We start from the raw sequence: 112,772 nt of genomic DNA, 5'->3' as shown, positions 1-112,772 counted from the left end.
ACCCGGCGGCGGCCGTCCTGATCCTGGAGGCCACCCAGGCCGCCACCGGCCTGGTGCTGCCGGGCCATCTGCTGCGCGAGCGGGTCGGCGAGGTCTACGCGGACATCGAGGATCAGTTGGCCCAGGGCGACGGCGAGCTGCGTTCGGCGATCCGCGGCATGGAGGGCCAGTACGACGCGGTGGCCGGTGCGGACAGCCGAGAGAGCCTCCTCGCCGAGACCGCCGAGCTGCCCTCGGCGGACGAGCTGGGCCGCCGGTTCGAGGAGTTCCTCGCCGAGCACGAGCGCGGCGCGGAGTAGCCGAGTAGCCGCGCAGCGGTTCAGCGGCTCAGCGGCGCTGCGGCGGGCCGCGCGGGAGTCATTCGGCGCGGCTTGTTCGTTGGAGCCGCTGAAGCGCCCGGCGGACGGGCGGGACCCGCGACCGGGGGAGGGCGTCCGTGATCGGCCGAGTGGGCACCGCGTGGTGGCTGGGTGCCGCGCTGCTGCTGGCCGGCTGCTCGGCCGGGCGGGCGGCGCCGGCCCTCCCGCACCCCTCCGTGCCGCCGCCGAAGGGCCCGTACGTGGCGCTCGGCGACTCGTACACCGCCGGTCTGCAGATCGAACCGGCGGCCGCGGGTGCGCCCAGGGGCTGCGGCCGCTCCGGGGTGAACTACCCGTCGCTGGTCGCGCGGGACCTGGGCATCGCCGCCGCCGACTTCACCGACGTGAGCTGCTCCAGCGCCACCACGGCCGACCTGGGCGCCCCGCAGCACCTGGACGGCGGCGACAACCCGGCCCAGCTGGACGCGTTGAGCGACCGGACCAGGCTGGTCACGGTCGGCATCGGCGGCAACGACGCGGACTTCACCAAGGTGGTCGCCCGGTGCGCGGAGCAGGGGCTGGCCCAGACGCTGTTGGCCGGTCTGGACCTGAAGAAGGCCCAGGACTCGCCCTGCCGGGCCTCCTACACCGCCGCCGACGGCCAGGACCGGCTGACCGCGCTGCTGGACACCGTGGGCGACCGGCTCACCGGCGTGCTCCAGGAGGTCAAGCGGCGCGCCCCGCAGGCCAGGGTCTACCTGGTCGGCTACCCGGCCCTGCTGCCCGCCGATCCGGCCGGCTGCCAGTCGGTGCTGGGCCGGGCGGTGCTGCCGGGCGACCTGAGCTACATCGCCCAGAAGGAGCAGCAGCTGAACACCGTGCTGGCCGACCGGGCCAAGGCGGCCGGGGTGGCCTTCGTGGACACCTACAAGCCCTCCGCCGGCCACGACATGTGCGCGGGCCAGGCGGCTCGCTGGGTCGAGCCGCCGTTCCCGGCCGCAGGCCTCGCGCCGCTGCACCCGAACGCGGCGGGCCAGCAGGCGATGGCGAAGGCGGTGGCCGCGGCGATCCGGTCCTGAGGCCCGAGTCCTGAGGCCCGAGTCCTGAGGCCCGAGCGCTGAGGTCCGGGTGTCAGCCGGTGGCCAGGTGGACGATGTCGGGAGCGCCGCGCGGGACCGGGATCTCCAGCGTCCAGACCCGGCAGAAGCCGGCGTCGCGCAGGCGCTCCTCGAAGGCCGCCGACGGCTGGGCGCTCCACACCGCCAGCACACCGCCGGGCGCGAGCCGCCCGCGCAGCAGCGCCAGGCCCTGGCCCGCGTACAGGCCGCCGTTGGAGTCCGTGACCAGCCAGTCCGGGCCGTTGTCGATGTCGAGGCAGAGCGCGTCGTACCGGTCGGTTCCGGTCGCGACGTGCTCCACCAGGTCGGCCTCGACCACCTGGACACGCGGGTCGGTGAGCGCGTCGGCGGAGAACCGGCCGAGCGGGCCGGTGCGGTGCCAGTCGATGACGGCCGGCTCCCGTTCGACGACCACGATGCTGCCCCAGCGCGGATCCGCGGCGGCCTCCGCGAGCGAGAAGCCGACGCCGAGCCCGCCGATCAGTACGGACGGCGCGTTCTCCCGCTCCGGCAGTGCCTCCAGCGCGGCGTTGACCAGTCGGCGTTCGGAGCGGCCGTCGGAGGTGTCCATCAGGAAGCACCCGTTCGCGATGATCTCGAACAGCCCGTCCCGCTCACGCAGGACCACTTCGCCGTAGGGGCCCTCCCGGCGATCCACGGTGACGGCCTGACCGTCTGTCACGGGTGGCTGCGACACGATGACCCCCTCGGAGATGTCGTACCCGGCCGATCATAGCGAGCCGTCCAACATCGCTGCGGCAGAGCGCTCCTGGGCCTGGTGGCGGTGGCCGGCCAGGATCCGGCCGGGGCTGCTCGGCAGGTCGCGCAGCCCGCGCAGCGGGGAGAACCAGAGGGTCCCGGCGGCCAGCGGTACGGCCGCCGTCGCCAGCCACATCGCGGTGCGCAGGCCCAGCAGCGCGGCCAGCGAGCCACCCGCCAGTGCGCCCAGCGGGATGGTCCCGTAGGTGAGGAACGACGTTCCGGCCGAGATCCGGCCGAGCAACTCGGCGGGGCAGTAGCGCTGCTGGAAGGTCGACCGGAGGACGTTGCCGGCCACCACCCCCGCCGACACCGCGAACCCGCCGGCCAGGTAGCAGAGCACCCCGGCGCCGCCGGTGGTGAGCGGGATGAGCAGCACCAGGACGGGCAGTCCGAGCAGGAACAGCAGCAGGGCGCGGGCCGTGCCGAGCGCCGCGCCGACCCGGCGGGCGACCAGCGCGCCGACCACCCCGCCGGTGCTCGCCAGGCCGATCAGCACACCGATCGTGCCCTGCGGCAGGCCGGCCTGCTGGACCAGGAACACCACCAGGATCGACTGGTAGGCCGTCAGCGCCAGGTTGGAGCACGCGCCGTAGAGGGCGAAGCAGCGCAGCCAGCGGTCCCCGGCCACCTGGCGCAGGCCCTCGCCGACCTCGCTCAGCAGGGTCCGGCGGCGGCGCTGCGCAGGGTCGCGGACCGGTTCGCGGTGCCTGATCCCGGCCGTGCAGAGCAGCGAGACCAGGAAGGTCACGGTGTTCGCGAGCAGGCTGTCGACCGCGCCGAAGACCTGCGCGATGGTGCCGCCCGAGCCCAGCCCGACGATCTGCGCGGCCGAGGCGCTGCCCTGCAGCTTGGCGTTGCCCTCGGCCCGGTCCGCCTCGGCCACCAGGCCGGGCAGGTAGGCGGTGTAGGCGGTCTGGAAGAAGACCGTGCAGGTCCCGGCGCAGAGCGCGACGGCCAGCAGCTGGGCGAAGCCGAGCACGCCGAGCGCGGCGGCGACCGGGACGGTCAGGAAGAGCACCAGCGAGCCCGCGGCGGCGGCCATCATGACCGTCCGCCGGCGCATCCGGTCGACCCAGGCGCCGACCGGCAGCCCGATCAGCAGCCAGGGCAGCCAGCTCGCCATGGTCAGCAGGCTGACCCGGAACGCCCCGGCGTGCAGGGTGGTGGCCGCGATCAGGGGTAAGCCCAGGCCGGTGACGGAGGAGCCGAACTTGCCGGCCACCTCGCCGGTCCAGAGCAGCCGGAAGTCGCGGTTGCGGCGCAGCAGGCCGGGCCGGCGCGCGGAGAGGATGTCGGTCGTCATGATGCCGTGGCGTCCTTCGGTTTGGCGGCCAGGGACTGGAGCTGGATGAGGACCGGACGGGCGGCCGGGTCGACCGGCGCGTCGGGGCCGGGGACGTGGCGCTCGATCACGGCGAGGAGTTCGGCGTTCAGGGCCCGGAGCTGGTCGGCGGTCATCCGCACGTCGCTCCAGTCGGAGAGCGTCCCGGCGCCCACCCAGGGGCCCTGCGGCGTGACCGCCAGGGCCTCGGCGGCCCGCCTGAACTGCTGCTCCAGGTAGTGCCGGTGGTAGACCGAGAGCGCTGCGCGCAGCTGCGGGTCGGCGCGCATCCCGGTGGTGTCGACCACCCGCTTCTCGCGCACCGCCCGCCACCAGCGCTCGCGCTTGGTGCCGCGGCCCTCCTCCTCCTCGATGTAGCCGTGCTCGGCGAGGTGGCGCAGGTGCCAGCTGATCGTGCCGGTGCTCTCGCCGAGCGTCTCGGAGAGCCGGGCGGAGGTGGCGGGGCCGTCGTCGCCGAGCTGTTCCAGGATCCGCATCCGCAGCGGGTGGGCCAGCGCGCGCAGGCTGCGGGCGTCGACCGCCCGGGTGGGGCGGGCGGCGGGTGTGGGCGGGTGGTCCTGGGTGTTCTCGTCCATGACCGGAACAGTAGCGTGCAGAGAGTTCTCTGCATAGATCTCTCTGCAGAGAACTCTCTGCGTGTTGCCCGGTCGTGTGCGCCGCGTCGCCGGCCTGTCGCAGCGGCGGCGTACGGTGGCGGTATATGGACGACACCTCGTATCTGAGCGACCCGAACCCGAGCGACCCGAGCGACCCGAGCCACGCCGAGGCCCGCTGGGTGCCCGAGCCCGACAAGCGGCCCGGCCGGACGGCGTTCCAGCGCGACCGCGCCCGCGTCCTGCACTCCGCCGCCCTGCGCCGACTGGCCGGGACGACCCAGGTGGTCGCCCCGATGCGCAGTGACTTCCCCCGCACCCGGCTCACCCACTCGCTCGAATGCGCCCAGGTCGGGCGGGAATTGGGCGCTGTCCTGGGCTGCGACCCGGACCTCGTGGAGACCGCCTGCCTGGCCCACGACATCGGCCACCCGCCGTTCGGCCACACCGGCGAGGAGGCCCTCGACCAGGCCGCCGAGGGCTGCGGCGGCTTCGAGGGCAACGCCCAGTCGCTGCGTATCCTGACCCGGCTGGAGCCCAAGCGCTTCGCCCCGCTGGACGAGGCGCCCGCCCGGCTGGCCCCCTGGCCCGGCCGCAGCGTCGGCCTCAACCTCACCCGGGCCGCCCTGGACGCCGCGACCAAGTACCCGTGGGCCCGCGGCGACCACCCGGTGGACCCGGCCTCCTCCAAGTTCGGCGTCTACGCGGACGATCTGCCGGTCTTCCGCTGGCTGCGCTCCGGCACGCCGCAGGACCGCAAGTGTTTCGAGGCGACCGTGATGGACTGGTCGGACGACGTCGCCTACTCCACCCACGACGTCGAGGACGGCCTTCAGGCCGGCCACATCGCCACGGCGGCGCTGCGCAGCGGGGGCGAGCGCTCCGAGCTCTTCAAGGTCGCCGAGCGCTACGCGCCGGACGCCGAACCGGAGGAGTTCGGCGAGGCGCTGGACCGGCTCCAGGCCCAGGAGTGGTGGCCGCGCGGCTACGACGGCTCGGCCCGCGCCCGGGCCGGACTGAAGGACCTCACCAGTCAGCTGATCGGCCGGTTCTGCCTGGCCGCCGAGCAGGCCACCCGGGAGCGGTACGGCCCCGGTCGGCTGACCCGCTACGAAGCCGAGCTGGTGGTCCCGCGCGGCGTCCGCCTGGAGTGCGCGGTGCTCAAGGCGGTCGCCGTCCGGTACGTCATGCAGCGCGACGAGCAGGCGCAGCTGCGTTCCCGGCAGCGGGTCGTGATCGCCGAGCTGGCCGAGGCGCTCACCCGGCGGGCGCCCGAGGGGCTGGACCCGGTCTTCGCCGCGCTCTACCTGGAGGCCTCCGACGACCGGGCGGCGCTGCGCGCGGTGATCGACCAGATCGCCACCCTGACCGACGCCTCGGCCCTGGCCCTGCACGCCCGGCTGACCGGCCCGGCGAAGCCGTAGACTTCCACAGTGGCCGGGCGGATCAGGGACGAAGATGTACAGGCAGTGCGAGACGCGCTGCCCATTGACGTGGTGGTCGGCGACTACGTCCAGCTGACCGGCGGTGGCGGGGGGGAGCTCAAGGGCGTCTGCCCGTTCCACGACGAGAAGTCGGCGTCCTTCTACGTCAACCCGAGCAAGGGCTTCTTCCACTGCTTCGGCTGTCAGGAGAGCGGTGACACGATCACCTTCCTGATGAAGATCGAGCACTTCTCGTTCGCCGAGGCCGTCGAGCGGATGGCGACCACGGCCAACATCACGCTGCGCTACGAGGAGGGCGGCTACAGCCAGCGCCACCAGCCGGGCGAGCGGACCAGGCTGGTCGAGGCGCACAAGGTGGCCGCGGCCTGGTACCAGGAGCAGTTGACCTCGCCGGAGGCCGAGGTCGGCCGCGCCTTCCTCACCGAGCGCGGCTTCGACGCGGAGGCCGCCGCGCACTTCGGCGTCGGCTACGCGCCGGCCGGCTGGGAGCACCTGGTGCGCTACCTGCGTGGCAAGGGCTTCAGCGACAAGGAGATCCTGCTCGGCGGCCTGGCTTCGCAGGGTCAGCGCGGCGGGCTGATCGACCGCTTCCGCGGCCGGCTGGTCTGGCCGATCCGGGACACCGCCGGCGAGGTGGTGGGCTTCGGCGCGCGACGGCTGCGCGAGGACGACAACGGCCCGAAGTACCTGAACACCCCCGAGACCCCGATCTACAAGAAGTCGCAGGTCCTCTACGGCATCGACCTGGCCAAGAAGGAGATCGCCAAGAGCGGCCGGGCCGTCGTGGTCGAGGGGTACACCGATGTGATGGCCTGCCATCTGGCGGGCGTGACCAGCGCGGTGGCCACCTGCGGCACGGCCTTCGCCGAGGACCACATCAAGATCATCCGCAGGCTGCTGATGGACACCTCGCAGTACCGCGGCGAGACGGTCTTCACCTTCGACGGTGACGCGGCCGGCCAGAAGGCCGCGCTGCGCGCCTTCGAGGACGACCAGAAGTTCGCCGGCCGGACCTCCATCGCGATCACCCCCGGCGGGATGGACCCGTGTGAACTCCGGCTCGCCCAGGGTGACGAGGCGGTGCGCGAGCTGATCGCCAACCCCGTCCCGCTCTTCGAGTTCGCGCTGCGCTCGGCGGTCGCCCGGCACCGGGTGGACGCCGCCGAGGGGCGCGCGGCGGCCCTCGAAGAGGCCGCGCCGATCGTCGCCAAGATCAAGGACCCGTCGATCCGGCACGAGTACGCCGTCCAACTCGCGGGCCTGCTGGGCATCCTGGACGAGCAGTTCGTGGTGCGCCGGATCGGCCAGATCGCCCGCTGGCAGCGCGAGTCCCCGGCCAACGGGCGCGGGCAGACGCTGCGGCGCCCCGAGCCGCAGCAGCAGGCGCCCGCGCCGCAGCGTCCGGCCTTCCGCCTCAACCCGCAGGACACCGGTCAGTTCGTGGAGCGCGAACTGCTCAAACTGGCCATCCAGTACCCCGACTTGGTGAACCCGGCCTTCGACCAGTACGCCGAGGACGAGTTCCCCACCCCGCCGTACGCGGCGGTCCGGCGGGCGATCGCCAAGGCCGGCGGCACGGTCCACGGCGCCGGCCGCCCGGACTTCGTCACGGCCGTCCTGGACGTCGCCGACAACGACCATGTCCGGTCGCTGGTCACCGAGTTGACGGTCGAGCCGATCCGCACCCGGCGCAAGCCGGACGAGATCTACGCGGGCGAGTTCCTGGTGAAGCTGCGCCGGGCCTCCGTGCAGCGCCGGATCGACGAGGTCCGCGCACAGCTCCAGCGGCTCGGAAACCGCCCGGACGCGGGGGAGTTGACGGCCGTGCAGCAGGAGCTGTGGGCACTCCAGCAGTACGACGCCAACCTGCGCACCCGGGGATCCGCCGGACTCTAGCCTCTGTCTCCGCCAGAAACTCACCGCACGACTCTCGGCTACGACTGTGGCGTACCCCACACTGAGGGTGTCTCAGTCCGTACAGGTCGGGCCGCGCGGCCCGCGGAGGGGTGGGTCCCTTGGAGATCGCCGCCGCCCAGGACGCCGCAGCCGAGGACAGCGCGGCCGAGGACGACGCGGCCGAGAGACCGGATGGCGAGTCCGATCTTGGCCCGAGAGCCGAGTCCGGTCCCGGGCCCGAGCCCGGCTTCGGTGGTGCGGGCGGGTTCGAGGCCGAGGCCGTCGATCCGGACGACGACGCCGCGGGCCCGCTGCTGAACGAGCCACCGGGCCCGGCCGCCGACCTGTTCCGCCAGTACCTGCGCGAGATCGGCCGGATCCGCCTGCTCACCGCGGCCGAGGAGGTCGAACTGGCCCGCCAGGTGGAGGCCGGACTGTTCGCCGAGGAGCACCTGCACGACCACGGCCTGCCGGAGGGCCGGCTGGCCGACGACCTGGACCACCTGGTGGTGCTCGGCCGGATCGCCAAGCGCCGCCTGATAGAGGCCAATCTGCGCCTGGTGGTCTCGGTGGCCAAGCGCTACGTCGGCCGTGGGCTGACCATGCTCGACCTGGTCCAGGAGGGCAATCTCGGACTGATCCGGGCCGTCGAGAAGTTCGACTACGCCCGTGGCTACAAGTTCTCCACCTACGCGACCTGGTGGATCCGGCAGGCGATGAGCCGCGCACTGGCCGACCAGGCCCGCACCATCCGGGTGCCGGTCCACGTGGTGGAGCTGATCAACCGGGTGCTGCGGGTGCAGCGCCGGATGCTCCAGGAGCAGGGCACCGAGCCAACCGCGGCCGAAGTCGGCCTGGCCCTGGAGCTCACCGAGACCCGGGTCCGGGAGATCCTTCGGCTGGCTCAGGAGCCGGTCTCGCTGCACACTCCGATCGGCGAGGAGGACGACGTCGCCCTCGGCGACCTGATCGAGGACGCCGACGCGGCCTCGCCGGTGGAGAGCGCGGCCTTCCTCCTGCTGCGCGAACACCTGGAGGCGGTCCTCTCCACCCTCGGCGAGCGCGAGCGCAAGGTGGTCGAGCTGCGCTACGGCCTCACCGACGGCCGCCCGCGCACCCTGGAGGAGATCGGCGCGCTCTTCGGCGTGACCCGCGAGCGAATCCGCCAGATCGAGTCCAAGACGCTGGGCAAGCTGCGCGGCCACGCCTTCGCCGAGCAGCTGCGCGGCTATCTGGACTGACCCGGCTGTGACGGACCCGCCGCGGGCCGCTCCTCGCCGGACGGGACGAGTGTCAGACGGGTGTCAGTGGTGGAAGCCGCTCCGGGGGGCCACCCCGTGCTCCTGCAACGGGCCGGGCTGGTTCTGGAGTTCGGGCAGGATCCGGGCCAGGTCGGCCAGCAGCAGGTCCGCCAGGTCCATCGTGAAGCCGTTGCGGCAGACCAGGCGCAGGACCGAGAGGTCGGTGCGCTTCTCCGGGAAGGTGTAGGCGGGGACCTGCCAGCCGCGTTCGCGCAGGCGGCGGGAGATGTCGAAGACGTCGTAGGCGGTCACATCGTCCGCCACCGTACAGGCGAAGACCGGGAGTTCGTCGCCCCGGGTGAGCAGCCGGAAGGAGCCGAGCGCCTCGATGCCGGCCGCCAGGTACTGCGCCACCGCCCGGCAGGACTGCTGCACCGCGCGGTAGCCCTCCCACCCCAGCCGCAGGAAGTTGTAGTACTGGGCGACCACTTCGGAGCCGGGGCGGGAGAAGTTCAGGGCGAAGGTCGGCATGTCGCCGCCCAGGTAGTTGACCTTGAAGACCAGCTCCTCCGGCAGCGCCTCCTTGTCCCGCCAGAGCGCCCAGCCGACACCGGGGTAGACCAGGCCGTACTTGTGCCCGGAGGTGTTGATCGAGGCGACCCGCGGCAGCCGGAAGTCCCAGACCAGATCGGGGTCCAGGAACGGCGCGACCATGGCGCCGGACGCGCCGTCGACGTGCACCGGGATGTCCAGGCCGGTGCTCTGCTGGAAGGCGTCCAGGGCGGCGCAGATCTCCTGGACCGGCTCGTAGGAGCCGTCGAAGGTGGAGCCCAGGATGCCCACCACCCCGATGGTGTTCTCGTCGCAGAGAGCGATCGCCTGCTCGGCGCCGAGGTGGAACCGCTCGCCCTCCATCGGCGCGGTCCTGGCCTCCACCTCCCAGAACGTGCAGAACTTCTCCCAGCAGACCTGCACGTTGACGCCCATCACCAGGTTCGGCCGGGCGCCGGCGTCGTAGCGTGCCTGGTTGGCGCGCATCCAGCGCCGCTTGAGCGCGAGGCCCGCCAGCATGCAGGCCTCGCTGGAGCCGGTGGTGGAGCAGCCGATCGTCTGAGCCGGGTCCGGCGCGTTCCACAGGTCGGCGAGGATCGCCACGCAGCGCCGCTCCAGCTCGGCGGTCTGCGGGTACTCGTCCTTGTCGATCATGTTCTTGTCCAGGCACTCCGCCATCAGCGCCTGGGCCTGGACCTCCATCGAGGTGGTGACGAAGGTGGCCAGGTTGAGCTTGGCGTTGCCGTCCAGCATCAGCTCGTCGTGGATCAACTGGTAGGCGATGTGCGGCGGGATCGGCCCGGCCGGCAGCCGGTGTTTGGGTGGCGCCAGTCGCATCGCCCCCAGGGGATCGGCTTCGCCCAGGAACGCGTTGACGGCCAGGCGGTGGTCCGCGCTTGTGCCTCGGTGCAGTGCCATGTCGGGATCGCCTCTCGCTAGGTGACCCTTCCCACGCTAGTCCCGCTCGGCGATCTCCGGGTGGACCTGGTCGCGGACGGCGCGGTACTGCTGGCGAACGGCCTTGCCGAAGGGCTGGTCCGGGTCCGGCTCGATGACCGTCACCTCGGGCAGCTCCCACTGCGGCGGCTCGGCGGTGCCGGCCAGCGCCCAGGCGGCCTGCCGGGCCGCGCCGCGCGCCGCGTAGTCGCCCGGAGGCGGTATCACCACGGTCGCGTTGAAGACGAGCGGCGCGATCTCGCGGACCGCGGGCAGCCGGCCGACCGCGCCCAGCAGGACCACCCGGCGCACGGCCACGCCCTTGCCGCGCAGCGTGTCCAGCGCGTCCGCGACGTTGCACAGCATGCCCTCGACCGCGGCTCGGGCGAGGTGTTCGGGTGTCATCGACTCGGCCCGAAGGCCGGTCAGGCTGCCTGCCGCGTGCGGCAGTTTCGGGGTCCGCTCGCCGTCCAGGTACGGCAGCAGCACCACCCCGTACGCGCCGGGGGAGGAGCGCAGCGCCAGCTCGCTCAGGCCCTCCAGGTCGCGTCCCAGCAGGTGCGCGGTTGCGCGCAGCACGCCGGCCGCGTTGAGCGTGCCGACCATCGGCAGGTGGTGGCCGGTCGCGTCGGCGAACGAGGAGACCGTGCCGCTGGGGTCCACCACGGGCTGGTCGTGCAGGGCGAAGATGGTGCCGGACGAGCCGAGCGAGACGACCGCGTCGCCGGGGCCCAGGCCCAGGCCGAGCGCGGCGGCCATGTTGTCCCCGGTGCCGGCCGAGATCAGCAGGCCCTCGGGGGTGTGCCCGGCGGGCTCGTTGGGGCCGAGCACCTCGGGCAGCCGCATCAGCTCGTGGCCGAGCGCGAGTTTGACCAGGTCCTGGCGGTACTCGCCGGTGATCGGGGACCAGTAGCCGGTCCCGGAGGCGTCGCCCCGGTCGGTGGTGCGCCGCTGCGGGTGGCCCAGCAACTGCCAGACCAGCCAGTCGTGCGGTAGCAGCACCTCGGCGATCCGGCGGGCGTGGGCCGGCTCGAACTCGGCCAGCCAGCGCAGCTTGGCGATGGTGTAGGTCGCGGCCGGGACGGCGCCGATCGCCTCCGTCCAGGCGGCCGGGCCGCCCAGCGCGGCCACCAGCGCGGCCGCCGCACCGGAGGACCGCGGGTCGGTCCAGAGCAGCGCCGGACGCACCAGCACGCCGCCCGCGTCCAGCCCGATCATGCTGTGCTGCTGCGCGGAGACACCGATCGCCCGGACGCCCTCCAGCAGGCCGCCTGCGGCCGCGTCACCCAGCGAGTGCAGCCACGACTGGGGGTCCGCCTCGGTGGATCGGGCCTCGGAAGCCTCGGACGCCGGGTGCGGGGCCTTGCCGGAGCGGAGGACGGCGCCGGTGTCCGCGTCACACGCGACGATCCGGGTGCGAAGGGTCGAGCTGTCGATGCCCGCAACGATGGCCATGATGGAGATCATGCCTCAGCCGGGGGTCCTCCCGTCGCCGCTCCCGGCAAGTGTTGCCCACTCGGTACCGGGGTCCCGGGACTACGGGCGCACGGTGCCCCAGCTGTCGTCCTCGTCCTGTCGGCGGCCGAAGCAGGACACCCGGTCGGTGAGCGCGTCCGGCAGCCGGTCGCCGACCCGCTCGGTCACCGCGCCCGCGGCCTTGCCGGCCGCCGCACCGGCCGAGCGCTTGGCCCGTTCGGTGGCGTCCTGGACCTTCGGGTGCTCCGAGATCCGGCGTGCTGTCGTGGCGATCTGCTCGTAGCGCTGCCGGCCGGCCCTGGCCCCCAGGACGTAGCCCGCCGCGACCCCCACGACGAACGTCACTTTCCACATGTTCGGCCTCCACCCTCTCGCGCGGCGCTTGCCGCGGTGCCTTACCCGTCCCGGCCGCCGGCGAACCGCCCACCGGTCGGCGTGTCCCTCCACAGCATCCCCGGCGGGCGACCGTGCCGCCCGCCGGGCGCGCCGAGCGGAGCAGCTCCGGGGGCGCGCCGGGCGGTCCGAGGTGCACGGTTCGGAAAGCGATTGGCGGACCACCCCCCTGAGTGCGCTAATGTATGTCCCGCAGCGAACGCCGAGGCCCGGGAGACCGGGAACGTCCGGGAGACCGGGGAACGACCGAGGCCGCCAGCTCAATCCCGCATAGCTCAATTGGCAGAGCAGCCGACTGTTAATCGGCAGGTTATTGGTTCGAGTCCAATTGCGGGAGCCCAGAGAGGTGCCCGGTCCCCGTGACCGGTGCCACCCTGGTGAGCGGTCCCGCATAGCTCAATTGGCAGAGCAGCCGACTGTTAATCGGCAGGTTATTGGTTCGAGTCCAATTGCGGGAGCAGCGAGAACGCCCCTCGGTTCGCCGGGGGGCGTTCGGCGTTCCCGGACCGGCCCGGGACGCCGGGCGAGCCGCAGGCCTCAGCCGGTCGCCTGGTGGTAGAGGGCGGACACCCGGTCGTCGAAGCTGACGCTGTACGAGATGTCCGGGGTGTCGCCGCCCGCCTGGTAGCCGCCGATCACGCCGACCAGGGTGCCCAGGCCGCTCTGCGGGTCGATGTCGGTCAGCCAGGGGCTGCCGCTGGTGCCGTCCGAGAAGTCCCCGCAGTCGAAGCGTTCCTGGGTGGAGCTGCGGGCGCTGGTGCGGGTGCTGCAGGTGATCGGCTGGTCGCGGGTGAAGGGGTAGCCGGTGACGGTCACCGGCAGGTCGAAGCCGAGGTTGAGCCCCAGCTTGTTGCCGCCGAGGACGTCCTCGATCTGCCGGCCGCCCAGCGGCGCGACGGTCAGGAAGGCCACGTCGTACTCAGGATCCTCGTCGTCCTGCCAGTGCGGGTCGACGGTGATCCGGTTGACCGTCCAGCTGCCGTGCGGGGACTGGCCGTCGCGGTAGCCGGGCAGGAAGGTCAGACCCTCCAGCGGGCCGGCGGAGTGGCTGTAGACGCAGTGCGCCGCGGTGGCCAGCAGGTTGCGGCCGGGGCTGTCGACGACGCTGGCGGTGCAGGCGCGGGTGCCGTTCTGGGCGGGCAGCGTGAGTACGCCGATCCGGTCGCTGCCCGCGCTCTGCGGGGCGGTGTCGGCGCTCAGCGCGGGCCGCCGCGGGCCGTCCTGGGCGCACGCCGCGAGCGGCAGGGCCGCGGCCAGCGCGGCGGCCAGCGCCGCAGCGCGCCTGACGTACCCGTACCCCCGCCGGGCCATTCGCCGCCGCCTCTCGGTCATCGCTCGACGCCGGGTGCGTCTTCTCAGCAATGATCTACCAGGTACGGGCGGTCCGGCGCCAGATCCCGGACGCGGACGGCGGACGCCCGGCTTGGACCGGTCGGTCTCAGTTGGTCGCCCGGGCGAAGAGCGCCTGGACCTTGTCGCCGAAGTAGCTGCTGTACGAGACGTCCGGGGTGTTGCCGCCCTGCTGGTAGCCGCCGATCACGCCGACCACCGTGCCGGTGCGGGTGGCCGGGTCGAAACCGGTCACCCAGGGGCTGCCGCTGGTGCCGCCGGTGTAGTCGGGGCAGCTGATCCGCAGCTGGGTGGGGCTCTGCTGGACGGTCTGGTTGACGCAGGTGATCGGCACGTCGCTGCTGCTCGGGTAGCCGGTCACCCGGACGTCGAGCTGGTAGCCCTTGCCGATGCCGAGCTTGTTCGCCCCCAGCACCTGCTGGACCTGCTTGCCGCCCTGCGGCTGGACGACGGCGAACGCGACGTCCATATCGGGGTTGCCGCTGTCGGCCCAGCTCTGGTCGACGGTGATCGCGGCCAGCGGCCAGACCCCGCTGGGCGTCTCGCCGCCGCGGTAGCCCGGGACGAAGACCAGGTCGTTGCGCTGGCCGACCCCGGGGTCGTAGACGCAGTGCGCGGCGGTCACGATCAGGTTCTGCCCGGCGCTGTCGACGACGCTGGCGGTGCAGAAGTGGTCGCCGGACGCGCTGCGCGTGAAGACCGCGCCGACCAGGCCGTTCAGGGTCGTCGGCGAGGCCGTCCGGGTGGTGCCCTTGTGCTTGTCGAAGGCCTTGAGGAAGCGCTCCCGGGACCAACCCGAGGGGCTCGCCGCACCGGAGGCCGCAGCGGAGCCCTCGTCGGAGGCGCCGGAGGAGGGCGGTGCGTGGCTGCCGGTGGACATGAAGCCGGGCGTCGGCGTCAGAAACAGTGCCCCGCTCGGCTCGGGGGATGACCCACAGCCCTGGGCGGTCAGTCCGATCGCCAGCGCGGTGGCGCCGACGAGGGCCCTGCTACGCACCGTCATCCGACTCCCTCCAGCGCCCGTTGCTCCGGACAGCTTCACCCGGACACCGGTGCCCTGCCACCGGGACTCACCGGCCTGGACGCGGCGGGAGGACACACACGGCGCACCCGCGGGCCGGGCTCCGGGAACGCACTCGTGGTGCGCCCCCGGCGCGCACCACGGCTGATCGACCGGATATGCTGCCCGTGGCGGCCTTGCGGGGCCGCTGTGCTGCGCTGGAAGGCCACGGTGGTGGCCGACGCCAACGCGGTGAGTCGGGGCGGTAGCTCAGCCGGTTAGAGCAGGGGACTCATAATCCCTGGGTCGTGGGTTCGAGTCCCACCCGCCCCACCTCAGATCCAGACGGATCGTCAGATAAAAACAGCACTTGACCTGGCGAAACGTCTGACCGCCCGTCCTCAAGGCTACGGTAGACCACCGTCCGGAGCCCGCCCGCCACGCCGCGAGGGGCCCGGCCGAGGAGTTTTCGAGGAAGTCCCCCCGGACCGGCGGCACCGGTGGTGGTCAGAGGTCCTGATAGAGGATCTCGCCCGCGCCGGTGGCCTCGTCATAGATGCGGTAGCGGTAGCGGCCCGCTTCGAGGTGGTCGGCGAAGGACTCCAGGGCAGACAGCCAGCTCGGTGCGCGCACGTCGCCGGGATCGGGGTCCCAGCCCTGGTCCGAGTAGATCAGCCGGCCCGGCGACCCGTCGGGATCCAGGTCCAGCACCAGGTGGGAGCCGTCGCCTTCGTGGGTGAGCGGAACGTAGGCCTGCGAGGACCAGTCGTCGGCCGTCTCCTCGCGGATGGCGGCGAGTTCGCGGACGTCCCAGTGCATCCACTCGTCGGGGCCCGCGCCGGGGACGGCGACCGCGCGGTGGATCATGCACGAGGCCGCGAAGTCCGCCGGCAACCGGTATCCGAGTTGCGTCTCGGCCGCCGCGATCTCCTCGGCGCTCGCCGGTCCGGCCAAACCGCCGAGCAGCGCCGGGGCGTGCACCATCAGCGAGCCCTCGATCCGCCGCCAGACGTCGGCCACCGCCGCGCGTTCCAGCCGTGCGCTCTCGCAGTCCGGGCCGGTCAGGAACCGCTCTGCCGCCTCGCGGTCGGGCGCGCCGAGCCGGGCCGCGGCCTGGAGCCGTAGCGTGCGGTTGAGCGGCAGGTTCCTGACGACCTGCCACAGTGCCTCGGTGACCTGGTCCTGATACTCCGGACCCGCGTCGAGCACCGCCGCCACGACGTCCTTGTCCCCGCCCGTGACCAGGTACTCCTCCGGGCTCAGCAGCAGCGAGCCGAGCGCCAGCCGTACCGCGTCGGGACGCTCGGCCGGGTCGAGCGCGGTGAGCGGCGTCGCGAGGAGCCCGACCGCCACGCCCCCGGCGACGGCCTCATGCAGCAGCTCGTACACGCGCTGCCGGTCCACGTACGGGCTCAGCGTGAACATCGCCCGCACGCCCTGCGGCGTCAGCCGTGCGGCCATCCGGACCAGCACGTCATCGGTGTGCCGCGGGCCGAGCAGGGCGAAGTCGGCGGCGAGGCGTCCGTCCGCGGAGCCGTTGCCGAGCCGGAACCGGGCGCGCGCCGCCGCGGCCTCGCCCGGGTCGAGGGTGGCCAACGCGATCTGGGTGCCCAGCGCGGCGGGACCGGCGGGGGAGAGGTCGATGCGGGGAGTGTGGACGAGCGCCCGGTCGCTGGGCAGGTCGGCCAGATAGCCGCTCAACTTCGCTGCTCCAAAAGCACGTTGCTCGGGAACGAGATCCACGATGGTGCGGGCCACCTCGGTGCGGTTGACGAAGCCGAGATCCAGCAGGTGGCCGAGGGCGCTGCCGACCGGCTCGCGCTGCGCCGCGTCCTCGGCCAGCATCTCGCGCGCCGCCGCGCACCCCGCCGGTATGAAGTCCGGCAGTTCGCGCAACGGGCCTTCCGGCGACTTCCACGCGTCCGGAAACAGCAGCAGGGACACGAGTGCCGACCGCGCGGCGTCGGCCTGCGGCGACGGTTCGAGTGCCATCAGCAGCATCGACTGCGGCACGGCCGGCCCACCGTGGGTCTCGTTCAGTTCGGCGCACGCCGTCAGGCGGGCCAGGGCGTCCGCTCTCGGCTGTGCGCCGAGCCGGGCGAACGCGGCGGCGTGGACTGCGGCGTCGGCGCCACCGGTGATCCCGAACTGCTCGCGTGCCGCCTGGAGTTCGCCGGGGTCCAGGACCGCCAGGGCGATCTGCGTGAGCAGCGCGGCGGAACTCGTGTCGCAGACGTCCTGGTGCGGATAGGGGATGCGCGCCCGGTCGTTCGTCCGGTCGGCACGGTAGAGGCGCAACTGCGCCGCCGCGGCCGCGCGTTGCTCGGGGACGAGCTCCACGATCGTGCGGGCCACGTCGGGGCGGATCGTGAAGCCGTGGTCCAGCAGGTGGATGAGGGCCCGGCCGACGGGTTCGCGCTGCGCGTCGTCGTCGGCCAGTGCCGCGTGCGCCGCCGAACACGCCGCCGAGGTGAACTCCAGCGTGTAGTACGGCGGTCCGTCCGGCAGTAGCCAGGCTGCCTCGCAGGAGCGGGGCGGGACATGGCTCAGATGGGTCACCAACGGTCAACCTCCACGAGATCGACGACCGACCGGCCGTCGAGGTCGCACCCTACGCGGAGGCCGTGACAGCCCGGGATCACGCCGAGCGATGGGAGCCCGGCTCTGGATGTTGACGCATAGTTATGCATCTACTGGTAAATCATTGCTGACAACTTCTCATATGTGTACGGTAAGCAGCATCCTCATCCACTACCTCGGAGGTTTGTCGATCATGGAGACCGTGGCACCGCAGGGCTTTCGCAGCGTCACCCGGAACATGGGACTCAAGGACGTCGACGACGACTTCGCCGTCGTCGTCTCCGAGGCGCCCGCCCGTTCGGCCGCGGTGTTCACCCGCTCGCGGTTCGCCGGCCCGAGCGTCGTGCTCAGCCGCGAGGCCGCGTCCCTCCAGCGCGCCCGGGGGATGGTCGTACTCTCGCGCAACGCCAATGTGGCGACCGGTCGGGCCGGGGCGGAGCATGCCGCGGAGGTGCGGCGCACGGTCGCCGAGATCGTCGGGATCGACCCGGAGGAGCTGGTGATCGGCTCCACCGGAATGATCGGCCGGCCCTACCCGATGGAGCACATCCGCGCCGGACTGTCCGAGCTGGCCTGGCCGTTCCCCGAGGCGGACTGCGCGGCCGCCGCCGCGGCCATCATGACCACCGACACCCGGCCCAAGCACCTCACCGTGCGCTGCGGTGACGCCGCGCTCACCGGGATAGCCAAGGGGGTCGGCATGATCGAGCCGAACATGGCCACCCTGCTGACCTTCTTCTTCACCGACGCGGACATCCCGGCCGACGCCCTCGACGCGCTCTTCCGGCGCGTGATGGACCGGACGTTCAACGCGCTGAGCATCGACACCGACACCTCGACCAGCGACACCGCGGCGATCTTCGCCAACGGCCTGGCCGGTCCCGTCGACCTGGACGCCTTCGAGCAGGCGCTGCACACCTGCGCCCTGCACCTCGTGCGGGCGATCGCCTCGGACGGCGAGGGCGCGAGCAAGCTGATCGAGGTGCACGTCACCGGGGCCCGCGACGATGCGCAGGCCAAGCGGGTCGGCAAGAGCGTGGTCAACTCCCCGCTGGTCAAGACGGCGGTGCACGGCGCCGACCCGAACTGGGGCCGGATCGCGATGGCGATCGGCAAGCTGGAGGACGAGAGCGACATCGACCCGGACCGGGTCGGGATCCGTTTCGACGACCTGGTCATGCACCCCGAGGAGCCGAGCGCCGCGCTCCTGGCCCGCGCCCGCGCGTACCTCCAGGGCGACGAGGTGCTGATCCGGGTCGATCTCGGCATCGCCGCCGGGGAGTTCACCGTCTACGGCTGCGATCTGACCGAGGGGTACGTCCGGCTCAACGCCGACTACAGCTCCTGAGCCCGCCGCCGCTCAACCCCACAGCGCCTGCGCCAGCGCCGATCCGGCGTACACCGCGCCGAGGCCGGCCACCACACTGACCGCCACGTTGGCCACCGCGAGGGACGCGGCGCCGTCCTCGGCCAGCCGCAGGGTCTCGTAGGAGAAGGTCGAGTAGGTGGTCAGCGCGCCGCACAGGCCGGTGCCGATCAGCAGTTGGAGCTGCGAGGAGGCGGCCCCGGCGGTGACGGCGCCGGCCAGCGTGCCGAGGATCAGGCAGCCGGTGACGTTGACCGCGAGGGTGCCCCAGGGGAACACGCTGTCGTGCCGGGACTGGACGGCCCGGTCGGTCAGATAGCGCAGCGGGGCGCCGACAATCGCGCCGACGATCACCAGCAGCCAGTTCATACCGCCTGCTCCTCGCCGCCGGCGCGCACGACCTCGCACGCGTCCAGGGTGATCAGCCCCTGCGGGCCGAGCTCGTCGAGCTGCGGGAGAAACGCTCGCACGCGTTCCTCGGTGTCGACGATCACCACGGCCACCGGCAGGTCCTCGCCGAGCGACAGCAGCCGGTTGGTGTGGATGACCCGGGAGGCGCCGAAACCCTCGATGCCGCGGAAGACCGAGGCGCCCGCGAGTCCGGCGGCGTGCGCGCGGTGGACGATCTCGGCGAACGCGGGCCGGTGGTGCCAGGTGTCGTTCTCCCCGAGGAGGATCGTCGCCCGCAGGGCGCGGCCGGTGAGCGTCATGACTGCCTCCAGCTGATCGCGCGGCGGGTGAGGGTCGCCGCGGTCCACACTGCCAGCAGCGCCGCCAGCAGCGTCAGGGCGAGATACGCCAGGCCGGTCGCGGCGTGCTTGCCCTCGACCAGTCGGTGGATGTCCACCGCGTAGGTGGAGAAGGTGGTGAAGCCGCCGAGCACGCCGGTGCCGAAGAACGGCCGGAGCAGCCGGTGTGCCGACCAGACCTCGGTGATCAGCACCATGAAGACGCCGATCACCGCGCAGCCGGCCGTGTTGATCACCAGCGTGGCCCAGGGGAACGCTCCGGGCGCGGTCGGCCAGAGCAGTCCGGTGCCGTAGCGGGCGCTGGCGCCCAGCGCGCCGCCGACGGCGATCACCGCCAGGATGTCGCCCTGCCCGTGCCAGCTCGCGCGGCGGGGTGGGGGCGGGTTCGGGTCGACGTCGGGGTCGACGGTTCCGGCGGCCGGTCGCATCTGCGGCATATACGTCTCCTACTCGCGGGGCGCCGGTCTGCGGGCGCGCGCCAGGGCAAGTAGGGACCGTTGGCGGCGGGCTGCCGCAGTTCGGGTACGGCGGGCCCCACCGCCGCGCGGCGGCTCCGGACCGCGTCCGGGGCGACCGCTGCGCCCATTCTAACGGCCGGACTGCGCTCACCGGTCGCGGGCGGCGCTCACCGGTCGCGGGTGGCGCGTAACAGCCACTGGGCGCCGCGGCCGATCGCCGCGCGGCGGCGCTGGCGGCGCGAGACGAACCGGGCCTGAGCCGGGATCAGGCCCGGCGCGGTGCCCGCCAGATCGGCCAGCCGGCGTGCCGCCGTGCTGAGTTGGGCCAGGATCCGGCGCCGCCGGTCCGGGTCGGTGGTGCGGAGCAGGGCGGTGTGCAGTCCCTCGATCTCGGCCACCGCGGCCGCCAGCCGCAGTTCGGCGGCGTTTCCGGTGTCCCGGTCCCCCCAGAGCATCTGAGCGGTACTCCTTCCCGGCCGCGGTCCTGGCCGCGTCCGTAGCTGTAGGTTCCGGCCGTCAGCTGTCAGCCGTAGGTCAGGCCGGCGCAGACGTCGGTGTCGGCGGTCCGGATGTTCTCCGCGATACCGCTCGGGACGGCACTCGGACTCCCCGATTGGTGCCCGCCCGGTCCTGTGCCCGGGCGGGCGCTCGGCGCGGGGCCGGTCGGTCCGTCGGCGCCGAAGGACGGTCCGGCCGCCGCCAGGTAGTCGTGGCCGAGGTCGACGGCGACCCCGAAGGCCCCGGCCGCCGGGTCGGCGTTCACCTCGGCGCCGGGGAAGAACCGGGCGATCTGTTCGGCGTCGGCCCGGTGGCCGGGACCGTAGCCCACGGCGGTGACGGCCCGTGAGATGCCCGGGCTGCCGGCGGTGACCTCCAGGTACCCCTGGCCGGCCAGTTCCTGGACGGCCTTGCCGACCAGCCCGAGGGTCCCGGTGCCGTTGCGGACCACGACCGGGACGGTCAGGTCCGCACCCGCCGCCGGGGTCGCCGCGGGCGTCGCGGAGGCGGCCGGATCCGGGATCTGTCCGGTGTTCTGGCCGTCCAGCGTCCGGTCGTGGCGCAGCAGCGACCAGAGCGTGTCCACGTCGGGGTGGACCAGCGACACCCGGTCCCCGGCGTAGCGCCAGGGCGCGGTGACGAAGCTGAGGTTGCCGAGCTCGATCGAGCGCATCGACTGCGCGAAGACGGCCAGCTTCAGCGCGCTGCCCAGACCCGCGTCCACGGTGAGCGAGCGGGTCGCCGCGTCCGCGAGCGGGAGCAGCGTGGTGAGGTCGAAGCCCTGGCTCTGGATCTTCTTGAACAGCGAGCCCAGGAAGGCCTGCTGGCGCTTGACCCGGCCGATGTCCGAACCGTCGCCGATCCCGTGCCGGGCCCGGACGTAGTCCAGTGCCAGCTGTCCGGAGACGGTCTGCCGGCCCTTGGCCAGGTGGATGCCGTAGCCGTCCACCGCGTTCGGCAGGCAGACCTGAACGCCGCCCACCGCACTGGTCATCGCGGCGAAGCCCTTGAAGTCGATCACGACGGTGTGGTCGACCCGCAGCCCGGTCATCGTCTCGACGGTGTTCTGCGAGCAGGCGGGGTTGCCGGTGGGGGAGCCGCCGACGGCGAAGGCCGAGTTGAACATCTGGTCGTGCTGCGGGCCGGTCCACCGGCCGCTGGGCAGCTTGCAGGGCGGGATGTCCACCAGCGAGTCGCGTGGGATGGAGACCGCGACGGCGTGCCGGTGGTCGGCGTAGACGTGGACCAGCAGGGCAGTGTCCGAGTTGCCCGCGCCGATCGCGCCGCCGGCCAGGTCGTCGTTGCCGTTCACCCGGGTGTCGGAGCCCAGCAGTAGGACGTTGACCGGCGTGGTGCCGTTGGCGTCGGCGGGACCGGCGGCCGGACGGCTGGCGGAGATGCCGCCGCTGTCGAAGACGTTGAGGTTGCCGTTCAGGCGTTGGTAGAACCAGAGTCCGGCGCCGGCGGTGGCGAACAGCAGGCCGGCCATCGAGAGGCAGCCGATCCGCAGGGCCCTGCGGCGGTGCGGGTGTGCGTCGGTCTCGGACCGTCGTACGCTGAACCCTTCCGCCGGGTGCTGGGGGTGCTGCGGGTACTGCTGCTCGCCGGGGCCGGTCTGAGGATCGGTCATAGATACGCTCCGTGCGGTCGCCGGCGAGCCGGTCGATCAGGGGGACGGCTCGATCGTGCGTCCGGTTGCACAGTTGCGCAATTTAGCAAGTATTGGGCGGATGGCAAACCCCGCCACCACGGCCAACCGGGTGTCAGGGCCGCCGAGGGGTCGCCATGTGGCGACCTTGGCTAGGCGGCCGCGGCCGTGGCCGCGAGCGACCCGCTCGGTTCAGGTTCGGGATCCAGGGTGGTGCGGCCCGCCGCGTCGCTGAGTTTGATCATCAGACCGGTGAGCAGCCAGTTCGCGACCGTCGAGGAACCACCGGCCGCCAGGAACGGCAGGGCCTTGCCGGTCAGCGGGATCAGTCCGGTCACCCCGCCCACCACGACGAAGACCTGCAGCGCCAACGCCGCCGCCAGTCCGGTGGCCAGCAGCTTGCCGAACGGGTCGCTCAGCGCGACCGCGGTGCGCAGGCCGCGCTGGATGAAGAGCGTGTAGACCAGCAGGACGGCGGTGACCCCGGCCAGACCGAGTTCCTCGCCGATGGTGGTGAAGATGAAGTCGCTGCGCCCGGCGAACCCGATCATCCAGGGCCGGCCCTGCCCCAGGCCGGTGCCCAGCAGGTGGCCGGTGCCGAAGCTGAACAGCGCCTGGGCCGGCTGGTCCGAGATCAGCGAGGGGTCGTGCACGGGCTTGTAGTAGTCCAGCGGGTGCAGCCAGGCCTCCACCCGTCCGTGCACGTGCGGCTCCAGGGTGCCGACGACCACCGCTCCGCCGACCGCCATCAGCACACCGAGGATCATCCAGCTGGTCCGCTCGGTGGCGACGTAGAGCATCACGACGAAGACGCCGAAGAAGATCAGCGAGGTGCCCAGGTCGCGCTCGAAGATCAGCACCAGCAGGCTGACCACCCAGATCGCCAGCACCGGCCCGGCATTGCGCCCGCGCGGCAGGCTCAGGCCCCAGACCTTGCGGCCCACCAGCGCCAGCGCGTCCCGGCTGACCGTCAGATAGCCGGCGAAGAAGATCACGATGGCGAGCTTGACGAACTCGTCCGGCTCCAGCGAGATGCCGGGCAGCCGGATCCAGCGCTTGGCGCCGAAGGTGTCACCGGGGAAGAAGGCGGGCGCGGCCAGCAGCACCAGTGACCCGACCATCAGGATGTAGACGTAGCGCTGGAAGAACCGGTGGTGCTTGACCAGCACGATCAGCGCGATCGCCGCGAAGGACGCGATGAAGAGCCACATCACCTGGGAAGGCGCGGCGGGCAGCTTCTGGTAGTCACCCTTGGCGGCGTGCACGATCGCGTACGACTGGTCGAGCCGGTTGAGCAGCACCAGGCCGAGGCCGCTGAGCAGCACCGCGCACGGCAGGATCAGCGGGTCCGCGTAGCGCGCGAAGCGCCGCACCACGAGATGCAGGACGAGCGCGAGCAGCGAGAAGCCCACGCCGTAGAGCAGCAGGCCGCTGGGCATCTTGTTGTTCAGCGCGAGGTTGGCGTCGATATAGCCGTACAGCGAGACCACGACGGCGAACGCCACCAGGGCCAGTTCGAGGTTGCGGCGGCGGTCGGCGCCACGCCGCCCCTCGGCCCGCAGGCTGCCTATCACGGAATCTCCCCACCAGCACGACATCCTGGACCGGCGAATTCTCGCACGTATCCGGTGTGCCGCAGTCCACGGGCCCCTTCGCGCCCGAGAGGAGCGCGGCTACACTGAGCCCCCTTGCGAGCCGGTTCGCAGACCAGTTCGTCGAACGGTTTGCCCATCGGCTCACCGACAGTTCGAAAACCAGCGAGAGGGCGGTACGGATGACGGGCTGGTCCAGTCTCGACGACCCGTCCCCGCAGCTCCTGCAGCAGGCGGCGGCCTCCTTCGGGCTGCTCGCCTCCACGATGCGACTGCATATCGTCTGGGTGCTCAGCCAGGGCGAGGCCGACGTGGGCACGCTCGCCGACCGGGTCGGCGGCACCCTGCAGGCCGTCAGCCAGCACCTCGCCAAGCTCAAGCTGGCGGGCATGGTCTCCAACCGCCGCGAGGGCCGCCGCCAGGTCTACGAGGTGGACGACCCGCAGGTGGCCACGCTGGTCCGGCTGATGGTCGAGAAGCTGGACGACCCCACCTTCGGCGGCGAGGTGCACCGACTGCGGAGCAGCGGTGCCTGAGCGCGGGTTGCGCTCGCTGCCGCTCGCGGGACTGCGCCGGCCCGAACCCCTGGACGAGGCCTCCCGGCCTGACCCGCTCGCCAGGCTGAGCAGGCTGCAGATCCTGCGCGAGGCCGACTCCTCCCCGCGCGGCCTCACCGAGGCGCAGGCCGAGGCCCGGCTGGCCGAACACGGCGACAACACCGTGCTGCCGCGCCGCGAGGCGTCCTGGCGCCGGCGCGCGCTGAACGCCCTGCGCGACCCGTTCACCGTGCTGCTGGCCGGCCTGGCGCTGATCTGCGCGGTGGTCGGCTCGCTGGGCAGCGCGACGATACTGGCGGCCCTGGTGCTCACCGCGGGCCTGCTGCGCTTCCTCGGTGAGCGGCGCACCGCGCTGGCGCTGCGCGTCCTGCGTGAGCTGCTGCCCGGCACCGCCACCGTCTTGCGCCGGGCCGAGCGACAGGACCTGCCGCTGGCCCGGGAGATCCCGGTCGACCAGCTGGTCCCGGGCGACGTGGTCCGGCTGACCAGCGGCGACGCCGTCCCGGCCGACCTGCGACTGCTGCGCGCCGACGGCCTGACGGTGGACCAGTCGGCGCTCACCGGCGAGAGCGACCCGGTGCCGCGGCTGGCTCCGGACACCCCGCCGACGGCCGCGGCGGCCAGTGGTTTCGACGAGCCGCACCTCTGCTTCACCGGCAGCCGGGTGGTGACCGGCAGCGCGACCGGCGTGGTGCTCGCCACCGGCGACGCGACCCGCTTCGGCGCCGCGCACGCGTGGGCCCCGGCGGTCGGGGCCGGGCGCTCCGTCGTCGAGCGCGGCGTGCGGCGGGCGGTCTGGGCGCTGATCGCCTTCATGCTCGCCGCGGTGCCGCTCACCGTCGGCGCCGACACCCTGCTGCACGGTTGGAGCGCCGCGCTGCTGCCGTTCGCGGTCGCGGCGGCCGTCGGGCTCACCCCGGAGCTGCTGCCGCTGGTGCTGAGCACCGTGCTGGCGCGCGGCAGCCGGCGGCTGGCGGCCGGGGGGCTGCTGGTGCGGCGGTTCCCGGCGGTCTCCGAGCTCGGCGCGATGGACGTGCTCTGTGTCGACAAGACCGGCACCCTGACTACCGGGACGCCCGCCGTCGCGCTCTCGCTGGACCCGGCGGGCCGGCCCGATCCGCAGGCGCTCCGGCTGGCCGCCGTCGCCGCCGACGCGGCCTTCGGCCACGCCGACCCGAGCGGCTTCGACCCGGCGGACGAGGCCCTGCTGGACGCCGCCGAGACGGCCGGGCTGCTGGACGGGCCGGTGCCCACGGTGCTGGAGGTGCTCCCGTTCGACGCGGCCCGGCGCTGCGCCTCGGTGGTGTTGCGGGAGCCCGGCCGGCACGTCCTGCTGCTCAAGGGAGCACCGGAGGCGGTCCTGGAGCGCTGCGCCGAGGTGCGCACCGGAGCGGGCGGGACCCGCCCGCTCGACGAGCGGGTGCGCGCCGAGCTGGCGCAGCTGGCCGCGGAGCACGCCGGCGCCGGGCTGCGGATGCTCGCGGTGGCCCGCGCCGAGCGGGCCCCCCGGCTGGGCGGCTACGGCCCGGCCGACGAGCGGGACCTGACGCTGATCGGCTTCGTCGGCCTGCACGACGAGCCGGCCGACTCGGCGGCCGAGGCGCTCGGCCTGCTGGTCGCGGCCGGCGTCACGGTCAAGGTGGTGACCGGGGACCACCCGCGCACCGCCGTCCGGCTCTGCGACCGGCTGGGCCTGCCACCCGGTCCGGTGCTGCTCGGCGGCGACCTGGACGCGCTCGCGGCCGAGGGCGGCGGCCGGCTGGCCGAGGCGGTGCGCGGCGCCGCGGTGCTGGCGCGCTGCACCCCGGAACAGAAGGCCGCGGCGGTGCAGGCGCTGCGTCGCGGCGGCCGCAGCGTCGGCTATCTCGGCGACGGCGTCAACGACATCCCCGCGCTGCGCGCCGCCGACGTCGGGATCAGCGCCGGTACGGCGGTCGGCGCGGCCCGCGCGTGGTCGGACGTGGTGCTCGGCGACGGCGATCTGACCGCGCTGGGCCGGGCACTGGCCGTCGGCCGCTCGGCCGTCACCAGCGTGGCGGCCTATCTGCGGATCGCGCTCTCCTGCAACCTCGGCAACGCGCTCTCGATGCTGGCCGGCGGGGTGCTGTTGCCGTTCCTGCCGATGCTGCCGGTCCAGGTGCTGCTGCAGAACCTCTGCTTCGACGCGGCCCAGCTCTCCTTCGCGGTGAGCAGCCGCGACACCCGCGCCGGGCGCGCGCCGGTCCGGCTGCGCTGGGGCTCGCTGGCGCTCTTCGCGGCCCTGTTCGGGCTGCTCAACTCGGTCTGCGACATCGCGATGTTCGAGGCGATGAGCCGGGTGACCAGGGGCTTCTCACTTCCGGACGCGGCGGGGATGTTCCACACCGCGTGTTTCAGCGAGAACCTGGCCACCCAGGCGCTGGCGCTGCCGCTGCTCTACGGGGTGAGCAGCCCGGGCCTGCGTCCGCCGCGCGCGGTCTGGTGCGCGGCGGCGGCGCTGGCGCTCGGCGGCCTGCTGCTGCCCGGCAGCCCGCTGGGCGAGCTGCTGGGTTTCGAGGCCATGCCTGCGGCGGCGTACGCGGCATTGGCCGCCGTGACGGCCGGCTACGGCGTGCTGCTGCTGATCGGCCGCGTCTGTTGGCAGCGCTCCCGGCTCTCGCGGCTCTAGAGGTTGGCGCCGGTCAGGATGCGCTGCAGCAGGTCGCGCAGGGTGGTGCGCTCGGCCTCGTCCAGGGCGGCGAGCGGCTCGCGGGCGAAGTTCAGCGTCTTGCGCAGCTCCTCGGTGGCGGCCTGACCGGCTTCGGTGGCGGCGACCAGCTTGACCCGGCGGTCCTGCGGGTCGGCCTCCCGGGTGACGAACCCGCGGGTCTCCAGCCGGTCGACGATGCCGGTGATGTTCGACGGCTCGCAGCTCATGGTCTGGGCGATGTGCCGCATCGGCATCGGGCCGCGCCGCAGCAGCGCCAGCACCTTGGCCTGGGCACCGGTGAGCGAGCGGGCGGCCGCGGCCTCCTCGTACTCCCGGTGGAAGAGGGCCACCAGGCCCGCCATCAGGTCCACGACCTCGCGGGTCAGATCGTCGGCCGACACTGGCACGGGTTCGTTCGACATGCCGACAGCGTACCTGAATATTTGACAACCTGAACCTTTCATGTCCATGGTTGCTTCAGTAAGTCAACCTTTGATGTGGACCAGAGAGCAGGGAGCAAACCGATGGCAGAGCAGACCGTGCCGACCACCGCCCGTGAGTGGCACCTCAAGGCCCGGCCGGACGGCTGGCCCGTCCCCGGTGACTTCGACCTCGTCGAGGCGCCGGTTCGTCAGCCTGCCGAGGGCGAGATCCTGGTCCGCAACGCCTTCCTGTCGGTCGACCCGTACATGCGCGGCCGGATGAACGACGTGAAGTCCTACATCCCGCCGTTCCAGATCGGCGCGGCGATGGACGGCGGCGCGGTCGGCTACGTCGTCGCCTCCGCCGCCGAGGGCTTCGCGGTCGGCGACGCGGTGCTGCACGGCCTGGGCTGGCGCGAGTACGCCACCGTGCCGGCCAAGGGCGCGGTCAAGGTCGACCCCGAGCTCGCTCCGCTCTCCTACTACCTCGGCGTCCTCGGCATGCCCGGGCTGACCGCCTACGCCGGCCTGCTGGAGGTGGCGAGCCTGCAGAAGGGCGACGCGGTCTTCGTCTCCGGCGCGGCCGGCGCGGTCGGTTCGCTGGTCGGCCAGATCGCCCGCCTCAAGGGCGCCTCCCGGGTGGTCGGTTCGGCCGGCTCCGCGGCGAAGGTCGCCAAGCTGGTCGACGACTACGGCTTCGACGCCGCGTTCAACTACAAGGACGGACCGGTCCACGAGCAGCTCGCCCAGGCCGCCCCCGACGGCATCGACGTCTACTTCGACAACGTCGGCGGCGAGCACCTGGAGGCGGCGATCGGCGCGCTCAAGGTGCGCGGCCGGGCCACCCTGTGCGGCGCCATCGCGCAGTACAACGACACCACCGCGCCCGCCGCCCCGCGCAACCTCGCCCTGGTGATCGGCAAGCGGCTGCGCCTGCAGGGCATGCTGGTCGGCGACCATGCCGCGCTCCAGCCGCAGTTCGTCGCCGAGCTGGCCGGCTGGCTGAAGGACGGCAGCCTGCGCTACGACGAGACCGTGGTGGACGGTGTGGAGAACACCCCCGAGGCCTTCATCGGCCTGCTGCGCGGTGACAACACCGGCAAGATGGTGGTCAGGCTCGCCTCCTGATCCCTCGTCAGAACCTCCCGCGCCCCGGTGGACCGCCAAGGTCCCCCGGGGCGCGCGCGGTTGTGCCGCGCGACCCCCGGAGTGCGGATTCCGGCCGGTTCCGAGAGAGCGTCAGACATGCTTCGGCCCGGCGCGATAGCGTGGCGGCAGCGCCGTACCGGAGCTTGATGGGGCCGTTCGGGGGAGAGATCCCGATCAGGGGTAGACCTCTCTGTGGAACTGACTACCATGGTTGAAGCCTGTCCGTTTTGAGCAAGTTAGTTACCTAATGTCGATTGACCAGCGTGACAAACGGGCAGGAAACCGCCATGTGGCGCTCAGGACCAACCGGCCACGGGCACGAGGCAGCTGGGGAAGGCGACCCTCGTCCACAGCCTGGAGGTCCCGGTGACGACACGTGGAGTCCTGTACATCCACTCCGCGCCCCGCGCGCTGTGCCCGCACGTCGAATGGGCGATGGCGGGCGTACTCGGCGTGCGGGTCAGCCTCGACTGGATCCGCCAGCCGGCCGCGCCCGGCCACTGGCGGTCCGAGTTCTCCTGGCAGGGGGAGCCGGGCACCGCGTCGCGGCTGGCCTCCGCGCTGCGCGGCTGGCAGCTGATGCGCTACGAGGTGACCAGCGAGCCCTGCGCCACCGCCGAGGGCGAGCGCTACAGCAGCACCCCCAGCCTGGGCATCTTCCACGCCGTGACGGGCATGCACGGCGACATCCTGATCCCGGAGGACCGGCTGCGCGCCGTCCTGCTGCGGGCCCGTAACGAGGGCGGTGACCTGGAGGCCGAGATCTCCCGGCTGCTCGGCAAGCCCTGGGACGACGAGCTGGAGCCGTTCCGCTACGCCGGCGAGGGCGCGCCGGTGCGCTGGCTGCACCAGGTGGTGTGACGCCGACGGGCGGGCCCCCAGTGGGGGCCCGCCCATCGCGAACGGTTGATCAGCGTGCCTGGTCTCAGACGCTGCGGAAGGCCAGCACCACGTTGTGGCCGCCGAAGCCGAACGAGTTGTTCAGCGCGGCGATCTGGCCCTGCGGCAGCTCACGGGCGGCGATCCGGACGATGTCCGCGTCCACCTCGTCGTCCACGTCGTCCAGGTTGATGGTCGGCGGCGCCATCCGGTGGTAGAGCGCCTGGACGGTGGCCACCGTCTCGATCCCGCCCGCGCCGCCCAGCAGGTGGCCGGTCATCGACTTGGTCGCGGAGACGGCGACGTGGTCCAGGTGCTCCCCGAGCTCCTTGCGCAGCGCCTTGATCTCCGCGATGTCGCCCTGCGGGGTGGAGGTGGCGTGCGCGTTGACGTGCACCACCTCGGCCTTGTCCAGGCCGGTGGACTCGAACAGCTGGGCCAGCGCGCGGGCCACGCCCGAGCCGGTCGGCTCCGGCTGCGCGATGTGGTGGGCGTCCGAGGAGAGCCCCTGGCCGACTGCCTCGCAGTAGACCCGGACACCGCGCGCGGCGGCGTGCTCGGCGGACTCCAGGATCACCACGCCGGCGCCCTCGCCCAGCACGAAGCCGTCGCGCGCCTTGTCGTACGGGCGCGAGGCATGCTGGGGGGCGTCGTTGTTCTTGGACATCGCCATCATGTTGGCGAACGCGACGATGGGCAGCGGGTGGATCGCGGCCTCGGTGCCGCCGGCCACCACGACGTCGGCGCGGCCGGTACGGATCATCTCGATCGCGTAGCCGATCGCCTCGGCGCCGGAGGCACAGGCGGAGACGGGGGTGTGCACGCCGGCCCGGGCACCGACCTCGATGCCCACGTTGGCGGAGGGGCTGTTGGGCATGAGCATCGGCACGGTGTGCGGGGACACCTTGCGGACGCCCTTCTCCTTCAGCACGTCGTACTGGTCGAGCAGCGTGGTGACGCCGCCGATGCCGGAGGCGATCACGGCGCCCAGGCGCTCGGGCTCGATCGCGGAGGACTCGTCGGTGGCCGGGGTCTCGAAGCCGGCGTCGGCCCAGGCCTCACGCGCGGCGATCAGCGCGAACTGCGCCGAGCGGTCCAGCTTGCGGCAGAGCGGGCGGGGCAGGATCTCGCTCGGCTCGATGGCGGTGCGCGCGGCGATCCGGACCGGCAGATCGGCTGCCCACTCCTCGGTCAGCGCGGCCACGCCGGAACGGCCGGCGAGCAGGGCCTCCCAGGTGGAGGCGGCGTCGCCGCCCAGCGGCGTGAAGGCGCCGATACCCGTGACGACCACGGTGCGGTTTTCAGCGGTCACTGGTTCTTCTTCTTTCACGTGTGCAGGCGGTGCCGGCCAAAAAGGAGGGGGCCCGGTGGGGGCGGCGGATCCCGCCACCCCCACCGGAGGGGTACATCAGGAGGCGTTGGCGAGGATGTAGTTCACCGCGTCGCCGACCGTCTTCAGGTTCTTGACCTCGTCGTCCGGGATCTTCACGTCGAAGCGCTCCTCGGCGGCCACGACGACCTCGACCATGGACAGCGAGTCGACGTCCAGGTCGTCGGTGAACGACTTCTCGAGCTCAACGTCCTCGGCCGGGATACCGGCGATCTCGTTGACGATCTCGGCGAGACCTTCCAGGACCTCGTCCTTGGTAGCCATAGTGGCTGCTCCTCATTCGGTGGTGTTGGCGTCCCGCGGGTGCGCGATGCCGGTTCAGCGGTCCGTAAGGCGTGTCACGGTGCCTATGGGAGGGTAACGACTGCCGCGGCGTAGACCAGACCCGCCCCGAACCCGATGATCAGGGCGAGGTCGCCGCTCTTCGCCTCACCGCTCTCCAACATCCGCTCCATGGCGAGCGGGATGGAGGCGGCGGAGGTGTTCCCGGTCTCGGCGATGTCGCGGGCGACAGGCACCGAGTCGGGCAGTTTGAGGGCCTTGATCATGGCATCGGTGATGCGCATGTTGGCCTGGTGGGGGATGAAGGCGCCGAGCTGATCGGCCGTCACTCCGGCGGCGTCCAGCGCCTGCTGGGCGACCTTGGCCATCTCCCAGACCGCCCAGCGGAAGACCGTCTGGCCCTCCATCCGCAGCGCGGGCCACTTCTGCTCCGCCCCGACGCCGTTGACGGCGTCCGGCTTGGCGAAGGCGGTGTCCCATGCCTCGGTCTGGGTGATGACGTCCTTCTGCGAGCCGTCCGACCCCCAGATGATCCGGCCGATCCCGGGCGTGTCCGACGGGCCGACCACGGCCGCGCCGGCGCCGTCGCCGAAGATGAAGGCGGTGGAACGGTCGGTGGTGTCGGTCAGGTCGCTGAGCCGCTCGACGCCGATGACCAGCACGTACTCGGCGCTGCCGCCGCGGATCATGCCGTCGGCCAGCGAGAGGCCGTAGCCGAAGCCGGCGCAGGCCGCGGAGATGTCGAAGGCGGGCGCGGTGCCGCAGCCGAGCCGCTCGGCGATCTCGGTGGCGACGGCCGGCGTCTGCTTGAAGTGCGAGACGGTGGCCACGATGACACCCCCGATCCGGGAGGCGTCGATGCCGGCCGCGGCGATCGCCTTGCCGGCCGCCTGCACCGACATCTCGGCGACGGTCTCGCTCGGACCGGCCCAGCGCCGCTCGGCGATCCCGCTGCGGGTGCGGATCCACTCGTCCGAGGACTCGATCCATCCGAGCACCTCGGCGTTCGGGATCACCCGGACCGGCCGGTAGCCGCCCACCCCGTGGATCCGCGCGAACGCGGCGCCGGAGTGCGGCTGGATCCGGGCCGTGCTCATGCGCCCACCTCGCTGTGCTCGGCGACCAGGGCGCGGGCCTTGTCCAGGTCGGCCGGGGTCTTCAGGGCCAGCGTCGCGACACCCTTGATGTTGCGCTTGACCAGCGCGGTCAGCGTGCCGGCCGGGGCCAGCTCGATCACGCAGGTGGCGCCGAGCTGCTGCAGGGTCTCCATGCACAGGTCCCAGCGGACCGGGTTGGACACCTGGGCGACCAGCCGGGAGAGCACCTCGGCGCCGGACTGGACGACCTCGCCGTCCTTGTTGGAGACGTAGGCGACCGACGGGTCGGCCACCGTCAGGCTCGGGGCCAGCTCGGCCAGCCGCTGCACGCCGGGCGCCATGTGGACGGTGTGGAACGCCCCGGCCACCTTGAGCGCGATCAGCTTCGAGCCGGCCGGCGGGTCGGCCCGCAGGGCCTCCAGCTGGTCCAGCGTGCCGGCGGCCACGATCTGGCCGCCGCCGTTGTTGTTCGCGGGGGTGAGGCCGTGCTCGTCGAGCTTGGCCGCGACGAGCTCCGGGTCGCCGCCGAGCACGGCGATCATGCCGGTCTCGGTGACGGCGGCGGCCGCGGCCATCGCGCGGCCGCGCTCGCTGACGAAGGTGAGCGCGTCGAGGGGGCTGAGCACGCCGGCGATCGCCGCCGCGGTGATCTCACCGACGCTGTGTCCGGCGAGCGCGCCGACGAGCTTGCTGACCTGGTCCGGGCCGGGCAGCAGCTGGTCGACGGTGACCAGGCCCGCGGCGACCAGCAACGGCTGGGCGACGGCGGTGTCCTTGATCTCCTCGGCCGAGGCCTCGGTCCCGTAGTGCGCCAGGTCGAGTCCGGCCACGTCCGACCACTGGCCGAGCCGGTCGGCGACGCCGTCCAGTTCGAGCCAGGGGTTGAGGAAGCCGGGGGACTGGGCACCCTGTCCAGGGGCGACGATTACGAGCACGGTTCAACCCTCTCTCGCCAGGCGCCCGAGGGCGGGTAGGCGACGGTAACGAAGATAAGTACGTCGGATTGTGGAATCCCTACAGGTCGTCAACCCTGTTCGGCGCCGGACTCCAGTCGGCCCAAGGCAAGGGCGATGCGCAGAGTGAACGCCGAACGTACGTCCGAAGGGGCGTAGCCAGTGACGTCAGTCACACGACGGAGCCGGTAGCGCACGGTGTTCGGGTGGACGAAGAGCATTCTGGCCGCGCCTTCGAGTGAGGAGGCCTGCTCCAGAAAGACACTCAGCGTCTCCAGCAGTGCCGAGCCCGCCTCGTCCAACGGTGTGTAGATCTCCTCCACCAACTGACGACGCGCCACCAGATCTCCGGCCAGCGCGCGTTCGGGCAGGAGATCGTCCGCCAGCACCGGGCGCGGGGCGTCCGGCCAGGCCGCGCAGGCCTTCAGACCGGCCGCCGCGGCATGCGCGGAGCGGGTGGCCGAGAGCAGGTCGTTGACCGTCGGGCCGACCACCACCGGGCCGGGCGCGAACTGGCCGATCAGCGCGCGGGCGGCGTGCACCGGCTCCTTGTCGCCGCCGACCACCACCACCAGGCGCTTGCCGAGCACGCCGGTGAGGACGTGCAGCCGGGCGTACCGGGCGGCGCGGCGGATCGCCTCGACGACCGCCTCGCTGTCCCCGTCCGGGGCGCTGCCCATCACCACCCGCACCTGGCTGGGCTGGCCCCAGCCGAGCGCGGCGGCCCGCGACAGGACGCCCTCGTCGGCGTCCCCGGAGAGCAGCGAGTTGACCACCAGCGCCTCCAGGCGGGCGTCCCAGGCCCCGCGGGCCTCGGCGGCCTGGGCGTAGACCTGGGCGGTGGCGAAGGCGATCTCGCGGGCGTAGACCAGCACGGACTCCCGCATGCCCTCCTCGTCGCCGGGCGCGGCCACCTCCGGGATGGCCTCCTCCATCACCTCGATGGTGGTGCGGATCAGCTCGACCGTCTGGCGCAGCGTGATCGCCCGGGTGAGCTCGCGCGGGGCGGTGCCGAAGACGTCGGTGCTGATCGCCTGCGGGGCGTCCGGGTGGCGGTACCACTCGGTGAAGGCGGCGATACCGGCCTGGGCGACCAGGCCGATCCAGGACCGGTGCTCGGGCGGCATTCTGCGGTACCAGCCGAGTTGGTCGTCCATCCGGGCGATCGCCGCGGTGGCCAGTTTGCCCGCCGACTTCTCCAGCCGCTTGAGCGTGGCCGCGCGCAGCTCGGCGCGCTCGGCCGAGAGCCGTCGTTCCACGGCTGTCGCGCCACCGCCGGATTTCCGGACGGTCCGCTTCGCGCGCGGCGGATTCTGGTCGTTCGCTGCTGGGGCTGAGGGGGCTGGCACAGGGACAAGACTGCCTCACGCCGCAGGCTCTTCGCTGCACACCCCCGTGGAACCGGCACGGTGGTGCCGCTCACACCCGATACGGTGAGTCGCTGTGACCGACCTCGAAACCGACCGGGAACGCCCCCGGGCCGACCTCCGCCGCACCGCCGAGCGCTACGTCTCCACCCCCGCCGAGGGCGTGGAATCCCGGCACGCGTTCTCCTTCTCGTCCCACTACGACCCGAAGAACACCCACTTCGGCGCGCTGCTGGCCTGCAACGAGGAGGTCCTGGCCGTCGGTGCGGGCTTCGACTCGCACCGGCACCGGGACGTGGAGATCCTCACCTGGGTGCTGGAGGGCGCGCTCGCCCACCGGGACGGCGACGGGCACGCCGGCGTGGTGCGGCCGGGCATGGTGCAGCACCTCAGCGCGGGCAGCGGCGTGGCGCACACGGAGCGCAACGTCGGCGGGGCCGACGTTCCGGTCAGGTTCATCCAGATGTGGTTGCAGCCCGACGTCTTCGACACACCCCCCGCGTACGGACTGCGTCGAGTGGCGCCCGAGCCGGTCGGCTGCATGCTGCTCGCCTCCGGATTCGCCCGGGACGCCGACTCGCCCGCGCTGCGGCTGCGCCGCTCCGACGCCGCGCTGCACCTGCTCACCGCCGGACCGTGGCAGCCGCTGCCCGAGCTGCCCCCGGCGCCGTACCGCTACGCGCACCTCACCCGGGGGTCGCTCGGCTACCGCACGGTCCCCGGGCCGCAGGGCGCCGGCCGCTCGATGGAGCCGGGGGACAGCGTGCGGATCACCGGGGAGGCCTTCGCCGACCCGACCGCCGGACCGGACGGCGTGGAGCTGCTGCTCTGGGAGATGCACTCGCCGCTCAGCTACGGCTGAGAGCGACCGGTCCCGAGACCGGCCGGTCAGCCGCGCAGCTCGTCCAGCACGGCGTCGGTGAACTCCGGCCAGGCCTGCGCCGCCCAGGGCCCGAAGTCGCGGTCCGTCAGCGCGACACAGGCCGCGCCGGCCGCCGGGTCCACCCACAGGAAGGTCCCGGACTGCCCGAAGTGCCCGAAGGTCTCCGGCGAGCTGGTCGTGCCGGTCCAGTGCGGGGACTTCTGGCCGCGGATCTCGAAGCCCAGACCCCAGTCGTTCGGGCGGCAGTGCCCGAAGCCCGGGAGCACGCCGCTCAGCCCGGGGAAGGCCACCTCGCGGGTAGCGCCGCTCACCGTGGACGGGTCCAGCAGCCGGGGCGCCTGCAGCTCGGCCGCGAAGCGCACCAGGTCGGCCACGGTGGAGACGCCGCCCGCGCCGGCCGGTGCCCGGTGCGCGGTGTCCAGGTAGGTCGCCGTCATGCCCAGCGGCTGGAACACCGCCTCGGCGGCGTACTGCGCGAACGGGATGCCGGACGCCTTGGCCAGCGTCTCGCCGAGCACGTCGAAGCCCGCGTTGGAGTAGAGCCGCCGGGTGCCGGGCTCGGCCATCGTGCGGTGCTCGTCGAAGGCCAGCCCCGAGGTGTGGGCCAGCAGGTGACGGACCGTCGAACCGGGCGGGCCCGCCGGGTCGTCCAGCTCGAAGACGCCCTCCTCGACGGCGACCAGCGCCGCGTAGGCGCTGAGCAGCTTGGTCACCGACGCCAGCGGGAACGGGTGCTCCTGCGGCCCGTTCTCGCCCAGCAGTGCGCCGTCCGCGCCGCGCACCACCGCCGTCGCCGCCGTCGGTACCGGCCAGTCCTCGATCATCCGCAAGCTCTGCATGGTCGGAACTCTAGTGCGGTCCCGTGGCAGGCTTGCTTGGAGTGCACTCCAACTCAGTAGCGTCGTACCCACGTCGCCACCGACCACCGGGGGTTATCACCATGGCTACCGCCGTCCAGCCCGCTCCGCTCAGCCTGCTCGACTGCAGCGAGGCCTACCAGGACCCCGGTCCGGTGCCGGACCGTACGCCGCGGCACACCATCAGCGAGGTGTCCGCGGCCAGCGGGCTCAGCGTGCACACCCTGCGCTGGTATGAGCGGATCGGCCTGCTCGACCCGGTGGACCGCTCGCACTCCGGGCAGCGCCGCTACAACGACGGCGACCTGGCCCGGCTGGCGTTCCTCGGCCGGCTGCGGCTGACCGGCATGCCGGTCGCCGACATGCTCCGCTACGTGGAGCTGGCCCGGGCGGGCGAGCACACCGTGCAGGGGCGGCGCGAGCTGCTGGTGGCGCACCGCGAGGAGGTCCGGCAGCGGATCGCCGACCTGCACGCCACGCTCGCGGTCCTCGACTACAAGATCGACCTCTACTCAGGGAAGAAGCAGACCTCATGAGCCACCCCAGCACTCTCCCCACCGTCTGGCTCGGCGCGGACGGCCCGTTCGTCGGTGTCCAGGGCCTCGGCTGCATGGGCATGAGCGAGTTCTACGGACCGACCGACAACGTCCAGGCGCTGGACACCCTGGACGCCGCCCTGGAGGCCGGGGTCACCCTCTTCGACACCGCCGACGTCTACGGCTCCGGCGCCAACGAGGAGCTGATCGGCCCGTTCGTCCGCGCCAACCGCGACCAGGTGGTGCTCGCGACCAAGTTCTCCATCGAGCGCAAGGCCGACGACCCGCACTACCGCGGCATCCGCAACGACCCGGCGTACATCCGCACCGCCGTGGACGCCTCGCTGCGCCGCCTGGGCATCGACGTCATCGATCTGTACTACATGCACCGCCGCGACCCCGCCGTGCCGCTGGCCGAGTCGGTCGGGGCGATGGCCGAGCTGGTCCAAGCCGGCAAGGTGCGCCAGCTCGGGCTGTCCGAGGTCACCGGCGCCGAGCTGCGCGAGGCGCACGCGGTGCACCCGATCGCGGCGCTGCAGTCGGAGTGGTCGCTCTTCTCCCGGGACGTGGAGATCAGCGCGGTCGGCGCGGCCGCCGAGCTCGGCGTCACCCTGGTCCCGTACTCGCCGCTCGGCCGGGGCTTCCTGACCGGCGCCTTCGCCGACGCGGGCACGCTGGCGGCCGACGACTTCCGCCGCTACCAGCCGCGCTTCAACGGCGACAACGCGGCGGCCAACGCCGCGCTGATCGCGCCGGTCCAGAAGATCGCCGCCGCGCGGGGCGTCACCACCGGCCAGATCGCCCTCGCCTGGGTCCACCAGCGCGCGGACGTGCACGGGCTGACCGTCGTCCCGATCCCCGGCACCCGCAAGCGCTCGCGCCTCACGGAGAACACCGCCGCCGCCACCCTGCGGCTGACCGAGGCCGAACTCGCCACGCTGGAGCCGATCGCCGCCGAGGTCGCGGGCAACCGCTACCCCGACATGAGCTCCACCTCCGCCGCTCGCGAGTAAGACCGGTCGGTCTCAGCACGGCGGATGGCCGCTCCGGCAGCGGTCCTGACGACAGGTCAGTCGGTGCGGTAGCTGACGGACCCGTAGCTGCCCAGCGCGATGGCGGCGAAGTTGTGCAGGCTGGCCGTGCCGTCCGCGAAGTAGCCGACGTGGCCCTCGGCGCCGGTCGAGGCGATCTCCTCGGCACCGAAGTCGGCGCCGGTCGGGTCGGCGCCGTGGCCGAGCCCGCCGACCTCCAGGAACGGGACGCTGCCGATCCAGTCGCTCGGGTCCCGGGTGGCCCACAGGTGCACGCCGGTGCCCAGCTCCTCGGCGTCCTGCACGCCCATCCCGGGGCTGCCGAGGACGACCATGTCGGTGGTGGCGCCGTGCAGGCTCGGTGCGGCGCTCCCGCAGACCACCGTGCCGTAGGAGTGGCAGATCAGGGTGGGCGGTGCGACCGGGGCGCTGGTCAGCCGCAGGCCGTTCAGCAGGCGGACCAGCCGGGGGGCGCCGGCGTCGGCCAGCCGGGAGGTGACGGCGTCCGGGCCGAGGCCGACGGGGGTGACGTACCCGGTCCAGGCGACCACCGCGGTCCGGGTGCCGGGCGCCTGGCGCTCCTCCTGGGTCCGCAGCGCGCGGGCCATGCCGGCGGGGGAGCGCAGCGGGTCGACGCTGCGGTCGAAGTGGCCGAGGTCGGTGTCCGAGCCGGGGACGATCACCGAGACCCGCTGGGCGTCGGCCAGGTCGCCGAAGACCTCGCTGACCAGGCCGCGGCCGCGCGGGTCGAAGGCGAGGATCTGCCGGCCGGGGGCCAGCAGCCCCTGGCAGTCGTTGGCGCGCGAGACGGCCAGCGCGCGGTCCGTGGAGTCGAGCTTGGGGTCCTTGGCCGCCGCCCGGGCGCGGTCGCGCTCGGCGGTCAGCGCCACGGAGTTGGCGCGGTAGCGCAGCTGGAGCGGGGCGCCGTCCAGGTTGCCCACGACCAGCGGGTAGTCCTGGATCAGCCGGTCCTGCTGGGCGGGGGTGAGCGTGGCGAAGAAGGCCGCCACGGTGGCCGCGTCGGCGGTCGCGGGGTCCGGCAGTGCCCGGCCGAGCGAGTGGTCGGCGACCCATGCCGCGCTGCCTGCGGGCGGGGTGGTGATCACGACCTGTTCGTTGGAGGCGGCCGCCTGGGCCGCTGCCGCGCCTGCGTCCGCGAGGACCGCGCAGGTGGCGAAGACGCCTATCAGTACACGCTTCAGCCGCCTGCGCTGCATCGCGTCAACTCCCTCGGAAACCCATGACCGTGTTTGCGGGCCGGGCCCGGTGGTCGTGCGAATGCCAACTACAGTCGGCCAGCGTATTCGTTCCGAACGGAGGATGGAGACGGGCCAAACTGTGGCTTCCGTCACACCGACTCGGGCTTGACGCGGCGTACTCCTTCACCGTCCGTTCGGAGATCGTTCGCCGGCGGGCCTCGGTCAGCCCGTCATCTCACCCGTCCGGGCGAGCGCGCGCGCCGGTGGGGGGCGGGCGCGGCAGGGTCAGCGCCAGTCGCCGACCAGGGCCGGGCCCAGCTGGTCGAAGTGGCGTTCGATGATGGCGATCATGCCCTCGGGGCCGACGCCCGGCTGCGGGAGCGGGTCGGATCCCCAGGCCAGGTGCGAGACCCGCAGGACGGCCCCGAAGACGGCGGCCAGCAGTCGCGGCCGCAGGTCGGTCGCCGGGTCCAGCCCCTCGCGGTCGGCCAGCACCTGGGCGACCACGCCCTCCTGCTCGGTGGTCCGGCGCAGGTGGGCGGCGAGCAGGGTGGGGGTGCTCTCGATCAGCTGGAGCAGCTCCAGTGCGGCGGTCACCCCGCCGGAGTGCTCGGAGCCGAGGCCCCGCCAGGACTCGGTGATCGCGGCCCGCATCGCCTGCACCGGGTTCTCCTCGGCCGGTCTGCGGCGCAGGCACGCGATGAAGTAGTCCTCGGCGTCGGCCAGTACGGCGAGCGCGGCCTCGTCCTTGTTCGCGAAATAGCGGAAGAACGTGCGCTGCGAGACGTCCACCGCGGCGGCGATCTCGTCGACGGTGGTGCGGGCGTATCCCTGGCTGAGGAAGAGGCCGTGCGCGGCCTCCACCAAGGCGTCCCGGGTGCGTTGCTTCTTGCGCTCGCGCAGGCCGAGCGCCCGGCAGGGGGCGTCGGTGGCGGGGGGTGCCGTGGGGGTCGCAGCCATGGCTCAACGATAGCGCTCTGTCAGATGACAGCGATCGACAGAAGACAGTGTTTGCCGATTGTCAGCTACTGCCATAATCTGCTGGAAGGTGGCGCTCGCGCGACCGGGACGCTCGTGGGGACGGGTGGGGTCCGGGCGCCACCGCGCCCTTCTCCACTCCGCCAGTCGCCTGGAAGGCCCTGTCGATGAGCCAGTCCGACGTATCGACCACCAAGACGGACGCCACCGCGCCGCGCAACGAGCCGCCCGGTGGACGGCGCAGCCTCCAGGGGCACCCCTGGCTGACCCTGCTGACCGTGGCGGTCGGCGTGATGATGGTGGCCCTCGACGGCACCGTCGTCGCCATCGCCAACCCCGTCATCCAGGCCGACCTGCACGCCTCGCCCGCCAACATCCAGTGGGTGACCAGCGGTTACCTGCTGGCGCTGGCGGTCTTCCTGATCACCGCGGGCAAGATCGGCGACCGGTTCGGCCACAAGACGACCTTCCTGGTCGGCGCGGCCGGGTTCGCCGCGAGCTCGGCCGCGATCGCCTTCGCCACCAACATCCAGACGGTGATCGCCTTCCGGGTGCTGCAGGGCCTCTTCGGCGCGCTGCTCCAGCCCGCCGCGCTCGGCCTGCTGCGCGGTGCGTTCCCGCTCGAGAAGCTGAACATGGCCATCGGCATCTGGGCCGGCGTGATCGGCGCCTCGTCGGCGGCCGGGCCGATCGTCGGCGGCCTGCTGGTCGAGCACGTCAGCTGGCAGTCGGTCTTCTTCATCAACATCCCGGTCGGCCTGGTCGCGGTCGCGCTGGGCCTGTGGATCCTCAAGGACGTGAAGGCCGAGAACGCCGTCCGGTCCTTCGACATCCCCGGCATCGTGCTGCTCTCGGCCGCGATGTTCATGCTGGTCTTCGGCATCATCAAGGCGCCGTCCTGGGGCTGGGGAGACGGCCGGACGCTGGCCTTCCTGATCGGCGCGGTGCTGGCGATGGCCGCCTTCGCGTTCTGGCAGACCCGGGCGAAGGAGCCGCTGGTCCCGCTCGGCCTGTTCCGCTCGGTGCCGCTCTCGGCGGGCGCCCTGCTGATGGTGCTGATGGCCTTCGCGTTCTTCGGCGCGATCTTCTTCGTCACCTTCTACCTGCAGAACGTCCACGGGATGACGCCGGTCCAGGCGGGTGTCCACCTGCTGCCGATGACCGGCATGATGATCATCGGCGCCCCGGCGGCCGGCCTGGCGGTCGGCAAGCTCGGCCCGCGGATCCCGATCGTGGTCGGCATGCTGGCCACCACCGTGTCGATGGCCGGGATGTCCACGTTGACCACCACCTCGGGCAGCGCGGTGATGTCGCTCTGGTTCGTGCTGATGGGCCTGGGCATCAGCCAGGTCATGGTCGGCGCCACCGAGGTGATGGTCGGCAACGCCCCGCTCGCCCTCTCCGGCGTGGCGGGCGGCCTCCAGCAGGCCGCGATGCAGGTCGGCGGCAGCCTCGGTTCGGCCGTCCTGCTCGCCCTGATGGCCGCCCGGGTCGGCGACGTGCTGCCGGGCAACTGGGCCAAGGCGGGCCTCGGGCCGCTCCAGGGCGAGCAGCTGGCCCAGGTCAAGCAGGGTGCCCAGCTGGGCATCGCGCAGGCCGGCCCGGGCGCCACCCCGGCCCAGGCCCACAGCGTGGTCGAAGCCGTGCACACGTCCTTCGTCAGCGGCATGTCCACGGCCTTCACCGTCGCCGCCGTCGTCTCCCTCGTCGCGGCCTTCCTCGGCCTCCTCGCCAAGCGCGGCACCACCGACGCCGGCCCGGCCGTCCACGTCTGACCCACCGCCCCCGTGCCCGACCCGAACGCACCACCGGGTCGGGCACGGGTGCGCGCGGGCGCCGTCGCGCGGGGGTGAAACCGGGCGACTACTTCGTGGCCGTCCCGGTGGTTGCCTACTCCTACGGGGTCGTGGGGTCGGGGGGTGGGGTGTCGGCTTCGCGGAGGTAGCGGGCGCGTTCTTCGAGTTCGAGGTCGGGGAAGTAGTCCTTGAGGCGGGTGTTGGCCTCGACGGGCGGGAGGTGGAGGTCGGTGAGGAGGAACCGGGCTCTGGCGATGATCTCGTCCTTCATGGGCCGATCATCGCGCCGACCGGGCTTCGCTGCCCGGGGAGTTGGGCCGAGCGGAGCAGGGGTCAGTCCAGGCCCCGGGCGGTGCGGAAGCGTTGGCCGGCGGTGGCCAGGTCGACGATGGGGGCGGGGTAGTCCGGCTTCTCGCGCAGCAGCCACGGCTGGTGGACGGCGCGGTCCGGGATGCCCGCCAACTCCGGGACCCAGCGGCGGACGTAGTCGCCCCGGGGGTCGAAGCGGCGGGCCTGGGCGAGCGGGTTGAGGACGCGGTTGGGGCGGGTGTCGGTGCCGGTCCCGGCCACCCACTGCCAGTTGAGCTGGTTGTTGGCCACGTCGCCGTCCACCAGCAGGGAGAGGAAGTGCGCCGCGCCGACCCGCCAGTCCTGGTAGAGCGTCTTGGCGAGGAAGCTCGCGGTCAGCAGCCGGGCCCGGTTGTGCATCCAGCCCTCGTGGGCGAGTTGGCGCATCCCGGCGTCCACGATCGGGTAGCCGGTGCGGCCGGTGCGCCAGGCCTCGACCTCGGCGGGGTCCTTGCGCCAGGCGTCGCCCCGGTCGCGGTAGTCGGCGTGCGCGCTGGCGGGGCGGGCGGCCAGCACCTGGTGGTGGAAGTCCCGCCAGGCCAGTTGGCGGACGAAGGCGTCCTCGCCGGGGCCGCCGCGCTGGATCAGCTCGTTCGCCGAGAGGCAGCCGAAGTGCAGGTAGGGCGAGAGGCGGGACGTCCCGTCGCCCGCCAGGTCGTCGTGCAACTCCTCGTAGCCGTCGCCCTGCCAGGCGTTCCAGCGGGCGCGGCCCGCGCTCTCGCCGCCGGCCGGCAGGCCGGGTGAGTCGGGCCGGACCTCGGGCACCGGGTCGCCCTCGACGTCCGCCGGCACCCGGACGGTTCGCGGCGCGCCCAGCGGACGCCGCAGCCCGGCCTGCTGCCAGGCCCTGAAGTACGGCGTGAACACCGCGTAGTGGTCCTTCCCGGCCGGCGTGACCGCGCCCGGGGCGACGGCCGTCAGCACGGCCTCGTGGACCACCAGACGCTCGCCCAGCGCGGCCCGCAGCCGCTCCTCGCGGCGCTGCGCGAAGCCGCTCACGCCGGCGGCCAGGTGGACCGAGACCGCGCCGGTCAGCTCCGCCAGCCGTACGGTCTGCGCGACCGCCTCGCCGGTGCGCAGCACCAGCCGCCCGCCGCGCTCGCGCAGCCCGGCGTCCAGGTCGCGCAGGCAGTCGGCGAGGAAGGCCGCCCGGTTGGGCACGGCGAAGCCGGCCGCGCGCACCCGGTCGTCCAGGACGAAGAGTGGCACCACCTCGTCGGCCGAGCCGAGGGCGGCCCGCAGCACGGGGTTGTCGTGCAGCCGCAGGTCCTGGGTGAAGAGCGCGATGGCGACGGTCATGGCTCATCGGTACACCCGCCGGGCCCTCCACCGGAAACGCCCGAGGGCCGGACCCCCCGAAAGGAGTCCGGCCCTCGAACGGTCACTCGACGATCAGGCGTCGCCGCCCGCGGCACCCGGGTGGGCGGCCGACACGTCCAGCAGCTGGTAGCGGTCGATCGCCTCCTTGAGCGCGCTGCGGTCGACCTTGCCCTGCTTGGCGAGCTCGGTGAGCACGCTGAGCACGACCGACTGCGGGTCGATGTGGAAGAAGCGACGGGCCGCGCCACGGGTGTCGGCGAAGCCGAACCCGTCCGCACCCAGCGACTGCCACTGGCCCGGCACCCAGCGCGAGATCTGGTCCGGCACCGCACGCATCCAGTCGGACACGGCGACGAACGGGCCCTCGGCGCCCTGGAGCTTGGCGGTCACGTACGGGACGCGCTGCGGCTCCTCGGGGTGCAGCAGGTTGAACTCCTCGGCCTCCACCGCGTCGCGGCGCAGCTCGTTCCAGGAGGTCGCCGACCACACGTCGGCCGCCACGTTCCACTCCTCGGCGAGGATGCGCTGGGCCTCCAGGGCCCACGGCACCGCCACACCCGAGGCGAGGATCTGGGCCGGGATCTGGCCGGCGGTCGCCGGAGCGTACCGGTGCAGACCCTTGAGGATGCCCTCGACGTCCACGTTCTCGGGCTCGGCCGGCATCTTGATCGGCTCGTTGTAGACGGTCATGTAGTAGAAGACGTCCTCGCCGTGCGGGTGCTCCGCCGACGAGCCGTACATCCGCCGCAGGCCGTCCTGCATGATGTGCGCGATCTCGAAGCCGTACGCCGGGTCGTACGCGACGACGCCGGGGTTGGTCGAGGCCAGCAGGTGCGAGTGGCCGTCCGCGTGCTGCAGGCCCTCACCCGTGAGGGTGGTCCGGCCGGCCGTGGCGCCGATCACGAAGCCGCGGGCCAGCTGGTCGGCCATCTGCCAGAACTGGTCGCCGGTGCGCTGGAACCCGAACATCGAGTAGAAGACGTAGACCGGGATCAGCGGCTCGCCGTGCGTGGCGTACGACGAACCGGCGGCGATCAGCGAGGCGGTGCAACCGGCCTCCGAGATGCCGTCGTGCAGCATCTGGCCGCTCGGCGACTCCTTGTAGGCGAGCAGCAGATCACGGTCGACCGACTCGTAGGTCTGGCCGAGCGGGTTGTAGATCTTCGCCGACGGGAAGAGCGAGTCCATGCCGAAGGTGCGGTACTCGTCCGGCGCGATCGGCACGAAGCGGTTGCCGATGCCCTTGTCCCGCATCAGGTCCTTGAGCACCCGGACGAACGCCATGGTGGTGGCGATGGTCTGGTTGCCCGAGCCCTTCTTGACGGCCTTGTACGCATCGTCGCCCGGGAGTTCCAGCTGACGCGGCCGCACCTTGCGGGTCGGCATGTAGCCGCCCAGCTCCTTGCGGCGGTCGTGCATGTACTGGATCTCTTCGGAGTCCTTGCCCGGGTGGTAGTAGGGCGGGTAGCCCTCGTCGAGCTGCTTGTCCGTGATCGGCAGGTGCAGGCGGTCGCGGAAGCGCTTCAGGTCCTCGACCGTCAGCTTCTTCATCTGGTGCGTCGCGTTGCGGCCCTCGAAGTTCGGGCCCAGCGTCCAGCCCTTGACGGTCTGGGCGAGGATCACGGTCGGCTGGCCGACGTGCTCGCGGGCCGCCTTGAACGCCGCGTACACCTTGGCGTGGTCGTGGCCGCCGCGACCCAGGTGCTGGATCTGCTGGTCGGTCATGTTCTCGACCATCTGGCGCAGCCGCAGGTCGCCACCGAAGAAGTGGTCGCGGATGTACCCGCCGGTCTCGGTCGCGTAGGTCTGGAACTGGCCGTCCACCGTGGTGTTCAGCTTGTTGACCAGCACGCCGTCGCGGTCCTGCGCCAGCAGCGGGTCCCAGCTGCGGTCCCAGATCAGCTTGATGACGTTCCAGCCGGCGCCGCGGAACTGCGACTCCAGCTCCTGGATGATCTTGCCGTTGCCGCGGACCGGGCCGTCGAGGCGCTGCAGGTTGCAGTTGACCACGAAGGTGAGGTTGTCCAGGCCCTCGCGGGAGGCGAGCGAGAGCTGGCCGAGCGACTCCGGCTCGTCCATCTCGCCGTCGCCGAGGAAGGCGTAGACGTGCGACGCGGAGGTGTCCTTGATGCCGCGGTGCTCCAGGTAGCGGTTCATCCGGGCCTGGTAGATCGCGCCGAGCGGGCCGAGGCCCATCGAGACGGTCGGGAACTCCCAGAAGTCCGGCATCAGCCGCGGGTGCGGGTAGCTGGAGAGGCCGTACGGCGCCTTGGACTTCTCCTGGCGGAACGCGTCGAGCTGCTGCTCGCTCAGTCGGTCCAGGAGGAAGGCGCGGGCGTAGATGCCGGGGGAGGCGTGACCCTGGAAGAAGATCTGGTCGCCGGACTCGCCGTCCGCGTCCTTGCCCCGGAAGAAGTAGTTGAAGCCCACGTCGTAGAGCGACGCGGACGAGGCGAAGGTGGCGATGTGGCCGCCGACGCCGATGCCCGGGCGCTGGGCCCGGGAGACCATGACGGCCGCGTTCCAGCGGGTCGCGTTGAGGACCTTGCGCTCGATCTCCTCGTTGCCGGGGAAGAACGGCTCGTCCTTGGTGGCGATGGTGTTGACGTAGTCCGTGCTGCGCATCTCGGGCACGGCGACACGCTTCTCGCGGGCGCGCTCGATCAGGCGGAGCATGAGGTAGCGGGCGCGCTCGCGCCCCCGCTCGTCAATGGCCGCGTCGAGCGACTCCAGCCATTCCGCGGTCTCCTCGGGATCGAAGTCCGGGACCTGACTCGGAAGGCCGCCAATGATGATCGGGTTGCGATCGGATCCGGAAGCCACGCTGTTCCTTCACTGTCGGTAGAAACTAGAGGTGTGTCGCGCCGCCTCCATCGTGTACCGCAACTCGGAGATCCGTCATCTCTACCGATGGGTAACCCTCTCACCCGTAGGGTGATCCGGTCAGTTGGCGTGCGGCAAGGCTTCGTTGCCTGTCCGCGCACCACCGGGTGATACGAAGAGGTGGTCCGACCTGTACCTGCTCTGCCTGCGGTACCTGGATTTCCCAGGTGCTCCAGGCCTTCAGGCTCCCCGTCCGCCCGATGGCGGGTGGCCGGGGTGAGGGCCAACAGGAGACTCTACGCCCGTGATCGCGTTGCACTCGAATGCCGTTCGCATCGCGGGCACCACGACCCCTCGCGGGGCCGCCGGACCAGCGGCATCCGCAGCATGGGCGAACCGGCGACAAAAGGGCAAATCGGTGTGATTCCCGACACAGGAAACGGCGTGTCTTGCCACGACACGTCAACCTTTGGGTGGGATCGGGGGTCGGGTACTTGCGCGAACCGCCGGTCCCGTGTGGACTACGGCCACAGCCTTGGCGCCGATGCCAGGCCGAATACTGGAGGTTATTCCCGTGAGCGCGACCGCGGACCCCGCGGACAAGTCCAACCCGGCTTACCGACTGGGCTTCGAGCCCGGCCAGATTGTGCAGGAGCTCGGGTACGACGAAGACACTGACCAGGATCTCCGCGAGGGCATCGAGGAGATCACCGGTGCGGAGCTCGTCGACGAGGACTACGACGACGTCGCCGACGCCGTCGTGCTGTGGCACCGCGAGGAGGACGGGGATCTCACCGATGCCCTCGTCGACGCCCAGGAGTACCTGGCCGAGGGCGGGTTGATCTGGCTTCTCACGCCGAAGACGGGCCGTGACGGCCACGTCGAGGCGCATGAGATCAACGATGCCGCGCAGACCGCGGGGCTCTCCCAGACCAGCTCGGTGACCGTCGCCAAGGACTGGGCCGGCACCCGCCTTGCCACGCCGAAGGCCGCAGCCAAGTCCGGGAAGCGCTGACTCTCCGGGAACGCACGGCAGGGCCCCGCTGGAGCTTTCTCCGGCGGGGCCCTGCCGCGTCCGGGCCCGGTCGCGGGTGTGCCGGAGATCGTGTTCGCCCCGGGCGAAACCCCCTCGGCCGACTCGCGCCCTCACCCGTTCGGCCGAATCGACCCCGACGAATGCGAGGATGTGGCCGGGGCGGCCGCCGCGGCGGCCGCGGTACCGATGCGATACCGATGCGATCACCCGCGATCACCGCTGAGAGAGGTCTCACCCATGGCCATTGAGGCCGGCACCCTGGCTCCTGACTTCGAGCTCAAGAACCAGCACGGCGAGCTGATCAGGCTCTCCGACCTGCGGGGCGAGAAGAACGTCGTCCTGGTCTTCTACCCGTTCGCCTTCACCGGGGTCTGCACCGGCGAGGTCTGCGCGATCCAGCGCGAGCTGCCGCGCCTGCAGAACGACGACGTCCAGGTGCTCGCGGTCTCCTGCGACTCGCCCTTCACGCTGCGCGTCTTCGCCGACCGGGAGGGCCTGGAGTACCCGCTGCTCTCCGACTTCTGGCCGCACGGTGAGGCCTCCCGGGCCTACGGCGTCTTCGACGAGGAGAAGGGCTGCGCGGTGCGCGGCACCTTCGTGATCGACAAGGCCGGCCTGGTGCGCTGGTCGATCGTCAACGGCCTCCCGGACGCCCGTGACGAGCAGGAGTACCTCAAGGCCCTCAGCGCGCTCTGAGGGGCGCTGTGGCCTTTCCCCGGCCACGCCGGGCCGTAACGATGCCCGGGGCGGGAACCCGGCACTACGATCGGGCCGTTGGCTGGAAGGAGAGCCCGTTTCGCGGGCGCTCGGACCGCACTACGGGGGTGCCGCGAGGCGCCTCCCGATTCTTGGAGGATCCTGTGGGTGTCAGCCTGAGCAAGGGCGGCAATGTCTCGCTCACCAAGGAGGCCCCCGGCCTGACCGCGGTCGTCGTCGGTCTGGGCTGGGACGCACGCACCACCACCGGCAGCGAGTTCGACCTCGATGCCAGCGCGCTGCTCTGCAACGACCAGGGCAAGGTCGCCAACGACAGCAACTTCGTCTTCTTCAACAACCTGAAGAGCCCCGACGGCTCGGTCGAGCACACCGGCGACAACACCACCGGTGAGGGCGAGGGCGACGACGAGTCGATCAAGATCAGCCTGGCCACCGTGCCGGCCGACGTCTCGAAGATCGTCTTCCCGGTGTCGATCTACGACGCCGAGAACCGCCAGCAGAGCTTCGGCCAGGTCCGCAACGCCTACATCCGGGTGATCAACCAGGCCGGCGGGCAGGAGATCGCCCGCTACGACCTCTCCGAGGACGCCTCGACCGAGACGGCCATGGTCTTCGGCGAGCTCTACCGCAACGGCGCCGAGTGGAAGTTCCGCGCCATCGGCCAGGGCTACGCCTCCGGCCTGCGCGGCATCGCCCAGGACTTCGGCGTCAACGTCTGACAGCCGCACCGCCGTACGCCGCGGCCCGCACCCTCGACCGGTCGAGGGTGCGGGCCGCGGCCGTACCGACGCGTTCAGACCGCAGGCAGGGCGTAGACCCGGTCGTCCTGAACGGCGATCAGCGTCGAGCCGTCCGTGCTGAAGGACCACGCGACGTTCGTCGACACGCCGACCTGGTAGATCCAGCGGATCTTGCGGGCCTGGATGTCGATCGCGTAGATGCCCTTGCTGTCGGTCGAGACGAAGAGCGTCTGCTGGACGAGGACGGGCGTGGTGTCCATCGACACCTCGTTGGGCAGCGGGAGCCGCCACAGTTCGGTGCCGTCGGTCGCCCGGTAGGCGATCACCGTCGGGCCGGCGCTCGGGGTGGCGTTCCACTCCGGCAGCGTCATGCCGCCCAGCACCGTGTAGACGACCCCGTCCGCGACCGCCGGGGCGCTGTACCAGAGGTCCTTGCTGCCCGCCGGGGGCGACTTCACCCAGACCTGCTTGGTGCTCGCCACCCCGACCGCCTGGAGGCCGTAGCCGGCGGCCGAGCAGTAGACCCGGTCGCCGTCGGTGGAGAGCTGGTAGCTGGCGTGCGAGTCGGTGTTGACGAACCAGAGCTGCTCGCCGGTGGTGAGTGAGCGGGCGACCAGGTTCTTCTGGGTGTCGGTGTAGAGCAGCAGGTCCTTGGTGACCGCGGCGGAGATGCCGACGGTGTCCGCGGTGGCGGCGCGGTGCTGGCTCCAGAGCACCGAGCCGTCCTTGCGGGAGAGGGCGAAGATCCCGGGTGTCGCCTTGGCGGACGGGTCGGGGTTTCCGGAGCCGTTCAGGGGCGCGAAGCTGCACAGCGCGTAGACGGCCCGGTCGTCGGCGGCCAGCACGGTGTCCGGGTCGAGCCGCGCGGTGGCGCCCTTCGCGGGGGTGGCGGAGTACGTCCAGAGCACGCTGCCGGTCGCCGGGTCGATGCTGACCAGGTCGCTGCCGTAGTACTCGGCGCTCGCGGCGGTGGCGGCCAGGCCGTTGGTGGACTGGTCCGGCTTGCTCCAGCGCTGGGCGCCGGACTTCACGTCGAAGGCCCAGATGCCGCCGACGGCGTAGAAGTAGACCGTGCTGCCGACGCAGAGCGGGGTGGCGCCCATGGTCACGCCCGGGAGCTGCTTGTTCCACAGGGCGACCGGCGGCACGCCGGGCGCGCGGGTGGTGGCCGGGGTGGGCGAGGTGCTCGGGTGGGTGGGCTGCGGCGCGGGGTGCGGGACGGGCTTGGCGCTGCCCGACAGGGCCCAGGCCGTGCCGCCGAGGGCCGCCACCAGGGCGGCGCCGCCGCCGGCCAGCAGGCGGCGGCGGGAGGTCCCGCCGGTGGCTGCCGGGGTGTCGGCGGCGGCGGTGAGCCGGACGGTGCCGCGGGCCGGCGCGGTCGCGTCCAGCTCGGTGCGCGGGTGGTCCACCGTCCGGCGGGGATCGGCGGCGGCCGGCACGCCGCGGGCCGGGGTCTCCATGTCCATCACCGTGGCGGCGTGGGTGGCGATGTCCGAGGAGAGCGCCGAGGGCAGCCAGCCGCCGCGGCGCAGCGCCTGGCCGCCGCCGAGCAGTTGGGCCAGCTCGGCCGGGGTGGGACGGTCGGCCGGGTTCTTGGCGAGGCAGGCCGTCAGGGTGGGCCACAGCTCGTCCGGCAGGCCGCTGAGCGTGGGTTCGTCGTGGATGACCCGGTAGAGCAGCGCGGCGGCCGAGCCGGAGGCCTCGCCGGAGCCGCTGAACGGTCCGGCCCCAGTGGCGGCGAAGACCAGCACCGAGCCCAGCGAGAAGACGTCCCCGGGCGGGCCCATCGGCGCGCCGCCGGCCTGTTCCGGGCACATGAAACCGGGGGAGCCGACCACTACGCCGGTGCTGGTCAGCTTGTCGCCCTCCAGGGCCCGGGCGATCCCGAAGTCGATCACCCGGGGGCCGTCGGCGGCCAACAGCACGTTGGAGGGCTTCAGGTCACGGTGGATCAGGCCGGCCGCGTGGACGGCCGCGAGCGCCTCGGCGAGGCCGGCGCCCAGCGCCCGGACCGCCGGGACGGGCAGCGGGCCGTGCGCGGCCACGGCCTCGCTGAGCGAGGGGCCCAGCACGTAGGCGGTGGCGAGCCAGGGCGTCGGGCCGTCCCGGTCGGCGTCCACCACCGGCGCGGTGTACGCCCCGCTGACGGCCTGGGCGGCACTGACCTCACGGCGGAAGCGCTCGCGGAACTCCGGGTCCTCGGCGAGCTCGGCCCGCACCACCTTGACCGCGACGGTGCGGCCGCCGGTCGAGCGCGCGAGGTACACGCGGCCCATCCCGCCGGCCCCGAGTCTGGCCAGCAGCCGGTACGGGCCGACGGAGTCGGGATCGGTGGGTTCCAGTGGCTGGAACGGCATGGTGTGGCTCCCCCGTTGCTGCGGTGCCGACTGCTCGTCCGTCAGGTCGACGGGCGGGCGGGCGCCTGGTGAACGGGAGGATCGTACGGCCTGTCCGCGCGCCCGCTCCAGGGTGGCCGGTGGCGGGAAACCGCGGGTGGGCCGCTTGATAGGTTCGGCGGGTCCGAGATGTTCAGGAAGTTCAGCGTCCGGGCCGTGGCCGGGTGGGGGCACGAGGGCATACATCTTGTGGGTACGCCTTCTGAGCTGCCGTGCGGTACGGCCCCGCGAAGCTGACGGCGTTCCAGGTCGGGGCGCCGGGGAGTGGGAGGAAGAGCCAGCATGAGTGTCACGCTCGCCAAGGGCGGCAACGTCTCGTTGAGCAAGGCGGCGCCGAACCTGACGCAGGTGCAGATCGGTCTCGGCTGGGACGCCCGGTCCACCACCGGTGCGCCCTTCGACCTCGACGCGAGCGCCCTGCTCTGCTCGGGTGGCCGGGTGCTGGGGGACGAGTACTTCGTCTTCTACAACAACCTGAAGAGTCCCGAGGGCTCGGTGGAGCACCTCGGCGACAACCTGGTCGGTGGTGAGGACGGGGAGGAGGGCGACGAGGAGGTGGTCGTGGTCAACCTCGACCTGGTGCCCGCGCAGGTGGACAAGGTGGTCTTCCCGGTGTCGATCTACGACGCCGAGGCCCGGCTGCAGAACTTCGGCCAGGTCCGCAACGCGTACATCCGGGTGGTCGACCAGGCCGGGGGCCAGGAGATCGCCCGCTACGACCTCTCCGAGGACGCCTCCAGCGAGACCGCGATGATCTTCGGGGAGCTCTACCGCTACCAGGGCGAGTGGAAGTTCCGCGCGGTCGGCCAGGGCTATGCCTCGGGCCTGCGTGGCATCGCGCTTGATTTTGGGGTAAACGTACAATAATTGGGTTGCGTCGAGCGCGCTTCCTAGAAATCAACGGGCAGTGTGGGGGGTCGGCCGGAAATCATTTCCGGCCGACGGGGGTGACCACCCCGGCGCGCCTCGACACTGAAAGGTACTCATTCCGTGTTCCTCCGTACGTTCGGATGGTCTCTCGCGACCACGATCGCCGGGCTGGTCGCAGCCGGACTGATCTGGGGTGCCGAGGGATTCGGCGTGGTGCTGATCCTCGCGATCCTCGAAATCTCGTTGTCCTTCGACAATGCGGTCGTCAATGCCACGGTCCTGAAGCGGATGAACCCGTTCTGGCAGAAGATCTTTCTGACCGTCGGCGTGCTGATCGCGGTCTTCGGCATGCGGCTGCTCTTCCCGCTGCTGGTGGTCGGCCTCACCGCGCACATCAGCCCGTCCACGGTGATCGACCTCGCGCTCAACTCCAGCCACACGTACAACGGGCTGACGTACGCCCAGCACCTGGAGGCCGCCAACCCGGCGATCGCCGCGTTCGGCGGGATCTTCCTGCTGATGATCTTCCTGGACTTCATCCTCGGGGAGAAGGACTTCCACTGGCTGCGCTGGGTGGAGAAGCCGCTGGAGCGGATCGGCAAGCTGGAGGCGCTCTCCTCGGTGATCGCGCTGATCACCCTCGCACTGGCGTCGCGCTTCTTCGCCGGGGAGCACGCCGAGACGGTGCTGCTGGCCGGACTGCTCGGGCTGATGACCTACCTCGCGGTGAACGGCCTGTCGAGCGTCTTCGAGTCCAGCCTGGAGGACGAGGCGGAGGAGGAGGACGAGGAGGCCGCTGAGGCGGCCGCGAGCGGCGGCCGGGGCCGGTCCGTCGTGCAGGTGGCCGGCAAGGCCGCGTTCTTCCTCTTCCTGTACCTGGAGGTGCTCGACGCCTCGTTCTCCTTCGACGGCGTGGTGGGTGCCTTCGCGATCTCCAGCGACATCTTCCAGATCACCCTGGGCCTGGGCATCGGCGCGATGTACATCCGCTCGCTGACCGTCTTCCTGGTCCGCAAGGGCACCCTGGACGACTACGTCTACCTGGAGCACGGCGCGCACTACGCGATCGGCGCGCTCGCGGCGATCCTGCTGATCTCGATCGAGCACAAGATCCCGGAGATCGTCACCGGCCTGATCGGGGTGGCCTTCATCGGCGCCGCGCTGGCCTCCTCGCTGGCGCGCAACAAGCGCGAGGCGGCGCTGGAGCCGGTGGCCGATCCGGTGGAGTCGTCGTCGGCCAAGCGCTGACGCCTTCCGCTGTATGCGCCTTCCGCTGTATGCGACAAGGGCCCGTCCACCTCCGGTGAGGTGGACGGGCCCTTGTCGCATGCGGTGCGCTGTGCGGGTCAGCCGAGCTGCTTCTCGATGGCGCGCAGCTTGCGCTCCAGCGAGTCGAGCGAGTCCAGCTTCGGCATCGACAGGGTGTCGTCGTCCGACGTCAGGTCGATGCTGGAGGTGCGGTGTGCCGAGGCCGACAGGGCGGCGGGCTCCGCCGAGTAGCTGCCGGAGACGGTCCTCAGGTCATCTGACGCGGCTAGCGCAGGCTCCGTAGCGGGCTGTCCGTCGCCGGAACCACCGGAGGTCAGCGCGGGCACCTGGCGGCCGCCACGGGCCCGGGAGAGCATGCCGCCCTGGCGGGAGATCGCCTTCAACTCGGCCCGCTCGCGGCGGTCGGCGTTGCGGGCGCGCAGCTTGGCGTCCAGCTTGGTCTGCCGGTCCTCGCGGACCTCGTCGACGGCCTCGTCCAGGCTGCGGACGTTCTCCAGCAGCATCAGCGACCAGGCCGCGAAGGTCTCGCGCGGGGCGCGGATCCAGCGGACGATCCGGATCTGCGGCAGCGGACGCGGTATCAGGCCCTGCTCGCGCAGTGCGGCCCGGCGGGTCTGCTTGAGGGCGCGGTCGAACAGCACGGCCGCCGAGATCGACATGCCGGAGAAGAACTGCGGGGCACCGGCGTGGTCGCCGCCGCGCGGCGCGTGCACCCAGTTGAACCAGGCGGAGGCGAAGGCGAAGAGCCAGACCAGCAGACGGGAGCCGAGCGCGGCGTCACCGTGGCTGGCCTCGCGGACCGCGAGCACGGAGCAGAACATCGCCGCGCCGTCCAGGCCGAACGGCACCAGGTACTCCCAGCCGCCACTGAGCCCCAGGTTCTCCGTGCCGAAACCGACCAGGCCGTGGAAGGAGAGCGCGGCCGCCACCCCGGCGCAGCAGAAGAGCAGCACGTAGGAGGAGATCCCGTAGATCATTTCCTTGCGCCGGCGGCGCTCCTCGGTGCGCTCCCAGGAGTCCCCGCTCTCCTGGGCCTTGGTGTTCTTGAAGCGCAGCGTGGCGACCAGGATGGCGGTGAAGAGCAGGGCCGCGCCGCCGACGACGGCCCAGACCAGCTGTATGGAGGTGAGTGTCATTGCGGGGTGGGCCTCTGCTTTCCGCAGCTCAGGGCAGGGGTTGATGCGTGGTACCGGAGCAGTACCACAGGGGCGTCAGTTCCCGTCGCGGACACTGTCCCTGACGGCTCGTCGTGCGAGCACGGGCCGGCAGAGCGTACCCGTACGTGACGGAGGGGACACCTGTGCGGCTAGACGATATCGCGTCCGAAGGGGCGGCATGTTACGGGAGCCGGGGTTGGGGGCACCACCCGCCATTCCGGGGGGTCGGCCGACGGTGGCTCAGGCCCGTTGGAGGGTAGGTGGAGCAGGGCACAATGGTGCGCCGGGGTGGGAAATGACGAGAGCTTGGGGGCGGTCGGGATGGCCACGGTCTGGGAGTACCTGCGCGGCGAGCGGAACAATCCGATGGACAGTGGGGTGCACGGCAAGGTCACGCTCACCAAGTCCCAGCCGCAGTACCCGATCACCGGCTCCGGGCCCACCACCGGCAACCTCTACGTCAACCTGCACTGGACGGCCCGGGCGTCCCAGCGCTCGACCAGCCAGCTGCGCCGCAAGCTGCTCCAGCCACGGCTGTTGAAGCCGCTGGAGGTGCAGTCGTACCAGAGCGAGCAGTTGAACGTGGACCTGGACCTCGCCTGCATGTACGAACTCGCCGACGGGACCACGGGCGTGGTGCAGCCGCTCGGGCAGTTCTTCGGCGACCTCCAGCGCCCGCCGTACATCAAGCTCAGCGGCGACGACCAGTACGGCGCGCCCTCCGGCGAGACGATGTACATCAACCTGGAGAAGAAGGACCAGTTCAAGCGGCTGCTGATCTTCGTCTACATCTACGACGGGACGCCCGCGTTCGACCAGACCCACGCCCAGATCCAGATCGTGCCACCGACCGGGCCGCGCCTGGAGATCAACCTGGAGGAGCGGGCGCCGGCCGCCCGTTCGTGTGCGGTGGTGCTGATCGAGAACCGGGGCGGGGAGCTGATGGCCCGTCGGGAGGTGCGCTACGTGCACGGATTCCAGTCGGACCTGGACCGGCTGTACGGCTTCGGGATGCAGTGGCAGCGCGGGTACAAGGAGGAGTGAGGCGCCCGCTCCCGGGTCCGGGAGCCCCGCCCGGGCCCGGGCGTCAGTGGGCCTGGCGGGGCTGGAACTGCGGGCCCTGCGGCGGGAGCACGAAGCCGGCCGGGTCGGGCTGCGGCGGGTAGCCGTAGGCGGGCGGCTGGGGCTGCTGCGGTGGCTGGGGCTGCTGAGGGTGCTGGGTGGAGGGGTAGCCGTAGGCGGGCGGCTGCGCCGGGGGGTAGCCGTACGAGGGCGGCGGCTGCGGGGCGGGGTGGTTCAGGGGCGGCGCGGGCTGGGGCGGGTAGCCGTACGCCTGGGGCTGGGCCGGGAGCTGGGCCGGGGCGGGCAGCTGGGTCGGGGCCTGGCTGGGCGGTGCGGGGATGCTCGGGGGTGCGAGCGGGAGCGCGGGGGAGAGCGTGTAGGTCGCCGGGTCCTGGCGCGGCTCGGGGACCGCGACCGGGGCGGCGACGGGCGCGGGGGCGGGGGTGAGGTGGGGGTTGCGGAGGCGGAGGCGGGGCCTGGGGAGTGGCCGGGTCGGCCGCGTCCGGGGCCTGCGGGCCGTCCTCCTCCACCGTGATGCCGAAGTCGGTCGCCAGGCCGACCAGGCCGGACGCGTAGCCCTGTCCGACGGCGCGGAACTTCCAGCTCCCCGCGCGGCGGTAGAGCTCGCCGCAGACCAGGGCCGAGACGTCCTCGACGTCGGTCACCGGGAACTGCGCGAGCGCCTCCCCACCCGCCGGGGAGGCCGCGTCGTACAGCAGCAGGTGCAGCCCGCTGACGCTGCGGAACGACCCCTCCTCGGTGGAGCCGGCCAGCACCACCCGCTCGATCTCGGGCGGCAGCTTGGCGAGGTCGACCTCGACCGTGTCGGCGATCTCCTCGGTGCCGGGCACCCGCTGCTTGGGCAGGTGGCGCACCACGCCGGACGGGTGCCGGGGCTGGTTGTAGAACACGAAGTCGGCGTCCGAACGGACCCGGCCGTCGGCACCGAGCAGCAGCGCGGAGGCGTCCACGTCGGGTCCGCCCGGCAGGTCGGCCCAGCGCAGCACGGCGCGAACCGCTGCCACGGTCAGCGAGATATTGGCGCCCTTCGCCATCACGTGCGTCATAACCGCCCATCCTGCACGCTGGTTGGCCCTGCGGACAACGTGGGGGTGGGCACGGTTCGGCCGCAGGTGGTGGCGGGCGCCGCGTGGTGTGGCCGCGACGGGTTGCGCGCGGTTGTGCGCGCCTTCGCGCGGGGCGTGAATGGGGTACTGAGTCCGTGTCCGGGTCTCGAATAGTTGCGCGACGTCGCAAGCGGTTTGTCGATGATGAAGTGGAAGGTAATCTTCCGAAAATTCGATGTTTCAGGACTCGACGCGGTCGGTTTCATCCGTACGATGAGCGACCAACGGCGAGCGGCGGGGGGACGTGTTTTCTGCCGCGCTTACTCCGCTCTTTTCCTCCGCTCAACCAGTTGCTCTCATCCGTTGCTCTCCGCAGTCATCTCCGCCAGTCCTGCCCTTGGTCATCCCCTCCGTCTCTTCCGCCGCGACTCTTCCGGGAGTGCACTTTGCGCCATTTCGGCCACCTCGGTAAGGAAATCCGCCGCCGGCTCTTCCTCACGGAGCCCGCGTCGTTCGACCGCCACAGCGCGGCCGACACGCTTTCCACCGCGCTGGGCGCCACGCTCTACAGCCCCGCCACCCGGCCGTCGTTGGCCGACGACATCCGCAAGCAGGCCGCCCGCGGTGTGGTCTCCATGGTGCTCTGCCTGGAGGACGCGATCGGTGACGAGGAGGTCGAGGCCGCCGAACGGAACCTGGTCGAGCAGCTCGGCGGCCTGACCGACCCCGCCGCGCTCCCGCTGCTCTTCGTGCGGGTGCGCGCGCCCCGGCAGATCACCGACCTGGTCCGGCGGCTGGGCCCGGCCGCCGGCCTGCTCAGCGGCTTCGTCCTGCCCAAGTTCACCGAGGAGAGCGGCGGGGAGTTCCTGGAGGAGCTCACCGCGGCCGAAGCCGCGTGCGGACGGCGGCTGTTCGCGATGCCCGTCCTGGAGTCTCCCGAGCTCGCCCACCTGGAGACGCGGCGCGCTCAGCTGTTCGGCACGGCGGACCTGCTCGCCAAGTACCGCAACCGGATCCTGGCCGTCCGGCTCGGGGTGACCGACCTCTGCTCGGCGTACGGCCTGCGCCGCTCGGCCGACCTGACCGCGTACGACGTCGCCCTGGTGGCCGCGGTGATCGGCGACGTGGTCAACGTGCTGGGCCGGGCGGACGGCACCGGATACACCGTCACCGGGCCGGTCTGGGAGTACTTCCCGGTCCAGGAGCGGATGTTCAAGCCGCAGCTGCGCCGCACCCCGTTCTCCAGCGCCTCCCCGCCGCGTGACGAGGTGCGCCGCCGACTGATCGAGCACGACCTCGACGGACTCATCCGGGAGGTCGAACTCGACAGGGCCAACGGCCTGTTGGGCAAGACCTGCATCCACCCCAGCCATGTGCCGGCCGTGCACGCGCTCTCCGTCGTGACGCACGAGGAATACTGCGACGCGGGCGACATCCTGCGTCCGGAGCGGGCGGGTGGCGGGGTGCTGAGATCGGCCTACACCAACAAGATGAACGAGGCCAAGCCGCACCGGGCCTGGGCCGAGCGGGTGATGCGGCGGGCGGAGGTGTTCGGTGTGGCCCGCGAGGACGTGACGTTCGCCGACCTGCTGTCGGCCGGGGTCTGCGGGTAGCGCGCTCGTCGGCTCGGTCAACCCTGGCTCAACCAAAGCAAGAGGAAGCAGCACGATGGAAGAGACCGCCTGGAGCGGCCAGTGGGTCACCGACCGGCTGGGCATCGGCCTGACCGGTTCGCCCGAACTCCCCGACCTGCTCGGGCTCGCCGTCCGCGAGAACGCCAAGCGGGCCCACCTGCTGGTCTCCCAGGTCCTGGGCAAGCACGTGCCGCAGCGGCCCGCCGTGGTCTACGGCGCGGGCCGGCGGCTGGGTGAGCTGGTGCGTGCCGTGCTCGGCGGCGACGGGGTGGGCGGCGACGGGGTAGGTGGCGACGGGGTGGGCGGGGCCGTGGTGCTCGGGTACGCCGAGACCGCGACCGGGCTCGGCCACTGTGTCGCCGACGTCCTGGGGGCCGACTACCTGCACTCCACCCGGCGGCCGGTGCCCGGGGTGGCCCAGGCGGCCGGTTTCGAGGAGGAGCACTCGCACGCCACCGCGCACCTGTTGCTGCCATCCGACCCCGAACTCCTCTTCGGTGACGGCCCGTTGATCCTGGTCGACGACGAACTGTCCACCGGGCGCACGGTCCTGAACACCATCGCCGCGCTGCACCGGCACCGCCCGCGCGAACGGTACGTGATCGCCTCGCTGGTGGACCTGCGCGGGGACGAGGACCGGGCCGCGCTGGCCGCGTTCGCCGCCTCGCTCGGCGCGCGGGTGGACGCCGTCGCGCTGGCCGAGGGCCGGGTGCGGCTGCCGGAGGGGACGTTGGAGCGGGCGCGGCAGCTGGTCGCCGAGGTCTCCGCGGGAGCGTCTGCCGGGGTATCCGTTGCGGCGGGGGGCGCCGCGGTGGACGGCTCCGCCGGCGCCACGTCCGGGCCGGTCGGTGATCTGGTCCGCGTCGAGCTGCCCTGGCCGGCCGGGCTGCCGGACGGCGGTCGGCACGGCTTCACGCCCGGCCACGCGGCCGCGCTGGCGGCCGTCCTGCCCGGGCTGGCCACCCGGCTGGCCGGCGCCCTGCGCGGCGGCGAACGGCGGGTGCTGGTGCTCGGCTTCGAGGAGCTGATGTACGTCCCGCTGCGGCTGGCCGACGCGCTGGCCGGGGAGTTGGGGGAGTCCGCCGAGGTCAGGTACTCCACCACCACCCGTTCGCCGGTCCTGGCCGTGGACGACCCCGGCTACGCGATCCGGACCCGGCTGAGCTTCCCCGCCCACGACGGCCCGGCGGACGGCCCGGGCCGGCGGTACGCCTACAACGTCGCGCCCGGCCGCGACCGGACCCGGCGCTTCGACGCGATCGTCCTCGTCCTCGACGGCCCGGCCGACACCCCCGAACTCGCCGGGCTGAGCGCACAGTTGCGCGAGGTGACCGACCGGGTGGTGCTGGCGGTGCTCCCGTCGCACGTCCCGGGTGGGGCCCTGCCGGCCTCCTTCCGTCCCACCCTCCCGCCCACATCCCCTTCCCGACTGCTGCCGAGTGCACCCTCGAAGGTGAGCCTGCCGATGTCCACGACCGACCTTCCGACCCTGCCGAGGCCGCTGCACGGCCCGGCCTTCTCCTCGTACGCCTCCGAGGAGGTCGGCTGGCTGCTGACCGACCTCTCGGAGGTGGCCCTGGAGGCGCCTGTCGAGGAGCGCGAGGAGGCCGTCCAGTCCGGCGGCGCCCACTACGCCGAGTCGCTGCCCGTCGAGTACCAGCCGAGCCCCGAGTACCAGGAGCTCTTCCACCAGGCGCTGCGCGGCTCGGCCCGGCGGATCGCGCTGGCCGTCGGCACGGTCGCCGAGACGCTGGTGCGCGAGCGGGGGGCGGGTGTCGGGCAGCAACTGGTTCTCGCCTCGCTGGCCCGGGCCGGCACGCCGGTCGGCATCCTGCTGCGCCGCTGGCTCGCCGCCACGCACCGGATCGAGGTGCCGCACTACGCCGTCTCGATCGTCCGGGGCCGGGGCATCGACCCGGTCGCGCTGCGCTACCTGGCCTCCCACCACGACCCGGCCGGCGTGGTCTTCGTGGACGGCTGGACGGGCAAGGGCGCGATCACCCGGGAGCTGGCGGCCGCGCTGGAGGGCACCCCGTTCGACTTTGAACTCGCCGTGCTCGCCGACCCGGCCCGCTGCGTGCGGACGTACGGCACCCGCGACGACTTCCTGATTCCGTCGGCCTGCCTCAACTCCACGGTCTCGGGGCTCGTTTCGCGCACCGTGCTGCGTGACGACCTGATCGGGCCGGACGACTTCCACGGCGCCAAGCACTACGGCGAGTTGGCCGGGGCGGACGTCTCGAACGCGTTCCTGGACACCGTCGCCGACCACTTCGAGGCCGTGCGCGAGGAGGCGGCCACGGCCGCCCTGTTGCTCACCGCCGAGGACCGCACGCCGAGTTGGGAGGGTTGGGCGGCAGTGGAGCGGATCAGCACCGAGTACGGCATCGACAACGTGAACCTGGTCAAGCCCGGAGTCGGCGAGACCACCAGGGTGATGTTGCGACGGGTGCCCTGGCGCGTGCTGGCCCGGCGCGGAGCGGGCAGCGACCTGGACCACGTCCGCCTGTTGGCCGCCCAACGCGGCGTGCCCGTGGAGGAGGTGGACGATCTGCCGTACTCCTGCGTCGGCCTGATCCACCCCCGCTACAGCCGCGGTGTCGTCGGTGAGCACGGGCAGGCCGTCTGATGGCTGTTCATCAGAACACCTTGGTCGCAAGCGACTTGGACCGTACGCTGATCTACTCCGGGCGGGCGCTGGCGCTGTCCGGCCCCGACCGCCTCGCCCCCCGGCTGCTCTCGGTGGAGGTGCACGACGCCAAGCCGCTCTCGTTCATGACCGAGCGAGCCGCCCGAATGCTGGTGGAGCTGGTCCGGGAGGCGGTCTTCGTCCCCGTCACCACCCGCACCCGCGTCCAGTACGAGCGCGTCAACCTTCCCGGCCCGGTGAACGGTTGGCGACCGCCGTACGCGATCTGCGCCAACGGCGGGCGGCTGCTGGTCGACGGCGCGGCCGACCCGGCGTGGGACGCCCAGGTCCGGACGCGGCTCGCCGCGACCGGCGTCCCGCTCGGTGAGGTCGTCGACCGGCTGGCCCGCTGCGCCGACCCGGAGTGGACGCTGAAGCGCCGGGTCGCCGAGGACCTGTTCGCCTACCTGGTCGTCGAGCGCGGGCAGTTGCCGGACGGCTGGCTCGCCGAGCTGACCGGCTGGTGCGCCGAGCGCGGCTGGACGGTCTCCCTCCAGGGCCGCAAGGTGTACGCCGTGCCGGCCGCGCTGACCAAGAGCGCGGCTCTGGCGGAGGTGGTCCGCCGGGTGGGTGCGACCTCGGTGCTGGCCGCCGGCGACTCGCTGCTCGACGCCGACCTGCTGCTCGCGGCCGACGAGGGCTGGCGGCCCGGCCACGGCGAACTCGCCGACAGCGGCTGGACCGGGCCGAAGGTCACCGCGCTGAGCCAGACCGGCGTGGCGGCGGGCGAGGAGATCGTGCGCTCGTTCCTCGCCCGCGTCCGGGAGGGCTCGGACACGGCCCGGTAGGTCAGCCGCAGCAGCCGCCGCCGCAGCAGCCTCCGCCCGAGGCCGCCTGCGGGGCGGCGCCCGCGCCGGCCGCCCCCGTCACGGCGACGGTGGAGAGCAGCTTGACGGTGTCCGGGTGCCCCTCGGGGCAGACGGCGGGGTCGTTGGCCTGGGCCATGGTGCGGCGCAGTTCGAACGTGGCGCCGCAGGAGCGGCAGCGGAAGTCGTATCGAGGCATGCCCGCAGCGTACCCAGTCCCGCCGCCGTCCCCACCTGTCGGCTCAGCGCGGCGTCGGTCCGGCGTGGCTGCCGCTCAGCGCGGCCCCGTCCCCACTTGTCGGCTCAGCGCGGCGTCGGTCCGGCGTGGCTGCCGCCGAGATCGCCGCGGATCAGCGCCACCACCTGAGCGGCGGTCGCCCGGACGGCGTCCAGCTCGGTCAGGAACTGCCAGTAGTCCGGGTGCCGTCCCGCCGCCTCCAACGAGGCCACCGCCCGGTCCAGCCGTCCGACCGCGGCGTCCAGCGGCCCCGCGTGCCGGGGATCCGGCGTCTGGCGCCCCGCCATCGCCAGCCGCTGGGCGTCGCGCACCGCGAACCGGGCGTGCTGGATCTCCTGCTGCGCGTCGCGCTCCACCTCGTTCAGCCGCCGCAGCCGGTCGGCCACCGCCGCCACCGAACCGTCCGCGGTCTCCAGCAGCGCCCGCACCGTGCCGATCACCGCCGTGGCGTCCGGCCAGCGCTGCTCGTCCCGTGCCTTCGCCGCCTCGGTCAGCCTGGCCTGTGCCGTCCGCACCGCCTCGGCGGTCTGCTGCGGCACCCGCTGCAGGTCCTGCCAACAGGCGGCCGAGAAGCGCCGGCGCAGCTCGCTCAGCGTCGGCTCCACCGATCCGGCCTTGGTCTCCAGTGCCTGGATCCGGGTCCGCAGGCTGGCCACCCGGCGGTCGATCTCCCGCGCCCGCTCCGGGAGTTGTTCCGACTCCACGCGCAGCGCGTCGGCCTTGCGGGCCACCTCCTCGGCCCGCGCGAGGGTCGCCGCCACACCGTGCCGGGCCGCCCCCTCGTTGAGCTTGGTCAGCTCCGGCGCGAGCTCGGCCAGCCGGGCCGCCAGATCGTCCGCCCGCAGCCCCGCCGCCCGCACCGCGTCCAGCGCTCCGCTCGCCCCGAGCAGCGCCTGCTTCGCCTTCGCCACCGCCGGGGTCACCCGGATCAGCTGGGCCTCCGCGTGGTCCAGCAACGGCTGGAGGCGCCGCAGGAAGTTGTCCAGCTCGGTCTGCTTCGCCGCCAGCTCGTTGCGCGCCTGCTCCAACCGCTGCTGAGCCTGCGCGGCCGCCCCCGGCGCCAGCTCCGGGGCGTCCAGGTCGCACACGTCGAGCGCGGCCAGGTAGCCCACGTTCACCTGGTCGATCCGGGCGGACAGGCCCTGGAAGTCGGCAAGCGCCTGCCGCGAGGTGGCACTCTCCTCGGCCGCCCGGACCGTCTCGACGGCGATCTCCACCTCACGCTGCGCCGAGTCCAGCTCGTAGAACGCCTGCTGCGCCGCATCCCGCGCCGCCAGCGCCCCCGCCCGCTGCCCGTCGTTGCGCCCCCGCCACCAACCCCGCCCGCCACCGCCCCGGCCCCGCCCCCGAGAACGACGCCGCACCCCCCGCCAACGCCACCGCCGCCACCGCACCCGCCAACACCAGCGGCGTCAGCACAACCTCCGCCACGAGCGCCACGGCACCCCGCGCCCCATACCCTCGTGAGCTACCCGCCTGCACTTCGCGCTCCCTGCTCCGCCGCCGACCCGGCCCTCATTGTCGCCGATCGCCCCCCGATCCCCCCGACGCGCCCCCACATTCCCCACCACCGTGCACCACGCCCCCGGCGGAACCAGGTATTCTTACCTCTCACCGCATGGCCACCCCCGGGTACGCCCACGCGGCTGGGGCGCATAGCTCAGCGGTAGAGCGCTGCTCTTACAAAGCAGATGTCGGCGGTTCGAAACCGTCTGTGCCCACCAGTTGAGCAGCGCATTTGGCACTGTCGGCCCAGGTCAGGAGCATGATCCCGACCTGGGTCGTTGTCGTCTCTGCGATTTGCCTACAGTCCCGCTCGGTCTGCCTACGGGGCGACTACAGAAGTTGATCTCCCGGATATCTCCCGGATGATCATGGAAAGCCGCCAGCTCATGGCCCTTGTCAGACGAAGGCGCCCCCGGCCGCTGTCCACGGTCGAGAGCGCCTGGTCGCCAGATTGGGAGGGGGGTCAGTCGTTCGTGTGGGTCACCAGGAACGCGCGCACCATCTCGGCCTCTTCGTCGCTTTTCGGGTCAGTCGGCGTCTCAGCCTGTCGGGCTGCGGCCTCGCGGTACCAGGCGACCACGTTCGCGTACCTGGGGTCTGTCCACTCCATGGCGCTGCCTCCACTGTCGGTCAGTCGAGTATGCCCGTCCGCTACTTCTCGGACGACTTGGGTCGGGGGACTCCGGGCGGGTTGATGATGATCGGGCCGCAGTTCGGGCCCGGCGTGTGCCACACGTTGGCTGTGACTGCTACCCCGCCATCGTCGGGGCCGGCCCAGAGTTCCCGGTCGGCGGCGAACCCGAGCACTGCCATGGCCGTGATGGTGCGTTCCACCGTGCCCAGCGCGTAGCCGTTCTCCTCGGGGCGCTGGGGGTAGTGGTGGATGAAGCCGCCGCCGAGCCCGTCGCAGAGCCGGGCGTACAGCTCCGTGTGGAGGACCAGGGCGTGCCAGCCCTCATCTACGACGGGCGACGGGGCGATCTGCGCCTCGCGGTCCTGAGCGACCGTGGAGAGATAGGCGAGTGCCTCGGCGACGATTCGTCGGGCCAGCTCCGGCTCCATGCCGGGGTTGGCACCGGTGACCGTGTCGGCGATTCGCTGGAACTCGCCGGCGGTCAGGAGGTCCATCCCGCGGACCGAGCGAATCCTGCGGTCGAGCTGCTGTTCAGGCGCGGTGGTCATACTGGTCTCCGTTCACTGAGGCGAACCGGCCACCGGTCGGTGGCCAGGCCCTTCGGTGGTGCGGACCCGCTCCGGTCGTTGGCCTGCCAGGGATGGCGACCGGGGCGGGGGTCTAGGTCTACGGGATGCGGGAGCGGTTCACGGGGAGTTCCGGGGCGTTCCGCCGTCGCGTCGTCGGATCGAGCGATTGGCCAGCAGTCGTCCGTACTCGGCGGCGTCCGGCGTGAGTTCCTGGTAGTGGTCGATGGCGTCGCCCGCGTGGACGGTGTCCGAGGCGCAGCCGACGCACCAGCCGATCCCGGTGTCCAGGTCCCGGAGTTGGGCCTTGGCTGTCTTGCACCAGGAGCAGCGTTCCGCCAGGACGACGCTGCGCAGACAGCGCTCGCACCAGTCCTTGTGTGTCTCGTGGTCCTGGAAGCGCGGGCCGGCAGCCTGACAGCCGTGGCAGGTCCGGCGGTGTCGCCCCCAGGTCGCTGACGAGCCGCTGCCGGCCCTCAGCGCGGCACTCCGAGGACGGCCAGCTGCTGGCTGGTGTGGATCGGCGCGCCGGCGCGGGCTGGGTCGAGGCCTTCGAGCCAGGACAGCAGCGCGTCCGTGGTGTCCGCGAGGAGTTCCTCGACCCGCTGGGCGCTGAGGTTGGGGGGAAGGGCGGCGCGCAGCTCGGGGTGTTCGGCGGCTTGGTCGGTGAGCTGCTGGAGGATCCAGTGCCGGGTGAGGAGTTGGACGCCGAAGGTGATGTGCAACGACGGTGCGTCGTCGGTGTGCCCGTAGTGGATCCAGCCTCGCGGGATGAACAGCACCTGCCCGGCTTCCAGGACGACGGCCGCCGCATCCCGCTCGACCCGGGCGAGCTGCTCGTCGGTGAAGCCAACCCGGGTCCAGCGATGGCTGTCCAGCGGGTCGGTGAAGATCGGCGGGTGCAGCCGCCACGTCTTGACGCCCTCGACCTGGGCCAGCAGGACATGGTGAGTGTCCCAGTGCGGGCCGTAGCCACGGGATGCGGCCGGCGTGCGGTAGACGTTGGCGGTGATGGGGTGGCCGAGTTCGGCGGCGAGCTGCCGGGCGAACGCGGCCAAGGGCGGCCAGGTCAGGTGGAGCCCGTTGAGGACCAGCGTGTGGGTGGGGTGGTCCGCGTCGGGTGCGATCGCCGCCGGCGCGCCCTGGTGCACCATGCCGACCTCGATCGAGCGCAGGGCCGGATCGGTGACCACTCGGCGGCCGTCGTCCTGGTTGAACAGGGCCGCGAGCTGGACTACGTACCGCTCGTAGACCGTGGGTTTGTCGGGCCAGCCGGTGAGGAAGCGGCGCGGGTCGTCGACGAGGCGTTGGAGAGCGGACATCACGGCTCCGGGAGAGAGGTGAGGGGCCGGGCTCCTCGCGCACGGCGCAGGGGCGCGAGGAGCCCGGGATCGTGGGTGGGTCAGACGAGGTGGTCGAACTCGCCGGCCTTGGCGCCCGCGAGGAACGCCGTCAGCTTGGCCTTGGTGGCGATCAGGGGGATCTGCGTCGGGTCGGTGGTGATGCCGATCGCGGTGCCGCCCGCCGGGGTGACGGCGAGTCCGATGCTGTCGTCCAACTGCTGCTGGTTGGACTTGCTGGACTTGATCCAGGCCAGGCCGGGAAGCGCGGGCGGGTCGTAGTTGGTGACGCTCACGGCGTTGCTCATGAGGTTCTCCGCTCTGGAGTGGACCGGCCGCACCGGACGGCGGGCCGGAGTTGATGGTCTGACGGGAGGAGCGGCTACCGCTCGGGCTCGTCCGGTGCCGGTGCCGGTGCCGGTGCCGGTGATGCGAGTGCGAGGACGCGGATCTCGGCTGCCTCGGCCGCGGTGGCCCGACGTACATCGGCTGGCTGAGCGGTCCACGTATCCCGCATGCGACAGGGGTCCCGTCTCGGTTCCGCACACGATGCAGGCCCGTCCGTACAGCTGCGCCGAGGTCACGAGCATCCGCTGCGGACTGCCGTCCAGGGGTTGGTAGTGCGCGACCGCCGCAGTCCGCACGCGGTCAAGGGCGCTCCGGAGCAGGGCAGCGTCAACGAGCCCGAGGGGATCCTCGGGGTCCGGCGGCGCCACCCAAATGGGGCCCCGGCGGCATCAGTGTCGTCGGCCCGGGAACGGCGACGTACGAGCCGCAGGTCAGGAGCCGCTCGCGCTGCCAAGTTTGGCGACTGTCAACGGCAATGAGGAAGTACAGACGTGGCGTGGGGCCAGCGGTATCCCAGATGATCGGGCCCGGTCGGTGCCCCGTTGCGTCGTCGAGCTGTTCGAGTGCCGCAAGCGCGAGATGCCGCTGGACCGCTACCGCGTCCCGGCGGTCGCCTGCGGCGACTGCGGCAACGGTGCCGCTCGGCGGCATCCAAGCGGGTGCCGCCCGCCGGGCCAGAGTCTCCATCGCTGCTCCTGACTGGTTCGGGTGCCAGTAGAAGCCTGATGGACAGCCAAGGGCCGAACTATCACAGCCTGGTGATAGCCCTTGACCTGCTCACATGCCTACCCAGGCAGCGAAGTTGGCTACCGTGTCCGGCGTAGTCCGCTGTGCCCGGACGATCCCGGCTAGCGTCTCGCGTACAGCGGGGCTGTGACGGGACTGTTGTGGCGCGAGCTCCCGCGCAGCCAGCAGGCTGCGGAATGCTGCGTCGGAGCGACCGGTCCACAGCTGGGCGCGCGCGATTTCGGCTTGGTGGTGAGCGGCGCGGCTGGCCGGCCAGTCCGCCGGGACGGTGATGCTGCGGGCCACGCTCAGCGCCTCGGCGAATCGCGCCTGGTCGATCAGGGCGGACGTGTGATGCACGACCACGTTGGTGGGGCCGAAGGTGAGCCAGCGGACCCTGGGGATCTCACCAGTGGTCTCGGCGATCCGGGCTGCCGCCGCAATGTGCTCCGTCATGTCGTCGCTGTTCCCGGCCCGGGCCGCTAGCACGGCGGATCCCAGATGCAACTGCCCTGTGACGGCGTCCCGCTCTGCTCCCGGGGCGGCCTGTTCGGTCACCTTGCGGCCGGCCTCAGCAAGGCGCATCCCCGTGCGGTACTGCCCGGCGCGTAGGTAGGCGAGTGAACGCAGGTACTGGCGTGTGCCCGCACTTACGGCGTCCGAAGCGCGCTCCGATGCCCACGCCATTCGGCCAAGGGCAATCGACGACAGGTCGTGAAATCCCAGCTTCGTCGCGACGTCGTAGGCGCTGCGGTAGGTGCTGGCCAGGGTTCCCCACCCGCGGTCGTCGCCCGTGGCGTGGGCAGCGGTGGTGGCCTCCGTGATGAGCCCGGGCAGTTCGGCAGCGGCCGTCCGAAGGTCTCCCGCGCGGACGGCGGCGCAGATCCGGTCCGCGTGGGCGATGAGGTCGACGACTGGCCGGGCACTGATGTCCGGATCTGCGCCGAGGTCGTACACGTCGAGCGCCTCGCGGATCGGCTGGATCAGGCCGTCGAGCTGGTCCTGGCGCAGTTCCTCCAGGTACGGCTGCCCCGTGAGATCGGCGACAGGCACGGAGAGGGCCCGTGAGAGAGCGGCCAGAACGGCGGAGCTGGCGGGCTTCCGGCCCTGTTCGATCTGGAACATCAGGCTGTAGCTGATGCTGGCGCGTTCAGCGAGTGCGCGCTGGGTGAGGTGGCGGAGCTTGCGGCAGGCGGCGATGCGGGCGCCGACGGTGTCTGGGGCTGGCGAGGCCATAACGGAACCCCTAGGTTCGGTAACCGAGGGTGCCGACGATACTCGGCCACACCAGGGCCGTGGCGTGAACCTTGTGGCTTGCGCGGCGCGCGCGCCGCCTTGTTGCATGGGGTCATGCCGACTGATCGAGTTCTGTACCTCCTGGGGTCCGCAGCACCACCGGTGCTGGCACTGCCGCCGGTGATCAAGCAGGCGCAAGCTGCTGGCTGGGACGTCTGCCTTGGCTTGTCGCCGACGGCAGCTGACTGGCTGGCCGACGACTTGGGCGCCCTGGAGTCGCTGACGGGCCATCCGGTGCGGCATCGCCACCGTAGGCCCGGGCAGGTCGATCCGTGGCCGCCAGCCGCAGTTGCATTGGTGGCCCCGGCCACCTTCAACACGATCAACTCGTGGGCGTTGGGGCTCACCAGCTCGTTCATCGTGGGGTTTGCGGCCGAGGCGATCGGCAAGCGGATCCCGCTGGTCACGATGCCGTGCGTGAACTCGGCACTCGCCAGCCATCCGCAGTTCGGCCGCAGTGTGGACGTGCTGCGGGATGCCGGGGTCCGAGTGCTGCTTGGGGACGGCGGGTTCATCCCGAACGCGCCTGGCCAGGGCCAGCCGGGCGCATTCCCGTGGGAACGCGCTCTCGCGGTGGTGCGGGACACGTAACCCTATGACGTGGGATCGGTGCTGTCCCGTACGATCCGGCCGTGCCCGACAGCGCCAAGTTCCCCGCCGACCTGGTCAACCTCCAGGGCCACCGCCTCGACGCGCAGACCGCAGCGGAAGCGCACGCCGCTGGTCGGTGGGCATCCACCTGGGACGCCCTGCAGGCCGCCTGCCGGACGGTCGCTGAGCAGCCAGAGGGTTGGACGAAGGAGGACAACTCCCGTATCCGGGAATCGGCCTGACCAACGCGGCCCGGACATGTCGCTGCGCCGCTCTTCGGGAACGCCCCGAAGGGTGTCGCGATTCCGCTGCTGATGGCGACGTAGATCGGAGAGCGCCTCGTCTGGCTCGGCAAGCAGCGGGGACAGCAGCCCGACCCGGGCACGCGCCTTCGGCTGGGGGCCGGAAGAGGCGCTGGAGCGGTTCGGCCAGACGGGGCACGACGTCGACCGGGCGACTTCTCGGCGCCGGAGCTTTATGCCGCAAGGCATAGCACAACGGCCGCGCCGGTCAGAATGGCGAAACTGAGGATGCCCCACATGGCGGTGCGGCAACCGTCATGTCCGGTGGCAGTGGGCCGACCGTCCGCGGGAGCCGCTGGAGCTGTGCCCGATGCCGGGTCTGTTCGACGGCAAGGCTCGGTAGTGCCCGACGGCGTGGGTGAACTACAGGGCGCGGTGCGGGAGGAACAGGCCGGCGTCATCCCGGCGGCGTGGTGCCGCTGTCCTGCGTGATGGGGCGCCGGATCCGGGCGGTGATGGTTGATCCGATCAAGGGATCCGCACGGCGGCTGGGCGACCGCCCCGTCGCTGGACCGTGCGTGCGCGCTACGGTGCAGGTATGACGATCGCCGGGGAGGGTCAGGAGGCTGCGCGCGGCCAGGTGCTGTTGCTGGCTGCGGCGCCTCGGCGGAGTCGGCGGCGGCTGCTTGATCCCGAGCACGGGGTGAGTGCGGTCGCCGCGGTGCCGACCCGGGCGTTGTTGCCGGGGTGGAGTGGGCCGGTGGACATGGTGCAGCTGGTCGATCCGGCGGAGCCGCAGGCGGTGCTGGCGCGGATCCGGGCGGCGGCCGCGGTCGGGGGCCGTTGCTGGTGTACGTCGTCGGGCAGTTGTGCCGGGATCATCGGCAGCGGCTGTTGCACCTCGCGCTGGCGGGGACCACGGACACGACGATCCGCTACACCGCGCTGCCGTGGCCGTGGCTGGCGCGGGAGTTGGCCGGGCGTCAGCCGGGTAGTACGGCGGTGGTCCTGGACCTGGTGGTCGATCCGAGCTGCCTGCCGATGCGGGACGACGATCTGCTGCTGCCCGAGCAGGTGGCCCGGTGGGGTGTGGTCGCGCCGCCGGTCCGGCGTGGGCCCCGGCAGGTGCCCGGGTACACCAGGGCGCTCACCGAGCTGCTGCGCAACGCCCCTGCCGGGCGGGTGCACCTGCCGGAGTTGCACGCGCTGGCCGCCGGGCAGGCCGGTCTCGCGCCGGGCACTGTGTTGCTGGCGTCGCCGGTGCGGGAGCCGGCCGACGTGCCCAGACCCCGGCCGCAGGCACCCGCGCCGGCGCCGGTGCAGGCGCCAACACCCGCGCCGGAGCAGGCCGGAGACCCACGCCCGGCGATCGCGGAGGCGATGCGCGCGGGGCACCACCACGCGGCCGCGGAGCTCGCCGCTCAGTGGGAGCGCGTGGTGCTCCGCTCCGCGGGGCGGGAGTCCGCGCTGATGGGCGACGTCCTGGAGGTGCAGGCCACCGCGGCCGCGGCGGCCGGTGCGACCGTACGGGCCGCCGAGCGGTGGATCGCGACCGCTCAGCACCGGTTGGGCTGGGGCCACCCCGGTGATCAGGCCGTGCGCCTCGCCGTGCGCAACGGCCTGCACTGCTGGCGGCAGTTGGACGACGACGAGCCGCAGTTGGCCGAGTTGGGCGCGCGGCTGGCGGCGGTGCTGCGGGCGATCGACCGCGAACAGAGCGCGGCCGGTGTCGAGGAGCGGTTGGCCGATCTGCACGGGCCGACCTACCTGCCCCCGGCCGTCTGGCAGGTCTGACGCGGGACCCGAGAGCGGGAGCTATCACGTGGCGGTCGCCCCGGTGGGAGGTATCGGGGAGCCTCACTCGATCGGGTGAGGCGGCTGGCGCCTGCTGAGTTGCGGGGCGCGGGTCCGAGATCGTTGGTCGGAATTCCACCACGTGACATGAGGAGATGGTGATGACGGCTACCGCCGACCCCGCCGAGGAGCGCACCAACCCGGCTGCCAGGCTGGGGTTTCAGCCCGGCCAGGTCGTCCAGGAGATCGGCTACGACGACGACGTCGACCATGAGCTCCGCGAGGCCATCGAGGAGATCACCGGTCAGGATCTGGTGGACGAGGAGTACGACGACGTCGCCGACGCCGTCGTGCTCTGGTTCCGGGACGAGGACGGGGACCTCACCGATGCCCTCGTGGACGCCATCGGGCTGTTGGAGGACGGCGGGGTCATCTGGCTCCTGACGCCGAAGAGCGGGCGCGACGGGTACGTCGAGTCCGGTGAGATCAGCGAGGCGGCACAGACCGCGGGGCTCTCGCAGACCAAGTCCGTGAGTGTGGCGGCGAACTGGTCCGGGGCACGGCTCATCGCCCCCAAGCGCTGACCGGGCGGCCGGCCCGGCGCCGGCCCGGCGCCGCTCCGCAGGCCTGCGGAGCGGCGCATAGATCCGTCGTATATCGCAGGCTGTCAGCGTCTCCCCAGATCGAGTGACCGAGCAGGGACAGAGGGGAAGCCACGATGTACCGAGAGACGACGTGCATGAACTCCAGGCTGGTGCGGGCCCTGGCGGTCGCCGGTGCGGCAGCGGTCCTGCTGAGCGCCGCCCCGGGGCTCGCGCGGCCGGCCGACGGTGCGTCGGACCACCGCGCGGCGGCCGTCGTCAGCGCCGCCGCCGCGGGCGGCCCCGGCGACGACGTGCAGGACTGGAACAGCACCGGCTCCTCCGTCCTGCCGAAGAGCTGAACCGAGCCCCGGATGCGCCCTGTTCAGCGGCTGCCGATCCGCTCCGCGGAGGGCCCGGCGACGTCCGCCGGCGCCAGCCCGTCCAGCAGCAGTGCCACGTCGGCCGCGTCGGGCAGGCCGAGCCGGGCGAAGACGGCGTGCGCCTGGCGCAGCCGCAGCTGCGCCGCCTCGACGCGGCCGAGGTCGGCCAGCGCGCGGCCCAGCACGACCAGTGCGTGCGCCTGGTCGCGTTCGGCGCCGATCTCCTCGCAGCGGACCAGCGACAGTTCGGCGTAGTCCACCGCCTCGGTGGCCCGGCCGGTGACCCGCAGGGTCTCCGCGAGGCGGTACCAGGCGTGCGCGGCCCGGTCGCGGATGCCCGCCGCGTCGCAGAGCTCCAGGCACTGCGTGTAGCGGGCCACGGCCTTGTCGTGGTGGCCCAGTTCGTGTTCGGCCAGGCCCAGTACGTACAGGGTGTAGGCGACCCCCCGGGTGTCGCCCATGGCCTGCAGGGTGGGCAGCAGCGCCTCGCACTCGGGGACCGCCTCGGCGGCCCGCCCGCACCGCACCCGGGCCAGCGACGCGTTCACCAGCGTCACCAACTCGCCTGACCGGTGGCCGATTTCACGGGCCAGCGTGACGGACTCGGCGTAGTGGCGCAGCGCGTCCTGGTAGCGGCGCTGGAACTGCGACACCAGCCCGAGGTCGTTCAGCGCCTGGCGCAGGATCACCAGGTCGCCCACCGTGCGCGCGGCGTCGGCCGCCATCCGGGCCTGCGTCTCGGCGTCCGCCAGCCGGGTGCTCTGCAGCGCCACGGTGCCGCAGATGAACCGGGCCCGGCCGACCGAGCGGTGGTCGCCGACGGCCTCGGCCGCCTCCGCCGTCGCCTGTGCGACGGGGACCAGCTGCTCGTAGCGGACCTGCTGGGCGAACGGGCTGAGCGCGATCAGCAGGTCGGCCGCCTTGCGCAGCCGTCCGGCGGCGGCCGGATCGCCCGCCTGGGCCGTCTGCGCCGCCATCAGCACGACGGCCAGCGCGCCTTCGAGTTCGATCGCGACCCAGCTGCGGGCCGTCCGCAGGTCGCGCAGCGGCAGTCCGGCCGTCCGCTTGGGGCCGAGCGCGTTGCCCACCGGGTCGCCGGGGATCACCTGTTGGAAGGCCCCGGCGGCGGTGGCGAGCAGGAAGTCCAGCAGCCGTTCCAGCGCCTCCAGGCTCTCCCGTCGGCCGACCTCGCCCGCCCGCTGCCGGGCGAAGGCGCGCAGCAGGTCGTGGTAGCGGTAGCGGCCGGGGAGCGAGGACTCCAGCATCGCGGCGTCCACCAGGGACTCCAGCAGGTCCTCCGCGTCGCTCTCGTCCATGCCGAGCACGGCGGCCGCGGCGGGCACGCCGGTGTCCGGGCCGCCGACCGCCGCGATCAGCCGGAACGCGCTGGCCTGGTCGGGCGTCAGCTGCTGGTAGCCGAGTTCGAAGACCGCGTCGACGGCCAGGTCGCCGATCCGCAGCTCGGCCAGCCGGCGGCGCTCGTCGGCGAGCCGGTCGCTGAGCGTCTGGACGGTCCAGGACGGGCGGGTGGCCAGCCGGGTGGCCACGATCCGCACGGCGAGCGGGAGCCGGCCGCAGCTGGTGACCAGGTCGAGCGCGGCGGCCGGGTCGGCGGCGGCCCGGTCGGGGCCGGCGATCCGGCCGAGCAGGGTGAGCGCCTCGTCCGGGTCGAAGACGTCCAGGTCGACCTGGACGGCCGTGGGCAGGCCGAAGAGCCGCGAGCGGCTGGTGATCAGGACCGCGCAGCTGGCCGAGCCGGGCAGCAGCGGGCGGACCTGGGCGGCGTCCCGGGCGCTGTCCAGCAGCACCAGTACCCGCCGGCTGTCCAGCATCGAGCGGTAGAGCCGCGAGCGGTCCTCCAGGCTCTCCGGGATGCGCTCGGCGGTCAGGCCGAGCGCGGTGAGGAAGCTGGTGAGCACCAGGCCGGGGTCGGTCGGCTCCTGCTCGCTGCCGCGCAGGTCGGCGTAGATCTGCCCGTCGGGGAAGTCGGCCTTGACCCGGTGGGCGACCCGCAGCGCGAGCGCGGTCTTGCCGACGCCGCCCATGCCGGCCACCGCGGCGACCGGCAGCGAGCCGTTCCCGGTCCGGGTGAGGGCCTGCGACAGCTCTGCCAGTGCGTCCGTACGACCGGAGAAGTCGGCGGTGTCCATGGGAAGTTGGGCCGGTGTCAGGGTCGCGCCGAACTCCCGGGCCAACCGGCCGGCCGGGTCCTCGGGATCGCCGCCCTGGTCGCCGTCCCAGGCCTGCTCGGCCGCCTCGGCGGTGGGGCGCTCGGGTGCGCGCAGGACGGTGGACGGGCGGATCGCCGCGGTCAGCGCCGGATCGCTGGACAGGATCTGCTGGTGCAGCGCCCGCAGCTCCGGGCCGGGGTCGACGCCCAACTCGTCGGCCAGCAGCTGGCGCAGCCGGGCGAAGACGCCGAGCGAGTCGGCCTGCCGGCCGGCCGTGTAGAGCGCGCGCATCAGCAGGCCGTAGGGCCGTTCGCGCAGCGGGTGCTCGGCGGTGAAGGCGTTCAGGTCCGGTATCGCCAGCGCGTGGCGGCCCAGCCGCAGGTCCAGTTCGTAGCGCTCCTCCAGCAGGGCGAGGCGCAACTCGCGCAGCCGGGAGCGCTGTTGTTCGGCGAACGGGCCGGGGATGTTCGCCAGCGGTTCGCCCCGCCAGAGGTCCAGCGCCTGGAGCAGCAGCCGGCTGGACTCCTCGGGCGACACGTCCTCGCCGGTCCGCAGGGCCTTGGCCGCCAGGTCCTCGGCCAGGTGGGCGTCCAGGTTCTGCGGGGGCAGCGTCAGCCGGTAGCCGTCGCCCACCGACACCAGCACCCGCGGCGCGGCCCGGTCCTGTTCCAGCGCCTTGCGCCAGCGCCAGGCGTAGGTACGGACGGTGGCCAGCGCGGTCTCCGGGGACTGCTGCCCCCAGACGGCGTCGATCACCTCGTGGACCGAGACGGCTCTGCCCCGGCGCAGCAGGAGCGTGACCATCATCGCCTGTTGCTGCGGGGAGCCGACCGCAAGCTGGGCCTCGCCCCGGTATGCCCGCATCTGTCCGAGCACCATGAAGCGGATGTCCTGCGGCATTGCGGCCCTGCCTTCCCCTCTTGTCGTCCTTCCGGGCCCGGTTGAACCGTGGTGAGGCCGGCAGGACGTGTTGTGGTACGACCCTGATGCGCTGCTCTGTGTGACTTTGCCCCGAAGAGCGGCCACGTGACAGCGGGCACCACGTGATAGTCACATGCCAAACCTATTCTCGGATAGGTCGACCCGACATTCCGGGCACGGCTGAACTATCGCCAGGTCAAGTAGTAGGCGGGCAGAGTTCCGCGACGGGTTTCGGCCGACGGTCGCACGGTCGTGGCGGATCCCGCGCCGTCCGCCGCGCGCGCTCTGCCGCGCGCACCCTCCAGGGCGGGTGAAGATAAGATGATCTCTTTGCCGCGTGGGGAAGTTGGAAGCCATGAATGACCGTTCGATCGCCGATCTGGTGCGTTACGTCCGAACGCACTCGCCGTTCTACCGCGAGCTCTACGCCGGTCTGCCCGAGGGCACGACAGAGCTGACCGCCCTTCCGCTGATCGACCACGCCGCCTACTGGGGCGCCCACGGGATCGAGGAGAGCCGGCTGCTGACCGGGCCGCACGGTGACGGGATCGTCTTCAAAACCGGCGGGACCACCGGTAAACCGCGCGTCTCGATGTACACCCGGGACGAATGGCGGGAGATGAGCCGCCGGTTCGGCGACGGACTGCCGGCCGCCGGGCTGCGCGACGGTGACCGGGTGGCCAACCTGTTCTACGCGGGGGAGCTGTACTCCAGCTTCGTCTTCACCCTCAACCTGCTCCAGGAAGCCCCGGTCGCCGCAGTCCAGTTGCCGATCGGCGGCGCGGCCCCGCTGGACTACGTGATCGGCACGCTGCGCGACTTCACCGCCACCGTGCTGGCCGCCCCGCCCACCTCGCTCTGCCGGCTGGCCAGGGAGGTCATCGACACCGTCGGCACCCTGGCGCACATCCGGCTCGTCCTGTTCAGCGGCGAGGCCTTCTACGGTGACCAACTGGAGCTGCTGGCCACGGCGTTCCCGGGCGCCGAGGTCCGCTCGATCGGCTACGCGAGCGTCGACGCCGGCATCCTGGCGGGTCCGGTGGCAGGCGAGAGCGACACCCGGATCCACCAGGTCTTCACCCCCGACAAGGTGATTGAGCTGCTGGACCCCGAGACCGGCGAGCCGATCGAGGAGGCCGGCCGGCCCGGCCGGGTGGTCGCCACCGACCTGGCGCGCCGGCTGATGCCGGTGATCCGCTACCCCGTGGGCGACCTGGCCGAGTGGGTGGACTTCCCGCAGCGCCGGTTCCGGTTGCTCGGACGCTCCGAGGAGGGCGCCCGGGTCGGTCCGGTGACCGTGTACCTGGAGGACCTGCGCGCGCTGGTGGAGAGCACCGACGAGGCCGGCCTGGTCGCGGAGGTGCAGGTGGTGCTGCGCCACCGCGAGGAGCGCGACGAGCTGGTGCTGCGGCTGGCCGGGCCGGCCGAGGACGCCGGGCAGGCGAAGGCCGCCCTGGCGGACGCGCTGGCCGCACGGCTCGCGCAGACCCGCCCGATGTTCGCCGACCACGCCGACCGGGGCCTGATCCACCCGCTGGCGGTGGAGTGGGTGGGCCCGGGCGCGCTGGCGATCAACCCGCGGACCGGCAAGCTGGTCCGGCTCGTCGACGAGCGGATGGACTGACCCGCGACGCGCGCACGCGGGACGGGGGGTGACGGCAGCGGCCGTCACCCCCCGTCCCGTCCGGTCGGACCTCAGCGGTTGCGCGCCCGCCGCTCGACCACGCTCAGCAGCTTGCCGCTGGCCGCGGTGTGCTCGAAGCCGTCGGCCGGCCCCACCTCGACCCGCAGGGTCAGCAGCCCCTCCTGCTCCACCGCCGAGCCCAGCTCCGGGTACCCGTCCAGGAACGCCCGGGCCGCGGCCGCGCCGTCCGGCGCCGTGCCGGCCTCCAGACGGACGGTCAGCGACTCGCCCGCGTCGTCCTCGTCGAGCAGGATCTGCAGCGCGCCGCGGTGCTCGAAGGCCTCCTCCGCGATCGTGACGAACCGCCGGTAGTTGAGGAAGTAGCTGCCGCTGCGGAAGACGTCGCCGAAGCGGCCCAGCAGCTCGAAGCGCGGGGTGCGGCGCCCGCAGCCGCACTCCCCGGCCACCCAGCGGCCCAGGTCGCCGATCTCGTAGCGGTCCAGGCGCTGGCCGCGCCGGGTGTGCGAGGTGAAGACCAGCCGCCCGGCCTCCCCGGCGGGCGCCGGCCGGTCCTCGTCCAGCGCCAGGATCTCCAGGGTCTGGAGCCCGCTGAACAGGTGGTGCACCCGCGCCGGGGTCTCGCCGCACTGGTAGCCCAGCGGGCCCGCGTCGGCGCTGCCGTACGCCGCCGAGCGGATCAGCTCGACCCCGAACTCCTCGCGCAGCCAGGCCTGCTGGCGCTCGGGGAAGTGCTCGCCGCCGAAGTAGACCTTGCGCACCCCGCGGTAGCCGCGCAACGCGTCCGCGCCCTCGGTGAAGACCCGCAGCAGGTAGCTCGGCATGCCGAACAGGGTGTCCACCCGGTGGTCGACGATCGAGCGGGCCACGGCCGCGTGGTCGTCCTGGGCGGCCATCGGGAACTGCACGGCCTGCAGGTTCTCCAGCACCGAGAAGAAGCTCAGGAAGCCGCCGTAGAGCTGCCCGCCGAAGAACAGGTTCATCGCCCGGTCGGTGCGCGGGTCGAACCCGGCCGCGAGCAGGCCCTCGGCCCCCGAGCGCATGTGCTCGTGGTAGTCGTCCCATGCGAAGGCCGAGAGCTTGGGCGCCCCCGAGCTGCCGCCGCTGCGGAAGAACACCTCGGCGCGCCCCAGGTCGTCCTGCAGCTGTTCGAACTCGGTCTTGCCGGTGACCGGGACGGACGGGACGGCCAGCTCGCGCGCGCCGACCAGGTCGTCCAGGCAGGAGTCGGTGGCGAACCGCTCGTCCAGCTGGACGTCGACCCGGCGGCTGTAGCGCTGCAGCGCGTAGACGCCGTCGTGCGGCTCGCCGTCGTAGCTGTCCAGCATCCGGCCGGGGACGGTGACCCGCAGCACGCCCGCGGTCAGCACCTCGCCGGCGAGGACCGCCAGGTCGGCGCGCTCGGCGCCGATCGCGGCGGTCTGCAGGTAGCGGCGCATCGGGCGCAGCACCTGGACGATCTCCTTGCGCGGCAGCGGCTTCACCCACACCGTGCGGTACAGCGGCGAGGCCCGCAGCGCGCCGCGGACGTCCGCCAGCACGTGCCAGTTGCCGTCCGGGGCCGCGTGCACCCGGGTCAGGCCGAGGTGCTCCTCCAGCCCGGCCACCAGCACGGTGTTGGTGATCTCGGCGCTCTCCAGCAGGTCCGGCAGTGCCGGGTCGAGCTCGGCGACGGTCTGCGACAGCACGCCGGCGAACCGCTCGGCGAAGGCGAAGACCTGCTCGGTGTCGTCGGTGTCCAGGTAGATCACCTGCGGGCTGGAGCAGGCCTGCTGGTCGAGCCGGCAGATGTCGTCGGCGATGCCGCGCAGCGCCGACGCGTCGGCCCAGGAGTGCTCGGTGAGGTAGGCGAAGGAGAGCTTGGGCCCCCAGTCGACCAGCCGGCAACCGGCCGGCACCAGCGCCGCGACGCCCGCGAGCGCCTCCTCGCCGCCCCAGGCGGCCACCGCGTCGGCGCCCGCGCACAGCCGCTCCAGCCAGCCGGTGCGGCTGGACGGGAAGGCCAGCACCAGCACCCGGGTGGCGATCGTGCCGGTCGGGTCGAGCTCGGCGAGGGCGGCCAGCAGCAGCTGGGTGAAGCGCGAACTGCCGCTGGTCTTGATGGCGTTGACGTTCCCGGCGAGCAGGCCCTCGATCACGCTGAACGCGCCGGCGGCCGGTGCGTTGCCGGGCGCGACGTGCACCAGCAGGCCGACCGGCAGCCAGCCCTCGAAGATCTCCCGCCGGAAGTCGAAGCGGGCCAGCCGGCCCGGGTCGATGCCGCCGAGCTCGCGGGTCAGCTTGGCCTCCAGGGCCTCCCGGGAGAGTCCCTCGGCGATGTCGGTCAGCGTGCGGGCGGCCTCGCCCGCGGGGATCCGCGCGGCGCGCAGCTCGGCGAAGAGCCGCACCGACTGCGCGCTGGCCGGGTCGGCCAGGGCGAGAGCCAGCCGGTCGCAGGCGGCCAGCACGGTCAGCGGGTTCAGCCTCTCCCCGAGCGCGGTGGCGACGTGACTGTCGATGGCGTCCAGGCGGCGGTCCGCCTCGGCGTCGTCCACCCACTCGCCCTGCCAGTAGTGCTGATCGGTGGTCATGACTTCCCCTTGAGCAGTTCGGCGGCGGCGACGGCACAGCTGCGGTTCCGGCTGACCCCGGCCCGGCCGTGCACGGCGAACCAGGGGGTGGGCAGGCCGCAGCCGCACTCCTCGGGGGAGTGCTGCGAGACCAGGTCGCCCATCAGGACGGACTGGGCCGGCACCGAGGTGATGTAGGGCGAGACGAACTGCGCGTAGCCGCGCTCGCCGTAGGGCAGCGGCGCGAGCGTGCGCACGTCGCGGACCAGCATCCGCGACCAGGTGGGCACGTGCAGGCGGTGGTTGGCGCACTCCATGTACAACACCGAGTGCTCGACGGCGCCGTAGCCGTCCCTGATCCGCTCGTCCGGGATGCCCAGTTGCTCGTGGATCCGGCGGTAGAGCTCCGGCCTGGCCACCTGCTTGTCGGCGTGGCCCTTCCAGCCGCCGCCGAAGGCGACCAGCGACTTCGGGTTCAATTGCACGGGCGGGAGCCCGAGTTCACGCATCCGGTCGAGCGTGAAGGAGAGGAACGCGGGGAACCCGAGGATGCGCACCGGCGCGCCCTCCTCGGCGAACCGCAGCAGCGCCCGCACACAGCCGAACGGGTCGAACTCGTGGCCGCTGCCGGTGTGTTTGAGGGCGTACTCGACCGAGCGCACCGGCGCGAAGTCGCACAGGTACTCGTCGGTGAACGCGGTGCCCAGGTTGAGCCCGGGCCGGGGCTGGTAGTTGGAGAGCAGGTAGTTGACCGGCTCCTCCTCGCCCAGCCAGCCGTAGGAGTCGAAGACCCGGGCCACCATCCGCTGGCCGTTGCGCAGGGTCCAGTCGTCGAAGAACATCTGCGACTTCTGGCCGGTGGTGCCCGAGGAGGTCACGTGCAGCGCGACGTCCTCGGGGGCTATCGAGACCACCTCGTGCGCCTTGAAGAAGTTGGCGTGCACGAAGGGCAGTCGCTCCAGGTCGGCGACCGATTCGAGCGGGCGCCGGGCGGCCTCGCTCGACTCCCAGAGCTTCGCGAAGAACGGCGACCTGGCCGCGTGCCAGGCGTTGGACTCCGCCATCGCGGCGACGAACAGTTGGTCGGCGTCCTCGCCGACGGTGTACGGCTCGGCGATGTCGCACAGCCGCTGCACGTGGGCGAGGGCGACCGGGTCGGGGACCTGGACCGGGTTGAGGTACTGGCTCACTGGAAAACCCCATGGGTGTTGAGGTACCGCTGCTTCCACAGCTCGATGTACTGCTCGGTGAAGGGTTGGAAGGACGCGTCGATGGACAGGCCGCGGAAGTCCAGCGGCTGGAGGCTGCGGGCCATCACCACGTAGTCGCGGAAGCCCTCGCCCTCGCGGCGCATCGCCGGGTAGGCGGCGGCCGGCAGGAAGCCGTGCGCGAGCAGCAGGCTGAGGTCCTCGTAGCAGTCCAGCGGCAGCAGGGTCTCGATGTGCGAGGCGCCGTCCTGGCCGAGGCGGTCGATCAGCGCCTCGAAGTCCCGTGCCAGCGAGGCGAGTCCGGGGGCGGCGCCGATCAGCGCGCAGTAGCCGTCGGACCGGTTCAGCTGGGCGAACAGCTCGTACGCGCCGTCCGCGGCGGCCAGCAGCACGTTGGGCGTGTGGAACGGGTAGAAGCGCTGCTCGGGATCGGGCACCACCTCGGCCAGTCGGCGCAGCACGAACTGCGGGGCGTCCACCAGCTCCACGTCACGCACCGGGCCGCGCGGCGGGGCCGGGTGTGGCTCGTCGTCGACGGCGGGCAGTGGCTGGCCCGGCAGGCCCACCGCGTCGTGCAGGGCGCGCACCAGCCCGCCGAGGCCGGCCGGCACCCGGGGGACCGGCAGCCGTCGTTCCAGGACGCCGTCCCGGTGCTTGGCCAGCAGCACCATGGTCTCGTGCCGTTCGGCCTTGCGCAGGTTGGGGAAGACGCCCAGGGCCTTGAAACCGCTGCTCAGGCAGATCCGTTGCGGCGCTGTGGAGTTGGTCCGGGCGGTGGCGTAGACGGAGTCGGCGGCCTGGTCGCCGCTCAGCATCATCTCGCTGAGCCGGCGGACCGCCTGGTGGGCGAGGCCGCCGCCGCGGATGTCCGGGTGGATCACCAGGCCCTGCAGCTTGCCGAGCCGGTCGTCCGGGTCGACCGTGCCGAGGATCGAGCCGACCACCCGGCCGGTACCGGGCTCCCTGACGACCAGCCAGGTCGTGCGGGGGGAGGAGATCTCCCGGGCCATCACCTCGGGGTCGGTACCCAGCGGCAGTGCGTAGCTTCGTCCGTAGACCTGCCGGTAGAGCGCCAACAGCCCGTCGATGTCGCCCAGCTGAACGGCAGTGAACTCGTAGGTCAAAATACCTCCCCGAAGAACTGATGCGCATACGGGTCAACGTGGCGCATCGGACAGCTTTCCCTCGCCGTCGAATGCGGGAGGCCCGGGTGGGGGCGTCCGCAAACGGAAATCCGCGTAGGGCGGCTGCCGTGCCGCAGCGCCGCCGGAGTGGGGGTGGTCCGGCGGGGTGCGAGTCGAAACGAGGAAGCGGCCGTTGATGTCCGGCCGCTGTTCCCACTCTAGCGCGCGCCTTTCCGATCGGATGGTCCGTCAACTGCCCGTTCGGGCACAACGGTGGGCAAATGCGATCAGGATCACAGGCCGTCAGTTCGCCACCGCGGATCGCTATGCGTCGCCCTGCATAAGAAGCGCAGGATGTCGCGAAAATTGGTTCAACGTTCTCCGAATTGTGGTGCACGGGAGTGGAGATGGCTTCGTGATGTGGTCCGGGACACATTCGGGGATTGTTCTCCGGCGATGGCCGGACGCTTCTCCGGAAATGGCCGGAAAGCATCACGGGGGTGGGAGGAATGCGCCGGCGGCGCGAGCCGCCCTTCCGAGGTATAGTAAGTCTGAACTGATAAGTCTATGCTGATGGCCATGAGCACTGACACGGCACGCATCGCGGCAGACCTGCGCGCCTGCCTGGGTCCGCTGGTCCGCCGGCTGCGGCAGGTGAAGCCGGACGGCGAGCTCACCCTGTCGCAGACCTCGGCCCTGGTCCGGCTGGACCGCGACGGCCCGGCGACGGCCACCGAGCTGGCGGCGGCCGAGGGCATCCGTCCGCAGTCCATGGGCAGCATTGTGGCGACCCTGCTGGAGCGCGGGCTGGTGGCCCGCGAGCCCGATCCGTCGGACGGCCGCCGGGTCGTCCTCTCGCTGACCGAGTCCGGACGCGAGGGCCTGCGCGGCGCCCGCGAGGAGCGCGCGCGCCGCCTGACCGAGGCCATCGACGCCGAGCTGACGCCGGCCGAGCAGCAGCAGCTGGCCGCCGCCATCCCGCTCCTGGAGAGGATCAGCCACCGTGTCTGAGAGCGCGGGAGTCTCCCCGCCGTCCACCGTCCGCCCGGCCGGCGGCAGCACGGCGGCCGGCCCGCCCCGGCCGGACCGCTACAAGTGGGTGGCGCTGTCCAATACCACGCTCGGGATGTTCATGGCCACCGTGGACGCCTCCATCGTGATCATCTCGATGCCCGCGATCTTCCGCGGCATCCACCTGGACCCCTTCGCGGCCGGCAACATCAGCTACCTGCTGTGGATGATCATGGGCTACCTGCTGGTGACCGCGGTCCTGGTGGTCACTCTCGGGCGGCTGGGCGACATGGTCGGCCGGGTGCGCATCTACAACCTCGGTTTCGTGGTCTTCACGCTGGCCTCGGTCGCGCTCTCCTTCGACCCCGCGGACGGCGGCGGGGGAGCGGTGTGGCTGATCGCCTGGCGGATCGTCCAGGCGCTGGGCGGTTCGATGCTGATGGCCAACTCCGCGGCGATCATCACCGACGCGTTCCCCGCCCACCAGCGCGGCACGGCGCTCGGCATCAACCAGATCGCCGGCCTGGCGGGCCAGTTCGTCGGCCTGGTGCTGGGCGGGCTGCTCTCCGCCTGGGACTGGCGGGCGGTGTTCTGGATCAACGTGCCGGTCGGCATCCTCGGCACCGTCTGGGCCTACCGCTCGCTGCGCGAGACCTCGGCCCGCCGGCCTGCCCGGATCGACTGGTGGGGCAACCTCACCTTCGCCGTGGGCGCCGGCCTGCTGCTGGTCTCCATCACCTACGGCATCCAGCCCTACGCCGGTCACACCATGGGCTGGACCAGCCCCAAGGTGCTGACCGGACTGAGCCTGGGGGTGATCCTGCTGGTGGTCTTCGGGTTCGTCGAGACCAGGGTCGCCCAGCCGATGTTCAAGCTCTCGCTGTTCCGCAACCGCGCCTTCGCCGCCGGGAACGCCGCCGCGCTGCTGGCCTCGGTCGCGCGCGGCGGGCTGCAGTTCATGCTGATCATCTGGCTGCAGGGCATCTGGCTGCCGCTGCACGGCTACGACTACGCCGACGCGCCGCTCTGGGCGGGCATCTTCCTGCTGCCGCTGACCGCGGGCTTCCTGGCCGCCGGGCCGCTCTGCGGCTACCTCTCGGACCGCCTGGGCGTGCGCTACTTCACCACCGGCGGCCTGCTGGTCTTCGGCGGCAGCTTCGTCGGCCTGATGCTGCTGCCGGTCACCTTCCCCTACTGGGCCTTCGCGCTGCTGATCGCCCTCAACGGCATCGGCTCGGGGATGTTCTCGGCGCCCAACACCTCGGCGATCATGAGCAGCGTGCCGGCCGAGCACCGCGGCGCGGCCTCCGGCATGCGCTCGACCTTCCAGAACTCCGGGATGTCGCTGTCGATCGGCGTCTTCTTCTCGCTGCTGATCGCCGGCCTGGCGAGCCGCCTGCCGCACACCCTGAGCGCCGGACTCCAGGCGCAGGGCGTCCCGGCCGCCGTCGCCCAGCACGCCGCCTCGCTGCCGCCGGTGTCGACCGTCTTCTCGGCCTTCCTCGGCATCAACCCGGTGCAGACCCTGCTGGGCCCCACCGGGGTGCTGCCGACGTTGCCCGCCTCCAACGCCGCCGTGCTGACCGGCAAGGAGTTCTTCCCCACCCTCATCTCGGGGCCGTTTCACCACGGCCTGATCATCGTCTTCGCGACCGCGACCGGGATGTCCCTGCTGGCCGCCGCGGCCTCGCTGCTGCGCGGCAACCCGGCCCCGACCGGCGGCTCTAAGCCCTGAGATCGGCGATCAGGCGGAACCGCTCCAGCACCACCGGGGTGTCGTCGTCCACGGTGAAGTCCGGGTCCTCCAGGGCCTCGCGCATGGCCGGGCTGTGCCAGAACCGCTCGTGCGCGGCCCGCCAGTCGGCGACGGTGGTGTAGCCCTCGCCCTCGTCCATGGCGTGCGCGAGGTCCACCTCGCGGAGCGCGACGACGCCACCGCCGGTGGTCTCGATCACCGCGACCGGACGGTGCTGCGAGTCGACCACGACCGAGCGGGTGCCCGGCACGGGCAGCGGGTCGCCCTCGTGCTCGTAGTCCGCGAGCACGCCGGTGGTGGAGGTCTTGGAGCCGTCCAGGATCGCCGCCACCAGCTGGTCGCGCAGCGGCCCGGGAAAGGCGAACTCGGTGATCGGCAGGGCGGCGAGCTCGTCGGGGTGGAACGCGTCGGTGGTCATGGCCCCGACCCTAGGGCCAGGCGCCGGACGGCGTCAGTAGTCGAGCCCGCCGAACCAGTCGCCGCGCCCCTGCGGGGTGAGGTCCAGGACGTGCCAGACGGGGGAGAGCAGGTCGATGCCGCGCTGGTCGACGTCCTCGGCCAGCCGGGGGTGGGCCGAGTAGCGGTGCCGGACGGTGCCGTCCGGGTCCCGGGTGAAGACCGAGATGGTGGCGTCCTGGTTGCCCTGCTCGTCCTCGCTGCCCAGGTCGTACTTGAAGGTGTTGTCCGCGCAGCTGAGCAGCCGCAGCCGGTCCCAGCCACGGGTGCGGGCGAACGCGCGCAGCGGGTGCGGGTCGGCGGCCGCGACGACGGCGAAGTCGACCCTCTGCGCCAGGTGGCGGACCACGCCGTTGTAGCCGTCGATCCACAGCGTGCACATCGGGCACGGGCTGGTCTGGAGCTTGCCGTACATGAACTGGTAGACCACCAGCGGGCGTTCCGGTCCGCTGAAGAGCTCGCTCAGCTTGACCGAACGGACCGGTTCGTCGCCCTCGTGCAGCTCGGCCGGCCCCTCCAGGAAGCTGTGGTCGTGGACGGCCGCGCCCTTCGGCAGCGCCCGGCGTTGGGCGGCGACGCGCTCGCGGTGGCGCATCAGGTCGAGCTCGGCGAGTCGCAGCTCCTCGCGGGCCGAGCGGTACGCGGACGACTCGCCGGGCAGCCGGGTGTCGTGCGGGCGGGGGCCGGAGTCTGTCATGGGAACCGTTCCTGGTCGCGGTGCGGGCGGTACTCCCCGCCAGCGTCGGCGCGACCCGGCGCCGGGGCAACCCGGCCGCCGCCGCACGGGGGCGCCGTCACCCGGCGCCCCCTGCGGTGCTCCTAGCGGTGGGACGGGAACTGCACCACCTGCTGGTAGGTGGGCCGGTTCTGCCAGGTGGTCTTGGCGTCGGTGACCCCGCCCAGCGGGCGCTGGATGATGGTGTCCGCGCACCACTGGTCACCGGCCGAGCAGCTGCTGTCGCCGGGGTAGACCTGGGCCGGCGTCTCGGCGGCGGCCTGCTGCAACGAGCTGATCACGACGCTCCGGCAGGCCGACAGGCTCCCGCCGCCGCAGAACGGCTGGGCGAGCGGTCCGGCCACCGACTGTCCGAGCACCGAGCGCAGGTCCTTGTCGACGTAGGACCACCAGCCGTACTGGAACGACGAACCCTTGTGCGGGATCGACTCGTTGGCGCTGACGCCGCCGCTGACCGGGCCGGTCTGGCCGCCCGAGGGCGACTCGTTGATCTGCAACGCGCCGGTCAGCGCGTTGAACAGCCCGCTGCCCAGGCCCGGTTGGAACTCCGCCTGGGCCAGCAGCGGCCACCAGGCGTCCATCACCCGGATGGCGTCCGCGTCACGGTAGGTCTGGCTGCCGGCGCTGGTCTCGGTGCGCTTGGTGCCGTCCGCCTGCCAGTTCTTCAACTCCTGTACCAGGTTGGCGAGTTGGGGATCGGTGATGGGAGCGCTGTTGATCACCTGGAGCAGATCGGGCAGCACGTCCTCACCGCGCAGGTCGGTCAGGGCCGCGCTCTCCATCGCCTGAGTGAGTGAACTGCGGCTCACCTTGCCGCCATTGGCGATCAACGCCTTGACCCTGCTGTCCAGCAGGTTGGCCCGGTACACCGAGCCGTCGCCGAACGCGGGGGAGGCGTAACCGGGGGCCGGCTTGTTGTTCCAGGAAACGTAGTAGTCCTGGTCGACGGACTGCGGGTGCTGGGACGCCGGGGTGTACTGGGCGGTGTTGGTCGCCGGATCGAAGCCCTGCCACTCGTAGGCGGGGGAGGCGGTCACCGGCAGACCGGGATCGACGCCGGGCGCCCGCACCGGGTTGCTGCCCGAGTTGTAGTACGCCGTGTCGTTGGCGTCGGCGTAGAACCAGTTGAAGGTGTAGTTGATGTTCTGCGCGGCCTGCTGGAAGCTCGCGGCGTTGTGCACCGCGCCGGGGTCGTTGAACATCTGGAAACCGATGATCGAGTCGGCCTCGTGCTGGTAGCTGGAGCGCAGTGAGGTGAAGGCGACCGGCTTGCCGCCGACCGTCCCACGGGCCGTCACCAGCCCGTAGTCGGAGCGGTACATCACCAGGTTGTACGAGCCCGCCGGTGTGGAGTCGGCGGTGGTCGGCGCCCAGGAGTCGGACTGGGTCAGCTTGTCGAACGGCAGGCACTGGCCGTGGTAGAGGTAGGACTCGCTGGCCAGGGTGACCGCCGAGCCGTCCGTGGTGCAGAGCGGCACGGCGTAGGTGTCGGTGATGTCCTGGCCGGCCGAGGTGGCGCTCCAGGCGTAGTCCGCGCCGCGCCCGAGCTCGACATAGAAGCTCAGCCCTGCGAAGGCCGCGCCGCGCGCGCTGATCCCCGGGCCCTGCAACTCCTCCAGCATCAGCAGCTGCGGGGCGAAGTAGCCGGTCTGCGGGCCGAAGACGGCGACCGGGTGCCCGTCGTCGGTGTGCGCTCCGGACACCACCAGCGCGTTGGACATGCCGTGCTTGGCGGTCAGCAGGTTGCCGGGCAGTACGCCGGTCGCCTTGGTGCTGTTGCTGGTCGCGGAGCCGGTGGCGTTGTAGATCAGCTGCTCGGGGACGACCGAGCCCGGGTCCGGCATCGCCACGCCCTGCGGGTTCGCGGGCGGCAGCGCGTACGGGAAGGACTGCCCGTCGTGCACGGTGGCGAGGGCCTCGGGGTCGTCCGCCTCGCGCAGCGACTTCCAGACGGCGTCGCCCTGCGCGGTGCCGTACTGCGCGTCGGCGGCCTGCTTGACCTGGGCGGACTGGAGTTCACCCCCGCCGCCGGAGCCGAACAGCGCGCCGATCACCGAAGCCAGCGCGACCAGGTCGGTCAGCTTGAAGGGCTGGATGGTCCCGGCGTTGGTGATCGCGTTGATCTGGCCGGTGAGGTCGTACTCGCCGGGAAAGGTACGGCTGTTGTAGGCGCTGGTGATGTACTGGTTGATGCCGTCGACGTACGCCTGCGCGTCGCCCAGCGCCTGCTGGCCCCGGCTGCCCTGGCTCGCGATGGAGTCGATCTGCTGCTGAAGTTCGGGCTCGGTGTACGGCGCGACCTGCCAGAAGCTCTGCTCCAGCTGGCGGTTGGCGGCGGCGCCGCCCGCGAAGCCGGAGAGCTCGCCCCGGCCGACGTGCCGGAACAGGTCCATCACCCAGAGCCGGTCCTGGGCGGCCGCGTAGCCGGCGCCGTACTCGGTGCCGTAGCGGGTGGTGCCGGTGACGTGCGGGACGCCGGTCGCCTTGTCGCGCACGATCGTGACGTCCGGGCGCGGGCTGATGCTGCTGGCGACCTGGCTGGGCTGGACGCCGAACGAGGCGTCGTTGAAGAAGCTGCCCAACTGGCTGTCGGTGAGCCCGGGGTAGGCCGCCGCGAGGTTGGCGTACGGGCCGAGCTGGTCGTTGGTGTGGGCCGGGCTGGTGCCGAAGATCTTGTTGCCGAGGATGTCGGCGAGAGTGGCGTTGCCGTTCTCGCCGGGCGGCAGGATGTCGTCGCACTGGCCGCCGCAGTAGTCGGCGGCGGTGTGGGGGGTGGCGGCGACGGCGGAGGCGCTGGTGACAGCCGGCGCGGCGGCCAGCAGGACGAACGCGAGGGCGGCGGCCGGGAGCTTGCGGCCTAGCCGTCCGGGGGTGGGGGCGCGTCTGGGCAAAAGCCTGCTCCTCACTCGGAACTCTCAAGGGTGGGGAGTTGACCGTAAGTTGGTTACTGGTCGGTTGCCTAGCTGTTGTGCGCGGATTTGTCATGATTCTTTGTCATGTCTTGATCGAACGTGGGGGAGGTCGCGCCCCACCTGCGGGAAAGTGCTGGCCACCGTTCGCCTGTTCGACAGATCCCTTTGGCCGGAAGCACGTCCGGCCAGGCAACAACCAGGACATGCGTGTCGTCATCGCCACCGAGTCCTTCCCGCCCGAAGTCAACGGCGTCGCCCACAGCGTGCTCCGCACCGCCGAGCACCTGGTCCGTCGCGGCCACCAACCCCTGATCGTCACCCCCGCGCCCGCCCGCGGCGCGAGCTCCCCGGCGCACACCTTCGGCCCGGACGCCACCGTGCTGCCTGTGGTCCGGATCCCCTCCGTCCCGCTCCCCGGCTACCCCCAGGTCCGGCTCGCGCTGCCCAGCTCCCGGCTGGGCGCGGCGATCGCCGGACACCGGCCCGACCTCGTCCACCTGGCCAGCCCGTTCGTCCTCGGCGCCCGCGCGGCGGTCGAGGCGACCCGGCTCGGCGTGCCCTCCCTCGCCGTCTACCAGACCGACCTGGCCGGCTACGCCCAGGCCTACCGGGTCGGTGGCGCGCTCGGCGCCGGCGCCGCCTGGCACCGGATCCGCACGGTGCACCGCGCGGCCGCCCGCACCCTGGCCCCCTCCACCCCCGCCGCCCAGGACCTCACCGCCCACGGCGTGCCGCGGGTGCATCTGTGGCCGCGCGGCGTCGACTCGCTGCGCTTCCACCCCCGGCACCGCGACGAGGCGCTGCACCGCGCACTCGCCCCCGGCGGCGAGGTGCTGGTCGGCTACGTCGGACGGCTGGCGCCCGAGAAGCGGGTCGACCTGCTCGCCGGGGTCGGCGCGCTGCCGGGCGTGCGGCTGGTGGTGGTCGGGGACGGGCCGAGCGCCCCTGCGCTGCGCGCCGCACTGCCCGGCGCGGTCTTCCTGGGCCGCCGCACGGGCGAGGAACTGGCCCGCTGCTACGCCACGCTGGACCTCTTCGTGCACACCGGCCCGCTGGAGACGTTCTGCCAGACCATCCAGGAGGCGATGGCCAGCGGGGTCCCGGTGGTGGCGCCGGCGGCCGGCGGACCGCTCGACCTGGTCGGGCACCGGCGCACCGGCCTGCTGGTCGCCCCGCGCGACGCCCGGGCCGTCACCCAGGCGGTGGCCGAGCTGGCCGCCGACCGGCCCCGACGGGTGGCCTACGGCCGCGCCGGGCGGGCCGACGTCACCGCGCGCACCTGGGAGGCGGTGGGCGATCTGCTGCTGCGGCACTACGCGGAGGTCCTCGCCGAGCACCGCGGCGAGACACCGCCGGTGCCCGTTGCGCCGGTCCTGCCGATGACACCGATGACACCGATGACACCGGTGGCACCGCTGCTGCCCGTCCCCGCCGAGGAGCAGCCCGCATGAGCACCGCGCTGCGCATCGTCCGGCTCGCCAACTTCGTCACCCCGGTCTCCGGCGGCCTGCGCACCGCCCTGCGCCACCTCGGCGCGGGCTATCTCGCCGCCGGGCACGACCCCGTCCTGATCGTGCCCGGCCCCGCCCACCGCGACGAGAGAACCGACCAGGGCAGGGTGATCACCCTGCCCGGCCGGGTGCTGCCCGGCTCCGGTGGCTACCGCGTGCTGACCGACCGCCGTGCGGTCGCCCGCACGCTGACCGCCCTCGCCCCTGACCGGCTGGAGGTATCCGACCGCACCACCCTGCGCTGGACCGGGGATTGGGCCCGCCGACGCGGCGTGCGGGCCGCGATGGTCTCGCACGAGAACGCCACCGGCCTGCTCCGCGCCCACGGACTGCCGCAGGGGGCGGCGGAGTTGGTCGCCGACCGGCTCAACTCCCGGACCGCCCGGGCCTACGACGCGGTGATCTGCACCACGGCGTGGGCCGCCGCGGAGTTCCGCCGGATCGGGGTGCGCCACCTGCTGGAGGCGCCGCTCGGCGTGGACCTCGACCTGCTGCACCCGGCGCGCCGCGATCCGGCCGTCCGGGCCCGGTACGCCGCGCCCGGGCAGCCGTTGCTGGTGCTCTGCTCGCGGCTCTCCTCGGAGAAGCGACCCGAACGCGCCCTCGACGCCCTCGTCGAGCTGCGTCGCCGGGGGCGGGACGCCGTCCTGGTGGTGGCGGGCGCGGGTCCGCTGCGCGAGCGGCTGGAGGGCCGTGCCCGTCGCACCGGACTGCCCGTGCACTTCCTCGGCCACGTCGCCGGACGGGACGCCCTGGCGGCCCTGCTGGCGTCGGCCGACGTGGTCCTCGCGCCCGGCCCGGTGGAGACCTTCGGGCTGGCCGCGCTGGAGGCGCTGGCCTGCGGGACACCCGTCGCGGTCAACCGGTCCTCCGCCCTGCCGGTCGTCGTCGGGCCGGCCGGCGCGGTGGCCGAGGACACCGGTACGGGCTTCGCGGACGCCGTCGCCGCCCTGCTCGCCCGTCCGGAGCCGGTCCGCCGCGCCGGGGCCCGCGCCCGGGCGGAGGCGTACGGCTGGCCGCCGGCCGTCGCGGCGTTCCTGGCGGTGCACGAGGCCGACCCGGCCGAGCTGGCGGGGCGGCGGCGATGAGCGCCGGGACGCTGCGCTTCGTCGCGCTCGGCGACTCGCTCACCGAGGGCGTCGGCGCCCCGGGCCCGGACGGCTGGCAGGGCTGGGCGGCACTGCTCGCGCCCGCGCTGGCCGCCGATCCGGCCCGGGCGGCGTTCTGCAACCTGGCCGTCAGCGGCGCCCGTGCCGCCGACCTCGCGGAGCTGCAACTGCCCGCGGCGCTGGACTTCCACCCGCAGCTGGCCGCCGTGCTCGTCGGCGGGAACGACACCCTGCGGGCCGACTTCGACCTGCGGGCCACCGCGGCCGCGCTGGACCTGGCGCTGGGCGAGTTGGGCGGCGCCGGAGCCGTCCTGCTGACGGCCTGCCTGCCCGATCCCGGCCTGTTGCTCGGCCTGCCGCCCTCGTTCGCCCGCCCGCTGGCCCGCCGGATGGCCGCCGTCAACACGGTGGTCCACGAGCTGTCGGACCGCCACCACGCCCTGCACCTGCACCTCGCCCGGCTGCCCTGGACGGCCGACCGCACCCTGCTCAGCGCCGACCGGCTGCACCCGAGCCCGTCCGGCCACCTGCTGATCGCCCGCCGCTACCACGAGCTGCTCGCCGAGTCCGGCCACCGCCTCGGCCCCACACCCGCCGCCGTCCGCACCCCCGCGCCCCCCGGCCGCGCCGCCGACCTCTGGTGGCTGGCCACCCGCGGCACCGCCTGGCTGGCCCGGCGCAGCGTCGACCTGCTCCCGGGCCTGCTGGCGCTGGCCGCCGCCGACACCGCCCACCGCCTGCGCGGCACGTCCGCCCTGTTGGACGAGGAGTCCCGCAGGGCGACGGCCGCCGCCCTGGCCGCGCTCCCGCCGCCTCCCTTGGCTTCGAGTCCGATGGAAATGCGAGGGTGATCACGTCACAGCAGCCCGCCGGACAGGCCGCTGAACCCGCGCACGCCGAAGGCAGGATGAGACCATGCGACTCCACCCGATCAGCTGGCCCCGACTGACGGACCGGCTCGCCGACCGCGTCGAGCGCCTGGAGCCGTCCGACGGAGGGGCCTGGCCGCGGATCGCCCTGGACGGTGCGCCGGCCACCCAACCCGAGCGTCTGGCGGCCGACTTGGCCGAGGCCCTGCGGCTGCGCGGCCGATCCGTCCAGCGGGTGAGCGCCACCGGGTTCCTGCGCCCGGCCTCGCTGCGGCTGGAGTACGGCCATCAGGACGCCGACGCCTACCACGACCTCTGGCTCGACGGCGACGCCCTCCTCCGCGAGGTCTTCACCCCCCTCGACCCCGGCGGGACCGGCCGCATCCTGCCCGACCTCCGCGACCCCGCCACCGACCGCGCCACCCGCAGTCCGTACGTCGAACTCGCCCCGGGGACAGTCCTGTTGCTGGACGGCCCGCTCCTCCAGGGCCGCTGGTTCCCGTTCGACCTCACCGTTCACCTGCGGATGTCCCCCGCCGCCCTGCGCCGCCGCACCCCACCCGCCGACCAGTGGACCCTCCCCGCCTTCACCCGCTACGCCGCCGAGTCCGCCCCGGCCGAGTCCGCCGACGTCCTGATCCAGACCGACGACCCCAACCACCCGGCCAGCAACCTGGATTGACGGCACACGGCGGCGGCGCGGTGTGCTACTCCCAGGGGTGCGAGGTCTCGCCGCCCGGCTCCAGGCCGTAGCGGAGCAGGCGGCGCCAGGACGGGTCGGCGGCGTGGCGCCTCGCCAGCGCCTCCAGGGGCGCGCTGTGTCCGGCATCGGCCGAGCGCCGGGCCGACGGTTCCGGCTCGGGTGCCTGTTCCGCCTCCTGCGGCTGGGACGCGAGGGTGATCGCCCAGAGGGCGACGACGCTGCTGCGTGCCGCGGCGTCGTGGACCAGTTCGTCCAGCGTGGGGTGTTTGGTGGCACCCATCCGCAGCCAGGGAATCGCGAGTTGCGCATCGTAGTCCCCTGATCGGAGGGCCTGGGCCAGGAGGCGCCTCATCGGGGCCGGGTCTCCGTGGCGTTCGAGCAGCCAGGCCAGGTCCCACGGTGCGAAGCTGCTGCCGGCCTCGATGTTCGCCCGGTAGAGGCGCGCCGCCTCGTCCGGCTCTCCGGCCTCTTCCCGCATCCGGGCGAGGAGTTGGTAGACGCTCATGTCGTGGTCGCTCGCGGCCTGCTGGGCGAGGCGCTCGGCCTCCGCGCGGCTGCCGACCCGCTCCCGCAGCCTGGCGAGGCCGTACAGCGTGTCCGTGCTGCCCGCCTCGTACGCCGACTGGTACAGCAGCGCGGCGTGCCGCAGCCGCAGCCGGAGCTCGGCGGCGCGGCCCAGCTCGGCGGCATCGGTGGCGGCGGCGTGGCTGACGGCGGCTTCCCAGAACGCGGGGCCGGGAACGTGGTGCTCCCGGGTCCGGTGGCCGTACTGTTCGAGGTAGTCGGCCAGCCGGAACCGCGGCAGGTCCGGACCGGCCGCTGAAGGGTTCCCCGGCGTGCGCGTGACGGGGTCGAGCGGTCCCGGGGCGCCGTTGCACGGCGCGGTGGCGCGGCCGACCGCCTGGTCCCACCAGTCCGGTGCCAGGGCGCCGCGCTGACTGCGGGTGAGGTAGGCGGGCGCCGCGGCGGCCAGCAGGGCGAGCGGCAGGTCCAGGCCATGGCCGAGGCGCCGGAGGTCCATGGCGGCCTCGATCACCGCCCGGGTGGTCGGCGGGGCGGTGTCGTAGCGTTCGAGCAGCATCGGCGCGCCCGCGAGGTACTGGGCGATCTCGCCGTCCTGGGCCCGCTCGGCCGCCTCGCGCAGCCGTCCGTCGTGCGATGCGAGGTCGGCCAGCCGCGCCAGTTCCCGTTCGGTGAACGCGTGCGGCACGGTGATGCCGCGCCCGGTGAGAAGCGCTCTGGCGTGCCGGTGCTGCTCCTCGTCGAGGAGAGCCCAGTACTCGGGCCACAGGGTGCCCAGGACGAGGACGGGTCCACGGCCGGGGTCGCTCAACAGCGCGCGCAGGCCGACCGCCGCCTCCTCCGCGTCCGGCGAGGACGGCTGGAGGAGATAGGACTGCGTCTCGTCGAGCCAGAGCAGCGTGTGGGGGGCGATCGATCCGGGCGTGCGCAGTGCCGCGCACAGCCGTGCGAGGGTCAGCGGGTGCCAGATGCGCCAGTGCGAGGGCAGTTCGCGCAGCGCCTCCCAGCAGCTCCGGGTCTTGCCCGTCGACGAGCCGCCGACCAGGGCCGCCACGGTGCTCGTGCCGTCGACGGCCCGCCGGACGGCTTCGCGCAGCGTCGCGTCGTGCGGGCGCTCGACGTAGGCGGGCAAGCCGGCTCCGCCCGAAGGGTCCGGATCGATGCTCCGGTGCACGTTGAGAGCCAGCGGGTCGGCGAGGTCGTGCAGTGGCAGTCCCACCTGCCCCGGCCCGGCGGGCTGCCCCGCACCGTGGAGATGGACGACACGGGCCTGGACGACCGGCCCGTAGAAGGTCCCACCGCTCACGTTGTTGTCGACGTGGTCCGAGGAATCCACTCGCCGAAACCTCCCGGGGGCCGGGGCCGCAGGAGGTGGGGGGAACGGGCGACGCACCCCCCACCCTTGGGAGCATGGTACGGCCCGGCGTGCGCGAGAGCGGTCAAGTGCCCAACGCCGAACGGGACCTGACGGCCGGGCAGCATGTCGCGGGCAGGGGGTGGGGTGGGGCGACGTCAGTCCGCCGTCGCCGAGGTGACATCCCGCTGCTGCGGCAGCGCGGCCCCGGATCCGGCCCCGGATCCGCCCGGGATCTCGCGCTGGTCGGCGAGTGCCTCCTCGGTCGAGCCGTGCACCTCGAAGATTTTCTCGACGCCGAAGAGCGAGAGCACCTGGCGAATATGTGCTTCCGGACTGGGCAGCACCAGACGCAGTCGGCCGCCGCGAGCGGAGATCAGACGGCGGGTGGCCACGAGTACCGCGAACCCCATGGAATCGCAGAATCCGAGCCCGCTGATATCCACGACCATCTGCTGGCAGCCCTCGATGATCAGTTGTTGCAGCCGTTCGCGCAGGGCCGCCACTCCGTCGAGGTCCACCTCTCCCGTGACCTGGACAACCGTCCAGCCGTAGCGCTCTCCGTAGCTGACGTTCAATGTCACGCTGGTGCCCTTCGCTTGGAACCCACCCCCGCTGGGGGCGAGACGACCCTATGCCCGCGTGAGGGGCGATCCTCCGGGCAAACGTTCGTCCAGAAAGGGGGATCGCCGCACTCACGCCGTGATGGCAGCCGTCTTTTCCCCGCGATCCTGCGGGAAAATCACCGGTACCGTGGCGATCTCGCGAGAGGTTTGTACACATTCAGTGAATGGCGGCGATCACTTCTCGCCACTACGGTGGAACGGGCTCGATCATCCGATAACTGGGGTACGCCACATTCAGTAAACCTTCGCCATATCCGCCGCAACGCCTCACTGATCGTTTCGCCCAGGGATTGGACGGCGTCAGACGTGCGTGGTCGAGCCCGGCCGGATCACCATGATCACCGTGACCGCGGCCCAGAGCAGCGAGAAGATCCCGGTGCTCATGGCGAGCAGCTTCAGCCCGGCGAGCGCCGACGCACTGTCGGAGTCCTCCTCGCCCGCCAGCGCGGCCACCACGGCCTCCTGCCGGGGCAGCACCAGCACCATCAGCACCAGGGCCGCCACCGCGGTGAGCGCGAGCGAGACGATCAGCCAGATCTGGCCCATCACGCCCATCACCTGGGCGAGCCCGAAGCCGAGGACGGGGACGGCGATGCCGAGCAGCGCGTACACCTTGGTGATCCGGTGCAGCAGCCCGACCGAGGCGACGGCCTCGGCCGCGCCCGGCTGCTGCCCCTCGCCGCCCGCCAGCGCGGCCTGCGCCTTGCGCGGGAACATGCTCGCGGCCACGGTGACCGGGCCGATCGCCAGGATGGCGACGAGGACGTGCAGGCTCAGCAGGAACTTGGCCATGGGGGCGACAGCCTTAGCGGTAGATCGACAGGCCGGAAATCGACCCGTCCGGCACGCTAACACCCACCCGTTCGGCCGCTCCAACTGGCCCGCAGCTGGACCGTTCGGCTGATTTTCAGCCCGGAACCGGTGCGGCCTCTGCTCCGCCGCACCGCCCCCGGCCTTCGATGGCCCGGATGCGCGCGTCCAGGCCGTCGAGAGCCGGAGCGCTGAACCTGCAGAGCCGAAGGGGACCCTCCATGAGCCCAGCCAGCAGGACGCCGAGCGGGTCGCCGAGCGCGCCACCTGCTGCCCAGTCAGGGAGCACGCTGCGCAGCAGGGTCGCGCTGCCGGCCGCGATCGCGCTGACGTCCGCGCTGGCGGTGGGCACGCTGCTGCTTCCCCGTCCGGCCGCCGTGGCTGCGCCGTTGCCGCCGCCGCTCGGCGCCTGCAGCGGGCCGGACTGCCCTTCGCCGTTCCCGACGCCGCCGAACAACAACGACTTCGCGGGCCGCGACGCGACCATCAACATCTTCACGGGCGGCGACTACACCGTGAAGGGCCGGGCCGCCGAGGCCGAGGGCAAGATCGTCACGCTCGGCAACCTGACCATCGACAAGGACGACGGCGGCGCGTTCAACGTGGGCGTGGTCGGCGTCGGTTCGCGCGTCCCGCCGCCCTCCGGAACGGACTACGTCTCGGTCGGCGGCAACCTGCTGGTCAAGCCCACCAACCACCTGATCGTCGGCGGCCACGACTCCCGCGCCCCGCAGCCCGTCGGCGTCGCCTGGGGCAATGTGCGCTACGGCGCGACCACCACCGGAACCGTCGAGCTGGAGCCGACCGGCCGGCAGATCCACGACCCCACCGTGGGCTCGAAGTTCACCGACGTGCGGACCACCATCGAGACACTGTCCGCCTGTTACGCCAAGGCGACGGCCACCGGCGCGGTCGTGGTGACCAACAGCGAGGCGACCTTCACCGGCGACGGAACCAGCTCCCGCCAGGTCTTCAACGTCAACCAGAACCTGGCGAGTTCGACCGGAGGCCAGATCGGGTTGGTCTTCAAGAACATCCCGGCCGGCGCGACCGTGCTGGTCAACATGCTGCCGGACAACGCGCTGATCAACACCTACACCGGCACCGGCGCCCCCGACGACCCGACCACGATCCTGCGGCCCAAGCTGATGTGGAACTTCCCGACCTCCACCACGGCGAAGATCACCGGGGGTTCGCAGTTCCAGGGCTCGATCATGGGCGGCAACCCGGTCGGCACCACGACGATCTCGACGGCGGGCGACAACGGCCGGGTCTACCTGGCCGGCGACCTGATCCAGGAGGGGAACGGCGGGTACGAGTTCCACGCGTACGACTTCACCGGCGACCTGCCCGACTGCGGGACGCCGACCCCGACGCCCACACCCACCCCCACGCCGACACCTACCCCCACACCTACGCCCACTCCCACGCCCACCCCCACGCCGACACCTACCCCCACACCTACGCCCACTCCCACGCCCACCCCCACACCTACGCCCACGCCCACGCCGACACCTACCCCCACGCCCACCCCGAAGCCCACGCCCACCCCGACCCGCCCGCCGCGTCCCACCACCGCCTGGCCCACCCCGAGCCGCCCGCCGCTGCCGGACACCGGCCTGCCGATCGCGCCCGGCTACGCGGCGGGTGCGGCCGCCGTTCTCCTGCTGGGCGGCACGGCAGCCGTGATCGTCAGCCGACGCCGTGGACGGCACGACTGACGCGTGAGCAGCACCCGTGGAGCCTGCGGCCAGTCGGCCGCAGGCTCCACCCGCGTTCGGCTCAGGTCACCATGCCGCGCCGGTCGAACCGTTCGTCCCGCCACTCGCCGCTCGCCAGCACCTCGCGCAGCGCCTGCGCGGCGTCCCAGACGTCCGTGTACGAGAGGTAGAGCGGGGTGAACCCGAAGCGCATCAGGTCCGGTGCGCGGAAGTCGCCGATCACCCCGCGCTCGATCATCGCCTGCACGACCGGGAACCCGTCGGCATGCCGGATCGACACCTGGCTGCCCCGGAGCTCTGCCTGACGAGGCGTCACAACCTCCAGGCCGTCGGCCTGTTGGAGGAAGATCTCGGACATCAGCAGGCTCTTGGCCCGCACCGCGCTCAGGTCGACCTGGTCCCAGATCTCCAGCGTGGCGCGCAGCCCGGCCAGCGCGAGCAGCGAGGGGAAGCTGGTGAGGAACCGCCCGATGCCCTCGGCCGGTTGGTAGCCGGGCTGGAAGGCGAACGGCGCGGCGTGCCCGAACCAGCCGGTCAACGGCTGGTCGGCGACGGCGTGGTGGCGCGGCGCCGCGTAGAGGAAGGCCGGTGCGCACGGTCCGGCGTTCAGGTACTTGTAGGTGCAGCCGACCGCGAAGTCCACGTCACAGGCGGCGAGTTCGATCGGCAGTGCGCCCACCGAGTGGCAGACGTCCCAGATCATCAGGGCGCCGGCCCGGTGCACCCGCTCGGTGATCTCCGCCATGTCGAGCAGCACGCCGGTGCGGTAGTCGACGTGCGAGAGGACCACTGCCGCCACGCTGTCGTCCAGGTGCGCGTCCAGGTCGTCCAGGGACGGCAGCAGCACGCTGCGGCCGCCCTCGAAGAGGCCGGTGACGCCCTCGGCGATGTAGAGGTCGGTGGGGAACGAGGTCTCCTCGCCGAGCACCGTCCGTCGTCCCGGGCGCAGCCGCAGGGCGGCGGTGAGCACCTTGAAGAGGTTCACCGAGGTGGTGTCGCAGACCACCACCTCGCCGGGCCCGGCGCCGACCAGCGGCGCGATCCGGTCCCCCAGGGTGTACGGCAGGTCGGTCCAGCCTGCGGCGTTCCAACTGCGGATCAGGCCCTGGCCCCACTCGTCCTCGACGGTCCGGCGCACCACCTCGGGGGTGCGCACGGGCAGTGCGCCCAGCGAGTTGCCGTTCAGGTAGATCTCGCCCTCGGGGAGGGTGAACTCCTTGCGGAAGGCGGCCAGCGGATCGGCGGCGTCCAACGCCGCGCACTCCTCTCGACTGACCGGCACAGGGCTGACGGGGAAGTTCACAGTGCTCCTCGCACGGTCCACAGTTCGGGGAAGACGTCCTGGTCGGCGGCGGCCTTCAGCCAGTTCAGGCCGCTGGAGCCGCCGGTCCCCGGCTTGGCGCCCATCGAGCGCTTCACCGAGGCGTAGTGCCGCTGGCGCCAGCGGGTGACCCGCTCGGCGGTGTCGAGCAGGGCCTCGGCCAGGGCCGCCAGGTCGGCCAGCGCCGGGTCGGTGTAGACCGTCCGCCAGGCCTCCTCGACCGCGGCGTCAGCCTGGTAGCGCCCGGTGCCCGGCGTGCCGTCCACCGCCAGGCCGCGGCGGCCGAGCAGCGCCAGCACGTCGTCGTACAGGCTCGGGCCGCGCAGCGCGCCGGCCAGTTCCTGGTGGGTGGCGGTGCTTCCCTGGTACATCTCCAGCAGCTTCTCGGCCTTGTTGCCGATCAGGAACTCCAGGTGCAGGAAGGCCGAGGACTGGAAGCCGGACGCCTCGCCGAGCACCGGCCGGAAGGCGGTGAACTCCACCGGGGTGAGGGTGGCGAGGAGGTCCCAGGAGCTGTTCAGCACGTCCTGGACGTGCGTTCCGCGGCGCAGTGCGGCCACCGTCCCGGTCAGGTCGTCCTCACGCAGCGCGTGCTGGGCGCGGGTCCACTCGTGCCGCAGCAGGTCGAAGAGCAGCTCCATCACCTGCGTGGTGATGATGAACGACAGCTCGGCGTCGATCTTGCTGCGCGGCTGCTGGAGGGTGTGCAGGACGTCCAGGCGGGCGTACCGCTCGTACGGCGTGGCCCCGCTGTCCTCGCCGCCGGGGCCGAGGCCCTCCGGGGCGAACGCCAGCTTGGGCGTGCTGACGGTGTGCTGAGCCATTGCCTGTTCCTCCTGGTGGCCGATGCGGACTATTGTGCGGCGGGTCGTCCTTCCTCCTGAAGGGGCGACGCCTACCTGATCCGGGGCCCCGCCTTCCATTCAAAAGGTCTTTCCCGGATCCGGCCTGCCATGCGTGAAGGCAACCCCGCGAACCCCGCGAACCCCGCGAACCCCGCGAACCACCGCACCGCCCGCACCGCCCGCGCCACCCGATCCACCGGAGCAGCCATGGACGCCGTCGACCGCCGCCTGCTGGCCGAACTCCAGCAGGACGCCCGGCTCTCCTACAACGAGCTGTCCCGGCGGGTCAGCCTCTCCCCGCCCGCCGTCGCCGAGCGGGTCCGCTGGCTGGAGGCGGACGGCGTGATCAGCGGCTACCACGCGCACGTCGACCTGACCCGGGCCGGCCTGCCGGTCACCGCCCTGGTGCAGATCCAGTGCTACGGACCGCGCTGCGTGCTGCGCGACCCGGCGGTGGCGCAGTGGCCCGAGGTACTCCAGCTGCACCGGGTCACCGGCGGCGCCTGCTGCGCGCTGCTGGTCGCGGTGCCGACGATGGCCGACTTCGAGGCGTTGATCGACCGCCTGGCCGCCTACGGGCAGCCGGCCAGCTCGATGATCCTCTCCAGTCCCGTCCCCTGGCGCCCGGTGACACCCCCCGACCACTGAGGGCAGGAGGACAGGTCAGTGCGAGCTGCCCGGCAGCGGCACGCCGAGCCCGGCCAGACCGTTCAGGAAGAGCTCCACGCCGACCGCCGCCAGCAGCAGGCCGAGCAGCCGGGAGAGCACCTCCAGCGAGGTCTGGTGGGTGCGCCGCAGCAGCGGGGCGAGGACCAGGACGCAGACCGCGTTGATCGCCACCACCGCGAGGTAGGCGGACGCGATCGTGGTGCGCCAGGCCCAGGTGTCCTTGGTGAGCGACTCGACCAGTACGGCCGTCATCGCCAGCGGGCTGGCCACGTACGGCAGCAGCAGCTCGCGCACGCCCTCGGCCAGCGGGTTGGACAGCCGGTCGCTGTCGTCGTCGCCGGTCGAGCCCAGGTGCAGGCCCAGCACCAGGGCGATGGCGTAGATGAAGAAGATCACGCCGCCGGCCAGCTGCAGCGACTCGTCGCTGACGTGGAAGAACGAGGTCACCGCGTCGGCGCTGAAGGCCATCACCGTGCCGACCAGCGCCGCCAGCGCCGAACTGACCAGGGTCAGCCGGTGCATCCGCGCGACGGTGCGCTCCCGGCTGAGCTGGGCGTACGCCAGCAGCACCTTGGGCGGACCGACCACGGCGAAGAAGGTGACGAACGCGCTGCTCAGGTTGAAGACGGACATCCCCCCAGCATGGCCGCGGGCACCCGTCGCGGGCCGCAGCCGCACCGGGAGCCCGCCCGCTGGTCCGGCGGTCCGGCGCCGGGGTCCCTCGGATGGCCTGCTCCGGTCGAGGACCGGTGGGCGGTCGGCTGGGATGGAAGGCGCACGGGGGTTCGCAGAGAAGAGGACATCATGGGCTGCGTCAATCGCAAGGACCTGGGGCTGCTCGCCCTGCGCGCCGCCGTCGGCGGGGTGCTCTTCGCGCACGGCACGCAGAAGCTCTTCGGCTGGTTCGGCGGCGGCGGCCTGGAGGGCACCGCCCAGGGCATGGAGAAGATGGGGTTCAAGCCGGGGGGTCAGAGCGCGCTCGCGGCCGGGCTCGGCGAGGCGGGCGGCGGCGCGATGCTGATCGCCGGCCTGGCGACCCCGGCCGCCGGGGCGATCGTGGCGGGGACGATGGCGGGGGCGATCGCGGTGCACTTCCCGCACGGATTCTTCGTCACCAAGGGCGGCTACGAGTACCCGGCGCTGCTCGGCGCCTGCGGCCTGGCCCTGGGGATCGCCGGTGCCGGCTGCTACTCCCTGGACGCGGCGACCGGGCGCCGGCTGGACCAGCCGTGGATCGGAGTGGCCGCCTTCGCAGCCAGTGCGGCGGGCGCGGTCTCGGTGGTCTCCAAGCGCCAGCGGGTGGTCAAGGAGGCGGCCGCGGCGGCCGCCGCGACGATGGCCTCGGAGCCCGAATGACCTTGGGATGACCGCTGGATGAATTCCGGCCCCTGACCGTCGGGCGTCTACAGATCTGTAGTACGTTCTCGCTGGCAGGGGCCTAAGCGTGGGTTAGACACACCTCGGTACGCTGTCCCCTTCCCGTAGACACCCGTACCGCAGAGCTGAAGGTGTGCGATGTCCCTGACCTACCCGGAATCCATCGGCGTGGGACTGCTGCAAGGCGTCACCGAGCTCTTCCCGGTCTCCAGCCTGGGACACAGCATCCTGATACCCGCCCTGATCGGCGGCGGGGTGCACCACGACCTGGACATGACGGTCCCCAAGTCGCCCTACCTCGCGGTGCTGGTGGGCCTGCACCTGGCGACCGCGCTCGCGCTGGTGGTGTTCTTCCGCAAGGACTGGGTCCGGGTGATCAGCGGGCTCTTCAGCTCCATACGCGAGCGGCGGATCGAGACGGTCGAGCAGCGGCTCGCCTGGCTGCTGATCGTCGGCACCATCCCGGTCGGCATCGCCGGCCTGGTCGCCGAGAAGGCATTGCAGGCCGCGCTCGGCAAGCCCGTCCCCGCCGCCATCTTCCTGGCCCTCAACGGCTTCGTCCTGCTGGGCGCCGAGCGCCTGCGGCGCGGCGGCGGCGGACGCCGACGGGCCGGCCAGCAGGTCGCGCACACCCCGGGTGTGGACCCGGCCATCGAGTCCGACCGCCGGCTCGCGCAGCTGAGCCTGCGCCAGGGCATGTGGATCGGCTCCGCGCAGATCCTGGCCCTGCTGCCCGGCATCTCCCGCTCCGGCGTCACCATGAGCACCGGCATCCTGCGCGGGGTCAACCACGAGGACGCCGCGCGCTTCTCGTTCCTGCTGGCCACGCCCGTCATCCTGGCCGCCTCGCTGCTCAAGGCGCCGGAGCTGTTCGCACCCGAGAACGCCGGCATCCGCGGCCCGCTGGCCGCCGGCTGCGTGGCGGCCTTCGTCGCCGGGTACGTGTCGGTGAAGTTCCTCACCAAGTACTTCGAGACCAAGAGCATGACGCCGTTCGCGATCTACTGCATGGTCGCCGGTATCGGCAGCGCGGTCTACCTCAGCCTCTGAGGTCGCCTGACGCGGCACTGGGCGTCGCACGGATGCGCGGTCCGGCTAGCGAGGTCCCCCCACCTGACGAAGGGTGAAGGGGACCTCCGTCGCATCCAGGAAGAGGCCGCCATGGTCCGCCCGCCGTCCCGCTCCGCCCGCCGCCCGCACGCCCCCGCCGCGCTCCTGATCGCCGTGACCCTGCTGGGGACGGCGGGGGCGGCCGGCTGCTCCTCCAGCACCACCGCCAAGGCGACCTCGGCGGCCTCCTCGGCAGCGGCGGCGGCCCAGTCGCTGGCCTCGCAGGCCCAGTCCGCCGCCGAGTCACTGGCCTCGCAGGCGGCCTCCGCCGGGCAGTCCGTCGGGTCGCAGGCGGCCTCCGCCGCACAGTCCCTCGGCTCGCAGGCGGCCTCGGCGGCCGGCGGGCTCGGCTCCGCCGGCGCGTCCGCCGTGGCGTCCGCCGCCTCCTCGGCGCAGTCCGCCCTGGCAGGTATCCCGGGCGGCCTCGACGCCACCGGTGACGTGACCCTCGGCGAGGTGACCGCCGGCTCGGACGGTCGCAGCGACGTCGCGGTCACCGTCACCAACCACCAGTCCGAGGCGAACCGTTACACGGTCAAGGTCGACTTCAAGGACGCCTCCGGCAACCTGCTCGACACCACGATCGTCACCTTCCCCTCGCTCGCCGCCGGCCAGGTCGCCGGGCTCACCGCCCGCAGCAACCGCACCCTCACCGGCACCGTCAAGGCCTCGGTGGGCGCCGCCCTGCGCTACTGATCATTGATGGGAATGACTCACTCGGTGGTGTGGTCCTCACGCCGCTCCCTCCCGCTACTCTGGGCCTGTCGGTGAGGATCGCCCCATGGGAGGAACCATGACCGCTGTACCTGACTGGCTGATCCCGCCCGTGGGCGGCTTCACCGCCGACGATCTCGACCGCCTGCCCGACCTCCCGCCGCACACGGAGTTGCTCGACGGGAGCCTGGTCTTTATGAGCCCGCAGAAGTTCTTCCACTCGCTGGTCATGTACCTGCTTGAGCAAGGACTTCGGTCGACGGCGCCTGAGGACCTCCAGGTGGTTCGCGAGATGACGGTCACGCTCGGCCCCCGCGACCGCCCCGAACCCGATATCTGTGTGGTCCAGGCGTCGGCCGTCAGCGAGGATGCCGAAGAGACCGGCTTCCAGGCCGCTGACGTGCTGCTCGCCGTCGAGGTGGTCTCGCCCGAGTCCGTCGAGCGCGACCGCGACACCAAACCCCGCAAGTACGCCCAGGCGGGCATCCCGCACTTCTGGCGGGTCGAGAAGGCCGAGGGCCGTCGCCCGGTGGTCTACGTCTTCGAGCTGGAGCCGGCCACCCGCACGTATGTGGTGACCGGCATCCATCACGAGCGGCTGAAGACCGGTGTCCCGTTCACGATCGACATCGACCTCACGGCCATCGACCGGCTCTGACCGGCAGGTCACCCGGCGCGGCGGGCCAGCGCGATGACGTGCTCGCCCGCTTCGACTACCTCGGCGGCGGTCCAGTCCAGGCCCGAGCCGGCGATGGTGACCTCCGTCATCGACTGGCCGGGGGCGACGCTGTCCTGCCAGCGGTCCACGAACCAGACCCGCTGCTCCTCGGCAAGGGTGAGGACCGCTTGGTTGAGGGCCTCGGCCGGGTGCGGCAGCCAGAGCTGGAAGCGGTGGGTGTGCGGCGGCAGCGGGTTGACCCGGGCGCCGGGGAGCGCGGCGAGGGCCGCGGCGACGACCCGGGCGTGCTGGACGTAGCCGGGCACGCGCGGGAGCTCGGTGTCCAGGCCGCTGAGCGCGGCGAGCGCGGCCGGCCACTGCTGGGGGAGCGTGCCGCCGTACCGGTGGCGCCAGGTGCGCGCGTACGCGGCCAGCTCGGTGGTGCCGGCCAGGGCCGCGCCGCTGATCCCGCCGAGCGTCTTGTAGAAGGAGACGTAGGTGCTGTCCGCGAGGGCGGCGATCTCCTCCAGCGGGCGGCCGAAGTGGACCGTGGTGTCCCAGATCCGGGCGCCGTCGAAGTGCACCCGGGCGCCGGTGGCGCGGGCTGCTGCGGTCAGCTCGACCAGCTCCTCCCAGCTGGGCAGCAGGAACCCGGCGTCGCGCAGCGGCAGTTCGACGGTCAGAGTGCCGAACGGCTGTCCCAGTGCGGCGAGTTCGGCCGCCGAGGGCTGGCGTGCGGCGGTGCTGGGCCAGAGCCCGCGCAGGCCGGTGAGCTGGGTGTAGGCGTTCCGCTCGTGGCGCTCCAGGTGGCTGAGCGGGTGGAGCGCGACGGCGTTGCGGCCGGTCAGCTCGGCGCCGTAGCGCAGGGCGACCTGCTGGGCCATCGTGCCGGTCGGGAAGAAGACGCAGTCCTCGGTGCCGAGCAGGCCGGCCACCCGCTCCTCCAGCTGCCGTACCGGGCCGCCGTCGCCGTAGAAGTCGGGCGGCGCGTCGAGGCCGTCGACGCGGGCGAGTGCGGCCAGTCGCTCCCGCATCGTCACCGGCCGTCCCTCGGAGAGGATCCGTTCGCAGGCCCGCAGGGCGGTGGTGCGACGCTGCTGGGCGGGAGGTAGGGCGTTCATCGTTCGATTCTCGCACCGGGGCCGGTCCGGGGAGCGGGAAAAAGCGAGGGAGTGCGTGTCAGGCCGGGCGCACCAGGCGGTTCTCGTAGGCGAAGACGACGGCCTGCACGCGGTCGCGCAGCCCCAGCTTGAGCAGGATCCGGCTGACATGCGTCTTCACGGTGGCCTCCGCGAGGTACAGCTCCGCGGCGACCTCGGAGTTGGAGAGTCCGCGCGCCACCTGCACCAGCACGCTGCGCTCGCGCGCGGTCAGCGCCTCGATGGCCTGCTCGCCGCGGGCGGGGCCGCCGCCGTCGGTGGGCAGGTGGGAGGCGAAGGTGTCCAGCAGCAGCCGGGTGATCCGGGGCGCGACCACGGCGTCCCCGGCGGCCACCGAGCGGATCGCGCTGAGCAGTTCGTCCGGCTGGGCGTTCTTCAGCAGGAAACCGGAGGCCCCGGCGCGCAGCCCGGCGAAGGCGTACTCGTCCAGGTCGAAGGTGGTCAGGATGAGCACCTTGGTGTCCGGGCAGTGCTCGACGATCCGCCGGGTGGCCTCGATGCCGTCCATGCCGGGCATCCGGACGTCCATCAGCACCACGTCGGGCCGCTGCTCGGCGGCCAGCCGGACGGCCTCGGCGCCGTCGCCGGCCTCGCCCGCCACCGCCATGTCCGGCTGCGAGTCCAGCACCAGGGTGAAGGCGACCCGCAGCAGCGGTTGGTCGTCCACCAGCAGCACGCGGATGGTCATGACGGCGGTACCTCCTGGGGGTCGGGTCCGAGATCGAGGGTGACGGCCACCCGCCAGCCACCGCCGGGCAGCGGCCCGGCGGTCAGGCCGCCACCGTACGCGGCGGCCCGCTCGCGCATGCCGGCCAGCCCGTGGCCGACGTGCGCGCTCCCGCCCGGCCCGCCGCCGCTCCCGCTCCCGCTGCCGCCCGGGACGGCCCGGCCGTCGTCGCGGACCTCCAGCTGCACGGCGGCGGCCGAACACCGCACCACGACGACCGCGCGGGCACCGGGCGCGGTGTGCTTGAGCGTGTTGGTCAGCGACTCCTGCACCAGCCGGTAGACGGTCAGCTGGGCGCCGGGCGAGATCGCGGCGCTGTCGCCGTCCAGCCGCAGCTCGGTGGGCAGCCCGGCGGCCCTGACCTGCGCGGCCAGCGCCTCCAGCTGGCCCAGACCGGGCTGCGGGTGGCGCAGCGCGTCGGGTTCGTCGGCGCGCAGGACGCCGAGGAAGCGCCGCATGTCGGTGAGCGCCTGGCGTCCGGTCTCGGCGGACTGCCGCATCGCGGCGGTGGCCCGGTCGGGGGCGTGCGGGTTGGCGTAGACCGCGCCGTCGGCGAGGGCGACCATCACCGAGAGGTTGTGGGTGACGATGTCGTGCATCTCCCGGGCGATCCGCGAGCGCTCCTCGGCGACCGCGAGGGCGGCCTGCTGGTCGCGCTGGAGCTCCAGCTCGCGGGCGCGTTCACGCAGCGCGCCGAGCTGGGCCCGCCGGGCCCGGACGTTCAGTCCCAGGACGGCGGCGGCCGTGGTGGCGCCGGAGAGCATGAAGGCCGCCTTGCACCAGCTCTCCAGGGGGCTGTCGAAGGCGTTGTGCGGCAGCCACCGGGTCACCGCCAGGACCACGCCGAGTTCGGCGACCCCGTAGGCCACCAGGGTCCGGCGGCGCGGGCAGTGCGCGGCGACCGTGTAGAGCGCCAGCAGGACGGCGATGTCGGCCGGCATCCCCGCGCTGGTCAGCCACTGCACGAAGGCGACGGCGGCGGTGACCCCGAAGACGGCGTACGGCGCCCGGCGCCGGAAGGTCAGCGGCAGCACCAGGGCGACCTGGAGCAGCCAGACCCCCGGGTGGTGGTGCAGATGGCGGCCGTGCGTCGCGGCGGTGAGCACCAGGACGACGAGCGCGAAGCCGAAGTCGACCGTCGTGGGGTAGCGCTGGGTGAGCAGCCGCACGCGCAGACCGGCCAGCCCTCGGGCGGCGCCGGGGAAGCGCCGCCCGAGGGCTGCCGGGAGCAGGTCGGACGTGGTCATCGGGCCATTGTCCTATGGCCGCCGATCCCGTCCGGCCCGCCGATCACGCATCGCGCCGCTTGAGCACCACGGCCGCGCCCAGGTAGGCGACGACCAGGTAGACGGCGAGCACGAGCAGGCCGGTGCCGGGGGAGAGCAGCGTCGGGTCCTGCTTCAGCGTCATGACGGCGGAGCCGGCGGCGCTGGGCAGGTACGGCGCGATGTGGTCGTGCCAGGTGGTGGGCAGGCCCTCGACCAGCAGCGGGACGATGAAGAGCACGCCCAGCAGGGTGGCGATGCCGCCCGCCGCGTTGCGGATCATGGTGCCCAGGGCGACCGAGAGCAGGCCGACCACCGTCAGGTACAGCGCGGTGCCGAAGACCACCCGGGAGACGCCGGGGGCGGAGATCGTGGTCTGCACGTGGACGGTCGACAGGATCGACTGGCCGACGAAGAACGAGGTCAGCACGCACACGCAGGACAGTACGGCCGCCACGACGCCGAACACGGCCGCCTTGGCCCAGAGCATCGGCAGCCGACGCGGCACGGCCGAGAGGCTGGCGCGGATCATGCCGGTGGAGTACTCGCCGGTGACGATCAGCACGCCGAGCACGCCGAGTGCCAGCTGCGCCAGGTTGTAGCCCTGAAGGCTCCACTCGGCGGGGCTGAAGTCCTGCAGGAAGCGCCCCGGGCCCTCGTGGCGCGGGTGCTGGATGCGGTCGACGGCGCCGTAGCAGGACGCGATGCCGATGCCGATGTCGGCGACGACGACCGCGAGCAGCGTGTAGTACGTCGAGCGCAGCGTGCGGAACTTGATCCACTCGGCGTTGACCACATGGGCCAGCGTGACCTTGCCGGTGCCGGCCTTGGTGGAGATGACCGTCGGGACGGCGGCGGGGGAGGGGGCGATGCTGGTGCTCATGCGGCGGGCTCCTTGACCAGCTCGGACGGGGTGACGACGGCCTCGTACTCGACGGAGTCCTTGGTGAGTTCCATGAACGCCTCCTCCAGCGAGGCCTGTTGCGGCGTCAGCTCGAAGAGCACCAGCCCGTGTTCGGCGGCCAGTCGGCCGATCCGCTCGCTCGGCGCGCCCTCCACCGTCAGCAGCTGGACGTCCGAGTCGTCGCTCCGCACCGTCACCTCGGGCAGCGCGCCGAGCAGTTCACCCAGCCGGACCGAGTCGGGGGTGCGGACCAGCACGCCGCCCTGCGAGGCGCTGCGGGTGAAGTCGGCGACCGAGGTATCGGCGATCAGCTTGCCGCGGCCGATCACGATCAGGTGTTCGGCGGTGAGGGCCATCTCGCTCATCAGGTGCGAGGAGACCAGGACCGTACGGCCCTCGCTCGCCAGCGACTTGAGCAGATTGCGGATCCACAGGATGCCCTCGGGGTCGAGCCCGTTGACCGGCTCGTCCAGGATCACGGTGGCCGGGTCGCCGAGCAGCGCCGAGGCGATGCCGAGCCGCTGGCCCATGCCGAGCGAGAAGCCGCCGGCCCGTCGGCGGGCCACCTCGCGCAGGCCGACCAGGTCGATGACCTCCTCCACCCGCGCGCGCGGGATGGCGTGCGTGGCGGCCAGTGCGAGCAGGTGGTTGTAGGCGCTGCGGCCGGTGTGGATGGCCCGCGCCTCCAGCATCGCGCCGACCTCGCGCAGCGGCGCGGCGTGCTCGGCGTACCGGCGGCCGTTGACGACGGCGTGGCCCGAGCTGGGGGTGTCCAGGCCGAGCAGCATCCGCATGGTGGTGGACTTGCCGGCCCCGTTGGGGCCGAGGAATCCGGTGACGATGCCGGGGCGGACGCTGAAACTCAGGTCCTGGACGGCGGTTTTCGGGCCGTAGCGCTTGGTGAGGCCGACGGCTTCGATCATGGTGTGGTCCTCGGGCGGAGGTGGCGGGACTGTCGCCTCCCACGCTAGGGAGCGGACCGGGAGCGGCACGAGCCGCGCAAGGGGGAGTCGGACGGTCCGCCGCATGGGCCGCAGGATGCAGCGGACGTACATCTCAAGACTGACCCGAAGTCGGTTCGAGTGAAATGTTGATCAAAGGTTTACGCGCTGGTCAGGTGCCTTTCACGAAGAGACCGAACCTTAACGGCGGCTCAAGGCCCGCAAGTGGCTCTTGACGTCGGAGTTGGTCTAGTCCATTTTAATGCCCAGGTGCAGGGAGCCCCTGAGCCGGCGTCAGTGGTCTCGACCACTGACGCCGGTCCTGGTGCTCTCCGGCGTCCGTCACAGCAGGTCCTCGCACGCCCTACCCCTGTCATGCCCATGGCTGAGCGGCCCCACCCCGCTCGACTTCCTCCCCGGGCACGGCGGGCCCCCACAACCAGGAGTGACGCACCCCATGACTACTCGCTCTGTCCCGCCGGGACCGGCCGTCCAGGATCGGTCCAAGCCGCGCCGGTCCCGCGGCGCCATCGCCATCGCCCTGGGCGCCACCGCCTCGCTGCTGCTCGGCGCGAGCCTCTCGCTGACCGGCGGCGCCGCGACCGCCCAGGCCGCGGCCACCACGCCCGCCAACACCACCGGGGCGGCGGCCACCAGCGGCGGCCTCAAGGTCGCCTACTTCGACCAGTGGTCGGTGTACGCCAACGCGTACTACCCGAAGACCATCCAGGACACCGGCGTGGCCGGCAAACTGGACTACCTGATCTACGACTTCGCGAACATCGACCCGACCAGCGGGAAGTGTTTCGAGGCCACCAAGGCCGCCTCGCAGGACGACAGCAACCCGAACGCCGGTGACGGCGCCGCGGACGCGTTCGCCGACTACGAGAAGTCCTACGACGCCACCACCAGCGTCAGCGGCACGGCCGACGTCTGGAACCAGCCGATCGCGGGCAACTTCAACCAGCTCAAGGAGCTGAAGGCGAAGAACCCGAACCTCAAGATCCTGCTGTCGATCGGCGGGTGGACCTACTCGAAGTACTTCTCCGACGTCGCCGCCACCGACGCCTCGCGCAAGGCCTTCGCCTCGTCCTGCATCGATATGTTCATCAAGGGCAACCTGCCCACCGACGCCGGCTACGGCGGCGCGGGCTCGGCCGCCGGCATCTTCGACGGCTTCGACATCGACTGGGAGTACCCGGGCGGCGGCGGCCACACCGGCAACCACTCCAGCCCCAACGACAAGCAGAACTACACCGCGCTGCTCGGCGAGCTCCGCTCGGAGCTGGACGCACAGGGCAAGACGGACGGCAAGACCTACGCGCTGAGCGCGGCGGTCGGCGCCGGCCAGGACAAGATCCAGAACGTCGAGACCAACAAGATCGGTCAATACCTCACCTTCATGGATGTCATGACCTATGACATGCATGGCGGTTGGGAGGGTACCGGCCCGGCCAACCACCAGGCGCCGCTGTACTCGGACCCGAACGACCCGAGCAGCGCGATCGCCCCCGGGACCGCGAAGTACTCGATCGACGAGGCCATCAAGGCCTGGACCGTCGGCGACCCGCAGTACGGCATCGTCGGCGGCTTCCCCGCCAACAAGATCAACATGGGTGTGCCGTTCTACTACCGTGGCTGGACCGGCGTGCCGGCCGGCCCGAACCACGGCCTGTTCCAGCCCGCGACCGGTCCCGCGACGGGTGCCGCGATGTCCGGCAACGTCAACGGCATCCGGATGTACAAGGAGCTGAACGGCGTCGTCGACAACCCGGCGGACACCTACTGGGACGACACCGCCAAGGCCGCGTACTTCTACGACGGCACCAACTTCTGGAGCGGTGAGGACACCCAGTCGATCCAGGCCAAGGCCGACTACCTGCACTGCAACGGCCTCGGCGGCTCGTTCGCCTTCTCGCTCTACGACCTGGGCACCCAGACCGGGCTGTTCGACACCATGGTGAACGCCACCAACGGCTCCGCCGCCGGCTGCCCGGCCGCGCCGACCGCGTCCCCGACGCCGACGTCCTCGCCGACCGGCAGCCCCAGCAGCAGCCCGACCGGTTCGCCCACCGCGTCCCCGACGGTCCCGTCGAGCCCGTCGGCGTCCGCGACCCTGCCGTCGAGCCCGTCCGCCTCGCCGACCCTGCCGTCCGGCAGCTGCACCGCGCCGAGCTGGTCCGCCAGTGCGGTCTACGCGACGGCCGGTACCAAGGTCTCCTGGAAGGGTCACAACTACACCAGCAAGTGGTGGACCACCAACGAGGACCCCTCGCTCAGCGGCCAGTGGGGCGTCTGGACCGACAACGGCCCCTGCTGATCCCGCGACACCACTGACCCCTTGAGGCCCTGACGGACCCTCACCGTGCCAGGCGGCGGCCCGGACCGACTCCTCGGTCCGGGCCGTCGTGCTGCCTGTCCGCTCCCGGCCGGCGGGGCCAGCCGCGGGTTCGGGTCTGACGGTTGCTCAGGCCTGGCCGGGCTCGGTGGGCGCGATCATCCAGAAGATGCCGCCCTGCGGGTCCCGGATCGGCGCCATCCGCCCGACCGGCGTGTCGAAGGCCGCTGCCACCAGCGAGGCGCCGGCCCGCACCGCGGTGTCCACCATGGCGTCGGTGTCGTCCACCGCGAAGTAGGTGGACCAGTGCGAGGTGGTGCCGGCCGGATGCCTGGCGAGGCCCTGCATGCCGGCGACCGTCCGGCCGCCCACGGTGAGTGAGAAGTAGCTGTCCATCCCCTCCATCGGGGCGACCCCGATGCCGAGCGCGGCCGGGTAGAAGGCGGCGGCGCCGGCCGGGTCGGCGGTGTTGAGCTCGTTCCAGACCACCGCGCCGGGCTCGTTGACGATCTCCGAGCCGATGAAGTCCACCGGCTGCCAGACGCCGAACACCGCGCCGGCCGGGTCGGCGGCGATCAGCATCCGGCCGACCGTGCCGACGTCCATCACCGGGGTGAGCAGTGTCCCGCCGCCGGCCGCGATGCCGATCGCGCTGGCGTCCGCGTCGGCGGAGGCCAGGTAGGTGGTCCAGGCGGTGGGGGGCGGCGGCTGGTCGTTCATGGCCATGGCCGTGCCGATACCGGCCACCGGCTTGTCCTTGAGGGTGAGCACGCAGTAACCGCCGAACTCGTCGGGGCCCCGCTCGCCCTGCCAGCCGAACAGGTCGCGGTAGAAGTCGATGGCCGCCTGCTGGTCGGGCGCCATCAGATCGACCCAGCACGGGGTGCCGGGCGGGTATGCGGTGACCACGGACATGGTGTTCGCCTCCAGCGGCGCGGTGGTCCGGACGGGCGTCTTCGCCCCCTCGCCTCACCCTCGCGCAGCCCCCGTGGGCCCGCCACCCGAGCGGCTCGGCAGCCCAGCGGCCGTGCGGCCGTCAGCGGTTGCTGTCCTCGATCCGGTGCAGCATCCGCCCGAGCATCCCGGAGAGCACCGCCCGCTCCTCGCCCACCACGTCCTGCAGCAGCTCCTCCTCGAAGACCGCCGCCATCCGCATCGACTCCAGCCACTTGTCGCGGCCGTTCGCGGTCAGCTCGATGATCACCCGCACCCGGTTGCTCTCGTCGCGTTCCCGGGTGACCAGGTCCTCCGCGACCATCCGGTCGATCCGGTGGGTCATCGCGGCCGGGGTCAGGCCCAGCCGCTTGGCCAGCTCGCCCGGTCCCAGCTGGTACGGGGTGCCCGCGACCACCAGGGCCTTGAGCACCTCCCACTCCGCGCTGGTGATTCCGAGCACATTCATCTGGCGGGTGTAGGCCACGCCCATCCGGCGGGCGACCCGCGACAGGGTGGACATGATGGTCTCCACCTGGGGGTCCACCGTGGGGAACTCCCGCTGGTAGATGGCCACCTGCT

The 112,772-nt window shown here is 72.4% G+C and carries 99 protein-coding genes and 4 tRNA genes (2 of these 103 cut by a window edge); 46 read left to right on the top strand and 57 right to left on the bottom strand.

Going from position 1 to position 112,772, the window contains the following annotated elements:
* Together BS80_RS36565 and BS80_RS36560 are read left to right on the top strand one after the other, a co-directional pair.
* On the top strand, nt 1-299 hold the 3' portion of the coding sequence (locus tag BS80_RS36565; protein ID WP_035806060.1) for a PAC2 family protein. 658 nt of this gene lie to the left of the window's left edge; only the last 299 of its 957 coding nucleotides appear in the window; its start codon lies off the left edge, out of view; its stop codon occupies nt 297-299.
* 137 nt (nt 300-436) lie between these two features.
* Nucleotides 437-1,378, top strand: a complete 942-nt coding sequence (locus BS80_RS36560) for an SGNH/GDSL hydrolase family protein (RefSeq protein WP_051967662.1) — start codon at nt 437-439, stop codon at nt 1,376-1,378.
* A 52-nt stretch (nt 1,379-1,430) separates the two neighbouring features.
* Here BS80_RS36560 and BS80_RS36555 read toward each other — a convergent pair whose 3' ends face one another.
* From BS80_RS36555 to BS80_RS36545, 3 genes are read right to left on the bottom strand one after another with little or no spacing between them, the layout of a single operon-like run.
* Nucleotides 1,431-2,114 carry a spermidine synthase family protein gene (locus tag BS80_RS36555; RefSeq protein WP_232246780.1) on the bottom strand — a complete coding sequence of 228 codons (684 nt, stop codon included), beginning with the start codon at nt 2,112-2,114 and terminating at the stop codon, nt 1,431-1,433.
* Between the two features lie 33 nt (nt 2,115-2,147).
* Nucleotides 2,148-3,482 carry an MFS transporter gene (locus BS80_RS36550; RefSeq protein WP_051967661.1) on the bottom strand — a complete coding sequence of 445 codons (1,335 nt, stop codon included), beginning with the start codon at nt 3,480-3,482 and terminating at the stop codon, nt 2,148-2,150.
* On the bottom strand, nt 3,479-4,096 hold the full coding sequence (locus BS80_RS36545) for an ArsR/SmtB family transcription factor (RefSeq protein ID WP_051967660.1): 618 nt from the start codon (nt 4,094-4,096) through the stop codon (nt 3,479-3,481). The genes BS80_RS36550 and BS80_RS36545 overlap by 4 nt, the downstream gene beginning before the upstream one ends.
* Before the next feature lie 125 nt (nt 4,097-4,221).
* Between BS80_RS36545 and BS80_RS36540 the strand changes: the two genes are divergently transcribed.
* The 3 genes from BS80_RS36540 (at nt 4,222) to BS80_RS36530 (ending at nt 8,696) form a co-directional block, all read left to right on the top strand.
* Nucleotides 4,222-5,538, top strand: coding sequence for a deoxyguanosinetriphosphate triphosphohydrolase (locus BS80_RS36540; protein ID WP_035806054.1), 1,317 nt, complete (start codon nt 4,222-4,224; stop codon nt 5,536-5,538).
* Nucleotides 5,539-5,547: 9 nt separating this feature from the next.
* Nucleotides 5,548-7,455 carry a DNA primase gene (gene dnaG / locus BS80_RS36535; RefSeq protein WP_035806052.1) on the top strand — a complete coding sequence of 636 codons (1,908 nt, stop codon included), beginning with the start codon at nt 5,548-5,550 and terminating at the stop codon, nt 7,453-7,455.
* 110 nt (nt 7,456-7,565) lie between these two features.
* Nucleotides 7,566-8,696 (top strand): RNA polymerase sigma factor, encoded by a 1,131-nt coding sequence (locus tag BS80_RS36530; protein ID WP_157536782.1) that lies wholly within the window; start codon nt 7,566-7,568, stop codon nt 8,694-8,696.
* 63 nt (nt 8,697-8,759) lie between these two features.
* Here the strand turns inward: BS80_RS36530 and BS80_RS36525 are convergent, their stop codons facing one another.
* The 3 genes from BS80_RS36525 to BS80_RS36515 form a co-directional block, all read right to left on the bottom strand.
* Nucleotides 8,760-10,166, bottom strand: coding sequence for a glutamate decarboxylase (locus BS80_RS36525; RefSeq protein WP_035806050.1), 1,407 nt, complete (start codon nt 10,164-10,166; stop codon nt 8,760-8,762).
* Between the two features lie 36 nt (nt 10,167-10,202).
* A complete protein-coding gene (locus BS80_RS36520; protein WP_035807016.1) occupies nt 10,203-11,639 on the bottom strand; it encodes an FGGY family carbohydrate kinase in 1,437 nt (478 codons plus the stop codon).
* A gap of 81 nt (nt 11,640-11,720) precedes the next feature.
* Entirely contained in the window at nt 11,721-12,005 is a 285-nt protein-coding gene (locus BS80_RS36515; protein ID WP_157536781.1) for a hypothetical protein, read from the bottom strand.
* 312 nt (nt 12,006-12,317) lie between these two features.
* Between BS80_RS36515 and BS80_RS36510 the strand changes: the two genes are divergently transcribed.
* Together BS80_RS36510 and BS80_RS36505 are read left to right on the top strand one after the other, a co-directional pair.
* Nucleotides 12,318-12,390: transfer RNA gene (locus BS80_RS36510), tRNA-Asn, on the top strand.
* Between the two features lie 48 nt (nt 12,391-12,438).
* Nucleotides 12,439-12,511 (top strand) — tRNA-Asn (locus BS80_RS36505).
* Between the two features lie 79 nt (nt 12,512-12,590).
* Here the strand turns inward: BS80_RS36505 and BS80_RS36500 are convergent.
* The gene (locus tag BS80_RS36500) at nt 12,591-13,364 is read right to left on the bottom strand and encodes a trypsin-like serine peptidase (protein ID WP_035806046.1); all 774 of its coding nucleotides are present in this window, start codon (nt 13,362-13,364) and stop codon (nt 12,591-12,593) included.
* Nucleotides 13,365-13,491: 127 nt separating this feature from the next.
* The gene (locus tag BS80_RS36495; RefSeq protein WP_035806045.1) at nt 13,492-14,406 is read right to left on the bottom strand and encodes a trypsin-like serine peptidase; all 915 of its coding nucleotides are present in this window, start codon (nt 14,404-14,406) and stop codon (nt 13,492-13,494) included.
* Nucleotides 14,407-14,662: 256 nt separating this feature from the next.
* Here BS80_RS36495 and BS80_RS36490 point away from each other — a divergent pair.
* Nucleotides 14,663-14,736 (top strand) — tRNA-Ile (locus BS80_RS36490).
* A 174-nt stretch (nt 14,737-14,910) separates the two neighbouring features.
* Here the strand turns inward: BS80_RS36490 and BS80_RS36485 are convergent.
* A complete protein-coding gene (locus tag BS80_RS36485) occupies nt 14,911-16,962 on the bottom strand; it encodes an SMI1/KNR4 family protein (RefSeq protein WP_157536780.1) in 2,052 nt (683 codons plus the stop codon).
* A 205-nt stretch (nt 16,963-17,167) separates the two neighbouring features.
* Here BS80_RS36485 and argJ point away from each other — a divergent pair, with 205 nt between their 5' ends.
* The gene (gene argJ, locus BS80_RS36480; RefSeq protein WP_408607475.1) at nt 17,168-18,331 is read left to right on the top strand and encodes a bifunctional glutamate N-acetyltransferase/amino-acid acetyltransferase ArgJ; all 1,164 of its coding nucleotides are present in this window, start codon (nt 17,168-17,170) and stop codon (nt 18,329-18,331) included.
* Between the two features lie 12 nt (nt 18,332-18,343).
* Here the strand turns inward: argJ and crcB (BS80_RS36475) are convergent, their stop codons facing one another.
* The 6 genes from crcB (BS80_RS36475) to BS80_RS36450 form a co-directional block, all read right to left on the bottom strand.
* A complete protein-coding gene (crcB, locus tag BS80_RS36475; RefSeq protein ID WP_035806037.1) occupies nt 18,344-18,718 on the bottom strand; it encodes a fluoride efflux transporter CrcB in 375 nt (124 codons plus the stop codon).
* Nucleotides 18,715-19,059, bottom strand: a complete 345-nt coding sequence (locus tag BS80_RS36470) for a DUF190 domain-containing protein (RefSeq protein WP_035806035.1) — start codon at nt 19,057-19,059, stop codon at nt 18,715-18,717. Before BS80_RS36470 ends, crcB (BS80_RS36475) begins: the two co-directional genes overlap by 4 nt.
* Nucleotides 19,056-19,535: a fluoride efflux transporter CrcB gene (gene crcB, locus BS80_RS36465; RefSeq protein WP_035806034.1), complete on the bottom strand. Its 480-nt coding sequence runs from the start codon at nt 19,533-19,535 to the stop codon at nt 19,056-19,058. Before crcB (BS80_RS36465) ends, BS80_RS36470 begins: the two co-directional genes overlap by 4 nt.
* 188 nt (nt 19,536-19,723) lie before the next feature.
* Nucleotides 19,724-20,011 (bottom strand): hypothetical protein, encoded by a 288-nt coding sequence (locus BS80_RS36460; protein WP_051967659.1) that lies wholly within the window; start codon nt 20,009-20,011, stop codon nt 19,724-19,726.
* 68 nt (nt 20,012-20,079) lie between these two features.
* Nucleotides 20,080-21,684 (bottom strand): LCP family protein, encoded by a 1,605-nt coding sequence (locus BS80_RS36455; RefSeq protein WP_035806031.1) that lies wholly within the window; start codon nt 21,682-21,684, stop codon nt 20,080-20,082.
* Nucleotides 21,685-21,854: 170 nt separating this feature from the next.
* Complete coding sequence (locus BS80_RS36450) at nt 21,855-23,276, bottom strand: FtsW/RodA/SpoVE family cell cycle protein (RefSeq protein ID WP_232246778.1); 1,422 nt, start codon at nt 23,274-23,276, stop codon at nt 21,855-21,857.
* A gap of 200 nt (nt 23,277-23,476) precedes the next feature.
* Between BS80_RS36450 and BS80_RS36445 the strand changes: the two genes are divergently transcribed.
* A complete protein-coding gene (locus tag BS80_RS36445; RefSeq protein ID WP_035806030.1) occupies nt 23,477-23,830 on the top strand; it encodes an ArsR/SmtB family transcription factor in 354 nt (117 codons plus the stop codon).
* Nucleotides 23,823-26,498, top strand: a complete 2,676-nt coding sequence (locus tag BS80_RS36440) for a cation-translocating P-type ATPase (protein WP_157536779.1) — start codon at nt 23,823-23,825, stop codon at nt 26,496-26,498. Before BS80_RS36445 ends, BS80_RS36440 begins: the two co-directional genes overlap by 8 nt.
* On the opposite strand, the gene BS80_RS36435 is transcribed toward BS80_RS36440, so the two are convergent.
* Nucleotides 26,495-26,941, bottom strand: a complete 447-nt coding sequence (locus BS80_RS36435; RefSeq protein WP_035806027.1) for a MarR family winged helix-turn-helix transcriptional regulator — start codon at nt 26,939-26,941, stop codon at nt 26,495-26,497. The genes BS80_RS36440 and BS80_RS36435 overlap by 4 nt on opposite strands.
* 102 nt (nt 26,942-27,043) lie before the next feature.
* Here BS80_RS36435 and BS80_RS36430 point away from each other — a divergent pair, with 102 nt between their 5' ends.
* Nucleotides 27,044-28,069, top strand: coding sequence for an NADP-dependent oxidoreductase (locus BS80_RS36430; protein ID WP_035806026.1), 1,026 nt, complete (start codon nt 27,044-27,046; stop codon nt 28,067-28,069).
* A 387-nt stretch (nt 28,070-28,456) separates the two neighbouring features.
* A complete protein-coding gene (locus BS80_RS36425; RefSeq protein WP_035806024.1) occupies nt 28,457-28,951 on the top strand; it encodes a DUF3145 domain-containing protein in 495 nt (164 codons plus the stop codon).
* Between the two features lie 64 nt (nt 28,952-29,015).
* Here the strand turns inward: BS80_RS36425 and fabF are convergent, their stop codons facing one another.
* From fabF to BS80_RS36400, 5 genes are all read right to left on the bottom strand, one after another.
* On the bottom strand, nt 29,016-30,281 hold the full coding sequence (gene fabF, locus BS80_RS36420) for a beta-ketoacyl-ACP synthase II (RefSeq protein WP_035806022.1): 1,266 nt from the start codon (nt 30,279-30,281) through the stop codon (nt 29,016-29,018).
* A gap of 96 nt (nt 30,282-30,377) precedes the next feature.
* The gene (locus BS80_RS36415; RefSeq protein WP_035806020.1) at nt 30,378-30,623 is read right to left on the bottom strand and encodes an acyl carrier protein; all 246 of its coding nucleotides are present in this window, start codon (nt 30,621-30,623) and stop codon (nt 30,378-30,380) included.
* Between the two features lie 83 nt (nt 30,624-30,706).
* Nucleotides 30,707-31,738, bottom strand: a complete 1,032-nt coding sequence (locus BS80_RS36410; RefSeq protein ID WP_035806019.1) for a beta-ketoacyl-ACP synthase III — start codon at nt 31,736-31,738, stop codon at nt 30,707-30,709.
* The gene (locus BS80_RS36405; RefSeq protein ID WP_035806016.1) at nt 31,735-32,673 is read right to left on the bottom strand and encodes an ACP S-malonyltransferase; all 939 of its coding nucleotides are present in this window, start codon (nt 32,671-32,673) and stop codon (nt 31,735-31,737) included. Before BS80_RS36405 ends, BS80_RS36410 begins: the two co-directional genes overlap by 4 nt.
* An 89-nt stretch (nt 32,674-32,762) precedes the next feature.
* Nucleotides 32,763-33,950 (bottom strand): PucR family transcriptional regulator, encoded by a 1,188-nt coding sequence (locus BS80_RS36400; protein ID WP_051967658.1) that lies wholly within the window; start codon nt 33,948-33,950, stop codon nt 32,763-32,765.
* A 184-nt stretch (nt 33,951-34,134) separates the two neighbouring features.
* On the opposite strand from BS80_RS36400, the gene BS80_RS36395 reads away from it, so the two are divergent.
* On the top strand, nt 34,135-34,920 hold the full coding sequence (locus BS80_RS36395) for a pirin family protein (RefSeq protein WP_035806014.1): 786 nt from the start codon (nt 34,135-34,137) through the stop codon (nt 34,918-34,920).
* Nucleotides 34,921-34,946: 26 nt separating this feature from the next.
* On the opposite strand, the gene BS80_RS36390 is transcribed toward BS80_RS36395, so the two are convergent.
* Nucleotides 34,947-35,780: a serine hydrolase domain-containing protein gene (locus BS80_RS36390; protein WP_035806012.1), complete on the bottom strand. Its 834-nt coding sequence runs from the start codon at nt 35,778-35,780 to the stop codon at nt 34,947-34,949.
* Nucleotides 35,781-35,881: 101 nt separating this feature from the next.
* Here BS80_RS36390 and BS80_RS36385 point away from each other — a divergent pair, with 101 nt between their 5' ends.
* Both BS80_RS36385 and BS80_RS36380 read left to right on the top strand, forming a co-directional pair.
* On the top strand, nt 35,882-36,334 hold the full coding sequence (locus BS80_RS36385; protein ID WP_083975752.1) for a MerR family transcriptional regulator: 453 nt from the start codon (nt 35,882-35,884) through the stop codon (nt 36,332-36,334).
* Nucleotides 36,331-37,347, top strand: coding sequence for an aldo/keto reductase (locus BS80_RS36380; RefSeq protein ID WP_035806010.1), 1,017 nt, complete (start codon nt 36,331-36,333; stop codon nt 37,345-37,347). Before BS80_RS36385 ends, BS80_RS36380 begins: the two co-directional genes overlap by 4 nt.
* A gap of 56 nt (nt 37,348-37,403) precedes the next feature.
* Here BS80_RS36380 and BS80_RS36375 read toward each other — a convergent pair whose 3' ends face one another.
* Complete coding sequence (locus tag BS80_RS36375) at nt 37,404-38,582, bottom strand: alpha/beta hydrolase (RefSeq protein ID WP_035806008.1); 1,179 nt, start codon at nt 38,580-38,582, stop codon at nt 37,404-37,406.
* Nucleotides 38,583-38,849: 267 nt separating this feature from the next.
* Nucleotides 38,850-39,524, bottom strand: a complete 675-nt coding sequence (locus BS80_RS36370) for a TetR/AcrR family transcriptional regulator (RefSeq protein WP_035806005.1) — start codon at nt 39,522-39,524, stop codon at nt 38,850-38,852.
* A 311-nt stretch (nt 39,525-39,835) separates the two neighbouring features.
* Between BS80_RS36370 and BS80_RS36365 the strand changes: the two genes are divergently transcribed.
* On the top strand, nt 39,836-41,317 hold the full coding sequence (locus BS80_RS36365) for an MFS transporter (RefSeq protein WP_232246812.1): 1,482 nt from the start codon (nt 39,836-39,838) through the stop codon (nt 41,315-41,317).
* A 121-nt stretch (nt 41,318-41,438) separates the two neighbouring features.
* Here the strand turns inward: BS80_RS36365 and BS80_RS41415 are convergent, their stop codons facing one another.
* From BS80_RS41415 to aceE, 3 genes are all read right to left on the bottom strand, one after another.
* The gene (locus BS80_RS41415; protein WP_157536778.1) at nt 41,439-41,609 is read right to left on the bottom strand and encodes a hypothetical protein; all 171 of its coding nucleotides are present in this window, start codon (nt 41,607-41,609) and stop codon (nt 41,439-41,441) included.
* A 62-nt stretch (nt 41,610-41,671) separates the two neighbouring features.
* Nucleotides 41,672-42,985, bottom strand: coding sequence for a cryptochrome/photolyase family protein (locus BS80_RS36360; protein ID WP_035805992.1), 1,314 nt, complete (start codon nt 42,983-42,985; stop codon nt 41,672-41,674).
* Between the two features lie 93 nt (nt 42,986-43,078).
* The gene (aceE, locus tag BS80_RS36355; RefSeq protein WP_035805991.1) at nt 43,079-45,829 is read right to left on the bottom strand and encodes a pyruvate dehydrogenase (acetyl-transferring), homodimeric type; all 2,751 of its coding nucleotides are present in this window, start codon (nt 45,827-45,829) and stop codon (nt 43,079-43,081) included.
* Nucleotides 45,830-46,403: 574 nt separating this feature from the next.
* Here aceE and BS80_RS36350 point away from each other — a divergent pair.
* The 3 genes from BS80_RS36350 to BS80_RS36340 all read left to right on the top strand — a co-directional run bounded on the left by BS80_RS36350 (nt 46,404) and on the right by BS80_RS36340 (nt 48,301).
* Complete coding sequence (locus BS80_RS36350; protein WP_035805989.1) at nt 46,404-46,844, top strand: DUF3052 domain-containing protein; 441 nt, start codon at nt 46,404-46,406, stop codon at nt 46,842-46,844.
* A 258-nt stretch (nt 46,845-47,102) separates the two neighbouring features.
* Nucleotides 47,103-47,561: a peroxiredoxin gene (locus BS80_RS36345; RefSeq protein WP_035805987.1), complete on the top strand. Its 459-nt coding sequence runs from the start codon at nt 47,103-47,105 to the stop codon at nt 47,559-47,561.
* A gap of 164 nt (nt 47,562-47,725) precedes the next feature.
* The gene (locus BS80_RS36340) at nt 47,726-48,301 is read left to right on the top strand and encodes a TerD family protein (protein WP_035805984.1); all 576 of its coding nucleotides are present in this window, start codon (nt 47,726-47,728) and stop codon (nt 48,299-48,301) included.
* A gap of 74 nt (nt 48,302-48,375) precedes the next feature.
* On the opposite strand, the gene BS80_RS36335 is transcribed toward BS80_RS36340, so the two are convergent.
* The gene (locus BS80_RS36335) at nt 48,376-50,679 is read right to left on the bottom strand and encodes a protein kinase domain-containing protein (protein ID WP_051967657.1); all 2,304 of its coding nucleotides are present in this window, start codon (nt 50,677-50,679) and stop codon (nt 48,376-48,378) included.
* 321 nt (nt 50,680-51,000) lie between these two features.
* Here BS80_RS36335 and BS80_RS36330 point away from each other — a divergent pair, with 321 nt between their 5' ends.
* Nucleotides 51,001-51,585 (top strand): TerD family protein, encoded by a 585-nt coding sequence (locus tag BS80_RS36330; protein ID WP_035805981.1) that lies wholly within the window; start codon nt 51,001-51,003, stop codon nt 51,583-51,585.
* Nucleotides 51,586-51,708: 123 nt separating this feature from the next.
* Nucleotides 51,709-52,836 carry a DUF475 domain-containing protein gene (locus BS80_RS36325; protein WP_035805979.1) on the top strand — a complete coding sequence of 376 codons (1,128 nt, stop codon included), beginning with the start codon at nt 51,709-51,711 and terminating at the stop codon, nt 52,834-52,836.
* Nucleotides 52,837-52,934: 98 nt separating this feature from the next.
* Here BS80_RS36325 and BS80_RS36320 read toward each other — a convergent pair whose 3' ends face one another.
* A complete protein-coding gene (locus tag BS80_RS36320) occupies nt 52,935-53,993 on the bottom strand; it encodes a DUF2637 domain-containing protein (RefSeq protein WP_035805977.1) in 1,059 nt (352 codons plus the stop codon).
* Between the two features lie 342 nt (nt 53,994-54,335).
* Between BS80_RS36320 and BS80_RS36315 the strand changes: the two genes are divergently transcribed.
* Complete coding sequence (locus BS80_RS36315; protein ID WP_035805975.1) at nt 54,336-55,058, top strand: TerD family protein; 723 nt, start codon at nt 54,336-54,338, stop codon at nt 55,056-55,058.
* Here the strand turns inward: BS80_RS36315 and BS80_RS40090 are convergent.
* On the bottom strand, nt 54,977-56,143 hold the full coding sequence (locus BS80_RS40090; protein ID WP_232246777.1) for a TerD family protein: 1,167 nt from the start codon (nt 56,141-56,143) through the stop codon (nt 54,977-54,979). The genes BS80_RS36315 and BS80_RS40090 overlap by 82 nt on opposite strands.
* A 446-nt stretch (nt 56,144-56,589) precedes the next feature.
* Here BS80_RS40090 and BS80_RS36305 point away from each other — a divergent pair, with 446 nt between their 5' ends.
* The 3 genes from BS80_RS36305 to BS80_RS36295 are packed head-to-tail and all read left to right on the top strand — an operon-like array spanning nt 56,590 to nt 61,254.
* Nucleotides 56,590-57,756 (top strand): HpcH/HpaI aldolase/citrate lyase family protein, encoded by a 1,167-nt coding sequence (locus BS80_RS36305; RefSeq protein ID WP_035805971.1) that lies wholly within the window; start codon nt 56,590-56,592, stop codon nt 57,754-57,756.
* 55 nt (nt 57,757-57,811) lie between these two features.
* Nucleotides 57,812-60,406: a phosphoribosyltransferase gene (locus BS80_RS36300; RefSeq protein WP_035805968.1), complete on the top strand. Its 2,595-nt coding sequence runs from the start codon at nt 57,812-57,814 to the stop codon at nt 60,404-60,406.
* Nucleotides 60,406-61,254, top strand: coding sequence for an HAD family hydrolase (locus BS80_RS36295; protein ID WP_035805965.1), 849 nt, complete (start codon nt 60,406-60,408; stop codon nt 61,252-61,254). The genes BS80_RS36300 and BS80_RS36295 overlap by 1 nt, the downstream gene beginning before the upstream one ends.
* A 1-nt stretch (nt 61,255) precedes the next feature.
* Here the strand turns inward: BS80_RS36295 and BS80_RS36290 are convergent, their stop codons facing one another.
* Together BS80_RS36290 and BS80_RS36285 are read right to left on the bottom strand one after the other, a co-directional pair.
* Nucleotides 61,256-61,471, bottom strand: a complete 216-nt coding sequence (locus BS80_RS36290; protein ID WP_035805962.1) for an FmdB family zinc ribbon protein — start codon at nt 61,469-61,471, stop codon at nt 61,256-61,258.
* 104 nt (nt 61,472-61,575) lie between these two features.
* Nucleotides 61,576-62,874 (bottom strand): coiled-coil domain-containing protein, encoded by a 1,299-nt coding sequence (locus BS80_RS36285; RefSeq protein WP_035805959.1) that lies wholly within the window; start codon nt 62,872-62,874, stop codon nt 61,576-61,578.
* Between the two features lie 285 nt (nt 62,875-63,159).
* On the opposite strand from BS80_RS36285, the gene BS80_RS36280 reads away from it, so the two are divergent.
* Nucleotides 63,160-63,234 (top strand) — tRNA-Val (locus tag BS80_RS36280).
* 245 nt (nt 63,235-63,479) lie between these two features.
* Here BS80_RS36280 and BS80_RS41410 read toward each other — a convergent pair.
* From BS80_RS41410 to BS80_RS36255, 5 genes are all read right to left on the bottom strand, one after another.
* On the bottom strand, nt 63,480-63,626 hold the full coding sequence (locus BS80_RS41410) for a hypothetical protein (RefSeq protein WP_157536777.1): 147 nt from the start codon (nt 63,624-63,626) through the stop codon (nt 63,480-63,482).
* A 41-nt stretch (nt 63,627-63,667) separates the two neighbouring features.
* Nucleotides 63,668-64,198, bottom strand: coding sequence for a glycine-rich domain-containing protein (locus tag BS80_RS36275; protein ID WP_051967656.1), 531 nt, complete (start codon nt 64,196-64,198; stop codon nt 63,668-63,670).
* 494 nt (nt 64,199-64,692) lie between these two features.
* Nucleotides 64,693-65,538 (bottom strand): JmjC domain-containing protein, encoded by an 846-nt coding sequence (locus tag BS80_RS42200; RefSeq protein WP_051967655.1) that lies wholly within the window; start codon nt 65,536-65,538, stop codon nt 64,693-64,695.
* 80 nt (nt 65,539-65,618) lie between these two features.
* Entirely contained in the window at nt 65,619-65,864 is a 246-nt protein-coding gene (locus tag BS80_RS42195) for a DUF397 domain-containing protein (protein ID WP_051967654.1), read from the bottom strand.
* 817 nt (nt 65,865-66,681) lie between these two features.
* The gene (locus BS80_RS36255; protein WP_035805954.1) at nt 66,682-67,866 is read right to left on the bottom strand and encodes a helix-turn-helix domain-containing protein; all 1,185 of its coding nucleotides are present in this window, start codon (nt 67,864-67,866) and stop codon (nt 66,682-66,684) included.
* 114 nt (nt 67,867-67,980) lie between these two features.
* Between BS80_RS36255 and BS80_RS36250 the strand changes: the two genes are divergently transcribed.
* The 5 genes from BS80_RS36250 (at nt 67,981) to BS80_RS36230 (ending at nt 71,496) form a co-directional block, all read left to right on the top strand.
* The gene (locus tag BS80_RS36250; RefSeq protein WP_035806995.1) at nt 67,981-68,517 is read left to right on the top strand and encodes a flavoprotein; all 537 of its coding nucleotides are present in this window, start codon (nt 67,981-67,983) and stop codon (nt 68,515-68,517) included.
* 41 nt (nt 68,518-68,558) lie between these two features.
* On the top strand, nt 68,559-68,759 hold the full coding sequence (locus tag BS80_RS36245; RefSeq protein WP_035805952.1) for a hypothetical protein: 201 nt from the start codon (nt 68,559-68,561) through the stop codon (nt 68,757-68,759).
* A gap of 843 nt (nt 68,760-69,602) precedes the next feature.
* On the top strand, nt 69,603-70,553 hold the full coding sequence (locus BS80_RS36240) for a hypothetical protein (RefSeq protein ID WP_157536776.1): 951 nt from the start codon (nt 69,603-69,605) through the stop codon (nt 70,551-70,553).
* 161 nt (nt 70,554-70,714) lie between these two features.
* Nucleotides 70,715-71,137, top strand: coding sequence for a DUF3052 domain-containing protein (locus BS80_RS36235; RefSeq protein WP_035805950.1), 423 nt, complete (start codon nt 70,715-70,717; stop codon nt 71,135-71,137).
* A gap of 155 nt (nt 71,138-71,292) precedes the next feature.
* A complete protein-coding gene (locus BS80_RS36230) occupies nt 71,293-71,496 on the top strand; it encodes a hypothetical protein (RefSeq protein ID WP_035805949.1) in 204 nt (67 codons plus the stop codon).
* 23 nt (nt 71,497-71,519) lie between these two features.
* Here the strand turns inward: BS80_RS36230 and BS80_RS36225 are convergent, their stop codons facing one another.
* Nucleotides 71,520-74,588: an AfsR/SARP family transcriptional regulator gene (locus BS80_RS36225; protein ID WP_232246776.1), complete on the bottom strand. Its 3,069-nt coding sequence runs from the start codon at nt 74,586-74,588 to the stop codon at nt 71,520-71,522.
* 376 nt (nt 74,589-74,964) lie between these two features.
* Here BS80_RS36225 and BS80_RS36220 point away from each other — a divergent pair, with 376 nt between their 5' ends.
* Nucleotides 74,965-76,233 carry a phenylacetate--CoA ligase family protein gene (locus BS80_RS36220; RefSeq protein ID WP_035805947.1) on the top strand — a complete coding sequence of 423 codons (1,269 nt, stop codon included), beginning with the start codon at nt 74,965-74,967 and terminating at the stop codon, nt 76,231-76,233.
* 71 nt (nt 76,234-76,304) lie between these two features.
* Here the strand turns inward: BS80_RS36220 and BS80_RS36215 are convergent, their stop codons facing one another.
* The 3 genes from BS80_RS36215 to BS80_RS36205 are packed head-to-tail and all read right to left on the bottom strand — an operon-like array spanning nt 76,305 to nt 81,132.
* Entirely contained in the window at nt 76,305-78,821 is a 2,517-nt protein-coding gene (locus tag BS80_RS36215) for an acyl-CoA reductase (RefSeq protein ID WP_035805945.1), read from the bottom strand.
* Nucleotides 78,818-79,990 (bottom strand): LuxE/PaaK family acyltransferase, encoded by a 1,173-nt coding sequence (locus BS80_RS36210; protein ID WP_035805942.1) that lies wholly within the window; start codon nt 79,988-79,990, stop codon nt 78,818-78,820. The genes BS80_RS36215 and BS80_RS36210 overlap by 4 nt, the downstream gene beginning before the upstream one ends.
* Nucleotides 79,987-81,132, bottom strand: coding sequence for a GNAT family N-acetyltransferase (locus BS80_RS36205; RefSeq protein WP_035805939.1), 1,146 nt, complete (start codon nt 81,130-81,132; stop codon nt 79,987-79,989). Before BS80_RS36205 ends, BS80_RS36210 begins: the two co-directional genes overlap by 4 nt.
* 579 nt (nt 81,133-81,711) lie before the next feature.
* On the opposite strand from BS80_RS36205, the gene BS80_RS36200 reads away from it, so the two are divergent.
* Both BS80_RS36200 and BS80_RS36195 read left to right on the top strand, forming a co-directional pair.
* A complete protein-coding gene (locus BS80_RS36200; RefSeq protein WP_232246775.1) occupies nt 81,712-82,143 on the top strand; it encodes a MarR family winged helix-turn-helix transcriptional regulator in 432 nt (143 codons plus the stop codon).
* 115 nt (nt 82,144-82,258) lie between these two features.
* Complete coding sequence (locus tag BS80_RS36195) at nt 82,259-83,878, top strand: MFS transporter (protein WP_051967743.1); 1,620 nt, start codon at nt 82,259-82,261, stop codon at nt 83,876-83,878.
* On the opposite strand, the gene BS80_RS36190 is transcribed toward BS80_RS36195, so the two are convergent.
* The 3 genes from BS80_RS36190 to BS80_RS36180 all read right to left on the bottom strand — a co-directional run bounded on the left by BS80_RS36190 (nt 83,868) and on the right by BS80_RS36180 (nt 87,982).
* Nucleotides 83,868-84,317, bottom strand: a complete 450-nt coding sequence (locus BS80_RS36190) for an ASCH domain-containing protein (protein ID WP_035805936.1) — start codon at nt 84,315-84,317, stop codon at nt 83,868-83,870. The genes BS80_RS36195 and BS80_RS36190 overlap by 11 nt on opposite strands.
* Nucleotides 84,318-84,350: 33 nt before the next feature.
* Nucleotides 84,351-85,052 (bottom strand): DUF899 family protein, encoded by a 702-nt coding sequence (locus BS80_RS36185; RefSeq protein ID WP_035805934.1) that lies wholly within the window; start codon nt 85,050-85,052, stop codon nt 84,351-84,353.
* Between the two features lie 122 nt (nt 85,053-85,174).
* Nucleotides 85,175-87,982, bottom strand: coding sequence for a penicillin acylase family protein (locus tag BS80_RS36180; protein WP_083975750.1), 2,808 nt, complete (start codon nt 87,980-87,982; stop codon nt 85,175-85,177).
* 224 nt (nt 87,983-88,206) lie between these two features.
* On the opposite strand from BS80_RS36180, the gene BS80_RS36175 reads away from it, so the two are divergent.
* The 4 genes from BS80_RS36175 to BS80_RS36160 all read left to right on the top strand — a co-directional run bounded on the left by BS80_RS36175 (nt 88,207) and on the right by BS80_RS36160 (nt 92,174).
* A complete protein-coding gene (locus tag BS80_RS36175) occupies nt 88,207-89,454 on the top strand; it encodes a glycosyltransferase family 4 protein (protein ID WP_083975749.1) in 1,248 nt (415 codons plus the stop codon).
* On the top strand, nt 89,451-90,602 hold the full coding sequence (locus BS80_RS36170; RefSeq protein WP_035805931.1) for a glycosyltransferase: 1,152 nt from the start codon (nt 89,451-89,453) through the stop codon (nt 90,600-90,602). Before BS80_RS36175 ends, BS80_RS36170 begins: the two co-directional genes overlap by 4 nt.
* Nucleotides 90,599-91,474, top strand: a complete 876-nt coding sequence (locus BS80_RS36165) for an SGNH/GDSL hydrolase family protein (RefSeq protein ID WP_035805928.1) — start codon at nt 90,599-90,601, stop codon at nt 91,472-91,474. The genes BS80_RS36170 and BS80_RS36165 overlap by 4 nt, the downstream gene beginning before the upstream one ends.
* A 64-nt stretch (nt 91,475-91,538) precedes the next feature.
* Nucleotides 91,539-92,174, top strand: coding sequence for a nucleoside/nucleotide kinase family protein (locus BS80_RS36160; RefSeq protein WP_035805925.1), 636 nt, complete (start codon nt 91,539-91,541; stop codon nt 92,172-92,174).
* 25 nt (nt 92,175-92,199) lie between these two features.
* On the opposite strand, the gene BS80_RS38410 is transcribed toward BS80_RS36160, so the two are convergent.
* From BS80_RS38410 to BS80_RS36145, 3 genes are all read right to left on the bottom strand, one after another.
* A complete protein-coding gene (locus BS80_RS38410; RefSeq protein WP_051967651.1) occupies nt 92,200-94,053 on the bottom strand; it encodes a tetratricopeptide repeat protein in 1,854 nt (617 codons plus the stop codon).
* A 176-nt stretch (nt 94,054-94,229) separates the two neighbouring features.
* Nucleotides 94,230-94,649 carry an STAS domain-containing protein gene (locus tag BS80_RS36150; protein ID WP_198045703.1) on the bottom strand — a complete coding sequence of 140 codons (420 nt, stop codon included), beginning with the start codon at nt 94,647-94,649 and terminating at the stop codon, nt 94,230-94,232.
* Nucleotides 94,650-94,997: 348 nt separating this feature from the next.
* Nucleotides 94,998-95,489 carry a hypothetical protein gene (locus BS80_RS36145; protein ID WP_035805923.1) on the bottom strand — a complete coding sequence of 164 codons (492 nt, stop codon included), beginning with the start codon at nt 95,487-95,489 and terminating at the stop codon, nt 94,998-95,000.
* Between the two features lie 239 nt (nt 95,490-95,728).
* On the opposite strand from BS80_RS36145, the gene BS80_RS36140 reads away from it, so the two are divergent.
* Nucleotides 95,729-97,228 (top strand): choice-of-anchor A family protein, encoded by a 1,500-nt coding sequence (locus tag BS80_RS36140; protein WP_083975747.1) that lies wholly within the window; start codon nt 95,729-95,731, stop codon nt 97,226-97,228.
* A gap of 61 nt (nt 97,229-97,289) precedes the next feature.
* Here the strand turns inward: BS80_RS36140 and kynU are convergent, their stop codons facing one another.
* Together kynU and BS80_RS36130 are read right to left on the bottom strand one after the other, a co-directional pair.
* Nucleotides 97,290-98,531 (bottom strand): kynureninase, encoded by a 1,242-nt coding sequence (gene kynU / locus BS80_RS36135; RefSeq protein WP_232246774.1) that lies wholly within the window; start codon nt 98,529-98,531, stop codon nt 97,290-97,292.
* The gene (locus tag BS80_RS36130) at nt 98,528-99,373 is read right to left on the bottom strand and encodes a tryptophan 2,3-dioxygenase (RefSeq protein WP_035805921.1); all 846 of its coding nucleotides are present in this window, start codon (nt 99,371-99,373) and stop codon (nt 98,528-98,530) included. The genes kynU and BS80_RS36130 overlap by 4 nt, the downstream gene beginning before the upstream one ends.
* 129 nt (nt 99,374-99,502) lie before the next feature.
* Here BS80_RS36130 and BS80_RS36125 point away from each other — a divergent pair, with 129 nt between their 5' ends.
* The gene (locus BS80_RS36125) at nt 99,503-100,042 is read left to right on the top strand and encodes an Lrp/AsnC family transcriptional regulator (RefSeq protein WP_232246773.1); all 540 of its coding nucleotides are present in this window, start codon (nt 99,503-99,505) and stop codon (nt 100,040-100,042) included.
* Between the two features lie 15 nt (nt 100,043-100,057).
* On the opposite strand, the gene BS80_RS36120 is transcribed toward BS80_RS36125, so the two are convergent.
* On the bottom strand, nt 100,058-100,696 hold the full coding sequence (locus tag BS80_RS36120) for a MarC family protein (RefSeq protein WP_035805919.1): 639 nt from the start codon (nt 100,694-100,696) through the stop codon (nt 100,058-100,060).
* Nucleotides 100,697-100,867: 171 nt separating this feature from the next.
* Between BS80_RS36120 and BS80_RS36115 the strand changes: the two genes are divergently transcribed.
* The 4 genes from BS80_RS36115 to BS80_RS36100 all read left to right on the top strand — a co-directional run bounded on the left by BS80_RS36115 (nt 100,868) and on the right by BS80_RS36100 (nt 103,922).
* Nucleotides 100,868-101,419, top strand: coding sequence for a DoxX family protein (locus BS80_RS36115; protein ID WP_035805916.1), 552 nt, complete (start codon nt 100,868-100,870; stop codon nt 101,417-101,419).
* A 159-nt stretch (nt 101,420-101,578) separates the two neighbouring features.
* Complete coding sequence (locus BS80_RS36110) at nt 101,579-102,490, top strand: undecaprenyl-diphosphate phosphatase (protein ID WP_035805913.1); 912 nt, start codon at nt 101,579-101,581, stop codon at nt 102,488-102,490.
* Between the two features lie 111 nt (nt 102,491-102,601).
* Entirely contained in the window at nt 102,602-103,246 is a 645-nt protein-coding gene (locus BS80_RS36105; protein WP_051967647.1) for a hypothetical protein, read from the top strand.
* Nucleotides 103,247-103,343: 97 nt separating this feature from the next.
* Entirely contained in the window at nt 103,344-103,922 is a 579-nt protein-coding gene (locus BS80_RS36100) for a Uma2 family endonuclease (protein WP_035805910.1), read from the top strand.
* Between the two features lie 8 nt (nt 103,923-103,930).
* Here the strand turns inward: BS80_RS36100 and BS80_RS36095 are convergent, their stop codons facing one another.
* The 5 genes from BS80_RS36095 to BS80_RS36075 are packed head-to-tail and all read right to left on the bottom strand — an operon-like array spanning nt 103,931 to nt 108,901.
* Nucleotides 103,931-105,043 (bottom strand): threonine aldolase family protein, encoded by a 1,113-nt coding sequence (locus tag BS80_RS36095; protein WP_035805908.1) that lies wholly within the window; start codon nt 105,041-105,043, stop codon nt 103,931-103,933.
* Between the two features lie 58 nt (nt 105,044-105,101).
* Nucleotides 105,102-105,770 (bottom strand): response regulator, encoded by a 669-nt coding sequence (locus BS80_RS36090; RefSeq protein ID WP_035805907.1) that lies wholly within the window; start codon nt 105,768-105,770, stop codon nt 105,102-105,104.
* Complete coding sequence (locus BS80_RS36085) at nt 105,767-107,056, bottom strand: sensor histidine kinase (protein WP_035805904.1); 1,290 nt, start codon at nt 107,054-107,056, stop codon at nt 105,767-105,769. Before BS80_RS36085 ends, BS80_RS36090 begins: the two co-directional genes overlap by 4 nt.
* A gap of 43 nt (nt 107,057-107,099) precedes the next feature.
* Nucleotides 107,100-107,957, bottom strand: a complete 858-nt coding sequence (locus BS80_RS36080) for an ABC transporter permease (RefSeq protein WP_063772152.1) — start codon at nt 107,955-107,957, stop codon at nt 107,100-107,102.
* Nucleotides 107,954-108,901: an ABC transporter ATP-binding protein gene (locus tag BS80_RS36075; RefSeq protein WP_035805902.1), complete on the bottom strand. Its 948-nt coding sequence runs from the start codon at nt 108,899-108,901 to the stop codon at nt 107,954-107,956. The genes BS80_RS36080 and BS80_RS36075 overlap by 4 nt, the downstream gene beginning before the upstream one ends.
* A 475-nt stretch (nt 108,902-109,376) precedes the next feature.
* On the opposite strand from BS80_RS36075, the gene BS80_RS36070 reads away from it, so the two are divergent.
* Entirely contained in the window at nt 109,377-111,239 is a 1,863-nt protein-coding gene (locus tag BS80_RS36070; protein WP_051967646.1) for a glycosyl hydrolase family 18 protein, read from the top strand.
* Between the two features lie 147 nt (nt 111,240-111,386).
* Here the strand turns inward: BS80_RS36070 and BS80_RS36065 are convergent, their stop codons facing one another.
* Nucleotides 111,387-112,172, bottom strand: coding sequence for a VOC family protein (locus tag BS80_RS36065; protein WP_035805900.1), 786 nt, complete (start codon nt 112,170-112,172; stop codon nt 111,387-111,389).
* A 121-nt stretch (nt 112,173-112,293) separates the two neighbouring features.
* On the bottom strand, nt 112,294-112,772 hold the 3' portion of the coding sequence (locus BS80_RS36060; protein WP_035805898.1) for a MarR family winged helix-turn-helix transcriptional regulator. 52 nt of this gene lie beyond the right edge of the window; 479 of the gene's 531 nt are visible here — the last part of the coding sequence; its start codon lies off the right edge, out of view; the stop codon is at nt 112,294-112,296.

Origin of the sequence: Kitasatospora mediocidica KCTC 9733 (assembly GCF_000744225.1) — a bacterium.
Lineage (GTDB): Bacteria > Actinomycetota > Actinomycetes > Streptomycetales > Streptomycetaceae > Kitasatospora > Kitasatospora mediocidica.
Note: the sequence above shows the minus strand (reverse complement) of the source record. Positions and strands in the feature narration are given on the sequence as shown.

Coding starts and splice junctions, on each gene's coding strand:
- BS80_RS36550 (WP_051967661.1), bottom strand. CDS start 3,482: ATGACGACCGACATCCTCTCCGCGCGCCGGCCCGGCCTGCTGCGCCGC.
- BS80_RS36545 (WP_051967660.1), bottom strand. CDS start 4,096: ATGGACGAGAACACCCAGGACCACCCGCCCACACCCGCCGCCCGCCCC.
- BS80_RS36540 (WP_035806054.1), top strand. CDS start 4,222: ATGGACGACACCTCGTATCTGAGCGACCCGAACCCGAGCGACCCGAGC.
- BS80_RS36525 (WP_035806050.1), bottom strand. CDS start 10,166: ATGGCACTGCACCGAGGCACAAGCGCGGACCACCGCCTGGCCGTCAAC.
- BS80_RS36520 (WP_035807016.1), bottom strand. CDS start 11,639: ATGGCCATCGTTGCGGGCATCGACAGCTCGACCCTTCGCACCCGGATC.
- BS80_RS36500 (WP_035806046.1), bottom strand. CDS start 13,364: ATGGCCCGGCGGGGGTACGGGTACGTCAGGCGCGCTGCGGCGCTGGCC.
- BS80_RS36495 (WP_035806045.1), bottom strand. CDS start 14,406: ATGACGGTGCGTAGCAGGGCCCTCGTCGGCGCCACCGCGCTGGCGATC.
- crcB (WP_035806037.1), bottom strand. CDS start 18,718: ATGAACTGGCTGCTGGTGATCGTCGGCGCGATTGTCGGCGCCCCGCTG.
- BS80_RS36470 (WP_035806035.1), bottom strand. CDS start 19,059: ATGACGCTCACCGGCCGCGCCCTGCGGGCGACGATCCTCCTCGGGGAG.
- crcB (WP_035806034.1), bottom strand. CDS start 19,535: ATGCCGCAGATGCGACCGGCCGCCGGAACCGTCGACCCCGACGTCGAC.
- BS80_RS36460 (WP_051967659.1), bottom strand. CDS start 20,011: ATGCTCTGGGGGGACCGGGACACCGGAAACGCCGCCGAACTGCGGCTG.
- BS80_RS36455 (WP_035806031.1), bottom strand. CDS start 21,684: ATGACCGATCCTCAGACCGGCCCCGGCGAGCAGCAGTACCCGCAGCAC.
- BS80_RS36445 (WP_035806030.1), top strand. CDS start 23,477: ATGACGGGCTGGTCCAGTCTCGACGACCCGTCCCCGCAGCTCCTGCAG.
- BS80_RS36435 (WP_035806027.1), bottom strand. CDS start 26,941: ATGTCGAACGAACCCGTGCCAGTGTCGGCCGACGATCTGACCCGCGAG.
- BS80_RS36430 (WP_035806026.1), top strand. CDS start 27,044: ATGGCAGAGCAGACCGTGCCGACCACCGCCCGTGAGTGGCACCTCAAG.
- BS80_RS36415 (WP_035806020.1), bottom strand. CDS start 30,623: ATGGCTACCAAGGACGAGGTCCTGGAAGGTCTCGCCGAGATCGTCAAC.
- BS80_RS36410 (WP_035806019.1), bottom strand. CDS start 31,738: ATGAGCACGGCCCGGATCCAGCCGCACTCCGGCGCCGCGTTCGCGCGG.
- BS80_RS36390 (WP_035806012.1), bottom strand. CDS start 35,780: ATGCAGAGCTTGCGGATGATCGAGGACTGGCCGGTACCGACGGCGGCG.
- BS80_RS36385 (WP_083975752.1), top strand. CDS start 35,882: ATGGCTACCGCCGTCCAGCCCGCTCCGCTCAGCCTGCTCGACTGCAGC.
- BS80_RS36380 (WP_035806010.1), top strand. CDS start 36,331: ATGAGCCACCCCAGCACTCTCCCCACCGTCTGGCTCGGCGCGGACGGC.
- BS80_RS36375 (WP_035806008.1), bottom strand. CDS start 38,582: ATGCAGCGCAGGCGGCTGAAGCGTGTACTGATAGGCGTCTTCGCCACC.
- BS80_RS36370 (WP_035806005.1), bottom strand. CDS start 39,524: ATGGCTGCGACCCCCACGGCACCCCCCGCCACCGACGCCCCCTGCCGG.
- BS80_RS36365 (WP_232246812.1), top strand. CDS start 39,836: ATGATGGTGGCCCTCGACGGCACCGTCGTCGCCATCGCCAACCCCGTC.
- BS80_RS41415 (WP_157536778.1), bottom strand. CDS start 41,609: ATGAAGGACGAGATCATCGCCAGAGCCCGGTTCCTCCTCACCGACCTC.
- BS80_RS36360 (WP_035805992.1), bottom strand. CDS start 42,985: ATGACCGTCGCCATCGCGCTCTTCACCCAGGACCTGCGGCTGCACGAC.
- BS80_RS36345 (WP_035805987.1), top strand. CDS start 47,103: ATGGCCATTGAGGCCGGCACCCTGGCTCCTGACTTCGAGCTCAAGAAC.
- BS80_RS36335 (WP_051967657.1), bottom strand. CDS start 50,679: ATGCCGTTCCAGCCACTGGAACCCACCGATCCCGACTCCGTCGGCCCG.
- BS80_RS36330 (WP_035805981.1), top strand. CDS start 51,001: ATGAGTGTCACGCTCGCCAAGGGCGGCAACGTCTCGTTGAGCAAGGCG.
- BS80_RS36320 (WP_035805977.1), bottom strand. CDS start 53,993: ATGACACTCACCTCCATACAGCTGGTCTGGGCCGTCGTCGGCGGCGCG.
- BS80_RS36315 (WP_035805975.1), top strand. CDS start 54,336: ATGGCCACGGTCTGGGAGTACCTGCGCGGCGAGCGGAACAATCCGATG.
- BS80_RS40090 (WP_232246777.1), bottom strand. CDS start 56,143: ATGACGCACGTGATGGCGAAGGGCGCCAATATCTCGCTGACCGTGGCA.
- BS80_RS36300 (WP_035805968.1), top strand. CDS start 57,812: ATGGAAGAGACCGCCTGGAGCGGCCAGTGGGTCACCGACCGGCTGGGC.
- BS80_RS36295 (WP_035805965.1), top strand. CDS start 60,406: ATGGCTGTTCATCAGAACACCTTGGTCGCAAGCGACTTGGACCGTACG.
- BS80_RS36290 (WP_035805962.1), bottom strand. CDS start 61,471: ATGCCTCGATACGACTTCCGCTGCCGCTCCTGCGGCGCCACGTTCGAA.
- BS80_RS41410 (WP_157536777.1), bottom strand. CDS start 63,626: ATGGAGTGGACAGACCCCAGGTACGCGAACGTGGTCGCCTGGTACCGC.
- BS80_RS36275 (WP_051967656.1), bottom strand. CDS start 64,198: ATGACCACCGCGCCTGAACAGCAGCTCGACCGCAGGATTCGCTCGGTC.
- BS80_RS42200 (WP_051967655.1), bottom strand. CDS start 65,538: ATGTCCGCTCTCCAACGCCTCGTCGACGACCCGCGCCGCTTCCTCACC.
- BS80_RS42195 (WP_051967654.1), bottom strand. CDS start 65,864: ATGAGCAACGCCGTGAGCGTCACCAACTACGACCCGCCCGCGCTTCCC.
- BS80_RS36255 (WP_035805954.1), bottom strand. CDS start 67,866: ATGGCCTCGCCAGCCCCAGACACCGTCGGCGCCCGCATCGCCGCCTGC.
- BS80_RS36250 (WP_035806995.1), top strand. CDS start 67,981: ATGCCGACTGATCGAGTTCTGTACCTCCTGGGGTCCGCAGCACCACCG.
- BS80_RS36235 (WP_035805950.1), top strand. CDS start 70,715: ATGACGGCTACCGCCGACCCCGCCGAGGAGCGCACCAACCCGGCTGCC.
- BS80_RS36230 (WP_035805949.1), top strand. CDS start 71,293: ATGAACTCCAGGCTGGTGCGGGCCCTGGCGGTCGCCGGTGCGGCAGCG.
- BS80_RS36225 (WP_232246776.1), bottom strand. CDS start 74,588: ATGCCGCAGGACATCCGCTTCATGGTGCTCGGACAGATGCGGGCATAC.
- BS80_RS36220 (WP_035805947.1), top strand. CDS start 74,965: ATGAATGACCGTTCGATCGCCGATCTGGTGCGTTACGTCCGAACGCAC.
- BS80_RS36215 (WP_035805945.1), bottom strand. CDS start 78,821: ATGACCACCGATCAGCACTACTGGCAGGGCGAGTGGGTGGACGACGCC.
- BS80_RS36200 (WP_232246775.1), top strand. CDS start 81,712: ATGAGCACTGACACGGCACGCATCGCGGCAGACCTGCGCGCCTGCCTG.
- BS80_RS36195 (WP_051967743.1), top strand. CDS start 82,259: ATGTTCATGGCCACCGTGGACGCCTCCATCGTGATCATCTCGATGCCC.
- BS80_RS36190 (WP_035805936.1), bottom strand. CDS start 84,317: ATGACCACCGACGCGTTCCACCCCGACGAGCTCGCCGCCCTGCCGATC.
- BS80_RS36185 (WP_035805934.1), bottom strand. CDS start 85,052: ATGACAGACTCCGGCCCCCGCCCGCACGACACCCGGCTGCCCGGCGAG.
- BS80_RS36175 (WP_083975749.1), top strand. CDS start 88,207: ATGCGTGTCGTCATCGCCACCGAGTCCTTCCCGCCCGAAGTCAACGGC.
- BS80_RS36170 (WP_035805931.1), top strand. CDS start 89,451: ATGAGCACCGCGCTGCGCATCGTCCGGCTCGCCAACTTCGTCACCCCG.
- BS80_RS36165 (WP_035805928.1), top strand. CDS start 90,599: ATGAGCGCCGGGACGCTGCGCTTCGTCGCGCTCGGCGACTCGCTCACC.
- BS80_RS36160 (WP_035805925.1), top strand. CDS start 91,539: ATGCGACTCCACCCGATCAGCTGGCCCCGACTGACGGACCGGCTCGCC.
- BS80_RS36145 (WP_035805923.1), bottom strand. CDS start 95,489: ATGGCCAAGTTCCTGCTGAGCCTGCACGTCCTCGTCGCCATCCTGGCG.
- BS80_RS36140 (WP_083975747.1), top strand. CDS start 95,729: ATGAGCCCAGCCAGCAGGACGCCGAGCGGGTCGCCGAGCGCGCCACCT.
- BS80_RS36130 (WP_035805921.1), bottom strand. CDS start 99,373: ATGGCTCAGCACACCGTCAGCACGCCCAAGCTGGCGTTCGCCCCGGAG.
- BS80_RS36125 (WP_232246773.1), top strand. CDS start 99,503: ATGCGTGAAGGCAACCCCGCGAACCCCGCGAACCCCGCGAACCCCGCG.
- BS80_RS36120 (WP_035805919.1), bottom strand. CDS start 100,696: ATGTCCGTCTTCAACCTGAGCAGCGCGTTCGTCACCTTCTTCGCCGTG.
- BS80_RS36115 (WP_035805916.1), top strand. CDS start 100,868: ATGGGCTGCGTCAATCGCAAGGACCTGGGGCTGCTCGCCCTGCGCGCC.
- BS80_RS36110 (WP_035805913.1), top strand. CDS start 101,579: ATGTCCCTGACCTACCCGGAATCCATCGGCGTGGGACTGCTGCAAGGC.
- BS80_RS36105 (WP_051967647.1), top strand. CDS start 102,602: ATGGTCCGCCCGCCGTCCCGCTCCGCCCGCCGCCCGCACGCCCCCGCC.
- BS80_RS36100 (WP_035805910.1), top strand. CDS start 103,344: ATGACCGCTGTACCTGACTGGCTGATCCCGCCCGTGGGCGGCTTCACC.
- BS80_RS36095 (WP_035805908.1), bottom strand. CDS start 105,043: ATGAACGCCCTACCTCCCGCCCAGCAGCGTCGCACCACCGCCCTGCGG.
- BS80_RS36090 (WP_035805907.1), bottom strand. CDS start 105,770: ATGACCATCCGCGTGCTGCTGGTGGACGACCAACCGCTGCTGCGGGTC.
- BS80_RS36085 (WP_035805904.1), bottom strand. CDS start 107,056: ATGACCACGTCCGACCTGCTCCCGGCAGCCCTCGGGCGGCGCTTCCCC.
- BS80_RS36080 (WP_063772152.1), bottom strand. CDS start 107,957: ATGAGCACCAGCATCGCCCCCTCCCCCGCCGCCGTCCCGACGGTCATC.
- BS80_RS36075 (WP_035805902.1), bottom strand. CDS start 108,901: ATGATCGAAGCCGTCGGCCTCACCAAGCGCTACGGCCCGAAAACCGCC.
- BS80_RS36070 (WP_051967646.1), top strand. CDS start 109,377: ATGACTACTCGCTCTGTCCCGCCGGGACCGGCCGTCCAGGATCGGTCC.
- BS80_RS36065 (WP_035805900.1), bottom strand. CDS start 112,172: ATGTCCGTGGTCACCGCATACCCGCCCGGCACCCCGTGCTGGGTCGAT.